Below are 115,343 nucleotides of genomic sequence, written 5' to 3' on the forward strand. Positions count from 1 at the left end.
ACTTACGGGATTAATCTCCAGTTCGGCATACCCGCCACTGGTAAGCGCTTTGGTATGCTGGTTAATCAAGGTACTGGTATCATTTAAACTGTTCTGGTAAGAAACATTTTGTCTGGATGCAAATCCGCCAAACAACACCTTTAATTTACCCGCAGCCTGCCATTCCCAGTCAGATTTCAAACTAAAGTCTTTAAGGTTGTTCTTTTCAAATGTCCCTGTCGAGATTTCCTGGTCAACCCCTTCGCTATCCTGAACGGTTATGGTATTGCTGTTGTCTCTGTCACTATGATAGCTCGAATAACTGAGCAACGTATTGGAATATAACCTGGAGTTCCATCGGCTCGACCACTTCAAGCTCGATCCCAGGTTGCCATAAGTTGTTTTATCGGTTGAGCTGATACTACCACCGCCCGACAAGAACGAAGGCAATGCGACATCCCTGCTGTTGTCAAGGTTATCATTTCCCTGGTAAATACTCCACGAAAACCTGTTCTTGTCATCCGGCGCATAGGTATATTTGGCATTCAGGTCATAAAAAGACGACGAGGGTACGGTAGCAGTTGTAGCACCTCCGCCAAAACCTCCGCCTCCGCCACCCGGGGGGCCGCCTCCCATGCGTCCACCCCCTGGTCCGGAAGCAACAGTTGTGCTGCTGTTGAATTTATTGAAGATCTTGTTATATAATGGTCCCTGATAGGAGTGCCTGTAAGCCAGCAACAGCGTTGATTTACTGTTGATCGGTTTTTCCAAAAACACATTCGCACTGAGTAAGCTCAGATCTCCGGCAATATTGGTTTCTTTATTATTCCCTTCTTTGCCTACTATATCGGTAACACTTGATAATCGCCCGCCATATTTTGCGGAGAAACCTCCCTTATACAAAGTCACATCTTTAACGGCATTACTGTTAAATGCACTGAAAAATCCATACAGGTGATCAACCTGGTAAACCGTAAAACCATCAAAAAGCACCAGGTTTTGGTCAGGAGTCCCTCCCCTTACATATGCGCCCGACGAAGATTCATTACTGGCACTAATACCCGGCATGAGCTGAAATGACCTGAGGATATCCTTTTCTCCAATGTTAGGGAGTTCTTCAAGTTTTGACGGAGAAATCTGCAGTACACTTACCCTTCGCTTGTCGGTACTCATCGCGTTGTCTCTCCTTTTATCGGTTATGGTTACCTCATTTAGTGATTTTACCGCCGGAAAAAGTTCTATAATAACTTCTGCTTTAATGTTCGCTTTATTTAATGCGTATACATCCGGGCGGTAACCGATATAGTTTATATCTAGTACACAGGTATCCGAAGGCACGTTTAAAAGTGTAAAATAACCATCGGCATTGGTCGCTGTACTGATACCCGTATGACGAACTTTTACAATTGCCGCAGGCAAAGATTCGCCACTGGCATTGTCTACCACCCTTCCTCTTATTTTAAATGGTTCCATCTTACTGCTTTCTACTTCTTCTGCCTTCAGCAACGCTGTTTGGTTTAACGGCACTTCTTTAAACACCGATTTATCACCGGCTATCTTTTTTAAACGGCCCACATCTTCCGGCTTGCGGATGATGTAAATGTTCTGATCCGGATCCAGCCAGTAATACAATTTATTCTCCCGGCAAATCTTTCCCAGCACATCCTTTACCGGTTCATTCAGGTAACGGTCTGTTACCATATAATCTTTAAGCATCTCAGGTTCATAAATGATCCTGGTCTGGCATTTCAACGAAAGGGTATCCAGCATCCTTGCCATAGGCAGGCTGTAAAAACCATCAATTGTGGCCTGCGTTTTTAGCGGGCGCTGCGCCCAAGCACTAATGCTCATGACGCCTGTAAATCCAAGTAATAGTAAAATTCGCTTCATATTCTGGAAGCGAATTTTATAAATTCATATGTTAACAAATGTTAATTGAGATCAACGGGCTAAATTCATAGGTTAAGACTCTATTTTCTGCGACAATTGACCCCACAACCGCTTCCCCTACTCGTACCTTAACGCTTCTATAGGATCTAATTTTGATGCCTTCAATGCCGGATAATAGCCAAAGAAAATTCCTGTTATCGCACAAACCAAAAAGGAGATTACAATAGAGAATTCAGAAATTACAGTAGGCCAGTTCAATGACGCCGGAACAATCAGGGCCGCCGAAATTCCTAATATCACGCCAATTACCCCACCGGTTACACTAATCACAATAGCTTCTATCAGGAACTGTAATAAAATATCTATACCCCTTGCACCTATCGACATCCTCAAACCTATTTCCCGGGTACGCTCTGTAACCGAAACATACATAATGTTCATAATTCCTATCCCTCCAATTACCAGCGAGATACTGGCAACAGCGGTTAGCAGCGCAGTCATCATACTGCTTGTAGAATTCATCATCGTCATCAATTCCGCCTGTGTTCTGACCTGAAAGTCATTGTCCTCAGCATCTCTTAAACGGTGCGTTTCTCTAAGTGTACTGGTTATTTCTGCAACCGCAGCGTCCGAAGCAGCTTCACTGGTTGCCGATGCATAGATCTGTCCAAAATAAATGGATGATAAAATCCTTTTCTGAACCGTCGTATACGGGGCAATAATGATATCATCCTGATCCTGGCCAAAGTTACTTGTACCTTTTGGCGTTAGCACGCCTATGACCTGGAATGGGATTTTACCAAACCTGATGATCTTGCCAATCGGATCTTCTCCGTTGGGGAACAGGTTATCAACCACTGTTTTGCCCAGTAAACAGACCTTGGCCGAGGACCTCACGTCTTGCTCGGAAAATATGATCCCTTCTTTAACGGATAGCTTTCTGATATCCAGGTATTCCGGGCTCACTCCCTGAATAGAAGTAGGCCAGTTGGCCGCACCGTTAATGGATTGTCCGCTTGAAGATGCCAGCGGAGAAATTTCTGCAATATTAACAGCATTCTTTTTCAGGGCATCTACATCCTTAATGGTAAGCGTTTTAAGACTGCTGCCCATCATCCTCGCGCCACCGGGTTCATTGCTGTAGGGCATAATGGTAATCATATTCGAACCCATGCTGGCCAGCGAAGCATTGATACTTTGCTTTGAGCCTTCGCCAATAGACATCATCGTAATTACTGATGCCACGCCTATAATAATGCCCAGCATGGTCAACAGTGCACGTAGTTTATTGCGTTGCAGGGCTTTAATTGCCAGTCTGATGAGATTAATAAATTTCATAATTTTCTTCTTAATAATCGTCTGTCGCAGGCAGAGAAGCCAAAGCTTCTTTTGCCCAGCGAATGTGTTTATTCATCGAATCTTTTTGAACCTTTCCGTCCCTTAGCATAACCGTCCTGGTACTAAATGCAGCAATATCCGGCTCGTGGGTAACGAATACAATGGTTTTACCGTTTTGATTCAGCTCCTGCATAAGCGACATGATCTCGTAAGATGTTCGTGTATCCAGGTTTCCCGTAGCCTCATCCGCAAGGATCATAACAGGCTCGTTTACCAATGCCCTGGCAATCGCAACACGCTGCTGCTGTCCGCCCGACAACTGGTTTGGCATATGATCAAACCTTCCATCAAGCTTAACCGCCTGTAAGGCTGCAATAGCGCGCTCTGTCCGTTCTTTGGTACCAATAGTGGGGTTATACAGTAATGGGAGCTCCACATTTTCAAGCGCAGAGGTACGTGGCAATAAGTTGTACGACTGGAAAACAAAGCCAATCTTATGGTTCCTTAATTTTGCCAGTTCGTCTCTGGTCAGCTCTTTTACGTTTACATTATCGAGCATATAAGTTCCCTCTGTAGGCTTATCCAAACAGCCCAGCATATTCAGCAAAGTGGTTTTACCAGACCCGCTGCTTCCCATTATGGTTAAAAACTCGCCCGAATCCACATCAAATGAAACCCCCTTTAAGGCCCTCACCGTTTCGGTACCCATTTTAAACTCACGCTTTACATTTTCTATTTGAAGGATCTTGTTGCTCATCGTCTGTTTCCTCCTGGTCTTTTTGGCATAAATGGACTTGAAGCTGCTGCTGCCGGCATTCCTGCCGAACCGCCCTCCATACCACTGATCACTACATCATTTGCATTCAACCCTTCCAATACCTCTACATGTGTATTGTCATTCAACCCGGTTTTTATTCTTTTCTGAATAAGCTTTTTGCCTTGTAATACCCACACAAAAGAAGGTTCCATCTTTTCTGTTTCTCCGGTTGGCGCTTTCAGTTGCTTAGTCGCGCTGGTATCCTTTCTCATCCTACCTTTACCGCCTTTTCTCCCCATTCCTCTGCCTGGCAATGGCACAATTTCATATTCTTTAAGTAAACTCGAATCCGGATTAAATTTTAAGGCCTGGGCCGAAACCAGCAAAGCATCATTTACCTCTTTGGTGTAAATTATAATGTTCGCAGTCATGCCGGGCTTTAGTTTCTTATCATCATTTGGCGCATCAATCAGGGTGGCATAGGTAACTACGTTTGCTGATATGGACGGCTGCAATCTAATGTCCTTTACTGTTCCGTTAAAAGTATCGTCGATAAAGGCATCAACGGTAAAAGTTGATCGCTGGCCTTTAACTACATTGCCTATATCTGCCTCGTCCACTTTTGCCTGAACCTGCATTTTCGTAATGTCTTTGGCAATGGTAAAAATTGTTGGGGTATTAAAGCTCGCCGCAACAGTTTGCCCTATACTAACGCTTCGCCCTAATACCACCCCATCTATTGGAGAATAAATCTGCGTAAAGGAAAGGTTCCTTTCTGCCGATCTCAGCTGTGCCTTTGCATTACTTACATTAGCGGTTGCTACCTGCAAGGTATTTAAAGCCTGATCGTATTCTGCTTTGCTGATTGATCCTGTTTCAAACAATTGCTTCTGGCGACTAAAGTTTGCCTGCTGATAGGTCTGGTTACTTTGAGATTGTGCCAAACTGGCTTTCGCCTGATCAACTGTGGCCTGTATTAGTGTCTTATCCAATTCTGCAAGTAACTGTCCTTTCTTAACGGTTGAGTTAAAATCGGCATATAATGCAGAAATGGTTCCCGATACCTGCGTACCTACGGTAACGGTATCCACCGGCTGCACCGTTCCGGTAGCAGTTACACTTGTTGAAATTGAACCTCTCGAAGGCTGCTCTTTGGTCAGCATTACGGGCTGTTCCTTAATCCTCAAAAAGAAGTACCATACTAAACCAAGTACAACTATAATGGAGATAATGATTAGAATAATTTTTCTGGACTTCATGACTTATAATTTAATGGGTGTTCCTAAGTAAAACTCATAGATTCTTGCAGCCAGAGCCGCATTATATTTTGCTTGTATGTACGATTGCATGGCCTGTACATATAAATTCCTTTGCTGGTAGAAGTCTACAATATTTGCAACCCCAATCTTTAATTCCTGATTGGCAATACGGTACACTTCCTGGTTAAATTTCAATTGCTCTGCTGCTGATGCGAACTGACCCTGCGAATTCTGCGCATTGATGTAGGCTTTCTCTGTATTCAGGGCCAGCGTGGTTTTTGTGTTTTCCAGAGCTAGTTTAGATTGCGCGATATCAATCTTTGCTTTGGCAACATTGGTTTTATTTTGCCTTTTTGTAAAAATTGGGATGGACAAGGTTAAGCCCGCCTGCTGATAAAAGTTATTATCAAACTGTCTAAAGGCATTATAGTTTGGGTCTTTCGCATAACTTGTCCCCATGCCTGCACCCAGTGTTAACGAGGGCAGATAACCTGCTTTGGCTTTGGTAAGCCCAAGGTCCGAAATCTGTACGCCCAGTTCTGCATTCTTTATTTCCGGGCGGTTTTGCAAAGCATATTGCTGTACGGTGCTCAGATCGGTGATGCTTGCTGTCGAAATTACAGTATCTGGTTTTACTACATCAAAATCTTTAGCATCCGGCAACTGCAACAACTGCTTTAGGGATATTTTATCCTGGCGCTGGGCATTCTGTGAAGTCGTCAGGTTGTATTTATCCGATGCCAGCTGTGCCTCAAACTGTGCCACGACTTTACGGGCCACCGATCCTGCCGCAAACTGGCGTTTTGCCTGTTCAAGCTGGGCCTGGGATGTTTTTACCAGGTCCTCATTGTAAATGATACTCTCCTTATCTACAAGTATACTCAGGTAAGCCTGCGTGATCTGTAAGGTGATGTCGTTTTCATTTTCCAGAATGGCGAAGTTGGCCGACTGGACCGACAAATCTTTTTGCTTTATATCTGTTTTAAGGTAGCCTCCTTTATATAGCGTCCACGAAGAACTCAAGCCATATGACCCCGAATAATTAAGGCCACCGGAATTCCCATTGGTAGCCATGTTATAATGATTAAAGGATTGCGAAGCCGAGCCATATAGATCAGGCAACAATGCCGATTCTGCCAGCAACTTATCCTGCTGGGCGCTTTGCTTATCCAGTTGCAAACTCTTAAGCTGAATGTTATTTGTCTTTGCGTACTGCAGGCATGCTTCCAGATCCCAGATCGGCGGCAATACTTTTAATGCGGTATCCTGACTAAAGCCCCGGAGGCTAAAACAGGTGACGGCTAAAAGCAGCAGAATTTTCATTGTTAATTTTGACATATCTCTATATAAAAAACCGTATTAACTGGTCAAATCAACAGCTATTTAGCCTCTAAAAAAAACGCGATAGACCGGCATATCAAACACATCGACGGAGGGCTGTTATGAATCGACGGAAACATTTGCACTTATCTGGATAGGTTCCCTACCTTGTACACACTTAATAATCATTAAATTTTAAACCAATGGTTTCCCTAAAAAGCCGTTCCTATCTTAGCATATTACTCCATGTATTTTCATGGATGCTATTTGCTTTCGTGCTTCTTTTTCACCAGCCTTTATCATGGAATATCACATTACCTCCTCAATTCTGGGTTAAGCAGGGCTGTATCCTGGTGATGTTAATCGCTGTATTTTATGTAAACAGCAAAATCCTTGTCCCTCAGCTCCTGCTAAAAAACAAAACACTCACCTTTGTATTGGTTATTCTGGCCATAGCCATTTTAGCCGGCCCCTTCGTAAAGATCATAGATAACGCACTGAATCTACCTGAGTTGATGTCAAAGGCGTTTCGTGAATTAGGAATACCCCGGCCGCCAAAAAGATCAGATAGAATTGATGTTTTCCAGATCATGATGACCTTATTTATGGTAGGTATCAGTACCAGCGTTACCCTGATTCAGAAATGGCAGGCCGATAAACAAAGCAGAGAGGCCCTCGAGAAAGAAAAGATCGGTTCAGAACTGTCCTTTCTAAAAGCACAGATCAATCCTCATTTCTTTTTTAACACCTTAAACAACATTTATGCGTTAACGCACGTGGATGTCGATAAATCCAGGAAAGCGCTACACAAGTTGTCGCGCATGATGCGCTACCTGCTTTACGAAACGCAGTCGGGCAAAACCCCGCTCAGCAAAGAAGTTTCTTTTATTGTCGATTACATTGAACTCATGAAACTGCGTTTAAACGATACAACTACTGTGGTTTTTGAGGAGCCGACACTTAAGTCCGACCCTCAGATCGCACCCATGCTGTTCCTTCCCTATATCGAAAATGCCTTTAAATATGGAGTCAGTACAACTGAGCCCTCTACCATATCCATATCGCTCGAATTGCAGGATAAAGAACTAACAATGGTCGTAAAAAACTCCATTTTTAAAAACAATTCGATGACCGCCGACGAATACGGTGGAATTGGCTTAAGCAACACCAAAAGAAGGCTTGAATTGTTATATCCCGGTAGGCACACCTTTAGTGCCCATACCACAGAAGATGCCAAAGCATTTATTGTTAACTTAAACCTAACCCTCGATGATACTGAATTGCATAGCAGTTGATGATGAGCCCCTGGCCCTTGGCCTGATCTGTAGTTTTATTGAGCAAACGCCTTTCTTAAAACTGGCGGGAAGCTTTTCGAGCGGCATAAAGGCTTTAGAGGCTTTGCACAATCAGCACATAGACCTTATTTTTCTTGACATACAAATGCCCGATCTAACCGGCATCCAACTGGCCAGAACACTGGAAAATAAACCGGGAAACGTAAAACCAAGGGTAATCTTTACCACCGCCTTTAACAATTATGCGATAGAAGGATATAAAGTGGATGCGCTCGACTACCTTTTAAAACCTTATGATTATGAGGAGTTCTTAAAAGCAGCCAACAAAGCCAAAACATATGCAGAGCTGTTAACGGTCAAACAACCGGCCGCCGATAATGAGGAATACATTTTTCTAAAAGTCGAATATCAGCTGGTTCGGGTGGCCATAAAAGATATCGTTTACATCGAGGGGTTAAAAGACTATGCAAAGATCCATCTCGCTAATGAAACCAAACCCTTGTTATCCCTGATTACGCTGAAATCGCTGGAAGATAAACTCCCCACCCGCCTTTTCATGAGGGTGCACCGCTCATTTATCATCTCTCTCGATAAAATTGATGCCGTTACCAAAAATACCGTACAAATCGGCGGCATCAATATCACAATCGGAGAACAGTATAAAGATGCGATGAAGCAATTCCTAAGCAATTGGCTATAAGCCGATCTTTTTAGTTGTCTTAATCTCTTTAGTTAGCCTGTTTACTTCTTTTATCAGCAAAGGAATAGCTGGATAAACCATATCATGCCCATATCCCTGTAGCTCATGCAGAACTGTGGTCTTATTCCCTGCTAATTTCATCATCCTTGCCAGATAGGCATTTTCTTCATAACGCCCCAGCATTTCCATTTCTCTGTCGCCGGTAAGCAATAGCATCGGCGGCGCAGTTGGGCGAACGTGATATAACGGGGCATATTCGTCAATTATGGGCTGAACATCTTTTATTTTCCGCTCCTGTCTTACCGTAAAGTGGGTAATGGCCTGTCCGCTAAAAGGAATCAATCCTGCTATGGAATCGGCATCTATGTTGTACGCGGCAAGGTATTTTTTATCTAAGGTCAGCATCATGCCAAGGTAAGCTCCGGCCGAATGGCCCGAAACAAAAATCAGCTTATTATTTCCTCCATATTTCGCAATGTTATTAAAGGTCCATGCTACAGATGCCGTTGCATCTTCAATAATATCTTTTACAAGTGCTTTAGGCGACAGCCTGTAACCTACTGCAATTACAATAAAGCCCTTTTCCAGCAATTCTCTTGGCATTTCCTTGTTGCCTCCGGTCAGGCCGCCACCATGAAACCAGACTATCGTTGAGCTATTCGTTTTATTTTTAGGGTAATACACATCCAGCTTACACCTTTCCTCACGATAGGCATCCCCTTTGGTTGATGCCGGGTAATAGCCGATGTCTTTCTTGGTTTCATACGTCGTCTCCTGGGCAAAACCCTGGGCATACAACAAAACACCGAACAGAAATAAAATTATTTTTCTCATAATAAGTGTGAGTTAATAATTTTTAATCATAATCCATAAAAACTTTTGTATCAAATTTGATCGATTTGCTAAAACGCTTTATTTTGTCTTAATTTAGGTTTGCCGTCATCTCGACTCCAGGAGAGATCTCTTGGTTATGCTGATGCAAGAGATCTCTCCTGGAGTCGAGATGACGCAATGTCCAGATGAAGGAATGTCGAGATGACGGCAGCTTTATAAACAAGTACTACTAACCAAATGAAACACTTCAAACTCTTTCTCCTCCTTATTCTTACAGTTACCCTTTCGGCATATAAAAACCCCGACAAAAAACTGCCGGCCGACTATGTTAACCCCTTTATTGGTGCAAGCACCAGTGCCGATGCTGCTGGCACCTATCATGGCTTGGGTAAAACCTTCCCGGGAGCCACCACTCCATACGGAATGGTTCAGGTAAGCCCCAATACCATTACCGGTGGCGATAACGGTTCCGGCTACAGTAACGAGCATACTTCTATTGAGGGCTTTGCATTTACCCAAATGAGTGGCATAGGCTGGTACGGAGATCTGGGAAATTTCCTGGTAATGCCAACCATCGGAAAGCTTCAAACCAGTGCAGGTAAACCGGGCGACACCAAATCCGGTTACCGTTCAAATTATGACAAGCAATCTGAACAGGCTTCTGCAGGCTATTACTCGGTAATGCTCACAGAAAACCACATCAAAGCAGAAGCAACCGCAGCCAAACGAAGTGGAATGCTGCGCTTTACTTTTCCTCAAAACAAACAATCGCGCATACAAATTGACCTGGCCCGAAGAGTTGGGGGAACCTCCACAATTCAATACATCAAAGTTGTAAACAAAAATACCATTCAGGGATGGATGAAATGTACTCCTGACGGCGGCGGATGGGGAAATGGTGATGGAAAGGCCGACTATACCGTTTATTTTTACGCAGAATTCAGCAAGCCTTTAACACAATATGGCATATGGTCGGCCGATATTCCAGGCGACTGGAAAAGAAAGCTAGAAGAAGTTACCAGCGATAAATACCAGCAAAAGGTAGCAGAGGCTGCTGTTTTAAACAACATAAATGAAAAAGAAGGAAAGCACCTAGGTTTTTTCACTGAATTTGAGACCAGCGAAAACGAGCAGGTCACCATGAAAAGCGGTATCTCCTTCGTAAGCATAGATGGTGCAAAGCTGAATCTCAATACCGACATCCAGGGTTGGGATTTCGACAAAGTAAAAGCCAATGCCAGGAAACTATGGAACGAATCGCTGTCAAAAATAAAAGTCGAAGGCGGCACTGAAGAAGAAAAGACAGTGTTCTACACTGCCCTGTATCACACGCAGATCGATCCCCGCACATTTCAGGATGCAGATGGGCAATATTACGGTGGCGATCATAAGGCACATAAAGCAGATGGCTTTACCAAAAGAACCATCTTCAGCGGATGGGATGTATTCAGAAGCCAAATGCCCTTACAAACTGTCATTAACCCCACCGTGGTAACCGATATGATAAATTCATTGGTTACCCTTGCCGATGAGAAACAGGAAAACTACCTGGAGCGCTGGGAATTTCTCAATGCTTACAGTGGCTGTATGATTGGCAATCCTGCTGTATCCGTAATTGCTGATGCTTACGCCAAAGGCTTAAGAAATTTCAATGTTACAAAAGCATATGAGCTTTCCGTAAACAGTGTAGAGAAATATGGGAACGGAGAACTGGGATACGCATATGAACCTTTCGGCATCTCAAACACCCTCGAATATGCCTATTTTGAATGGTGTGTTTCTAAAATGGCCGAAGCTTTAAAAAAGCCCGGCGATCAGCAAAAGTATTTTAAACGGTCGCAATCGTACAAAAACATATTTGATGCCGAAAAAGGATGGTTCAGACCCAAAGATAAAGATGGTAAATGGCAACCCTGGCCAGAAGAAGGCCGGTTAAAACAATGGTACGGATCTGTAGAAGCCAACCCATATCAGCAAGGCTGGTTTGTACCTCAGGATATAGAAGGAATGACCGCTTTAATGGGTGGTAAAGAAAAAGTATTGGCAGATCTCACCAATTTCTTTGAGAAAGTCCCTCAAAACATGATGTGGAACGATTATTACAACCACGCCAATGAACCGGTACATCATGTACCCTTTCTGTTTAACAGAGTTGGCGCTCCATGGCTTACACAAAAATGGACCAGGGCAATCTGTAGTCGTGCCTATCACAACGCCGTCGAAGGATTAGTTGGAAATGAAGACGTAGGACAGATGTCGGCCTGGTACGTATTGGCTGCCAGTGGCTTCCACCCCATTACCCCGGGAAGCACCAGATATGAGCTTACCAGCCCGGTTTTCAGCAAAATGGAGATCAGGCTCGATCCAAACTTTTATAAAGGCGGAAGCTTCACTATTGAGGCTAAGAACAACAGTGCACAAAACATCTACATCCAAAGCGCTAAGCTTAACGGCAAGCCGTATAACAAGGCCTATTTAGACCATCAGGATATCATCCGCGGAGGTAAACTGGAATTGATCATGGGCGCACAACCAAACAAACAATTCGGAACAAAATAATATGAAGAAGTTTTTCCCATACGCCTTAATCGGCTTCCTTTTCCTGCTCCCTGCAGAAAAAACCAAGGCTCAAACTGCTGCCGAAAAATTGCCCGACTGGGCTTTAGGTCCTTTCCTAAGACCTGCCGGTGTAAATCCAATCATTTCACCCAACACCAGCACAACCTTTCTTGATCCACTTTCAGGTAAATATGTCGACTGGGAATCTAACGACACTTTTAACCCTGCAGCCACTGTAAAAGGAAAAGAAATTGTGGTGCTTTACAGGGCAGAAGACAAATCAGGTGTTGGAATCGGCCACAGAACATCCAGACTTGGATACGCATATAGCACAGATGGATTAACCTTTAAAAGGAAAGCTGAACCTGTGTTTTATCCCGGCAACGATAGCCAAAAAGAGCTTGAAAATCCGGGTGGATGCGAAGATCCCAGAATAGCCGTAACCAGCGATGGCACTTATGTCATGTTTTACACACAGTGGAACAAAAAAGTTGCCCGCCTTGGTGTTGCCACTTCTAAAGACCTCATTAAATGGACCAAACACGGGCCTGCATTTGCAAAGGCCTACAATGGTAAATTTTATAACATGTTCACCAAATCTGCCTCCATCGTTACCCAACTGGTAAATGGAAAACAGGTCATCGCAAAAGTGAATGGAAAATACCTGATGTACTGGGGCGAAAAGTTTCTGAACGCCGCAACCTCCGATGATCTTGTAAACTGGGCACCTGCACTGGATGCAGAAGGAAAGATCAAGGAACTGATCAAACCAAGAAAAAACTATTTCGACAGTGACCTCACAGAAGCAGGTCCTCCGGCCTTGTTAACCGACAAAGGAATACTGGTATTGTACAATGGAAAAAACGCATCTGGCGACAATGCCGATAAAAACTATACCGCCAATACCTATGCAGCCGGGCAAGTTCTTTTTGATGCTAAAAATCCCGAAAAAGTAATTGACCGGTTAGACAAACCTTTCTTTGTGCCTACAGAGTCTTTTGAAAAAAGCGGACAATATCCGGCAGGAACTGTATTTGTAGAAGGGCTTATTTTCCATCAGCAAAAATGGTTTCTATACTATGGATGTGCTGATTCGAGAGTCGCAGTTGCCGTATATCAACCATCAAAGAAATAAGTGTTATTTACGAAATCCGTAAAGCTGTTTTAAAAGCAGGCATTCTTCCGATGAGGTAATGCCATCAGAAGAAGTAGCGGCAAAAAGACTTGATGCCGCTGCACAAACACCCAATTCTAAACAGGTGTTCATCTCCTTGTTATGGTGAACACCTATTAAAACACCTGCAGCAAAAGCATCTCCGGCACCTACAGCACCTTCAATCTTATCCTCAGGCAAATCAATACTTGCCTGAAACAAAGTACGGCCTTCATGATCCACCGCAATAACACCCGAGGGGAAATGCAGGATAACCCATTTGTTCACTCCCATCCGAATCAATTCGGCAGCGGCCTTGTAACAATAATTAAGCAAGATTTCCCCCTTGTCATCAACCGTCTGTATACCCGATATCATGCCGGCTTCAAATTCATTAACAAAGAGGTAGTCAATGTATTTTAGGGAAGAAGGGATCAACTCTTTAAACCGGTCCGATTTCTCACTAACGATATCAGCCGAAGTGATCAATCCATTTTCCTTTGCACTTTTTAAAACCTTTGCAGCCCGGGTTTCCCCGTCCGTTTCAACTAAGTCCAGCTTATCCAATAACAGCAGATAACCCAAATGAAAGACCTTTGCCGTAGATGAGCTAAAGTCAAAATGCGCCATATCAAGCATGGCATTGGCACCACGCTGATGAAAGAAGGTTCTTTTCCCGGTACCTTTTACGGTCATCACATCTGTATACGAGGTAGCGGTATTTGGCGCTTTTTGAATTCTGGAAGCATCAATTCCAAGGTCTTTGCACTCTTTAATAATATAGTCTCCCCTGTCGTCATCCCCGACCAAACCAAGGCCATATAAAGGAAAACCGGCCTTTAGTTTAGCCATTCCTTTCAAAATATTATAAGCAGATCCGCCATTACTACTGTACTCTGTAAGAATATTAACCAGCTTTTCTTCTTCAGGAAAAGCATCTATCACCTTCACCTGATCTATGATCCAGTTACCGCCAACTAATATTCCATTTTTCATGAGGTTAGTATTCGCTTACCAATTTAATAATTAAGGCTTCATCCTCCTCAATGTCGGTAAATCTGCCGATATTTTCATCCGAAAAGAAATTATCATTTACATCATCATTGGCTGTCGACACCTCTCCGATAATACATTCATCAGATTCGGGATAGAACGCATGCCAAATACCAGGTTCAATGGTAATCCGCTGACCGGGCGGTATTGGTATGATGTCTCCGGAGGTAATGCTGCGGTAACTGCCATTCATTTTCACACTAAAAGTATCTGTATTTTCTTCTATAGCCGGGTCTGCGCTCCATAACTGAACAACCAGAAGCCCTGATCTGCAAATGATATCCTCTTTCTTTTTTTTATGTGTATGACATGGGGTTAGCTGCCCTCTTACCGCATACATTATTTTTTCACAGTACTCTTTCTCTTCGGCTAGGTTTACCAATACCAGTCCGGTAGTTAAAAAAGAATCCAAACCAAAATCAGTAATGTCCCATTTGGGGTTCGGTGGCAAGAACCAGCCATTTCGCGTAAAGCATTCACCCGCATCAATTATTGCTTTATTTATTGCTGATCTTTTCATACCGTTTCAGTTTTAAAGTACGTTATTTTTTCTAGTGTCTGGTTGTTAAACGATCTCAATGCCGCATCAAATATATAGTGACTATTTAATGCTTCTTCCGGGGTAACACAACCAAACCGACCATTTAATAGCCCTGCCCTTTCCGCAATATATGCGGCCAGCATTTGCATAAAACAATCCGGAAATCCGGGCTCAAAAATAGCACCGGTAATCGTTGTAAATGGCATTCCCTTAAATCCAAGATCAGTCCGTTGCCACCACTGTTCATTACTACGTTTAAAGGTCCATAATGTTTTGATGTCCTTGGTGCTGTATTTCACGCCGCCTTCGGTTCCCAATATTTCAATATACCAGGTATTGGTCTCTCCGGGTGCCATGCGCTTCATCTCCAGCGTCATCGGAACGAAGCTATCGGCTATTTTTACTTCAGTGTTTAGCGTTGCATTGTTCCAGGTATCACATTCAGCCATTCCACCTTTTCCATCCGGCCGTTGAGTAATGATCTTTTGAAGCTGCGCATATATCCGTTCAGGCTTCCATCCCAGTCTCAATGGAATATGCAGCACGTGCATCCCCAGATCACCCATAACGCCTATTTCACCACAAAACGCAACCTGTCTTTTCCAGTTAATGGGCTTCGCCGGATCCAGGTCGCTTGAGTGCAGAAAGCCGGCTTTAATTTCTATAATTTGTCCTAACCCGCCCGACTCCACTTCTTTAAAAACCCGTTGAGGCCCTGGCAAAAAGGGCATCTCTGAACTGCAGCGCACAAAACGCCCCAGCCTGTCGGACTGGTTTTTTATCGCTAAAGCAGCTTCCAGATCTATCCCAAATGGTTTTTCGGCCAGTAAATCTTTTCCTGCCGTCAGCACCTCCAGGTAATACTGTTTATGCAAATGATGAGGCAGGGCAACATACACCACATCAATTTCCTCATCGGCCAATAATTCTTTATAGTCGGTGGTCAGCAACTTAACCGTAGGGACATTTCTATACCATGATAATACCTCCTGGTTAACATCACAAACTGCAGTTAGCTCAACCTGCACCGGCAAATCACTTATCGCAAACCAGCGTGCAAAGGAACTTGCCGCCTCCTTGCCCATCAATCCGCCTCCAATAATCCCTATATTAACTTTCTTCATCACATCTATTGCATTATACCTATTAAAGCAGCCGCATCCACAGCGCTTGCATCATGATGCACTATGGCCATTAACGCTTTGGTCATCCCTGGGGGATCATGGTGTTGTATTACATTTCTGCCATACACAATCCCTCTGGCGCCCTGCTTCATCAAACCATATGTTCTTTCCAGAATTTCCCGGTCACTTGCTTTACCTCCTCCTCTTACCAGTACGGGTATATTTCCGGCGATCTCTATAATGCGATGGTAATCGTTAACATTATCGGTCGGATCAGCTTTAATAATATCCGCTCCCAGTTCAACACCCTGCCTCACTAAAGGTATAATTTTCTGCGGGTCACCATCCACCATATATCCGCCGGCCTCGGTATTGGGTCTGAACACCAAAGGTTCAACCATTAAAGGCATCGCATATCGCTCGCATAAAGGTTTAATTTTAAGGATATTCTGGATGCACTGATCTGTCACTTCAGGTTCTCCGGGTATACTGAACAGGTTTACCACCACACATGCAGCATCCAGCCGAAGGGCTTGTTCCACAGGGTCAGCGATCATTCTGCTAAACAATTTTCTCGGCAATTCTTTTCCGTAAACATTGGCCACATCTGTCCGTAAAACCAAAGCTGGTTTCTCCCTGCCGGGGATAGCTTGTAAATGTTGTGCCTGCCCTAGGGTAAGCTGTATGGCATCAGGTCCCGCATCAACTAGTATAGAAACAGCTTTCTGGATATTTTCAATGCCACTGAGAAAGGAGTGTTCATTAAAAAACCCATGGTCAATCGCTACATCAAAACAATTTCCTGAATTGCGGTTAAACAATCTGTTTAGTTTGTATGTCTTCATAATTTCATACTTTTATATTTGGTCTGCCCCTCTGTATTAACGATGGGCTAACCAAACATATAAAAAACAACTTGTATATACAAGATGAAGCCAGATAAATTAAGCCCCCTATATAAAAAAGTAACCGATGATTTGAGAGCGCAGATCGAAAAAGGCATGTACCGAAAAGGCGAACTGCTGCCTTCGGAGAACGACCTTTGCAAAACCTATAACACCACAAGGGTTACTGTTAGGCAGGCATTATCAGGACTAACCAATTTAGGCTACATTACCCGCCGGCATGGCAAGGGCAGCATCGTTACCGAACCTAAAGCGGGCTTAGGCATTCTGTCCTTAAGCGGGGTTACCGCCGGTGTAGGCAGCCAAAACCTCAGCACTTCCATTTTGCAAAAGCAGATGAAGCAAGACTGGCCATTGGATTTCTTCTTTCCATTAAATGAAGGAGAACTGAAACATGACTGTATCTACTTTACAAGGCTCCGCCGCATTAATGATATTCCGGTACTCTACGAAGAAACATACCTCAGCAACATCAATCTGCCCGGGTTTATTTCCAGAGAATTAGAAAACCTCTCGCTCTTTAAAATCTTAAGGGAAAGCTACAACATAGAAGTAAAAGAGGGAGAGCAGAAGATCTGGGCCATACTTGGCGATAAAAATATCAGCGAGCTGCTCAACATTAAAAAAAGCCATCCCATCCTGCACATGAAAAGAAAGCTTAAGACCAACATCCAGGACCTCAATATCTATTCTTCTCTGTATTGTAATACCGAAGAACACTTCCTGCAAGATTATTTTTAGTTTCTGCAGCCAGCAGAATTGAGCAGGCTAATTGATTCCTGCTGCTGGTATTTCAGTTAAATGATCAACAATCACACTGTCTGTAAATGCTTTTGCCCCTATCTCATTTAAATGGCCAACATCGTAAAACAGCTTATTTGCATTTGCATTAAACAGTTCCGAATAATTATAACACTTTAAATCATATTTGCTTAAAATGCTGTCAGCAGTTTTCAATGCATTATGTTTATGGATCTTCATTCCTGGCGACACCAAAACATGTAATTTTATATTTTTCGATCTGGTTGCTTTAACAAAATTTTCAAACGCGGTTAACTGATCTTTCGATTCCTTATAATTCGCATTGTCAATGTGTTGCACTGTAGCGCTCTGGGGCATATTCCCCGAAAGCGGCTCGTATCCGCTAAAGTGTTTCTGGCCTATTTCCAAATGATGCTGCACGATTGACATGGGCAAAGAGTTAACCCGGTAAAGGGTTGAAATATGTGCCAGCGAGAATTGCATTTTACTCTGCGTATAAATCATTTCACTGATTTCTTTATTCTTGTTAATATATGGCATCAAAACAGCCGTTAGCTTTTGTTCCTCCTGGTGCTGATACTCAAAATCGTTCAGGTTCAAATCCAGTATCACCACTTTTGGGGTATGATAACTTAAAACAGATTTCAACAAGGTTTCATAATAAAGCATCTTCATGCCATCCCTACCAAGATTATAGCAAGACAGTCCGGTTTTTTCAGTGATCAGTTCGGGGATATAGTGATGGCTGGCCCTGGAATTCCCAAAAATAAGGATGTCTTCATTGGCATCCAGAATCCCATGCGTGGTAACTGCCGAATCGCCTTGTTTTTCATTAAAGAAAAAGTGTTCAATTAATGCACCAAGGGCCCTGTCTGTCACAAATAACAAAACCAGTATGATCAGCCCGTTCCTCAATAGTTTATAAGATGGTTCCATGATTAGAATTGAAAATAGATAAACTGCCCCCCGTTAAACACGCCAAACAGAATGATAAACAACACAATAACCGTATATCCTGCATACCTCACCACTCTGTTTGAGCTATAAAATACCTTAATGATGTCCGAGTGGTATTCGGTAATATATTCCACAACCAGCAGAAACAAAATCCAGATCAGCGCATATACAAAACCTTCAGGAGTGCCTATAAATAAGCCTTCCCCTTTTAATGTAAATATGCTCTTACAGATGTTAAAGGCTTCCGTTACATTATTGGCCCTGAAAAATATCCAGGCAAAGCAGACCAGCGCGAAGGTGAGCAAAACATGAAAAGCATTAGTTAAAGGACGATAACCCAGAATATTCCTTTCATTGAATTTTTTAAATGAAACACTAAAAATCTGATAGATCCCATGTAATGCCCCCCAGACAATAAAAGTCCAGTTTGCACCATGCCACAGGCCACTTACCATAAATACAATAAAAAGATTAAGGTACCACCGGGGTATCGCCACCTTACTGCCACCCAAAGGGAAATAAAGGTAATCCCTGAACCAGGTGGATAGGGAAATGTGCCATCTCGACCAGAAGTCTTTTATGCTTCCCGCCAGATAAGGCCTCCTGAAGTTGATCATCAGGTTATAGCCCATAACCCTTGCACAGCCTATCGCGATGTCAGAATAACCTGAGAAATCGCAGTAAATCTGAAATGCAAAAAATACAGTTGCCACAATAAGCGTCAGCCCGCTATGCTGATCCGCATTATTGTATACCGCGTCTACATAAATGGATAACCTGTCGGCAATCACTACCTTTTTAAATAAGCCCCATGTAATGAGCTTTAAGCCCTCTACCACATTGGTATAATTAAAATACTGCTTCACATGAAACTGATGAAGGATATTTTGCGGCCGCTCTATCGGTCCGGCCACCAGCTGAGGATAAAACATTACGTATAAAGAGTAGATCCCAAAGTGTTTCTCTGCCTTTTGATTTCCCCGGTAAACTTCAATGGTATAGCTCATCGCCTGGAACGTATGAAAAGAAAGCCCAATGGGCAATAGAATTTCTAAATAAGGTACATGGTTTTGATAACCGATGTTTCCCAGCAAAAACGAGAGGTTATCATTAAGAAAATTGTAATATTTGAAAACGGCCAGCACACCAATGTTTGCCACCAGACTTAAAATAAGGAATTTCTTTTTCTTTTTCCCCTTGGAGTTCTCTATGAGTATCCCGGCAAAATAATCTATAATGATCGTGAAGCCCAGGATCAGGATATACACCGGCACAAAAGTCATGTAAAAATAGCAGCTCGAGGCCAACAGTAATTTCCATCTATGCTGATGTGGCAACAGAAAAAAGGCTGGAGTAACCAGTATAAAAAAGAAAAAGAAGTGGAGAGAGTTAAAGAGCATAATCGTATTTTTTTTTAAAAATTCGAAATTGAACCCTTTCTTTATTCTTCTGTTATGGGATATAGCGCTTAATGAGATTTGGTCGGTTTGGATTCAGTTGAGAATGTAATATTTAATTTTTATATAATCAAAAAAAACAGGTAACAACCGACTACACAATTTTAATAAAGAGGGTGTACACGCCCTTAAAGGCATTTGTACACCCTCCGAAACAATTAATATCCTTCGTTCTGTTTCAACACTCCTCCACTTCTATCTATCTGATCCTGCGGAATCGGGAAATACTCATCCCTGGGTTCTATCACAACCGGTTTCAGGTAAGCAAAATAACCGCCTTCAAAGCCAAAATAGCTTTCCAGCGTTTGCTTAACAATACCCCAGCGTACCAGATCATAAAAGCGATGTCCTTCAAGAGACAACTCCAGCCTCCGCTCAAAACGAACCGCGTTACGCGCATATTCCTGAGTAGGGAAAGATGGATACACGCTCACTTTATAACTGGCAACCGGGCTGCCATCTGCTGATTTACCGGGAAGTTTAGCCGCCCTGGTCCGTATGTTGTTTACCAGCGTAAGTGCGCGACCAAGGCTACCAGCCTCAACTTCACACTCAGCGGCCATCAGATATACATCGGCCAGGCGAATGATATTGACATTCAATCCCGTCACATTGGTATTTCCCGGGCCCGTGCCACTGGAAACCTGTGCCGCTTCAATTACATTCTTGTACGCTACAAACGGGCCTCCGTTAGAAGGTTCGCGAATCCATGAATCGCCTTGCATAATTCCCCAATCGCGAAAAGGAACTCCCCTTCTGCCCATCGTATAATCCATCCGCGGATCTACCGACAGCGTACGGTTAACTTTGTAATTGGTCTTATCCGCCCCAGCCAATCCAAAATCTGACTTATAAGGATTCACACGATAGGTACCATCCAGATAAGGCAAGCCTGCAGCCGTTACCTTAAAAGAATTGGCCAGGTCAATTGAGGGCTGAAAAAATCCACAGCAGGTGATAGGTAATCCCGTACCATATGGAAAGTTTAAGATATCCCCAACATTTCCATTGTCACCACCCGAACCGTCACTTCCTACAGAATGCTGCACCGCGAATATCGATTCAAGACCATTTTCTTTAGTAATGTCAAAATTATCTGTATAAGGTAAAGTCTCAATATTAGCCCTGCTGGCAATTACGCTGTTAAACAAAGGTAAAGCTTCAGCGTATTTCTTTTGATATAGATACACCTTGCCTAAATAAGCCTGTGCAATCACTTTATTCACACGACCAACCTGCTGCTTTGAGTTTACCGCAGCTAAATTGTCTACCGAAAATTTAAAATCAGCTACAATCTGCGGATAAATATCTGCCATATTATCCACTGCATTCTCTTTGGTGGCTTCAGTAATGAGCGGCACGTTCTTAAACACCCTTGCAAGGAAAAAATAAAAGTGGCCCCTTAACAAACGGGCTTCACCCTGAATCTCGATAGCTCTTGCTTCCGGAAATTTAATTCCACTTCCACCCTGCAATGCGGCCAGATAACGTAAAGTATTGTTACACCTCTGGATGCCCTCAAAACAACGCACCCATAAATTGGACAGGTTATCGTTCGTGCTGGTTGGCGAGTGGCGCTCCAGCAAATTCATATTTGGCTGGTCACCGTTATCACTCCCTTTATGTGCATTGTCAGATGTTACCTCACCTAAAAGCCATTGACTTGGTGCTGCACCATAATTTCCAAAAGTACCATTCAGGTTTCCATTTAATAAGGCATATGCTCCGGTAAGCATCCCTTCAACGCCTTCCTGCGTGGTCAATTGCTCCGGACTCAGCTCAGCCTGTGGATTTTTCTCAAGAAAATCTTTGCCACACCCCATTGCCGTAAACAGCAATGCTATAAATACGATATAATTAATCTTTTTCATGACTTCTTTTTTTAAATTAAAAACCAACATTTAAACCCAACAGAAACTGACGTGGACTAGGATAAATACCACGGTCTACACCAGGTGCAGAAAAGGTTTCTGTTTCCTGACTAACCTCCGGATCCAGCCCCGTATAATCGGTGATCGTGAAAAGGTTAGTGGCACTGGCATAAATCCGTATTTTGCTTATGCCCAGCTTAGCCCCAAAAATCTTATCTGTTGGCAAAGAATAACCGATCTGCAGATTTTTCATCCTGAAGAAACTTCCGTCCTGAACATAATAGCTCGAAGAAGCATATTCAAAATCAGAAGCACGGATGTTTGGAGATGGCGTTAAACTTCCTGTGTTAGTTGGGCTCCAGGCATCCAAAAGCCTGGTACTTCTGGCCCCGTTAAATGTAGAAAAGTCAGTAAAATAGCGGGTAGCCTCATACAGCTCATTACCTTGCACTCCATTAAAGAACATGGCCACATCAAAGTTTTTATAAGACGCATTCAAGCTAAATGAATACAGAAAATCAGGATTTGGATTACCTATAATGGTCCTGTCTGATGGATCAATCTTATTGTCGCCGTTTACATCTCTGAATTTAAAGCCGCCAATGCGGGCACCTGTATAAGAAGGCCCTGCAGTTACCTGGTTCTGATCCTGGTAAATGCCAACCACATCATAACCATAGAATGAACCAAAAGGCGCACCTACTTTAAGGATACTGGTCTGTAAAGTTCTAAATGAACCGTATGGCTGCTCGGTCACGCCCGGAGCAAGTTTAACCACCTCGTTTACATTTCGCGAAAAGTTAACGCCCAGATCAAAGGTAAAAGGCTTGTTGTCTTTTTTACCGTAGTGATAGCCTAATGATATTTCAAACCCTTTATTGCTCATATCACCAACGTTAACATAAGGCGAAGTTCCCATACCTACCGCCGTTGCTGGCAATGGAACAGGGTAAAGCATATCACTGGTTTTTTTATTGTACCAGTCTACCGATCCATCAAGCACCGCATCAAACAAGGTAAAGTCCAGCCCCACGTTTACGGAGCTTAAAGATTCCCATTTGATGGCCGGATTTTGGTAGTTGTTCTGCCAAACACCCGGAATCACATTGTTTCCGCCGCCCAGACCGTAGGAAGAATTGATTAATGAGGACTGGAACCTGTTCAGGTACTGAAATCCCGGAATCCGCTGATTACCTGTCTCCCCATAACCTGCACGAAGCTTTAAGTCGGTTACCCATTTGATATTGTCTTTAATGAAATTCTCTTCCGACAATCTCCAGGCAACACTGGCTGCCGGGAAGTTTCCATACTTGTTTTCCGGCCCGAAGTTAGAAGAACCATCACGACGAATCGTGGCACTTACCAGATAACGGTCGTTAAAGGAATAGTCAACACGCCCAAATACGGAGAACAAAGAGCCTACGCCTCCGCTGCTGTTATTGCTGATGTTCGATGAACCGGCACCAAGATAATAGTAATCCGGATTACCGAGCACAAAGAAATCATTACGGCCACCCTCCAGCAATCGGCTGCGCGAGCGTATCGCTTCAGTACCGGCTAAAATGTTTAACCGGTGTTTCTCGGCAAAAACTTTTGAATAGGTCAATGTATTGGTCCAGGTCCATTCTGTATTGTAACCCTGACTTTCATTTAAATTGTTCGAGTTATTTCCTTCAGAGAACTCCAGGTTAGGGTAACGCATCGTCATCCCGTTATAGTTTTCATAGCGAATACCGAAACTTGTTTTGGCAACCAGCCCATCTACCAGGTCCAGCTCTCCAAACACATTCCCAAAAAAGAAATTGCTTTTGTTTTTATTGTCCTTAGCACGGAAAAGCGTAGCCAAAGGGTTTTCAGCATTACCCAGCTGACTACCGCGGCTACCGGCAAAATTCCCCCTGATGTCGTAAACCGGAATAATGGTCGGGATCCGGTAAGCCCAGCTAACCGGACTGCCTTCATCCTGGTATTCTCCTGAAACATTCGGGTTTACACCAATACCGAAACCTTCAGAGTAACTGTATTGTGCGTTCTCACCGAAGCGGAACTTCTTGTTCAAGGCACTAAAAGTGGTATTGGTCCTTACGTTATAGCGCTTAAACCCTGTATATTGAATGGTTCCTTTTTGGTTCAGATGGCCTGCGGAGAAACTATAGGTAGAGTTTTCGCCACCACCCGAAGCAGCCAGCTGGTAATTTTGTACCGGCGCATTCTTGGTAATTTCATCAAACCAGTTTGTCCCCTGCTGGTTTGCTTTGGTAATCTGATAAAAAGTAGCCGGGTCCCTGCTGTAATTGTATTTAGAAGGGTCGGCATCTGCCGGAGTCACCGCCTGTCCTGATGCACCACCGGCAATTAGGTATTCCGGCAAGGTAGGTGTAGCCCCGCTACCATAATTATCCCCGGTTGCAGGGGTCTCTCCGGCATTCCGGTAGGCACTAAATAAATATTCTGCATACTGCATCGGATCCATCATTTTCGGGAATGATCCTTTTCTTGGCGTTTGGGTTCCATAATAGGTATCAAACGTAATCTTCGGCGCACCCAAAAGCCCTTTCTTGGTGGTAATGATCACCACCCCATTATTTGCCCTGGCACCGTAGATTGATGCCGATGAGGCATCTTTCAGCACCTGCATGCTCTCAATGTCGTTTTGATTTAACCAGCTCAGTTTTCCTTCGTAAGGCACCCCATCAATTACATATAAAGGATCATTGTTATTGATGGTAGTCACCCCGCGCACACGGATCTGAGGCGTTGCACCTGGTGCCCCGTCATTTACGATCTGCACACCCGGCGCCTTTCCCTGTAATGCCTCAACAGCACTTGCTGCAGGCTGGGATTTTAACTGGTTCACATCTACAACAGATACGGCACCCGTTAAATCCTTTTTACGCTGGGCAGTATAACCGGTTACAACTACCTCGCTCAAACTGGTATTGTCCTGCGAAAGAACTATGTTAAGTGTGGTTTGTGTACCTATCGGCACTTCTTTGGCCTGGTAGCCAACAAAAGATACAATCAGCACATCGGTTGGTTTTGCCATGATAGCAAACGCACCCGACGGATCTGTTGTTGTTCCCACATTTGTGTTTTTGATTTTTATAGATGCTCCAATGATGGGTAGATTATCATCGTTTCCGGTTACTTTACCGGTGATTTTGATTTGAGCACTGGCGGCTATAGACAATAGCAGGCCAGTCAGCAAAAGGAAAGCCTTCCTTTTGAGACAAGATACTGTTTTAAACATAAAATATTTGGTTAGGAATGATTAGTTAATAGTTTTTTAGTTTAATACTCGGGGGATGCTACATAGGCGGTAGTATTAGCAGGTGAACAATCTGGTTAGTTATAAAGTAATATAGGTATTACTTATTTGTAATATAGAAATAATAGGACAGAAATAAAAAAACCGGCTGGGATAGCCGGTTCTTAAAACATACTTCATGTTACCTTATTAGAAATCCTTAAGAAAAATCATTTCCACACACTTCAATTACATTATTGGATACCGCCTTTATCTCTTGTTCCAGGGCTTTTGGATAAATCAACAAAATTTTGCCATCGTCAACTACAATATAATCATTCAGTCCTTTAATCACCGCTACTTTATCCTTCGGAATCTGAACCATACAATTCTCTGTCTCGGCCAGGTTTACCCGGTGACCGGAGAAAACATTATTGTACTGGTCTTTGTCCAGCACCTCATAAAGTGAGGCCCAGGTCCCAAGGTCCGACCATCCAAAATCACCCGGCACAGTATAAACATTGTCGGCTTTTTCCATGATGGCATAATCAATGGAAATATTAGGCGACAGTGGGTAATATTCCTTTATAAAATCTCTTTCACCTTCGGTATTGTAAAAAACCCTTCCTTTATTAAAAAGATCATAGATCTCGGGTGCATGTATTTCCAAAGCTTTCAATATCGATTTTACATTCCATACAAAAATGCCAGCATTCCACAGGTAGTCACCACTGGCCACAAATTCTTTAGCCTTTTCCAGGTTTGGTTTTTCCAGAAACTGAATCACCTGATGTATCTCACCTGAGGTGGTCGGGTTATATTTTATATATCCATAACCTGTATCCGGTCTGCTTGGCGAAATGCCTAACGTAAACAACCTGTCATCTTTATCTGCCCCATCAAGCGCTATCCGGATCTTCTCCAGGAAAATATCTTCCTTCAATATCAGCTGATCTGAAGGGGCAACGATAATATTTGCTTCCGGATTCAGGTCGGCGATTTTAAAGGACGCATAGGCGATGCAGGGTGCGGTATTGTTTCTGGTAGGTTCCGCAATAATATTTGATACCGGCAGCTCCGGTAATTGCTGAGCAATCAAACCCGCATACTGATCATTACTTAAGATATATATATTCTCGGGCGGACAAAGCTCAGAAAATCGTTCAAAAGTGAGCTGCAACAATGATTTTCCAGTACCTAAAATATCAATAAACTGCTTAGGAAAGTTATTCCTGCTTTTTGGCCAGAAACGGCTTCCGATGCCTCCTGCCAAAATTAAAACGTAGGTGTTTTTCATTAATTTTATAGGTTAAAAATTAGAAAGCATTATCCTCACCGTGCATCACATTTAATACGGTCATAAAAATAATTTTCACATCGAACATAGAATCCCAGTTTTCCAGGTAGTGGATATCGCATTTCACACGGTTCTCCATATCCTCGGTCGCTTTTGTCTCTCCCCTAAATCCGTTAACCTGCGCCCAGCCGGTTATTCCGGGTTTCAAAAACTGTCTCACCATATACTGGTTGATTATGGCTTTATATTCTTCGGTATGTTTCAGCATGTGAGGCCTTGGACCAACTACGCTCATGCTACCCATAAATACATTAAAGAACTGGGGCATTTCATCTAAGCTGGATCTTCTCAGAAATTTACCTATAGGCGTAATTCGGTCATCATCCTTAGTGGCCTGCTTCTTATCACTGGCATCATTCACCTTCATGCTCCTGAACTTATAGCACCAGAAAGGCTCATCATTCCTGCCGCTTCTCAGCTGTTTAAACAAAACAGGTCCTTTGCTTTGCATCTTTATCAGTATAGCGATTAAAGGGTAAAGCCAGCTCAAAATAAAAATGATCACCAAAGAGCTGAATACCACATCAAACAAACGCTTTTTGAATCTGCTGCTCATTTCTTCAAGTGGCTCTTTACGGAGCGTTATGATGGGAAACTCACCCCCCAGATAACTTACGGTGTAAGGAGTCCCTAAAGACCCTCCGAAATCAGGAATAAATTTAAGCCGGATACAATGCTTTTCGGCTTCCAGCATAAGTGGCTTCACATCGGTCATTCTTTCCGGCGCCACGGCAACGTAAAGATCCACCACACCATTACCCGCAGCCTCTGCAAGCTTGGTACAGGTCGCTTCAGAAAGTTCATTCCCACTCACCGAAAACATGTGCTCATCACCACCAACAATGCCACAAAACTGTATGTTCCTTTGTTTTTGGAAATAATTCGAAATCCGGACAGCAGTTCGGTTTGAGCCCATTACGGCAACTTTTTTCGCACCGTTAAACCGGGTTAAGAAATAGTACTGTATCGCAGTACCCAAGAAACGGTTCAATAAGAAAGAAAAGCAAAGCAGGACATAAAAGGTCAGCAGGAAGGTTTTCGAAAAGTCATGATCCTTCGACAACATCAGGTATCCGGTAAACAGGACAATGTGCAAAGCTACACTTCTCCAGGTTCCTCGATAGATCCTGGTGAGTTTTCTGGCACCATACAGTGTATACAAACCAAATACGGCGGTATTAAATAGCCAGATTAAATTGCAAACCACAAGATAATGCTGGTGAAGTTCATCTGGAATTGACTTTCCAAAACTAAGAGAGAGGTAATATGCGCTAAAATAGACGATGTTTAGCATAATTACATCAGTAATTAGCAAAACATATCTGAGGAGGTAGATGTAACGTGTTAACATAGGAATTCAGGATTAGTATTATCCGCAATTATAATTTCATAGTACATTCGATTTGATGCAAACCCAAGCACTATACAGGTACCGATGACTCGGACACCTCCTGTTGTTAAGACTTTTTTTATTATCATAGGGAGTGATTTTTATTTATATGTCTGTTATTAATGGTATTTTCTGGTATTTCGTCGTTTAATTCATATTACGGAGAGGACTTAGTGTAAAACATACACAAATTTAAAATTTTTAAGCAGAAAAAAGAATATATTTGATATAATTTTCAGCAAAAAAGTAATTTTACATCAATAAATCAACAAAATTCAAACCAAAAAATAATAAAACTATACTTTTAACATTAAATAATCAACAACTAAATGTAAATAAATTGTTAAAAGCAATATTTAACCAAAAAATAACATCAAAAATGTAAGAAAATCAAAAAATAATTCGTTTTATCCTGTACATCGAACACAAATCACATCAACCCTATGAATTTTATCTACCCTATTATCAGATCTTTAGTACTTTTTCTATTTATAACCTTTACGGTTGTCGTCAAAACAAGCGCCCAAATTTTCGATAAAATCCAGACAGAAGCCGAACTGCAAGCCACGGGAACCACCGGAGATGTAGTACCTTTCTGGATGCGCTCAAATCAATATGGATCCGTACCGCTCGAGGGCGTATCCGGCAGTCTTATCCTCCGAGCATATAAACCTTACAGCCAGTACCTGCAAACCGACAGCAATAGCAACAGAAAAAAACTAGTCGACTGGGGCATGGGTTTCGAAGGAAGAGGAAATGCAGGCAATAAATCCAACCTCACCCTAATTGAAGCCTACGCAAAATTAAGAGTTGGCGTATTCCAGCTAAAAGCCGGCAGAAGCAAGGATGTAATGGGACTAAACGGCGACACCTCATTAAGCTCAGGTAACTTCACCATGTCAGGGAACGCACTGGGCATCCCTAAATTAGAGATCTCCATCCCGAACTACTATACGATCCCGGTATTCCAGGGCCTTTTTTCCATAAAAGGAAATTTCGCACATGGCTTGCTCGGAAAAATAAAAGGCTCCACAGAAAGCAGCTATTTACATCAAAAGTCCCTTTACATGCGGATCGGCAAGCCCGACTGGAAACTAAAACTCTACGGAGGCTTCAACCACCAGACTTTCTGGGGCAACGAAAAAGATCTTTACGGCGCGGACTTCGACCTATCCAAATTCGAAACACTTTATTATGTCTTCCTGGGAAAAACATATAAAGGCAAAGGCGTTGGGCGCTCCAAGATCGGCAACCAGATCGGATCACTGGACCTGGGTGCCGAATACAACTTCGAGAAATTCAAGATCATGATCTACCGCCAGAACTTCTATGATGTTGGGGCATTGGCAAAGCTCGCCAACATTGCCGATGGTCTAAATGGGGTCAGCATCGAAAACAACGACAAAAACACCAAAATCAGCGGATTCAAATGGAAAAAAGCGCTATTTGAATTCTTTTACTCCAAAGATCAGGCAGGCTATCCATGGTCTAAAAAAACCAAGTCCGGCGACGAAGACTACTACAACAATGCCTTTTACCGAAATGGCTGGTCTTACTTTGGACCAGGGATCGGAAATCCCCTGATCACGCCCGCAAGCGACGCAAGAGAAGGTCAGGCATCAAAAAAGGCAGACTATTTTATCAACAACAGGGTTGTAGCAGTACACCTGGGTTTTGAAGGTGAAATTGACACCTGGACGTTTGCAACTAAAATCACTCATTCCTGGAACTACGGAACCTTCGGAACAAGTATTTACGGAAATACAACAGGAAACAACAGCAGCCCCAGTTCCAACAACATATTCATCCCGGTTCAGCAATTTTCAATCTACCTTGAAGGACTAAAGGCGTTGAAAAATAATTACAGGATTGGTTTTGCTACAGCGCTGGACCAGGGCAAGCTTTTAAATAATTCCTTCGGAGCGTCGCTTCGGTTGATTAAAGGCTTTTAGGCCCCCTGGTCAACTACCGAGAGCACTTCCCGCTCCCATAAATTTGCAGGGTAAACCCCCTGATCACTAAGTTTTTGAAGTTGCGCCTTCACAATGGGCGCATCTTCTTTGAACGTAACACCAAACCACCTGGCCTCGGTAGGAATCACTTTCACTGCACCTTTCCCCGAGTTAATCAGCGTATCGGTTACCTCAGGAATCAGGAATTCTGCTTTCAGGTCATCCAGATTCGCATCCAGGAATTTATAATACTCCAGTTCGCTCCAATTCACAAAGGCCGGCGTAAAACAGAAGAAATTCATGCTAACCTTGGTATCTAAAGCAAGCTCAAGATCAGCCCCTGCAATTTTAGTAAATGCTTTTCCGTCTTTTTTGTAGATTTCTTTCCGTTCTGTAATGCCAATAATATTACCATCGGCATTCACATTGATCTCTCCCCTGGTAACCGACCCGTTATCACTTAACGTATTTTTCAACTCATATCCAACACAAGCATACTTGCCATCCTCAATACCATTACTCAAAAAATCGAACGATTGCTTAAAGGCATCAAACCCGTAAAAGTCATCTGCATTGATGACCGAGAAAGGAGCATCCAAAACATCCTTACAGCACAACAAGGCATGCTGCGTACCAAAAGGCTTCACACGCGCCTGGGGAATTGCGCGCCCGCCACTATATTTATCTAAACTCTGATAAACATATTCAAGCTCAATTTTACCTTTTAACTTGGGCTCAATTGCCGCCTTAAAGGAATCCGAAAACTCTTCCCGGATAATAAAAATTACCTTTCCATACCCCGCCTTAATGGCATCGTATATGGAATACTCCATAATTGTTTCGCCCGAAGGGCCAAATGATTCGATTTGCTTGTTACCACCATAACGGCTCGCCATACCGGCAGCCAGAATTACCAAAGAAGGTTTCGACTTAAACATAATAAACTTAGGGATGTTAATTAACGAATATATAGATTTTAAACAGCAACCAGCTGCTTCTTTAAAGACTTGGTTCCTATAGACTGAACAATAAAGCCAATCGACCTTAATTTGTCTGCATCCAGCAAATTTCGTCCGTCAAAAATTTTTGCCGGCTTCAACATGCCGTCATAAATCCTTTCCCAATCGTAATCCTTAAACTCGTCCCACTCCGTAAGCACAGCTATCGCATGCGCACCTTTACACACCTCATAAGGATCAGCCCCAACACCTATACTCGCCCTGTTCTGCTCAGCAGTTCTGGAACCCAAATAATCCAGATCCGCATAAACCTGCCTTTCAACCACCTTCGGATCATACACCCGGAGTTCAGCCTGCTCATTCAACAAATAATCTGCCACATAGATCGCTGCAGATTCACGGGTATCATTGGTATCCTTTTTAAAAGCCCAGCCCAAAAACGCAATCTTTTTACCCGATACCGTATTGTAAAGTTTACGAACAATATTTAACGCAAATCTTTTTTTCTGATGATCGTTCATAATGATCACCTGCTCCCAGTAATCAGCCACCTCAGTCAGCCCGAATGACCTCGATATGTATACCAGGTTTAAAATGTCTTTTTGAAAACACGAACCACCAAAACCTACAGACGCTTTCAGGAACTTAGGACCGATACGACTATCCATCCCTATCGCTCTGGCAACTTCATTTACATCCGCTTCAGTTTTCTCGCACAACTCAGATATCGCATTGATCGAAGAGATCCGCTGCGCCAAAAATGCATTCGCAACCAATTTAGAAAGCTCAGATGACCATACATTAGTTGTTAAAATACGCTCTCTGGGAATCCAGTTGTTATAAATTTCAACCAGCGACTCAATAGCACGCTTGCCTTCCGGCGAAGAATCCCCACCAATCAGCACCCGATCAGGATTCAGCAGATCTTCCACCGCAGTACCTTCAGCAAGAAACTCAGGATTAGACAATACCTGGAATTCGATATCATTGCCTGCATATTGCAAAATATCCTTTATCGCCTCTGCGGTCCTTACAGGCAGGGTCGATTTCTCCACAATAATTTTATTTGACTTCGAAACTCTTGCAATCTGCCTTGCACACAATTCAATCCATTTCAAATCCGCGCCCATCCCCTTGCCCGAACCATAAGTTTTGGTTGGCGTATTCACAGAAATGAAAATCATTTGCGCTTCGTCTATGGCTTTATCCACATCAGTAGAGAAAAAGAGATTCCTACCCCTGGCTTGAGCAACCACATCGCTAAGCCCCGGCTCATACACCGGCATATTGTCCATATCCTGGTCGTTCCAGGCAGCAATCCGGGCCTCATTCAGGTCCACCACGGTTACTTTTATTTCAGGACACTGCTTAGCAATAATCGCCATTGTAGGGCCACCTACATAACCGGCTCCGATACAACATATGTTTGTAATTTGCATGATAAGTTAACATTATTTAAGTAAAACAATAAGGATTCAGATGATTTTTAATAAAACTTAACAAAAAGATAACATTGATCGTCATTTTTTTTGCATAAAACAACCAAATGCCTTACAAATATATAATTTAAGCTACAAAAAGAGCAAGACTTCCCATTTTTAACAAAAAAATAATATTAAAATAACCAATTATTCATAATAATATATCATTATAGTAACAATAGAAGGCAAAAACCCAAGCTTTAAGCACATACAAACTAAAAAAGATAAAAAAATTTACTATTTTATCATAAATAATTACCAATTCTCATCATATAACCTTATTTTTACAAACAAATAAGGCAAGCATACACAAACAACACCACCAAATTGTTGTTTTTGCCTCAAATTTTAAAAAACAAGTAAATCATTCCCAATTAAATCATCCCTATTTATGAAGAAAGCACTTATCACAGGTATTACAGGACAAGACGGAGCATATCTGGCAGATTTGCTGTTAAAAAAAGGTTACGAAGTGCATGGCGTTAAACGTCGCAGCTCGCTATTCAACACCGACCGTATTGATCACCTCTATCAGGATCCACACGAAAGCGACATCCGCTTCGTATTACATTACGGAGATTTAAGCGACTCAACTAACTTAATAAGGATCATTCAGCAAGTACAGCCTGATGAGATTTATAATTTAGGTGCAATGAGCCATGTTCAGGTAAGTTTCGAAACTCCTGAATACACCGCCAACGCCGATGGCATAGGAACACTCAGAATACTGGAAGCCATCAGAATTCTGGGGCTGGTAAAGAAAACAAAAGTGTACCAGGCCTCAACGTCTGAACTATATGGTTTGGTACAGGCAGTGCCACAGTCAGAAACTACTCCTTTCTATCCGCGCTCACCTTATGCGGTTGCAAAAATGTACGCTTACTGGATCACGGTCAACTATCGCGAAGCTTATGGCATGTTTGCCTGCAACGGCATACTTTTCAACCATGAAAGTCCATTACGCGGAGAAACATTCGTAACCAGAAAAATCACCCGCGGAACGGCTAAAATCGCACTGGGATTGCAGGATAAATTATACCTGGGAAATCTCGATGCACGAAGAGACTGGGGACATGCCAAAGATTATGTTGAAGCCATGTGGCTGATCCTGCAGCATGACACCCCTGAGGATTTCGTGATCGCAACAGGAATTACCACTACCGTACGTGATTTTATCAAAATGGCCTTTGATGAAGTAGGCATCACCCTTGAGTTTACCGGCGAAGGTGTAGACGAAGTAGGAACAGTTGTTTCCTGCAGCAATCCGGACTACCTGGTCGAAATCGGGAAAGAAGTTGTAGCGGTAGACAAGCGTTACTTCCGCCCTACAGAAGTGGACCTATTGATCGGTGACCCTTCAAAATGTAAAGAAAAATTAAAATGGGAGCCAAAATATGACCTGGCAGGATTGGTCAACGATATGATGAACTCAGATTTACAGCACTTCCAAAAGGAAAGAATGCTAAAAGAATCAGGATATGCAGTTAAAAATCAATTTGAATAAAATGCATCATTATGTTAGTAAAAAAACGACTTCTTTCCATTGATGTATCAAGTGGATCGTACAACGAATTTATAGGCGCTATTCTTAAATACGCCGTAGAAAGGGTTTCTTCTTACGTTTGTGTTGCCAATGTGCATATGCTCATTGAGGCGCACAACACCCCTAAATATGCAGATGTGGTAAATCAGGCCGATATAGTAACTCCAGACGGCATGCCTTTGGCTCAAGGCTTCAAATATGAATACAACCTGAAACAGGACCGCGTAGACGGAATGAGTCTGCTGCCTGCACTCCTTGCCGAGTGCGAGAAAAGCGACCTGTCTGTTTATTTCTACGGTGGCGATCAGAAAACACTGAACACCGCAGAAACGTATATCCGCGAGGCTTATCCAACTTTAAGGGTAGCAGGATTGTATTCCCCACCCTTTCGCAAGCTTACTGACGCAGAAAAGCTGGAGGATGAACAACGGATTAAAGATTCCGGCGCTCACCTGATCTTTGTTGCCCTGGGCTGCCCTAAACAAGAAATGTGGATGGCTGAAATGAAAGGCAAAGTGCCCGCATTAATGATTGGCATCGGAGGTGCACTACCTGTATTTACAGGCGCACAGAAGCGGGCACCAAAATGGATGCAGGACAATAGTCTGGAATGGGTTTACCGCTTAATACAGGAACCAAAAAGACTTTTTAAGAGGTATTTAACAACAAACAGTAAGTTTTTATACTTGCTTGCCAAAGAAAAACTGAAAACCAAGTCATGAAACATACTTCAAAAATCTATATAGCCGGTCACAACGGTATGGTCGGATCTGCAATAGCAAGAAAATTGCAGCAACAAGGCTATACCCAAATTATCACACGCAGTTCAAAAGAATTAGATTTAAGGAATCAACAGGAAGTAAACGACTTTTTCGCAACCGAAAAACCGGAATATGTATTCCTGGCCGCAGCGAAAGTGGGCGGCATTATGGCAAATAACGTCTTCAGGGGCGAATTTCTATACGAGAATTTAATGATCCAGAACAATGTGATCCATGCCTCGTACCTGAATGACGTGACCAAACTGATGTTCCTGGGTTCGTCCTGCATCTACCCTAGAATGGCACCACAGCCATTAAAAGAAGAGTACCTGCTTACAGGCGAGCTGGAGCAAACCAATGAGCCGTATGCCATCGCAAAGATCGCCGGCATTAAAATGTGTGATGCTTACCGGTCACAATATGGCTGTAATTACATCTCTGTTATGCCTACCAATCTGTACGGCCCTAACGACAATTACGACCTGAATAACTCACATGTTTTACCCGCATTGATCAGAAAGGTAATTGCCGCCAAAAACAATGCAGAGCCTTCAGTGACCATCTGGGGCACAGGAACACCAAAAAGAGAGTTTCTATATGTAGATGATCTTGCGGATGCCTGCATCCACCTGATGGAAACTTACAACGAACCAGGTCTGGTTAACATCGGCGTAGGCGAAGACATCTCCATTAAAGACTTAGCCGACCTTGTGGTAAAAGTTGTGGGCTACCAGGGCGAAGTCATCAAAGACCTTTCTAAACCAGATGGCACACCAAGAAAATTAATGGATGTAAGCAAATTAAATGCACAAGGCTGGAAAGCAAAAATATCCCTCGAAGAAGGAATCAAAAAAGTATATAACGAAGTAAAGGAAATGAATTGGAATTAAGTCCCTATTAATACCTAACCTCCCTAAGCTGAGAGGACGCACCACATCGGGCGTCCTCTTTTTTTGATCCCTCTGGTCATGGTTTTCCCTAATGTCAACACCGTGATTTTTGCCTCCATACACTTAAACCTCCTGTTGTTACACGATTAGCGCATTTTTTAAAAATCTCCTGGCAAATCTGTTTTAGCAATTTTCGACAATCCATTCCTTTAGTCTACCACCATACTATTCGGTCGAAACCCATTCTTTGGCCTAAGCTGGGGATTATTCCATATGTGGCCACCTCTTTCGCGGAACGTGGCCTCATATTACGGCCCAAAATGATCAGTCGATTTCGCTGAAAAGTGGTCACTCGGCTTATTTTAAGCGGTTTTTAGCTTCAAGATAGGCGCTGTGGACCGAATATTCATTTTGATTATAGAAATCAATCAACGCGCCTCTAATTGCGTTTCATTGCAAAATTCTGAAGCAGATCTCTGAAGACTTCTTCAGACAGACCGATTTATAAAAAATTGATGCTACAATCTCTTTTCAGATCACAAAAACAGCCTTAGGGACTACCCGCTGTCAGTCAAAATGCTAAAAACAAAAAAACTTGTCCAAGAAATGGGTAAGGTGAATTTTCGGGATTTGAATATATTTGGCCTAAAGGCTAAGGTACCTCCCGAAATTAAAGGCAGAAGTTCGGGTGCACAGTTTGGCACGGAATCGAGTGTCTACTATCTGCGAAATATACAGCTTATCCATAGTTTGAAGATTTAGGATGCAAAAATCTAAGGTCAATTTGACTTAAATGGGAGCGTTTGTTAAATTTTTAATTACAATGATGTTAAAATTACAAATTTTTAAGCATAAGTACAAAGTCAGAATTTTAATTGACACCCTTTACGTACCTCAATACTGACTTTCGAAGAAGATCGAAAGTAACAGTCAGCATTATTAAAGAATAAAGCAAATGGATACCCTGCAAAAATTCAATGCTAACTCAGCATAAAACCAGAAAAATGTTAAATTTCTAATCGCAATTCGATAACATACCCAAATTTCTCAGGATAACACCGCCGGCAGTTAGCTATAACCCTACCCACATATCCAAAAACGCTGAGATGAGGAGCTACGAAATATTATGCATGCTTTTATCCTTGCCCATGTGATATCGGTAACTATCTATAAATCTTTTTATACGATCAATCCGGAAGTATATCCAGCGCCGCCTGCCGGAAAATGTCAATTTTTAAATTCACTTTGAGACGCGTTTTCTACAACAGGGTCCCAAACATCTTTTTGGGTAAATACCCACTAGAACTGACAGGCCCAATATGTGAAATGAACTTCACGAATAAAGAACCTCTAGCTAATCATGCTATTCAATTCCCTCAAATGATTACTCAATTCCTCTTCCGAGTCAAACCTGTCCTTAATTTTCCTGGCCGGGTTCCCGCCATAAATACTATACGGCTCCACATCCTTGGTCACTACAGATCCCGCGGCTATAATTGCTCCGTCATTGATCACCACCCCCTGCATTATCGTTGCACCGTAGCCCACCCAAACATCATTGCCAATCCTGGTCACCAGGCCCTTGCCCTTCCAATCGTAGCTTTCTTCACGAATAGACGAGGCAATCCTTATCGGCGTACCTACCTGCTGAAAATGATGGTCATACCGCCCAACAATACCCACCCTGTTTCCAAAGATTACATAATCGCCAATCACACAATCCGTCTCTATTAACGAATCTCTCCCGATGTAAAAATGCTTACCGATCTTAATCTGATTTTTCGCCCACAACCTTACCCTTACACCCGCATGGAAACCCTCTGCAATATCGTACCTGGCCCATTTTATTTTGGCCAGATACAAATCCCTCAAATCCTTTATTAAGCCGACTACACTCATTTGAACACCCTTTGAAAAATTGTTTCAATTTTCGAGATGATCCTCGATACCAATCCCATTTTAAGGATAAACTTATTTTGATAAAATTGATTTACCTGAACTTTATGCGGCAAGGAAAAGCTCATCCGTTCTTCGGTATCCAATGCAGGCAAATACCTTCTGCCGGAACCATTGGTATGCGTAGCGAACTGGTCAAAACCATTGTTAAATACCTTCGAGAAAACCGGATAAATCGTCAACCCGCCCTTCCTGAACTGATGGTAGAACCAACGTATCGCCCAGGAATCGAGGCGACCTTCCATTTGCTCGGCCAGCATCTTGTTCAAATCCGAACCGCCAACAGCAAATTCTCTTTGTGCTCTGGAATCCTTTTTGAAAAGCGCATAGTCTTTAACCGCCCAATCCACATCCGACCAGCGATCTTTCCAGGTAGCCCAGCCCCAGGACCAACCACGCTTTAAGAAATAAGCATCATCATGATCATCCTTAGACTGCCCCAGGTTAAAAGCATAACCCGAAATAGAAAATGCCGCCGGATCCGACTTGTATTTCTCCAGGCAGGTGTTCATGAAGGTAAGAAAATTACTGGTGGTACTCAGGTCATCTTCCAGCACAATAACCGTATCAAATTTCTGAAAAACAGAAGTAACGCCGTCAATGATCGACTTCGCCAGGCCTTTGTTTTTCTCTGCCTCCACTACTGTAATCGCTTTAAATCCGGTTATGGTTTTTATAAAATCTCTAACCTGCTTTACAATCACTTCATCCTTTTCAACTTTGGCAGCATCAGAGAAAATAAAGAGCTCGCTATCCGCTGCGAGTTCGTTTTTTGCAAGCGCTTCAACCGTAGTTTTCAGGGTATCCAGCCGCTTATAGGTAAATAATAAAATTGGAGCTATATTCATTTTTTTAGATAGGGTTTGATTATTTTTTTTGCGGATAAGAATTTTTATTTTCTCAGTCCGATGTTCGAAACATTAATTTGTTTTAATCCTTTTAAAGCAGCCCCTCGGGGATCCTTACCAAGGGAAACCGTATTGCTGTCTAATACCGATTTATTCGACGAAAACCGGCCAACATTTATACATAAACTATTTTTGAATTTATTTGGTCCCGGCCTGTAATCATTTGAAGCCAGCTTCTTTAAATAGGGATACCGTTTTAGAAAAAGTGCCGAATTTGAATTCACATCACTCTTCAGCTTCTTGCTCATCTCTTTTGTACCCATCAGCGCCTTCCATTTCTCATCGGTCCAGGAAGTCATGGAAACCGCCAGCCCGCAGTTCACAAAGTTATTGTCGGCAAATGTATTGTCCCCGCCGCCATTTATATGAACCGCACCAAACCTCTGCTTACCCTGTACAGATCCACAGTTTTTAAAAACATTACTGTCCACCTTAATGCCTCCACTTCCATCGTCTATGTATACCGCGGCAACCATATAGCCTCTGGGGCTCACCAAATTCTCAAAAAGGTCGTTATGGATCCGCGTCCCTGTTGATGAGCGGTCGCGTCCCGTATACACTGCGCCCTGGTCATTTATTTCCTGCACCACATCTTGAATTTTATTGTACGAGATGTCATGATTATTTCCCCAGTACATAATTGCCTGCCCCTGGCTATCATGAATAAAGCAGTTCTTTATGGTATTGCCTACCCCGCCCAAAAATATAGCAGGAGAACTTACCCAATTCCTTCTTGCATAATTGTAAATCTCAGTATTATCTATTATGTTCCCTGCCGGCAATAGATTTTGTCTATCACCTCCTGTCATGAAAACACCTCCGGTTCCGGTATTGTAGATTTTGCACGATTTTATGGCAAAAGCCGAGGTCTTATCAAAAGAGATCAGCTCTTCATAACTCTTATACAAAGATTTATCAGCAGTGTTCTTTCCAATCCCGATACCCACCGTACCCAGGTTCATTATCGTACAGTTCTTGATGTTAATGTTTTTGGTGCCCTGCGCATAAATACCCATATCCCTGCCATAACCAATTTCCAATCCGCTTAACGTTACGTTATCTGAATTGATTAAGGAAATGATAGGTGTACTGCACACAGAAACAAAGAGCTCATCTGCCAGATCACCCGAATGGTAAAAAGATAGAATCCCGGTTGTTCTGTCTAAATAATACTCGCCTGAACTGTCCAGTTCTTCCGGGATATTGTAAAAGAAAAACCTCCTGAAAGGCGATGCCTCATCCGTACTTTTTACGCCATAACTCGTAGTAGCATCTAAAGTTATTTCATTTCCATCGATAGATTTAACCGGCACATTATCGTTTGCAAACCCATTGGCCAGAAAACCACTCACCCATACCTGGTCTGTTTTCTTCCATTTTGCGGGCCGGTCTCCGCTACAAGCAAACACCGCCCCTGCCTGAGTACCCGTTACACGCTTATCCTTTATTCCCGGATTACTAACCTTTCCAATAGGCAAAAAGCCCTTGTTTGGCCACCTGGCCAGCTCCATAGCCTGACCTTTATAAAACAGCTCCAGCGGAGCGGTAACGGCATTTCTATGGCCATGCTGCTGCAACTCACCATAATCGGTGATGCCTGCTTTCTTCAGGTCAATCTGATAAATGCTTGCAGCAGTTTTCTTCACAGCAGATTTATCAATTTTAACTCCTCCGCTAAGCAACACCTTTTCGCCTTTATAATTGGCAATGGTAAGCTGCTTCACATTGTCGTTACTGCCAATGCTTATTGTTTTATCCGTAAAATAAGTGCCACCCCTGATCAGGATGGAAACGGATCCACCTTTTACGGAGGCAGCCTTTTGCAATGCGCCATTTAAGCTGCGCAAAGGCTGATCTATGCTTCCGGCCGACTGATCGTTTCCACCAGGGGCAACATAAAAAATCTTATCATTATTTTGAGCGAAAATATTGAATGAACAGAGAAGAAAAAAAACCAATAACCTCATACTTTTCATAATTAATATTTCAAAATGTATCCTATTAACGTAAACTGTAGCGCAGCTTTAGTTCAGGAAAAGCCGGCCAAAATGATCGGTAATTGTCTTGGCCTTTTGTTTTTTAAAATGGATGAATTTTTCCAGATAAGAATGCTCAGCATCTATGCTAAACTTAATCTCGGTATCCGGTTTGGTATCAATCAACAGTGCTTCAAGATCAAGGTCCTTAAACACATTCACCAGCTTATGGTGCAATTTCAGATCCGTCAGAATAATAGGCACCGTATTGTTTAAAATAGACAATAAAGCTACGTGCAAGCGGTTTGTATATAGAAATCTTGCACCCGCATAAAGGCCAATAGCCTGTGCAAAGCTCAATTGCTTATCCAGCAGCTTACACTTGTAATTGTTCCGTTCTAAAATGTCTTTCAGGTACTGTAAAGACTCCAGGTCTTCTACCACCTGATAGGCCAGAACAATCTCTTCATTTTTTACAATCGTATCTGCAAACATCCGCATCAGGTTCACTGCAATCTGATCCAAATAAGCCTTGTTCAGCTCCTTACCCTCAATATCACCCCTTATAGAAACCACCACATAATTGTCGCCCTTATAATCCAGCTCAACGCGGTCAATTACAGCTTGAAAATCACCGATATCATATAAAAACGCCAGGTCATCAATCAAAGAAAGATTGTTAAAACCCTTCTCTTTCAAATGGTCATAATTATTAGAATCCCTGACCGCTATATCGGTATAAACGTTCGAGAGTTTCCTTTGATCAGCATAGCCGCCATCAGAGTATGGGCCTAAGCTCACACCCCACCTCAGCACGCCTATTTTGGCCGTTTTCAATACTACCGCTCTCAAAAAATACTTATAAAACTTAAACTTTGCCTTAGCCGCATCCTTACCTTCAAAATAGGCGCCGGGAGGATCGAAGACGAAGTCAACCTTACCAATAACCGAAGCTAAATTCAGCCACCTCAGTACTGGCTTACCCTCAAAAGCCTTAATTCCCTCAACAATAACGATGTTTTTAGCAAAGGGATTATTTAAGGTCACCAGATCATATAATGAGGGCACTTTACCATCTATAAAAACCTTTCCGAATTTTGATATTTCGCGTATCAGCAAGGCATTGATCAAAACATCACCCAGGTTAGAATCCTTTATTCTCGAAGGATATATAAAGCTCTTCATAACTAAAAATTTACCGTTTGTTTGTATAAATCATAAAACTCCTTTTCGATCTCCACAACATTAAACTTTTCCGCATATTCAATCCGTTTTTGGGCCGAATCATCAACCTCACCTTCCGCAAACTCCGTATATTTTGCTTGCAATAAGCTGGTCAGCTGCGGGATATCATCAACAATAAAATCCTTTTCTATGCCTTCAATGATCTCTGTTATGCCACCACCATCTTTAAATACAATTGTTGGTTTGCCCAGATGCAAACATTCAACCGCAACCAAACCAAAAGGTTCAGAACTCGATGCAAACACACATAAATTCATTACTGCCTGGTAATCGATCACATTGGTTTGGAAGCCTGCAAATATTACTTTTTTGGTTATCCCCAACTCTTCTACATAAGCCGTCAGCTTTTCTCTGGTCTCTCCATCACCAACCAGCAATAACATCACATCATCGTTATTCTTTTGCATCTCAAAAAAAGCCTCAATCAAATACTCCACCCGCTTCCAGCTGATAAACCTGGAGGTGGTGCCTATAATGAACTTTTCATTCAAGGATGGAAACTCCTCCAGTGCCCGTTTTTCATTCCAGCTGTCCTTAAACAGAACCCCGTTATAGATCACCGAATTAGATGGATTTTTAACCCCCATCTTAATCCAGAAATCTTTTGTGTAGAGTGAATTATTGGTCACCGAATCGCAAATAGAATTCAGAAAGCGCACCAGCAATCTGGTTTTCGCTTTAAAAGAAATGGTATCCGGCCGGCCGTCTAGTCCCGCACTATGATTGGTATAGATGATCTTCGCCTTAGAAAACCGCAGCGCCTCGGCCATTAGCGGTTTAAAGATATGCAGGTGAACAATGTCGTGTGTATTGGTGATCTTCAGGATCTTTTTATACGTCCTTATGTTATAGTCAAAAGGATTTAGCTTCACATAAAAGATCGGGATTCCCGTATTAACGATCCGTTTATTGGCAACCGCATCTTTATCCTGACAGCAAAGTATACTCACATCAAGCTCCGGATTCTTTGCCTGCGCCTGGGTTAAATAAAAGAGAAAGGCTTCAATTCCGCCAAAAAGGAAATCATGAACAACGTGGACAACTTTAACTTTACACATATACGTTAATTTTATTGTTTAAAACTTATTACTTATAAACCAGCTCTCTGGAAATATTGATCACATATAAAGCGACGCATAAAACGGGGACAGTTCCTAATAATGTGCTCCCTGCAATATTGCCAAGGAACAGGAAAAAAATGTAATATTTTGCGTAGGCAAATTCATTCGGCACCCGGGTTCTCAAAGTAGAGATCAGGAGTTTGAAAAACAGGAACAGCCCTACAAAACCAAAATATAAAAATATAGAGGCGTAGCCCACATCAGCAGCCACATAGCCCTGAGAGCGCCCATACTTATCTATAAAATCTCCGTATTTTGATTTGCCAAGCGAGTACCTGCCATTGCCAAGCAAATCGGTGATCACATTCGGAGAGACCTCTGTAAAATAAAACCGGTAAGCTCCCACCCTCGGGTTCTCATCTCCTTCCTTCTGACCGGAATACTCCGTCTCACTTTTTTCAATTAATGCAGAGATCACCGGACTCACGATCAAAAGCACCCAAAAGGCTGCAACAAAGCCAAAAACAACCAAAAGCCTTTTCATCAAACTCAGGTTATCCAGAAAATACAGCAAGCCTAAAATGAAGCTGAAAATAATCGCCTGTCTGCCCAGGTGGAGCACAATGGTCACAAACAATACCACACATACCACCACCCATTTCTTATTAAAAGCATACTTTATTTTCGAAATGGACAGAAAATAGGCAAGGTAAAGCGGACCTGCCCCAATCAAGGTGAGCCTTATTCTCGAAATCCCGCGACTCGTATCAATCTCCTTATCCAACTCACCGTAGCCTTTAAACAGCCTGAACGGAGAAACCGCCAGCCCCACATAAAAGCAGACCAGGTAAATGGCCACAAACACCCATATAAAGCGCTCCACCTCATGCATTTTGGGTTGGCTCTTTGCCAAATAGAAGTAAAACAGGAACGAAAAATTAGGGATGGTCGAAATGAAGGTATCCAGGAAACCCTGTTTCCAGAACAGCGTTGCACAAAATACGGAGATGAAAGTAAACAACGACATCGTCCTTATGACATAAGAGAACCTGTCCCTGTACGACCCGAATATGTAATTTCTCGAATAGAAGATCATCCCGGCTAACAGCACATAATAGAATGCCTTTAACAGGTCATCATTTAAATTTAATGGCCTGAAAAAAAAGAAGTAAGAAAGATTAAAGATCAAAATGAATGAGATCAGTTTCGCCTTTTTCTCTATTTGCTCTTCGCTTTCTATCTGCTGCTCGGGTAAAAGTTCTTCAGTAACTGTCATTTAGTATCTATTACAGGGAGTCAAATAAAAATTTAATTGAGTCTTCCCTACGTTCACTTAATAATTTCGATGGAATGGTATAGTCAATAGGCGCAGTTACATCAGCCAGATCGTCCGCATTTTTGATCAATCGGTCCTTCAGCCCCAGTACCTCCAATAAGTTCAATACCCTGTAAGGGTTAGAATTCTTATAAATGCTGTAAAAGTTCTTTTGGAAAATAAGAGAGAAAGTAGTTCCGTGGAAAGAATTGGTTACCACAAACCTGGCATTATCAAACAACCAGATGAATTCATTAGGCCCGACATCCTCTAAGCACACATCAACCAGATCGGCTTTCTGTTTTTTACTGCTGATGAACACCACCTTGCAGCCTAATTTTTTAGCAATGTCTTTTGCCAGGTTAATGCAAACACTATTGTTGTCAAAGGTATAGATCAGTACATAGTCCTTTGGTATTTCGCGCGACAGCGGTTTGGCAATCGTCCTCCACTGCTCACCGGTCAGCAATAATGTCGGATCCACCACCACCTGCACATCTTTATCCATAAAGGTTGAAATCTGATCCTTTAAAAACTGCTCCCTTACCGAGATGTTCTTATAGGCACCTAAAGATGCAGTTAAAGTCTTCCTGTCGCCATTGGCGAACTTATGCGCACCCGCACTGGAGGCGTACGACAATCTTTTTACCCTGTCGTTTCCAAAGGCCAGCAAGTACACAGGATCCAGCTTGCCTCCGGTAAACTGAGGGTTCCAGATCTGATCGCTGCCACTGATCAGTACATCATATTGCTTACTGTTTACATCCACCTCAGTAAGGTTCTTATAAGAACCCTTGCTCAAGGGGATATACTCGGTAATAAACGCTTTGATCTTATTTTCTTTTTTAACCCCTTTTTTTAAAATAAAGTGCTTTACAAAATGTTTCGCATTCTGCTTTAGTGATCTTCTGCCGTCGTACAGTTTATGATTGTATTTCAGATCAAGATCCTGCTGCTGATAATCGATACACTCTATATTATGTGTTTCCAGTGCCCTGCATAAGCCATAAGCCTGTAAAACGCCTCCATAGTTGTACACATTATGGAAGGTAACTAACCCAATATTCTTTGTTTGTTGGTCTTTCATGTCCTTATAAAATTTTAACCACTTCTTCTGCATCCAGCCTTGGCGAGGATGCGATTTTAATTTTCTCAGGCAGGTATCCGCAGGAAACCACCAATCCCACTCTTTCATTGTTCGGGATACCCAGCAGCTGTCTTAATTTCAAATCCCTATGTACCTCCACACTCCAGTTCAAAGGGCAGGCACCAATATCATATCTGTGCAGCGCATACAATAGCGACATCGCAAACATCCCTGAATTCACAAAAGATTCATTTCTATCATTTGGGCCCTGGAAAACTGAAATATCAGCGGTGATTACAAACAGGGTATCGGCAAGGTGCCCAAATCCCCTGTTGCCATATTGCAGTTTCAGCACCTCCTGTTTCATCTCAGCAGACCTAACCATGTAAATCCGGTTCACCTGTCTGTTACAGGAAGTAGGAGATTTTAGCGCCAGCCTTACGCACTTCATCAAGACCTCTTCCGGGATCTCCACGTTGCTGTAATTTCTGGAGCTGTATCTCGAAAGGCAGAACTTATCGAAGGAAGATTCCCTGTGGGCGAAATAAACGTCTCTGTCAAATTCAAATTGTTTTGGCGTCTGGTAGGCGGTAATTCTCAGCCTTAATTTGGCTACCTGATCGGTAATGGCCTGCTTTAACGCAAAGCTTTTTTTGTCATGGAATTCAACATATTCTTCCAGTACATTCATGGAATGAACAAACTCCAGACTAGATAAATTGTATTTTTTATCCAAATACATATTCATCATATCGATCAGTTCAAGCACAACAGGCTCCCCAAACCCAAGCCTGGTATCGGGCATGGTCAGCCCCTTCTCCAAAACATGGTAATAGATGGTTAGCTTGCCTTTAAGTTTGTTTTCAGTATCGAAGGTTTGATAAACATTCGAATTCTTAATAAATCGATTAAAATCGTAAGCATAAAGTTTCGACAACTTGGCTATGATTTTAACTTTTTTCGGGACGATTTTTTTTATGAAAGACATATAATTAAATTTTATTATCTTATTTATTTTCCGGCGAATTTTACCTGAATTCCGGATAACTTTTTTGTAAGGCCTTTTGCAATTCCGGCCACCATATCACGTTCAGCTTGCACAAAGCCGTAATTCCATATCAATAACGAGGTAGAGCAGAAGCTCAGTGCCAGTACCACACCCAACCTAATAAAGCCCTCCGGCATAAAAAGTCCCGGTAAAAATGATACCCCTATTCCCACTGCAGTAATCACCCCAACCTTTAGAATGATATTCTTGAAAAAAGCACTTATAGACAAGCCCGTTAAGGTGTGCACAATCCTGAGCCTGATCACCAGCGAAATCGCTTCGAGGCACAGCCCACCAATTAAAACCGAATAAGCGGGATAACCAGATCTAAGCAGAAAATACGAAAGTGGCAAAGTGAGTAAAACGGTAGAGCCCACAACGGACTGATATAGTTTAATCTTGCCAGTAGCCTGAACTGCTGTTTTCAATCCGGTGGACATCTGACTAACCACACTGGTCATCAGTACAATCGTACAAAAGGCAGCAGTATACTGAGGTACATTGGATAACCAGAACTTCAAAATAAAGGGCATCTCAATGAGCATCGGAATAACCATGAACAGCAGCAGAAAAACAGAAAACTTACTGGATTGAGTAGCCAGTCTGATCATCCTTTCCCTGTCGCCACCGCCTTCACTTTTAACGATCTGCGGATTAAAGGCCCTTACCATCATGACCGAAAAGGACTGCATTTGGGAGTTAACCTGATTGGCAACCGCATAAGATGCATTGATCTTAGCGCCATAGAACCTGTTCAATATGATGCTCAGCCCCTGAGAGCTGGCCACATAACACAAGGCCCCAAACAAATTCCATCCTGCATACGAGGCCATTTCCTTCAGCAGCGTGTAATTGGCCGAAAAGCCGAAACTAAACTTACATTCTGCATACTTTACCGAACACCAGATCGTCTTGATCATCCTGATCAGGATAGTTACCGCAGCAATCAGAATCCCGTAGGTGATCAGCTTATCAAAGTGTGTATACAACAGGTAATAGGCAATACCCAGTTTCAATACCGCCTCCAGAATACCACTTAACGAATCAAATAAAAGATCTTCGTTTGCATTAATTGCGGCATCGTACGGCACTGCATTTATGGTAAAAAATGTACTCACCACCATAAAATGAAAAACATACTTTGCCGTTTCAATCCTGGCGGCCGGTATATTCAGCACGCCATCAAAAAGAAACAGTCCGGCAATTTCCAGCAGGGCAACAACCAGCAATCCAATAATTAAGTGTAGGGTGATACTGGTTTTAAATACCTCTTTGTTTTTGTCTACTTCCCCCTTTCCAAGGAAAAACGAGAGGTAGCGCTGGGTAGTTACCGTCATCGCGCCGTTCAAAAAAGAAAGCATCAGAATAACCCCGGCCAGCAAATTAAAGATACCAAAGTCCTCTGTTCCCAGAGATTTCAATATCAAACGGGTCGAAAACAATGCGATAAACATGGTAATCACCACTTTTCCGTAAAGGAAACCGGTGTTGTAAAAAACTTTTTTAGCGGCTTTCATATTACCCTTTAAAAATTCGTTTCCAGAAACCTTTTTTCGCTATTTCCTCTCCATAACTGCCATAGCCGTAACCATAGCCATAAGCATAGGAATCAGACAGCACGATATCGTTTATTACTATTCCTATTTTTTTCATTTTTTTGGTACGGAACAGATCATCTACAATATGCAGCTGGTTTTTAAGCGTAAACTTATGCCGCACTAAATACAGGCAAACATCAGCATGGGGCTCAAGCAACTGGGCATCGGTAATTATACCTATTGGCGGGGCATCAATAATTATATAGTCAAACTGCGTTCTGAGCTCATCTATTAACTCCTTGGTACGCGGATTTAACAACGTTTCCGCAGGGTTTGGCGGGATAGGGCCAGAACTTACAATAAACAGGTCTTCGTGGATATCCAGAGGCTTTACAATATCCTTAGCGGTAAGGCTTTTGTCGACAACGTAATTGGTAAAACCAACACCGTTAGATGTATTTAATTTACCAGACATACCCGGTTTTCTTAAATCCAGCTCCATCAGCAACACACGCTTTCCGGTAATGGCCAACACATTGCCCAGGTTAATTGCCACAAAGGACTTTCCCTCTCCAGACATGCTGGAGGTAAGCAAAATAACCTTTGTTTTTTCGTTTTCGTTATGGTAAAAGGACAAATTGGTTCTTAATGCCCTGAACTGTTCTGAAATGGCAGACCTTGAATTGTCAGAAACAGCCAGGTTAGCCGAATCATCACTATGACTAATTTCTCCCAAAATCGGAACCTCTGTGGCTTCAGTGATGTCCTCCTTGGTATTTATTTTATTATTTAAAACATCCAGCAGGTAGATGATCCCAATTGGGATAGCCAGCCCCATAAACAAACCTACCAGTGCCACTACAGATTTCTTTGGACTAAAAGGCTTAAATTCAGATTTTGGCGGATCAATCGTTCTCGAATTCGCGATATTAGAGGTTTTGGATATCGCCGTTTCCTCACTCTTTTGCATCAGGTAGATGTATAGCTCCTGCTTAATCTGTTGTTGTCTGGCCAGGTTTAAATAATTTCTTTCGGTAGCAGGTATCTGCTGAACTTGTCCTTCAACCGACTTCATCTGTCCTTGTAACTGCGCTTTGGTAATCTCCAGTCCATTTTTGGTGGAGATCAGATTGGCCAGCATATCCGTGCGCATATTTTTGATCTGCTTATCCAAATTGGTAATCACCGGGTTCGTTTCCGTTACACCAAGCAATCTTCTGTCGCGGTCTAAAAGCAGGGCATTATACTTATCAATTAATCCCGTAAAAACCATATCTCCCGGCAAAATTGAACTGGGTAGTACGCGGTTTCCACTTTCATCTTTTAAATATTCCTGCAGATTTGATAAGATACTCAGCTGGGTTTCTACCTTCGACAACTCATTCATAAATGAACTGGTATTTTGCACCAACAATTTAGATTGCTCGGTCATGTCGGCAAGGTTGTTTTTTTGCTTAAAACCCTGAATGTTCCCTTCCAGGTCACCCAGTTCCGAGCTGATAAAGGCCAGCCTGTTCCTTATAAATTTAATGGTACTGTCGGCAACCTCGTTTTTGTCATCAATATTTCCCTGAACGTATTTATGAATGAGCTCGGTTAAAATGTCCTCACCTTTTTTAGGAATGGGGTGATTAATGCTCAGGTCAATTACCGTGATCAGCTTATTTCCAACTGACACGCTCAGGTCGTTCATTAATCCGGCTACCTTCTCATCTACAGAAACAATAGAGAACTTATAGCGCTCATCTTGAACAAAAAGCTGTCCGGGTGTTTTGGTAATGATAAATGTCCCGACTTTAGGGAAAGTGATTTTACCGTTAAACTCTACTACAGTATCTAACAGGCCAGATTTTAGCGAGATTTTGCCATTTTTTAGCAGTTCCAGATCAAAACCTGTTGCCTTAATGGTATCTTCCGGTACAACAAATTGAACTGTAAACGGGCTTTTGTAGATTTCTATGTCGTTAACACGTCCCTTTTTAATATAGGTAATATTAAGGTGCATGTCCTTCACCACCTGTTCCATCAGATATCTGGTCTGCAGAATTTCTGCTTCATTATCTACAGTGCTTTTGGTGCCAAGCAGGCCACCAAGATCACCAAGCGCATCGGCTGCGGCGCCAAGCGCGCTACCTCCCTTTTTTTCATCGTTTACTAAAACCCTTGCCGAAATCCGGAACATAGGGGTGGTGTATCGCAGGTATAAATAGGCCAGGCCTAAACAAACTATTACCGATAACAATATTAATGGCCATTTTCTGATAATCTTGGGCAGTAGCTTGCTAATATCCAGGCCTTCATCTTTTGGAAGTTGATTTGATCTTGTACTCATAGGGGATGATTACTAATGAAAAAATGATTAAAGCCTTGTAATTAAAATAATTAAAACGGAGAGCGCTGATCCGAGTATTGCAAAAGTCTGGGTTCTCGATGCGTTGTTCGCAGCTATACGTGCCTTATTTGGCTCTACGTAAATCACATCGTTCTGTTTCAAATAAAAATATGGGCTGTTAAATAATTCTGAGGAATTCAGGCTAAAGCGGGCGAATTCTTTCTTACCGTTGTTGTCGCGGATAAGCAATACATTCTCTCGTTTGCCATAAATGGTGAGGTCGCCGGCAAGTCCAATCGCATCTAAAATGTTAACCTTCTCATTCGGCAAGGTATAAGCTGCAGGTCTTACCACCTCTCCTAATATGGTAATTTTGAAATTTGCGAAGCGTACCTGAACACTGGGATTGTTATAAAGTTCGGCAGCTTTTTTTCTGATAAGATCTCTTGCTTCAAAAGTAGTCAATCCCACAAGCTTGATCTTTCCAATAACCGCCAGTTCAATCTCTCCGTTCTTATCAACCAGATAACCGCTAACCTGCTGCTGACCAATGGTAGATGCGGAACTTGCTCCTAAGGCCTGTCCGGTGGTGGTTTGATTAACCACTGCCGAGCTTAGGGGATCTATTGTAAAAATAGACACAGCAAGTATGTCGTCGGGCTGAATTACAGGGTCTGTAAATGGAGCCGTCTTTTCCATTGCAGATTTATCTGCGAGGGAAATGTCCTGAAAGTACGGGACGTTCTTGGTGCTGACGCAGGAAGTAATAAACAATGTAATTAGCAATCCTGCTAAATTCTTTAAAGGGATACTGGGTTTTCTTTTTCTCATAGGTAGGTAGCAATAGTCTATAATAGGTAGATTCTAAAAAAGTGTTCCGACAAAAAGAGGTGCGTAATTTATTTGAGCAAGCAATTACAAAATCTTGAAGAAAAATGAAAATAAAGACTAAAAAAGGAATGAATATTAAAAAAATCCAAACATAACAGAAACTTAATACATAGTTTATCTTCATTTCACATGCAATCATAAGTAATTACTACGTAATCATCCCAAAAAGCACAATAATTGCAATAAAAAGAGGAATGATTGACCAAATATACTGAGATTATTACAAAAAATTAAGAAAAATCATTAATAAAAGTCATAATTAACATTAAAACAACCATAAATTAACATAAAAAACTTAAAATAAACCACATAAAAAATATATGCAAACAAAAAGGGTCCCAATTGGGACCCTTTAACATCATTAAAATGACTTATGTTACTCTACTGTAACCGATTTTGCCAGATTTCTTGGTTGATCTACATTACAGCCTCTCATTACTGCAATGTGGTAAGACAATAGTTGCAATGGTATAGTAGCCAATAAAGGCAAGAACGCTTCACTTGCATCAGGAATCTCGATGCAATAATCTGCCATTTTTCTAACTTCAGTATCACCTTCTGTTACAATTGCCAAAACAATTCCTTTTCTGGCTTTAACTTCCTGAATGTTGCTGATTACTTTTTCGTAAGATGAGTTTTTGGTTGCAATAACCACAACAGGCATCTCCTCATCAATTAAAGCGATAGGACCGTGTTTCATTTCTGCAGCAGGATAACCTTCGGCATGGATGTATGAGATCTCCTTAAGCTTTAATGCGCCTTCCAGTGCTACAGGGAAACCACTTCCTCTGCCTAAGAATAAGCAGTTCCTTGAATCTTTAAATTTAGCAGAGATTTCTTTGATCAAGCCTTCTGATTGCAGTGCTTTTTCAATTTTCTGAGGGATGTTATCCAATTCGGTCAACAACTCTGTTAATTTTGAGCTCGTTAACGTTCCTTTTTGCTGTGCAAGGTGGAAAGCGATCAAAGTTAACACGGTAACCTGAGCAGTAAAGGCTTTAGTTGAAGCCACACCAATTTCAGGACCGGCATGGGTATACGCGCCAGCATGTGTAAGACGTGGAATAGACGCACCAACCACATTACATACCCCGAAAATAGTTGCCCCTTTTTCTTTGGCCATTTCAATAGCAGCCATGGTATCAGCAGTTTCTCCCGATTGAGAGATCGCAATTACTACATCTTTCTCGGTAATGATCGGGTTTCTGTATCTGAATTCCGAAGCATATTCTACTTCAACCGGAATTCTGGAGTACTCTTCAATTAAGTATTCGCCAACTAATCCGGCATGCCACGAAGTACCGCAGGCCACAATGATAATGCGGTCTACATTTTTCAGTTTATGTGCAAACTCGCTGATTCCACCAAGCTGCACCCTTCCTTCGTTAGGATAGATACGACCTCTTAAACAATCTCTGACAGAACGCGGCTGCTCATAAATCTCTTTAAGCATGAAGTGGTCGTAACCACCTTTTTCAAGCATTTCCAGTTTCAGATTCAACTCCTGGATATAAGGAGTCTGCACCACGTTATCTAACTTTTTGATCACTAACTCATCGCGTTTTAAAAATGCGATTTCGTTATCGTTCAGGTAGATCACGTTTTTAGTATATTCTACAATTGGTGTCGCATCAGAAGCGATAAAATATTCACCCTGGCCAACACCGATAACCATAGGACTACCTTTTCTTGCTGCAATCAGCTGATCAGGCTTTGCTTCGTCCATTACAACGATGGCATAAGCTCCGCTCACTTCATGAAGGGCAAGCCTTACTGCTTCCAGCAGGTCGATGTTTTCCTCTTTATAGATTTCTTCAATCAAGTGAATCAATACTTCAGTATCCGTATCACTGTTAAACTCATGCCCTTTGCTGATCAGCATTTCTTTCAGGGTAGCATAATTTTCAATGATTCCGTTATGGATGATGGATAAGTCGCCACTATGCGAAGTGTGCGGGTGCGAATTTCTGTCAGACGGAGCACCATGTGTTGCCCATCTGGTATGTCCAATACCAATGGTTCCAGAAAGATTTTTGCCTTCAGCAAAATTTTCAAGTTCCTGTACTTTTCCGGCTTTCTTGTATATATTCAAGCCATCATTATTGATTAGTGCTATACCAGCGCTATCGTATCCGCGATATTCTAACCGCTTTAATCCTTTAATAACTAAAGGCCAGGCTTCTCTATGGCCTATGTAACCAACTATTCCACACATATTTTTTCAATAGGTAAATAAAAAATGGGTAATAAAATTTGTCGAATTTACAGCTTTAAACTTGAATTTTATAATCCTTTTTTCTAAAAATCGGGTTCTAATGGCAAAATCAAACGTTTGCACACTTTCACGCAAGCATTTTGAAAAAGGGTATCCGAAACGCAACAGTGAAACTGAGCATTTTTTCGGCCCGGCACATATTTAGGCTAATTACCGGTGTTTCAAAAACATAAAATACCGGAAATTAATTCAAAAGAATTATTAGGAAACGACATCAAACTCTTCAAACTTAGAGTTCTTACTTTTAAATTCCGGAACAATAGTTTTCATCTGGATAACTACTTTTCTGTTATCATTGATTAAAGCGTGATCCACCAATTTATAGATTTGGGCTTCTATTTCGTTGAAAACATATTCGCGCACTCTGCCAATCATGATCTTTTCATGATGCGTAGGCATAGTGTTTTCATTATCGTTCAAAAGCTCTTCGTATAATTTCTCTCCTGGTCTTAAACCAGAATAAGTAATTTTTATATCTTCATTAGGTACTAACCCAGCCAGGCGAATCATCTTCTTCGCCAGCTCAACAATCTTTACAGATTTACCCATATCGAAAACGAAGATCTCTCCTCCCTTACCCATGCAACCTGCTTCAAGCACTAACCTACACGCTTCGGGGATGGTCATAAAATAGCGGGTAATTTCAGGATGCGTAACCGTTACGGGTCCCCCTTTTTCTATTTGTTGCTTAAACCTTGGGATTACTGAACCGTTAGATCCTAAAACATTTCCAAAACGGGTAGTAATAAACCTGGTAATGGGTTTTACGTTTAAATCATTAATATATCCTAATCCATTTGAAAATACAAAATCATTTGTGGTTAGGGAGTTGTTTAAGGATTGTACGTAGATCTCCGCAATGCGTTTAGAAGCGCCCATTATATTGGTTGGGTTAACTGCTTTATCGGTAGAGATCATTACAAATTTTTGGACACCATGCTTTACCGATAAATCGGCAATTGTTTTTGTGCCCAGCACATTCGTTTTAATCGCCTCTGCCGGATTATCTTCCATCATAGGCACGTGTTTGTATGCCGCGGCATGATACACGTAGTGGGGCTTAAAGGTATCAAACAAGAAATTCATACGTTTCTCATCTTTCACATCGCCAATGAAGGCATGGAAATTAATGTCTTTATGAGTTTCCTCAAGTTCAAGGTATAGGTGATGAAGTGCAGTCTCGCTATGATCACATAGAATGATCAACCCAGACTCAAACTTCAATACCTGTCTTACTATTTCGCTGCCAATTGATCCCGCAGCACCAGTAATTAGAATCCTTTTGTCTTGTAGTTGCTTTTTTATCCCCTCAGTGTCGATCTGAATTGGTTTCCTATTTAACAAATCCTCTATGTTAAGGTTCTGAATCTGTGCTGTACTTACATCACCACGAGCCCAAACATCAGGTGGTGGGATATTAAGGATCTTAACATCGTTCTCCAAACAAACATCAACGATTTGCTCTTTTCTATCCGAGGGAATGGTATAGGACGCAAATATTACTTCATCCACTTCATGTTTAATGATTAAGGTTTCAAGCGTGGCTGCATCAAGGATTTTAACTCCATCGATGGTTTTCCCAACTTTACGTAAGTCGTCATCCACATAGGCAATGATTGTTTTATTTACCTTGGCGTCATGATCAAAAGTTCTTTTGGTCGCAACTCCTGCTTCGCCTGCACCATAGATAATTATCCTGATCTTATCCAGCTTAGCGTTTTTGATGTACATAAAAAAGTACTTTACAATCACTCTGTAGGTTATTAAGAACAGGAAGCTAAATAAGGAGTATATGATTATAGTAACATTGCTGAGAATCCGGTCGCCTCCTAATACAATAATTATTGCGTTTGAAAAGAAAATAGACAATGAACTTAAAACAACGGCAAATAGAATTCTGAACGAATCCTGGGCACTTGTATATCGAACAATACCAGCAAAGGTTTTAATATTAAAAAAAACGAGGGTATTTACCACAACAACAAGCAATACCGATTTATAGAGTGCTAACAGATTTATATTTTCTAATATAAAGTTATTTTTAAGAACTTTTGCTAGCACGAGTGCAAACACGCTCAAGCAAATATCGATTGTGAATATAATCCAGCGCGGTACGATTTCTAGTTTAGTGAACATTCATTGGGCGATTTTTATCCGAAAGCAAACTAACAATAATTAAACCAAATTTTAAATACCCAAAAATAGGTATAATGTTATTTGCAAATAAACGTTTACTCACTAACCAGAGAAAGTGGTGTAATATGACTATTTTCAGCTATTTCAGTATTTCTAAGCACGATAACACCGGGATCAATTTTTACTCCATTTTTTATTAATGCTGCTCCCCCAATATAAACCATAGGGCCAATATGTACAAAATCTGATATACTCACTTCATGGTCAACGCATGCACCTATGTTTACTATTGTATGATCACCAATGCTTACTTCCGCCTGGATAACGGCGTTTGCCAAAACAACCGTTCCCTTTCCAATTAAAGCAAATTCAGAAACTGATGCCTTAGGGTGGATTAAGGTTGCAAAATTATGTTTTAATTTATGAGTAAGGGCTTTGCGGACCTTATTGTCGCCAATAGCTATTATTAACCTTGAATCTTTGTATGATTCCGAATCATACTTTAGGACTGGAATACCCATAAATGTTGCGTTTTCCTCTTCCACATTGTCGTCAAAAACACATTCAATTCTTCCTTCATGCTCTAATACCAAGTCTATTACCACTTTAGCATGCCCACCTGCACCATATATTACATAAGATTTCTCCATGATTAAGCCGCTTTAAGCATTAATTTTGGTTTCAATATTAAATACACTAAAATCAAAGGAATTAGAATCATTGGTCCTAAAACGTAAAAACTCATTCCTCCAAAAACTATTAAGGCAATAATTAATAATTGCAACGTTCCATATATAGAAGAAACAATTAGATGGGGTATTTTCTGCTCGTTCGCTAATATTTGATAAAAGTGCAAACGATGCGCTTCAAAAATATTCTGTTTTAAAATTAGTCTGTGCATAATTGTTAATACAGCATCTACGCCATATACCGCTAAAAACAAAATATAGGTATAGTTATTTGTTTTTATAATCAATTGCAGCAGTAACATAATTATCCAAAAGGCCATAGTCACGCTGCCAACATCACCAGCAAAACATTTTGCTTTTTTCCTGAAATTGAAATACAGAAAGACTACACAAGAGATCATTGGAAACCAGATTACATCTGGAGCGGCAAAAGAGATCTGGTACAAGTTTACATGCTGTAATCCACCTAAAATGACTAAACTGTATAATCCCGTTATCCCATTAATGCCATCCATGAAATTGTAAGCATTAATTATTCCTATTACAAGAATATAAAGCACAACTATAGTCCACCAGGATAGAATTCCAAACACCGGTAAGAAATAGAACATCAATGTTACAGCTGCCAGGTGAAATAAAACCCTAATTCTGCTGGAAAGAGTAATGCGGTCGTCCACAAAACTTATTATTCCAATAATGGATGCTCCAATCATAGGAATAAGATATTGCTGATCCAATATTCCAGATATGATTATGGCAATGAGAAAAATTATACCTCCACCGCGTATGGTTGTTTTTGTATGTGAGCTCCTTTCGTTCGGTTTATCTATAATGTTGAATTTGTCAGCGATTCTGAAGTAAATTAACATCGATAAAAACAAAAAGATAGAAATAAATATATAAAGCATAATCTTAACTTGAGCGGAAACTTCTGATTGTTGTTAAAAGCCCTTCTTTTGAGTTTATGGGCAAATTTTCAATTTTTAAGGCGTGTTTTATCTTATTATTGGACACCACATAACTTTCCGTGAGCTTCTTTAATCTTTCGGAATTCAAAGGTAAATGTAGCTTATCGCCAATGGCCGCAATAGTTTTGATAATTCCCGAGTTTATTCTCCAAAGTTTTGCTTTGCTTCCTTGTACTTCCGCCATTATTTCAATTACCTGATTAGTGGACAAAGGTTCATCATCAGCCACATTATAAATACCTCCAGGAATGCTTTGATCTGTTAATATTTTTTCAATAATATAATTAAGATTTTGGATAGATAAAAAAGACCGTTGATTCTCGAATCCAGCCAAGGGATATGGTATCCCTTTTTTTACAACTTTATAAAGTAAATTTAGATTACCCTTATTACCTGGTCCATGAATCATACAAGGACGAAGAATAAAAAGGCGCTTACCTACTGGAAGATTCTTACTTAGTAAATGCCTTTCTGCTTGCAATTTTGATTTGCCGTAAGGTGTTTGAGGGTCAGCAATCACATCTTCTATTAATGCACCATTAACTGTATCAGCAACAGCTTTAACGCTGCTGAAATAGATAAAATCCTTATTCTCAGAATTAAGAAATAGATTGAACAAATCCCTTGTCTTCTCAAAATTCACTTCAAAGTATTCTTGAGGATTACTCGTATTCTTGAGATCATGAGCCTTACCTGCTAAATGTACAACAACATCACCTTCCAACGACGTCGGTAATGCCTCTCGAAAGCTCAATAACAAAATTTCACCAATGTTATTTTCTTGAATATGTTTTACAAGATTAGTACCTACAAAACCAGTTGATCCAGTGAGTAATATTTTATGCATGATTATAGAAAATTTGTTCCAAACGATCGACTAATAGTTCTCTTTCAAAATTAACGTCAAAATAGTTACGTGCATTTACGCCCATCTGATCAATATCCGTTTTAGACATATTGTAAAAATCAATCGCACGAGTTGCTAACTCAGTTGGATTTTCAGACTCTACTACTAATCCGGCTTTAGCTTCGGTAATGATTCGTCCCCCCTCACCATCTAATGAGGCCAGAATGGGTTTTCCACAAGCCAAATAAGACTGAATTTTCGATGGAATAGTTAAGCTAAAGATGTAATCTCTTTTAAGACTCACTAATAAACAATCTGCACATGCATAAAAGTAAGGCATTTGATTAACTGGAAAAGATCCTAAAAGGTAGAGATTACCTTCTAATCCGAATTCTTTAATTTTATCTTCCACATAGCTCTTTTTCCTGCCATCTCCCAGAATTACCCATTTGATTTCAGGATTGACAGACTTAACAATTTTAGCAGCTTCGATTATTGTTTCAAAATCTTGTGATTCACCTATATTACCAGCAAACATAATGTTAAATCCCTTAGGCATTAGTGATAGAAATTCCGTTTTAGGACTCGTAACTTGGAATATTGATTCAACTGAATTAGGATAGAACAATATCTTTTTATCTTCGACTCCCTGTTTATTGATAATCTCTCGAAACGCTTCAGATTGTATTAAAACTTTGTCACTTGCCTTATAGATCCACTGCGTAATTTTATCTAATAGCTTAATAATATATTTATTAGTTATTCCTCCTGCAGCGGAAACACTTTGAGGCCATAAGTCTTGTACCCAAAAATAAATATTAGCTTTTTTTCGGCGTTTCATAAAAATAGCCGGGATCCCTACTGTAATAGGAGATGGCTCATACACAAGGATTTTATCAAAATCACCACCTATAGAGAAACTTCTTATAATACTAAAAAATGCAAAAGACAAATAATTCAGCATTAACCTTAACCCTCCAGAATTTCCCCTAGGAATCAAAGGTGACCTATGAATCTTTACTCCATTCCATATTTCGAGTCCTTTCGAAAAGAAAGAATAACTATCATAAAATTTCCCTTGGGGATAATTTGGTTTACCCGTTAATACTTCAACATCATGCCCTCTTTCAATTAATGCTAATGCTAAATCATTGATTCTAAAGTTCTCAGGCCAAAAATATTGAGTAACAATAAGTATTTTCATTCCCCAAGATTCATATTAGTAATCATATAAATTAAGGTGGTTGTCTATCCAACCCTTCATCTCTTTAATCATTACAGGGTATGTTGGCACTCTATAATCAAATTCGGTATTGGTCCTAATCAATGACTTATCAACAACATATCCATCGTAAGGCTCTATCTCAATTAAATTCTTTTTGAATACATCTTTGAATAAGTTAGTCAATTCAAATTTGTCTATTTTGCTTTCATTTACTAGATGATGTAATCCGCTGATATCTTGTTTTATGCTCTCAACTAGAGCTTTAGATAATTCTAATGTTGTTACTCCAGTCCAATATGCCCTACTATATCCTTTAATAGTCCCTTCCTGATTCATAAACCAATGAAAAAGACCAATTCCATTGTCTTTTAATTCTGGTCCTATTATAGAGGTCCTAAGAGTTAAATGTCTTCCATAAGACACTTCCCCTAATGCTTTACTCTGCGCATAAAATCCTATTCCATCTTTCTCGCTTATTTCAGTATAGCCCCCTTTCTTTCCATTGAATACACAGTCTGTACTAATATGTATCAACTTAAATCCAACTTGAGTTCCCGTTTGAGCGAGGAAATGTGGTAAATAGCTATTTAATAGAATTGCTTTATCGGGATGTTCTTCTGCATCTTTATTTAGAATTCCGATGCAATTGATAACAACATCAGGTTTTTCAATATCAAGTATCTTTTTAAGTTCTTGAAAATTTGTAACATCCATTTGATAGCTTGGCTTATGAAATTCGGTACCCCTTGCAATATCTACCAATTCAAATTTAGTATTCTCTTTGAAATAATTGTAAATCACATGTCCCGCCATGCCTTTAGATCCTATTATGAATACTTTTTTCATTTGTTCCAAGTTACTCTGTTAACAATTGATGTATAACTTTGTATAGCCCTTACTACTCTATCAGAGGTATTTTCAACTTTATATTCCCAAGGTAGTTCCTGTTTGTTGTTTTGGGTCCCCTTAACAAGTTCAATAGATTGAAGCACTTGGTCGGTACTAATTCCCCCTAACACAATTGTCCCTGCATCTATTGCTTCAGGACGTTCAGTACTTGTTCTTATACTAATCGCAGGAAAGCCCATCATAGCTGATTCTTCACTGATAGTGCCGCTATCAGACAATACAATATAAGAGTGTTGCTGCAACTTTACATAGTCAAAAAAGCCCAAGGGTTGAATATTTTGTATTAATGGATGAAATGTAATCTCTTTTTCTTTAATTCTTTTTTGGGTTCTTGGGTGAGTAGAAAATATAATGGGCATCTTATATTTCTCCGCAACTGCGTTTAGGCTAGCAGCTAAAATATCAAAGTGATCCTTAAGGTCAACATTTTCCTCACGATGGGCGCTTACAACTATGAAACCGTTTGTTTTTAAACTAAGCCTTTCCAAAACATCAGATCCATCAATATGTGAGGAATACTTAGTAAGTACCTCTCTTAGCGGAGAGCCAGTTACAAAAACATGATCTTTTCTAAATCCTTCGCTCAAAAGATATCTACGACTGTGTTCTGTATAAGTCAAATTAATATCACTTATATGATCCGATATCTTTCTATTAATTTCTTCTGGCACATTTTGATCGAAACATCTATTCCCTGCTTCCATGTGAAATATCGGGATCTTCAGTCGCTTCGCAGAAATAGTACATAAAACGCTATTTGTATCACCTAATACTAACAAAGCATCCGGCATTTCTTTCTGCAACACTTCGTAAGACTTAGCAATTACATTACCGATTGTTTCTCCTAAATGACTTCCTGCAACATTTAAGAAATAGTTTGGTTTCCTTAACTCCAAATTCTCAAAAAATATTTCATTAAGTTCATAGTCGTAGTTTTGACCTGTATGAATTAATATATGATCAAAAAAATCATCACATTTCTTTATACACTCTGCAAGTCTAATAATTTCTGGCCTTGTACCTACTATTGTTGCAACTTTCAATTTTTTCATATTTGTATTTGAATATAAGATATTCGTTTTCAGTTTAAATTTATTTACCATTTATACCACAGATCTTTCCCATATCTGAAGTCATCATTTAATGAATCATCCAATGAAAAATCCGAAAAAACCATCAATTTAGAATTTGGTAATAAAGCTTTAAAGCCAGATGCATGTCCTCCTGGAACGCTTAGCACTTCATTTTTATTCACATCCAAAACAAATTCTTCATACTCCAAATCTTCTGAGGGGTTATCCCAGTCATCCGGTTGCACTAAAATCACCTTGAATGAACCTGCTATAACATAGAACCATTTTTGTTCCTTTTTATGACCTTGCCACGCTTTCACAATATTCACGTCAGGATGTTCTGAAACATAAAAGCGTTTTATTGGCCCTAAATCAAAGTTATTAAAAAACCGCAATGAACCTCTTTGATCCGTATATATGTCTCCCTTAATAAGTTCTATTTTTTCTTCTTGAATCATAGCTATTTACACTCTACTATCCCGGATACTGGACAACATCACTTTCTCCAAACACTTCTTTTCTTATAAGTGGAAGTTTCGAAAGCAATCTCTTCATTCCCTCTACATCCTCTCTTTTCGTATTATGGGAATGGTAATCTTCAACATTTGAAATATCCTCTTCTCCTTCAGAAAAGTATTGATTATAATTTAGATCTCTATTATCAGCGGGAATTCTATAAAATTCACCCATATCCTCAGCTTTCAACATTTCTTCACGTGTACATAGGGTCTCATAAAGTTTTTCGCCATGCCTTGTTCCGATTATTTTAACTTGCGTTTGTGAGTTACACATTTCCTTTAATGCCTGCGCTAAATCTCCAATCGTCCCAGCCGGAGCTTTATTCACAAATAAATCTCCTTGGTTTCCATGTTCAAAGGCAAATAAAACGAGGTCTACTGCTTCTTCCAATGACATTAAGAAACGAGTCATATTAGGGTCAGTTATTGTAATATCATTTCCATTTTGGATCTGCTGTAGAAACAATGGAATAACGGAACCTCTTGAAGCCATTACATTTCCATATCTTGTCAAGCAAATCGTCGTTGAGTTCTCCGTAATGTTTCTTGAGGCAGCAATTGCTACTTTTTCCATTAAAGCTTTTGAGATTCCCATAGCATTTATCGGGTAAGCTGCCTTGTCAGTACTCAAACAAATAACTTTTGTAACTTTATTGGCAATTGCCGCATCAATAGTATTCTGGGTTCCAAATACATTTGTTTTTGTAGCCTCGATTGGAAAGAATTCACATGATGGGACTTGCTTTAGAGCAGCAGCATGAAAAACATAATCTACCCCGCGCATTGCTCGTTCTATGGAGTTATAATCACGAACATCTCCAATGTAGAATTTAAGTTTTGGATTATTTAATGCAACACGCATATCATGCTGTTTCTTTTCATCTCTTGAAAAAATTCTAATCTCTTTAAAATGATCAGTATGCAAAAAGCGGTGCAATACTGCATTTCCAAAAGACCCTGTCCCGCCTGATATTAGTAAAGTTTTATTCTTAAACATATTTATATTTTAATTAGGATAAATCATTAAGCTGATTATTAATTTGTTCTATTAAGTTCGATCTTATCTACCTTTAGTTTATTGACGTTTCCATTTTTATCAACAATAGAAACCCATATATATACAGCATCAGACAAGATTACAGGTGGCAATATCAGCTTTGTATAATTTACTCCAGCCAACTTAGTCACCGATATTTTATTCACTGCAATGTTCTTTTTGCTTTTAGTATCATAAATTCCAATGTTAACAAATCCTGGACTTACTAATTGTGATACCGGCTTATACAAATCCACATCTACAAAGGCAGTTACTGTCCATTTGCTATTGCTATCAAAAGCATCCTTATAGTCACCTAATAATGCTTGTATGGCCCATTGCTCGGATGTGCCATCCACAGTTGCGACCAATTTATCAGAAGCATTGTTGTCACTGGCGAACCCTGTTACGGTACCTTCCTTATAAAGTTTAAAATCTGTTTGTTGTATAACAATCCTACTATTACTTATGTCCTCATTTTTAGAATAAGATTGAGGTAGCAATTTTCTTTTATAATTATCATTAGAAATTGTTCTGTCAATATTCTTAACATTATATTTCTTTAATCTATCAAAAAGGCTGTCCACACTCGCTGAATAATTAGCCGGCCCTAAAAAAGTTTCTCTTTTTATCATAGCAGCCTTTTTATTGGGATTATAAAAGTACAACCAGGCAAAGTCAAAAGCCGTTTTCTCCTTCATCACTCTATCATAGAATGTATTGTTCGTTTTCGCTACTTTTAGTGCATTATTAAACATCGTTGTACTATTATTCAAGACATTTAATGTAATAAATGAATAGTCAGTATTAAAGGTCGTCAAACTTTTGTTACTTGCACGAAAGGAGGTATTAATCAAATTCATATATTGACTCAAATAATTTCCTCCGGCCCCATAATAATTTGTCATAAACTCATTTGTTAGCTTCTTTTGATCCAAGTTTGGATTCCAGAGCAAATGGCCTACAACCCAGGCTTGCATATCTAAAAAATAGCCAAAACCGTCTGTGTATTTATTATCTTGAATAAATACCCCTTTAACATTATTAGCGGACAAAAACTTTAAATCATCTCCAATCCGATCAAAACTTGGATGAGGCAGAATTAGATTGCGGAAATTCGTATTGTAATCCCAATAATAATTCTCTTTACTTATTTTTGCCCATTGAATTATGATATTTTTCACATCGGCATTCTGAGCACTACTTAATGGATATGCGAAGTTCAAAGTTATAGGCGCTATTCTTATTATAACATTTCCAGCAGGTTTTGTTTTAGTTGGTGGTTTTAACGAAAAATAATACGCTAACGTTTCGATTTTCTTATTAGGGTACCTCTTGCCAATCTCATTTGCAATTCTATTTACAAATCGTAAAAGTGGCCCTGAAGGCGATCCTTCTTCCTTAATAACCTTTTGACAAGCATCACAATGACAGTATCCCCTATAGTCATTTTGAGAGATTGAAACGATATTATATGAAGGATTTTCAGCTACCCACTTTAATGTATTCTTGAGAAATTCCTTATACAAAGCTTCATTAGTCATACAAAGCTGGGTAATTTGTGATTCAGGTTCCTTTGATCTGGAAGTGGAAGGAAGGTCATGATTATTAGGATCGCAGTACCACTCCGGATGTTGTCTAAAGTAAATATTCGGCGGTAATATTTTACTAAAAGTATGGACAAAGCCTAAAATTTTCTCGTTTCCACCCTGTTGAACGGTTAATTTCTGATCATCGCCATTCTCGCGAAGTGTAGAGGCAAAGACTGGGCTTGACGTTGTATTGTAAATAAAATGATTCCTGTAATTAAAGGGGGGTACATAATTTACATTGATGGCATTTAACTGGATATTTTGTTTTTTAGGAATGTACGTATTCTTTGGTGTCCACCATCTACATTCCAGATAATTCTCTAGGAATTGGTACAGTGCATTTAGAGCACCTCTTGGCCTCCCACCACTAATTATCAGATTGCCATCTAATGTTTTAATTAAGATACCATCTCTTCCCCAATTTGCAATTGTCGCCGCATTAGTATTAGTTTTAACAAAATTGGTTAATCCGACAAAAATATATTTTTTACCCTTAGCAGATGCCGCTTCACTTATAAGCTCCAATTTAACACCAGAAATTTTTAATAAATAGCTTTGAAGCTGCGAAGCTGTATAATTCTCAGAAGCAGTTGCATCAGCTGGTACAACGATGGAATAAGACGACTTCCCTGAAGCAATTAAGTTAATACCATCATCATTGGAACGACTATAGGACAATAATGGTAAGAGACACAAAAAAATAAAGGCTATTCTCATCTTATTTCTTATTAAGTTAAACATTCTGCAGATATTTATTTTAAATGAATGCGTTAATTCCATCTTCGCTATTATGATGCCAAATGGGCATAATTTCATGGATTTTGTCTTTGTTATTTTAAGGATTCATAGAAATGCTCCCATTTATAAATATTTTTCCCAATATCAAATTCACTAAGTGCTAAAGAAAGGGCATTACTTCTCATCAATCTATATTCATTCTCATTCATAGCTATAATTTGAAAGAGGGCCTCGCTTATAGCTTTCTCGGTGCAATCAACCCAAAATCCAGCATTGAAATTTTCTAAAATAGACCAGGGAGCATTTTTTGAAACAATAACAGGAGTAGCTTGACAAAGAGACTCCAGTACCACATTACCAAAGTTTTCCGACTTTGAAGGCAAAACAGTACAATAGGATTCGGAAAGGAGAATTTCTTTATCTTCACCAAAGGCTCCATCCAGTAATATTACATTATTATCCAAATCTAGCTCAGAAATTAACTTTCGTAGACCAATCAAGTATTCCGCTTCATAGTCCAACTTAGCTTCGCCACATATTACCAACTTAAACTCTTGAGTAATTTCGGCCGAAAGTTTATAATATGATCTTATCAAAAGGTCTATATTTTTTATCGGATTAATTCTACCTAAAAAAAGAATTTGCTTTTTTCTGGAGATTTCCTTTTTCTTTGGCACCTCTATATAATTTGGAAGTACGGCTATTGCTCGTGCTTTTGGAAAATAATGCTCAATTAAATCTTTCTCATAATCGTTCGTTGCATGAAAATTAAGCCTTTTCTGGAATAGTCTCAAAGTCCCAATAAATATTGATTTTATTAAGCTTTTCCTAGATAGAGCAGATGGATACAGCTCTCCCCTTGGGGAAATCAAAACTGTTTTTCTAAATAGAAGCCCAAAAAAAATGATAAAAAGTGTTGGTGAAAAGAAAATACTAGAAAAATGAACAACATCTACATTTAATAGATTACGAACCCTCTTAGGCGCAAGGAATGACAAAAGACCTCCTTCCACAAATTCAACATTTATATTGTAGTTAAGGAAGAGGGTTTGGTAGTCGATATCATTATCTGGCAATCCGTATTTGGTTGAAATTACATTTGCATGGTGCCCCATTGTCCCCATACTTTTATTTAACCAATAAAGTGTATTTGCTGGACCACCCGCCTGAGATGGATAATAACAAAGCAAAGGATAGGAAATTTTCATTATCTATTTTTAATAATTCTGGCAGGATTGCCTCCTACTATTACATTGCTTGGTATATCTTTTGTAACTATTGATCCAGCGGCTATAATTGAATTCTCGCCAATAAAATCAACCTGAGGAAGTATTATTGAGTGAGCGCCAATCCAGACATTACTCTCTATTGTTAATGGCCTCTTATTAGGTTTTGAACGCGGATCATAGCCATGATCGTGGGTCATTATATTAACCCCCTCTGAAATTAGAACGTTTTCAAGTATCAATAATTCTCCCGAAAAATCTAATATACAATCACTATTAACTTGAGATTTATTACCTATGACGAGTTTACTGTCTGAAAACTCAGTAAAAATGGTACACCTCCTACCAATTGAAATATCATTACCTAAATGTAAATTTTTAGGATGTCTAATTGAAGTCCCCAACTGAATAACAACGTTTTTCCCGCAACGCCCCATGTCCCATCTCCAGAATAGACTTGAGATTCTCTCAAATAGGGTTACAAATAAAACCTTGAATACTAAAAAAAGCATTTTAGGAATGCCAAGTGGCTTAAAATTCCAGTATTTTATTAGAAAACTCATGATAATTTAGCTAATTTATTTAAGAGGAGCTGTTCATGCCTTAAGGAATCTCCATTTATAATATCTGAAATGGTGTTCTGTCCCTGCGTTCCAATTTGGGACATCAGCTTTAGATCTGATAACCCATTAAAAACGATTTCGCCAGATCCTTCACCATTCTTACATGGTATTTCAATACAATTATACTTGCTTATCATCCTTCCAGGAATACCTCCGACAAAAGTTGTAAATATTGGCAATGAGCTAGCCATTGCCTCGTAAAGAACCCTTGGAAATCCCTCGTCGTGCGATGTGAATATAAAAGCATTAGCCGCCCGATAAAAATTCATCAATACATCTTTGTCAGAGATCTGACCATGTAGTTTTACATCATTTTCTAGACCCTTGTTAGCAATAAGATTACCCATTTGGCTATATAGATCACCTCCTCCAATAATATTTAATGTAAATTCAATATTTCGTTGTTTCAAGAAGCTCGCTATCTCAAGTAATTCATAGATTCCTTTTCTCTCCTCAACGCGGCCGACAAATAGTAAGTTCCATTTTTCTGGCTTGGAGTAATCTCGATCCAAAAAAAGATCCTCTTTCTTAATCGAAATCATTGGCGTAATAATTTCTACATCGTCACAATATGTAGTTAAATCGCTAATAAAATGAGGCGATACGGTTAAGATAAATTTGATACTTCTTAGTATATTTTCATCTAGTTTATACTGTTTATAATATTGACCTCTGATATAAAGTCCAGTTCTTTTTTTTAATATGATTGAGATTAGTCCAGCAATCCTACCCAATGTCCCAGGAAAAAAAATGTATATAAAATCGGATTTTTTAATTAACCTGAAAAGTCGAAATAAACCATTAAAACTCTTATTATTATGAATTAACTCATGTTTAATTGCATTTGACTTTAGGTCGAAATTCTGCAAGTTATTATTTGAATCAAATTTTGTAACATTTTGCACGAATGTCACATCGTGAAACTCCTTGATTTTCAATAAAAAATCACCTGTATGATTATTTATAAAAAATTTTTCATTGTTGTCGATACCCGTAGAGCCATTCCCAATAACCAAAACTCTCATATATTATAATTAGTCGATCTTATTAAAAGTGTAACCATATTTCTTTGCCTTTATATCTCTTAATTATCTAATCTCTATTTAAAGATTCTTTCTGACCTTCTCTAAATATTATATCTCTAAATCTGTACTCCTCCTTATTAAAGATTGAAGTATATGGATAATACAAATTATATCGATGTGTACCGTTATAAAATTTTGAGGTATCAGCGCTATAATATCTAATTTTAGGAATAGTAGAAACTAATAAAATCAGGAAAACGACCTGGCCACTTAATTGAGAAAAAGTTCTTCTTTGATAAAGAGTATTCAAAAAGTCGGCGAAATATATTATCATAAACGGTGTTAGATAATTCAACATTCTAGCAAATCCTGAAATTGAAACAACTATCATTACTAAAACAAAATACAGCATGTGTAGCTCCTCAAAGAGTTGTTTCCGTCGACGTATTTTATTATTTAATGCAACAACTAAATAGGGTAAAAAGGCATAATAAAAAAATATATTAAGCATGCCATTTATATCTGTTTTAAATTCTGAATACGTCTCAAACCTATTTGACAACCTTTCCGAGAAAAGAATTGTTTGTATTAATGTGGGGAAGTAGTTTAATATTGCATTAAGAATCACAAATCCGATGATAAGTAGGCCTATACTCCTTTTATCAATTCTAATATTTCTGAATAAGGGAAACGTAAAAATTATAATTGCGGATGAATGAAAGAGGAAAGCGACAGCTGCTAATGAATAATATTTGATCCATTTTTTCTCCTTTAAAAATGGATAAGCCAATAAAAAAAAAACAAATTGCGAGAGATTCTCTCATAATTTCCGTGTTGAAATAAATGTAGAAGAAGATAAAGTATACCAAGATTGCAGTGAATCGAAACGAAGTATACTTACTAACAAAACGAAAAAATATAATATTGAGAATTATCGCATGAAGAAATTGAAAAAAGGTAAAGTCGTTAATGATTGATTTTGAAATTGAGGATAATATCACCCAAAACGGGTCCCATTTGCTATTGGCAAAATCATACCTTGGAAGGTCTGAAATAAATGGATAGTCTTTAAAAAAATCAAAATAGGCAAGAGTATCTCCTCCAACTTTATATCTAAATCCTGATAGTGCAATTAATATCAACAGAACAGTCAAGTACCAAAAATTCTCTCCCCCTTTTTGATTATTAAAATCAAAATGGAAGGATAATAGTAATAATAATAATAAAATAAGTATATAAATCATTAGATTATTAGTTGGTCAAATTTAAGTTACTATCATTTATATTCTGATTCTTAAATGAAGTGTAATACTTCCAAAAGGCAAATCCATAAATGCCTATAACCATCAAAGAAATTAACACTCTAATGGATAAGGATGGGAGGCCATACATAGATCCTATTGAAAGAATATATGCTGGCAAAGCTAATAAAACAAATTTTACAACACTAAATGGAATAAAATACAATCGATTAGATACTACCCAACTTACTATCAATAAGAATGTATTGGTAATAAGCATTGAATAGACAACCCCATAAATACCATATATTCTTATAAACACGTATAAGCTCACTACGTTTATTATAACAGACATGAAAAAGGTATATGAAAGATACTTAGTCTTTTCCATATGTTTTGGACCTATATCAACTATTTCTTTAAAAATAAACAAGGAAAAATATAAAGATAGACCACCTACGTAGTGATAGGATTCTTGAAACTCGGCAGAGGCAATAATAAGCACCAGTTCCTTTGAAAATAGTGCAATCAATGCCACCAATAAAAACACTGGGGATGCAACTAGGAGCAAAACTCTTGGGAACAATGCCTTGTGACTAGGTTTTTTGAGCTGCTCAAACATAAATGGCGCCCAAGCCATAATAAATGCTGAATAAACTAACTGTATCGCTGATGCGAGTTTTAAAGAAAGCGAATAAAGCCCTATTGAGGCGATTGTTAGATATCCCACCATAAAAAATCTATTGGCATAGGAAAGTAATACACTTCCTACTCTCGCGGGAAAAAAAGGCAAAGCATACTTAATTGACCTTGTGAATAAGCCAGAGGAAACTTCAAGAACTAGAAATTTTCGAATAGAGAAAAATAAAAAAGTTGTTGAGGCTGCTAACCCTATTAACTGAGCATAAAAGACACCATTAATCCCCTGCTTTAACCAAACCACAAATATCATGACTGAAATAAGCGACATAGCAACTTTTGTTGCAATCAGCAAGACGAACCTAACATTTTCTTTTTCATATCTCAAGAGAATATAACCTATCATTGAAAAATTGGTTAGTGGTAGTTGCCAAGATGCCAATTTAATTAGCGTAGAATAATTTGCTGTTTTAAAAATTAATAATGAGATTTGAGAGGAAAAAATTGTAAGGATTAAGGCTACTGATAAAGATAAAACCACTATAACAAAAAAGATGGTCGAGATATATACTTTTTTTGTCCTTCCTTCAAATTCATAATAATATCGCTGTAAAGCAGACTCAAGTTGAAGAACAGCAAAAATAGAAGCCATACCTAATACAACTTGAATTAAATCAATAACGCCGAATTCAACCTTCGTAAAGAATCTTGTATAAATCGGTATTAGCATAAAAGCTATGAGCTTTTCTATTGTTGTGGCCAAACCAAATGAAAAAAAAGACTTAATGAATTCGCGCATGTATTACTTATATTTTAATATTTATTTATTGGATAAAGAAACGTCTCAACCAGTTAACAAAATTGTATCTTTCCACAATCTCGGGATTGATGGGTTGATAAGGTGTATTTAAAAACGTGCTTAAATTCTGGATGTTATCTACATCTAGAATAAATATATTATCAGCATTATAAAAATCGTTCAAAATAATGGTTCTGTCGTTAGTTATCAATTTCTTATTAAAAAATATTGATTCCATCACTCTAAGCGTAAGCCCTTCCTGACCTTCTTGAACATAATCTAAAATCGCCTTACTTTTAGATACTAGTTCTAAATAATTAGGATAACTTATAGGCGGAAACGCCCCATTATACGTTCTTTTACTCCAGGAATCATCAACAATATAGAAGTGCGTATTCGCACCTGATATTGAGATATTCTCATTAATTTTATTTAAAGCAGACCGCCTACCCTTATCTACTCCAACGAAAACTATATCGTAAACGGCCGCAGCGAAAGGGAGTTTTATCGAATTAAAATAGAAAGTAGTATTATATTTCATGCCATAATGCATGCAGTCATTCTTATCAAATGACCATTTTTCACACAAATCATCAGGTATTTCGGCGGGTTTAATACCTCTAAATACTGGATTCCAATACCAAAATATTATTCTAACGTTGGCTTTTTTTTCTTTAATATATTCAACTGCTTCAAATGGATTTGTAGAAAAAAAAATTACAGTTTCAATATCACTAAGATTACCTTTCCATTCATCAAACCACAAAGATTTAGAAACATTAAGTTTGATCAATATTTTTCTTATGACTTTTAAAAAAAAGGGAATTTGCTTATAAACAGGATACGCAGGAATTCCTTCCTTAAAGAAAAGGGGCACAAAATAACCAACCGAATTATAAATTAGTATTGTTTTTGAGGTAGAATGGTTTCTATATTTTTCCATCAGGTGAAATCCTATCTCTTGACATATTGGTCTTGGTAATATTTCAAATAACCGCCGCTAGTTACGTCGTCTAACCAAGCGGTATTCGCTAGATACCAATCAACTGTTTTTTCTAACCCCTCTTCGAATTGAAGACTTGGCACCCAATCTAATTCTTTCTGCAATTTACTTGAATCAATTGCATATCTTATATCATGTCCTGCTCGATCCTTTACAAAGGAAATTAATTTTTCAGAAGAGCCAGCAACTCGCTTCAATTTCCCATCCATGATTTTACATAACAAGATAATTAAGTCGATATTCTTCCACTCGTTATGTCCTCCAATATTAAATGTTTCTCCACTCTTACCTTTGTGAAAAATAACATCAATCGCCCTGGCATGGTCCTCAACCCATAACCAATCTCTAATATTCTCCCCCTTTCCATAAACAGGAACAGATTTGTTATTCAATAAATTATTAATAGCAAGAGGAATCAATTTCTCCGGGAAATGATGAGAGCCATAGTTATTCGAGCAGTTTGATATTACCGCATTTATTCCATATGTATCATGATAAGCCCTCACAAAATGATCTGAACTCGCTTTTGACGCTGAATAAGGAGAATGTGGATCATATCTCGTTTCTTCTGTAAATAGACCTTCTTCACCTAAAGCACCATAAACTTCATCTGTTGAAACGTGATAAAATCGATTCTCATTATAATTACCTACCCAATACTTCTTTGCTGCATTTAAAAGATTTACTGTCCCCAACACATTTGTCATTACAAATTCTGTAGGATTACTTATAGAGCGGTCGACATGTGATTCTGCTGCTAAATGAATAATATTGTCAGGTTTCTCTTTATTGAAAAATGAATCTATAAATTCCACATCCGTTATATCTCCCTTAACAAATCTGTAATTCGGTTGATTTTCAATATCTTTAAGATTAGCCAAGTTACCAGCATAAGTCAATTTGTCTAAATTTATTATCTGATATTCTGGATAACCACTTACAAATCTCCGAATAACATGTGAACCAATAAATCCTGCTCCACCCGTAACAACTATCTTTTTATTCATTTTCTTATTATTTATTGCCCTACATTAGGAGCTATCTAATCAGGTTTTAATACTGTTTCACTGTGTAATCAAATTGAGATTCGAGCTCATCAAAGCAACGGCTATTCTTGTCCTTTTCTGAAAGCGTAATTTGATCATCAGATAATATCCAATCTATTGCTAGCATCGGATCATTCCATAAAATCGCTCCTTCAGCCTGTGGATTATAGTAATTGTCACACTTATATTGAAATATAACTTCTTCGGATAATACAACAAAGCCATGAGCAAACCCCCTTGGAACAAAAAACTGAAGTTTATTTTCCTCATTCAACTCAACTGCAACATGTTTTCCATATGTAGGTGAAGCTTTTCGAATGTCAACCGCTACATCTAAGACTCGACCTTTTATAACCCTTACTAATTTGGATTGCGCATATGGCGGATTTTGGAAATGAAGCCCCCTTAAAACACCGAAAGAAGATTTAGACTCATTATCTTGAACGAATTTTGTCTCAACAACCTTGTTGAACTGATTCTCAGAAAAAGATTCAAAAAAGTAACCTCTACTATCAGAATATATTTTTGGTTCAATGATGACAACATCCTCAATATCTGTTTCGATTATTTTCATTTTCTTTCCGCTATTTTAATTAAATATTTGCCGTATTCATTCTTCATCATAGGTTTCGCAAGCTCGAAAAGCTTTTCCTTCGTTATCCAATTGTTTTTAAATGCAATTTCCTCCAAGCAGGCAATTTTCAATCCTTGCCTTTTTTCTAATACTTCAACAAACGTTGAAGCTTCCGATAGTGAATCATGTGTTCCAGTATCCAACCACGCGAATCCCCTTCCCAATAATTGCACTTTCAACTCATTAAGTTCTAAAAACACTTGGTTTACTGTCGTAATCTCCAATTCACCTCTGCTAGAAGGCTTTATCTGCTTTGCAACTTCAATAACCTTGTTTGGAAAAAAGTAAAGCCCAACTACAGCATAATTAGATTTAGGTTTTTCAGGTTTTTCTTCCAACGAAAGAACATTCCCCTCGGTATCAAATTCAGCAACCCCATATCTATCAGGATCATTCACATAATAGCCAAAAACTGTTGCTTTGTTCCTCAATACAACATTATCAACGGCCTCGTTTAATGTTCTAGAAAAATTATGTCCATAAAAAATATTATCTCCTAATATTAAACAAACAGAATCATCTCCAATAAATTTCTCTCCAATAATGAAAGCTTGTGCAAGACCATCAGGAGTCGGTTGTTCTGCATACTCAAAATTTACACCAAAATCCGATCCATCACCCAATAAACGTTTGAATCCAGGCAGATCCTGAGGAGTAGAGATAATCAGTATTTCACGTATTCCAGCCAACATTAAAACCGAAATCGGATAAAAAATCATTGGCTTATCATAGATTGGTAGCAGCTGCTTTGAGATTCCTTTTGTTATTGGATATAATCTAGTTCCAGAACCTCCTGCTAATACAATGCCCTTCATAATTAAATTATTTATTAATATTGACTACAATCTGCCATCAGCCTGGCTAAGAATTCCCTTTACATCATAAATAATCCTATTTGTTTTGCAAAGACTGTCTAAATCCAGCGAAGCGAACTCAGAATGGGAAACAGCCAAAATTACTGCGTCGAAATCTCTCTCCCCATTTAATACATTTATGCAGTCCCATCCATATTCATGTTTAACATCTGATGGCTTTGCCCAAGGATCGAATATTGTTATATCTGTATCATAATCCTTTAATGTATTTAATACATCAACAGCTTTCGTATTTCTGACGTCTGGGCAATTTTCTTTGAAGGTTATTCCTAGCATCAGAATCTTTGCTCCTTTCACCGCAATATCTCTCTTCACCATCAATTTTACGACTTCATGAGCCACATACTCTCCCATCCCGTCATTTAATCTTCTTCCTGCTAAAATGATCTCTGGATGATAACCATGTTCTTGAGCCTTTTGAGCCAGATAGTATGGATCTACACCGATGCAGTGTCCACCGACTAAACCTGGTTTAAATGGCAAAAAATTCCACTTGGTACTTGCAGCTTCAAGAACTGCATGAGTATCAATATTTAGCTTATTAAAGATCTTGGCTAATTCATTTACAAAAGCTATGTTAATATCACGTTGAGAGTTTTCAATTACTTTTGCGGCTTCAGCTACCTTTATTGAAGGGGCCAAATGGGTGCCTGCTATAATTACGGATTTATAAAGATCATCAACCTTTTTGCCTATTTCAGGAGTCGAGCCAGAGGTAACTTTTAGTATCTTCTCTACAGTATGTTCCTTATCTCCCGGATTTATACGCTCAGGTGAGTATCCTGCAAAAAAATCTTTATTAAAAATCAAGCCTGAAACCCGTTCTAGCACCGGAACACATTCTTCTTCAGTAACTCCCGGATATACTGTTGATTCATAAATAACTATATCTCCGGCTTTTAAAACTTTTCCGACTGTTTCACTTGATTTATACAATGGTGTGAGGTCCGGTCTATTATTTTTATCAACAGGAGTTGGAACGGTTATAACATAAACATTACAACCTTTAATATCATCTAAATTTGATGAACAGAATAATCCATTAGAAAAAGATGGCTTGGCAACTAGAACTGATTTCAAAACTTCACTCGAAACTTCAAGGGTATTATCAATTCCAGAATTTAATTCTTCAATTCTAGCTTGATTGATATCAAACCCAATTACTGGATATTTTGTTGCAAATAAACGAGCCAAAGGTAGACCCACATAGCCAAGGCCAATTACTGCGATTTTAATTTGTGAGGATGACATATGATATTCTATAAATAAAATGTAAGGTGTAAATGAGATTGAGTAATTATTTTAAGTTATTCCAGTACCAAAGAACCGCTTCTTTCAAGCCATCCTTTATTTTATGTGTTGGTTTATAATTTAAGATACTTTCTGCCTTTTCTATGCTTGCTAATGAATGAGGGATATCGCCTTGGCGATTAGGTCCGTAAACCACGTTCACATCAGCGATTTTAGAGTCATATCTCACTAAAAATTCCTTTATATAACCAGTTAATTCATTTAGGGTTGTCCGATCGCCTACTGCAGTATTATATACTGTGTTTATAGCCTCAGAATTTTCTGTAAGCATCGCGAGTTCATTCATCTGAATTACATTGTCAATGTAAGTAAAGTCACGTGAGTAATCGCCAGTTCCATTAATTACAGGACTTTCATAATTCATAAATTGCATAGTGAATTTCGGAATTACTGCTGCATAGGCACCTTTAGGGTCTTGATGACGACCAAACACGTTAAAGTAACGAAGTCCAATTGTTTCTAGTCCGTAGGTTTTACTAAAAATATCGGCATATAATTCATTCACAAATTTAGTGATTGCATAAGGAGATAAAGGTTTGCCGATCTTGTCTTCTACCTTTGGCAGAGCTTCAGAATCTCCATAAGTAGAGGAACTTGCAGCATAAACAAATCGCTTAACATTAGAATCTCTAGCTGCAACTAACATGTTTAAGAATCCTGATACATTAACCTCATTGGAGGTAATTGGGTCATTAATTGATCTAGGAACCGAACCCAATGCTGCTTCATGCAAAACATAATCCACGCCATTTGTTGCACTAATACAATTTTCCAAACTACGAATATCACCTTCAATTAATTGAAAATTGGCATTCTCTAGGAATGGCTCAATATTATGTCTATGTCCAGTAGAGAAATTATCTAGAACACGTACTTTGTATCCCTTTTTTAGGAAATATTCACACAAATTAGACCCAATGAAGCCTGCGCCCCCTGTAATCAAAATTGTTTTTAAACTATTGCTCATTATTTATTGATCAATTATAAATCGTTATATGTTAAAACCGTTTTAATAAATCTTTCAGAACTGCAGATAAGCCCTTTTTCTCATGTTTTACATCATCTGAATAGTAACCGTAGCCATAACCATAACCGTAGCCATAACCGTAACCATATTGGCCGCCCAATTGGATTCCGTTCAAAATAACATTTAGTTTAGGGAATTTCAGTCCTCGATATAATTCATCTAGGTTTTTGATCTGCTCTTTGAATGTTACATCTTGACGAACAAGATATATAGTTGCATCGGCCAATCTAGCAAGAATTTGAGCGTCAGTCACTAACCCTACTGGTGGGGTATCAATTAAAACTTCATCGAAATTTTCCTTTAAATAGTTTACTAAAACTTCAATTTCAGGTTGAATAAGCAATTCAGAAGGATTAGGAGGTATAGGCCCAGATCCTATGACATATAAGTTACCACTTTCTGATGCAGGTTGTATTATCTCTTGAACTGTAGCTTTACCTATTAAATAATTACTTAACCCTACTTTATTTTCTAACGCCAGGTATTTACTTACTTTAGGTTTACGTAAGTCCAATTCTAGTAATACAGTCTTTTTTCCGCTTATTGCTAATGCCGTTGCAATATTACTGGAAACAAAACTTTTTCCTTCTCCAGACATACTGGATGTAAGTAGAGTAACATTGCCCTTACCTGGCACCTTTTTACCATGCAGAAACTGCATATTAGTACGAATGGACCGAAACTGCTCGGCAATAGCCTTCCTACTATTTACATGAACTACAATTGGATCTGTACTTTCATTATAAAAAATCTCTCCAAGTATCGGGGTAGAAGTTAAATTAGATATATCAGATGAACTTTCTATTCTGTTATTAAGCAGTTCCTTTAAATAAATATAACTAACAGGTAACATTATACCAGCTACTAGGCTAAGTAAATAAACAAATATTCTCTTTGGTTTAACGGGATATTTAGATGAGAAAGCTGAGTCCACAATCCTACTATCGGCAACAGCTGATGCATAAGACAAAGCCGCTTCTTCTTTCTTTTGTAATAAATAAAGGTATAGCGTCTCTTTAATACTTTGTTGTCTTTTAATACTAATTAATTGTCTCTCTTGTCCGGGAATTTTCTTGATAGAACCTTGAAACTGAGAATCGTTACCTTGAAGCTCTTTCTTTGTATTATTTAAAGATTTAGATATATTTTCTATATTAGATTTGATTCCTGCTCTCGTGGTTTCAATCTGCTTTATTAGGGGCACCACGAGTGGGTTTCCTTCAGTTGTAGTAGATAGTAATTGATCACGTTGAAGTTGCAATTCGCTTAATTTCGTTATCTGTCCTAACAAAACAGGATCATTTATTCCAAGAGTACTAGGGAGTTTTTCCTGCATTGAATTTGAATTCACGTAGCGATTAACATCATTAATAACACTTATCTGTAAATTAATCTCATTTAACTTTGCGTCATTAGCTTTAACATTCTCCAAATAGAGATTAGCTTCTGAACTTATATCAGTAAGGCCAAGATTACTTTTAAAACCTTCCACATCTTTTTCAACATCAGTCAACTCTCCACTAATGAGCTTTAATCGCTCATCTATAAATTGAATAGTACTTTGTGTTGTTCTATTTTTATCAGCTAGAGCAGCTTCATTGTAAACTTGAACTAAGGTGTTTAAAATGTCTTTCCCGCGCTGAGGAACTGTGGTTTGGAATGAAAGGCTTAAAACTGTGGATTGTTTGGTCGATAAGTTCACGTTTAGTTGTTCTAAACATTGATCAACGGTTGATTGCGGGTCGCTTATCGTAATATTAAGCGCCTTATCCTTCCACTTACTAAAGCGCGGATTACGATCGATCTTATATACTCCTAAAATATTCCTTTGAAGTACATTGAGCATCCCTTTAACTTTCGTGCCTGTTTCTTTATCTTCAATTAAGTAGGTATTCGCCGACGGAAAGCTTAACGACAAGCTTTTATCATACCAAGCGCTATCAATCTGAACAACGCCAATATTAACGGGCTTAGTAAAGTAAATATCTGAATTAATTACTCGACCTTCAGCTCTAAATGTAATCATCAGGTTTAACCGGTCGACAACCTTACGCATTAGAGCCTTAGATTTTAAAATTTCGATTTCATTATCAACTACCTTTGAACTCCCAAATATGTCAAGTTCATTCAGCAAATCACCTCCAGGTGTAGCTCCCTTCTTTTCATCTTTAATTAACAGAGTACTATTTACTGCGTAAACTTCTTCTGTATATCTTAAGTAAAACAAAGCCAATACAACGCAGAGTATTATTCCAACCGCGAAAACTGGCCAATGGTATATATATTTAGCTATAAGCTCTTTAATATTAATAGGTCTATCAACTCCCTCTATTCTAGAGTCGGACCTATATTCTTCGGTGTTAGCCATTATTAAAACAATTTTAAAAACGAGAAATTATTAATGCGATTACAGAAAGAGCTGAAAGTACAATACTTACATTCCTGTAACTGGAATCTACACTTGCATATTTTGCATTTCCTGGTTGGATGTATAGTACATCATTATTTTGCAAATAATAATAGGGGGAATTGAACAATTCCTTGCTTTGCATATCTAACCTGATATATTGTCTCTTCCCATCCGTTTCCCTAATTAACAGAACATTGTTTCTTGTAGCTGTAATAGTTAAATCTCCAGCCATACTTAAAGCTTCAGAAACGTTGACTCTCTCATTACTAACAGGATAAACTCCAGGCTTAGCAACATCGCCAAGCACGGAGACTCTGAAATTCACAAGCCGAATACTGACAACAGGTTCTTTCAGATATGTTATTAATTTTCCCTGTATTAATTCTCTTGCAGCAGTTGTGGTGAGTCCTTCAACTTGTACAGCACCTATTAAAGGTAGTTGAATGGCTCCTTTTTCATCGACCATAAAGCCATTCGCTGTAATAGCAGGATTAATATTTGTAGCTACATTTCCTTGGATGGAACTTGTTGTCCCCATATTAAATATAGCAGAAGCTTCCGGATTTAAACTACTTACGGTGATGGCTAAAATATCATTTTTTTGAATCTTCAAAATAGTTTGATTCTTTATCTGTTCTTGGATCAGAGAATCCTGAGGTAAATCAGTAAAGTATGGTACCGTTTTATATTTCACACCACATGAACTCATAAAGAACACTGCGACAATTAAATAAAAGAATTTTCTCATAGGCTTGAATAGCACAATTTTATAAATTTTTCAAAGATAACACTTAAGTTTTACTCCTCTATGATAAATAATCATTAATTAAGAGTCCAATACTGTACAGATTATCCCTGTTGACAATTCAAAGCCCCATTCACAAAATCCATACCATAAAGTTTTAAATTTTATACTTAGCTTCGTATTGATTAATTATAATAAAAAAAGATTCCATGTTTTTTTTCAATCGTTCCAATAAATCTAAGTACGCTGATTTTAGCTCAATAGGCATTGACATGCATTCTCACCTAATTCCAGGGGTTGACGATGGCTCAAAGGACATACAAGATAGTATTCAATTAATTTCCGGATTAAAAGAATTAGGTTTTCATCATCTGATTACCACACCGCACACTTTACAAGACATCCATCCCAATACCACCGAAACTTTAAAAAATGGGCATTCATTACTGGAAGGCAAGTTGCCTGATGGAGTTACCTTAAACCTGTCATCCGAATATTATCTTGATGAGCAGTTTCATGACCAACTAAGTCAAGGGAATTTAATGCCATTGCCCGGTAACAGGTTGTTGGTAGAATTCAGCCAGATTTCAAGACCCCACGATCTGGAAGAAGTATTTTTTGACCTAGGGATTAAAGGTTATCAGGTTATCCTTGCTCACCCAGAACGATATTTATTCTTTCACAAACAATTTGATTATTACAAACGAATTAAAGAAATGGGCGTTGAATTGCAGGTAAATGCGCTATCACTAACAGAACATTATGGCAAAAACATTAAATCAATTGCAGAAAAGTTAATCGAAAAAGACATGATTGATTTTATTGGAACAGATATCCACCACGTTAGGCATCTGGAAGGTTTAAAAAGAGTTCCATTAACAAAGCATTTCGAACGTTTGGTAGACAGTGGGTTACTAAAGAATGCTACCTTGCATTCTCGTGGCCAGTAAGCACTTGCCAGGCCGTTAAGAATACAATCTTTAAATCCAGCAGAAAGGACCAGTTTTCCAAATACCAGATATCGGCTTCAACCCTTGCGGCCATAGAATCATCGATTTTAGTTTCACCCCTGAATCCTTTAACCTGTGCCCAACCGGTAATGCCTGGCAACAAAAAATGCCTGACCATAAACTGGTCTATAATGGCGGAATATTCCGCAGTATGCTGCAACATGTGTGGCCTGGGGCCAACCACAGACATCTCTCCCATCAACACATTAAAAAACTGAGGCAACTCATCAATGCTGTTCTTACGCATAAACGCACCAATTTTAGTAATCCGGTCATCGTGTTTAGTTGCCTGCTTGCAATCTGCATCCGAATTCACCTTCATGCTTCTGAATTTGAGACAATAAAAGGGCTGGTTATCTTTTCCCGATCGCAGCTGCTTAAAAAAAACAGGGCCTTTTGATTCGAATTTGATCAAAATAGCCATAAGCGGCAGCATCCAGCTCATCACAAAAACAATGACAATAAGCGAGAACACCACATCAAAGATTCGTTTAACCACCTGGTTAATCATGATCTCCAAAGGCTCCATGCGCTGACTTAATATGGGTATATGCCCATACACCTGTACTTTAACATTCTTTTTAAAATAGTGCTTTATATCGGGTACAAGCTTAAAACGGATCATCTCCTTATCCGCCTCCCGCATCAGGGTATTTATCTTATCCAATGAACTATCGGGTAATGTGCAAAAGATCTCCCTGATACTGCTCCCCTTAACGTACTCGATGCAGTCGCTTACCTTACCCAAAATATTAAAGCCCTCATCGTCATCCTCAATATGATCGTCAAAAAAACCAACCACCTTATAACCCAGATGCGTATCAAACTCCATATGTTTTTTAAGCGCCAAACCCAATGGGCCTGCTCCTACTATAACCACCTTCTTGTAATTGATTAGACTTTCTCTCCTGGAACGACGAAACAGCAAAAACACAATCTTTCCGACAAGGAATAGGCCCGAAAACACGACAAAAGTAAACGACAGCAATTGATAAGATTGGTTTAGGTCTTTGATGGTATAGATCAATATGCTCATGAAGGCTGCAAACAAAAGCAAGGACCCTAAAGCCTGCTTAATGGTTGGAATGGCATCCTTAACAAAAATATCACTATATAAACGGGTGAGTTGTGTTACATTAAACCATACAAAATTGATGAGGAGGACATTCAATAAATTGATATGCTGAAGATCTGCAAAGCCAACGCTTTGATAGGTCATCACATAACCAATATAACCCGCCAGGTTGATCAGAAACAAGTCAATCAATATACTTATTACTTTATAATAAGTCCGGTACTGTTCATTCATAGATAAGTGCAAACTTAGTCATAAATTTAGATTATGATTTAAATATGCTAAATTTGACGATTCATCTATCAGACTTGAAACAATTTTTAACAGGTTCATACAACCGTATAAAAGACACCAATATCTTATCGAATTTTGCGAATCTGAGTAGCATTCAGCTTTCGAATATACTGTTGTTAATTATTATCTTTCCGATCATTACCCATAAAATTGGTATCGAGGCCTTTGGTTTTGTAATGCTTGCCAATTCATTTTCTTCATTAGCCGGAATCATTGTCAATTATGGCACAAATCAAACAGGAATAAGGGACATCGCAGGAAATCTTAAAGACCCTGAAAAACTAAGAGCGGTATTCTACAATACCTTATGGATAAGATTATTATTCTTTATTGCATATATCCTGGTTGTTTATGTAATGCAATGGTTCAACATTAAGTATTATTTATTTATACTTTACGCCATTCCATTGGTACTCTCAGAGGTACTGAATCCTCTCTTTTTCTTCATAGGAATTGAAAAATTAAAGTTTTACAATATTTCAAATCTAGCTTCAAAAGTATTGTCTATTATTTTGCTCATCTTCTTTATAAAAGATGCTCGGGATGCGGAATGGGTAAATTTTATTATGGGAATGGCCACGGTGGTTACTTTTTCATACCTCCTGCTCAATGCAATCCCGAAATTTAGGCTCTCTTTTCAACTTCCGGTAAAGACTGATATTTGGAGAATTACCAGAGACAACTTTTACCTGACAATAAATAACATCTCTACTAACCTGCAACAATCCATTATTATTTTTGCCCTTGCTAAATGGGGCAATGCCTCCTGGCTTGGGGCATATACACTTTGCGATAAAGTAGTCGGCTCTTCCAGGATTCTGCTCATAACTGTATCCAATGCCGTTTATCCAAAATCTGCCCAGCTATATAAGGAAAGTACCAGATTATGGAAAGTATACCGGCAACGAATGCAATTCATTCTCGCGGGGATTTTCTTTGTCGGGTCTGTTCTTCTCTTTTTCTTTGCTGGTTTTGCTGTTCGGGTTCTTTCAGGAGAGGAAAATGAAACAGCCATTATCTATTTAAGGACAATGGCCTTATTCCCTGCTATTTCTGCTTTAAACGTATTAAATGTACTAGATCAACTGCTCAAAAATAATAGTGTTTACATTTTCAGGATCGCAATGATCATGTTTGCATTTTCTGTGGCTCTTGCATTCCTGCTCTTACATTATGCCAATTATAAATGGTTTGGTTCATTTACAGTAATTATTGAACTTTGCGCTTTGTTTATGTATCAACATGTGGTAAAGAAACCCGCCATCCAAAATGTCTAAACCTGTAGCCCTGATCTTGCTCAATTGGAATACTCCGGAGTACACAGCTGATTGCATAAAATCTGTACTTGAATATTGCAACCCTGATCATTTCGACATCATTCTAACCGATAACGGATCTACAGATGGTTCTCTGGAACTTTTGCAAAGTCAATTTCCCGATCTCATTTATCTCGACAATAAGGAAAACCTGGGTTTTGCAGAAGGGAATAACCGTGCAATAACTTATAGCATCAGTAAGGACTATATCTACTCATTGATCATGAATACGGATACGCTGGTTGATAGCGATATCATCAGCAAAATGCTGCAGCACTTGCAAAACCATCCCGAAGCTGCCGCGGTTCAGCCTGCCATTTATTGGATTCACGACAGACACAAGATCTGGAATGGTGATTCGTATGTAAACTTTGTACTTGGGTTTACTTATAACAAAAAGAATACTCCTGAATCATCGAATGAGCATGATTATAAAAAGGTTGAATGGGTTACGGGCTGCTGTTGCCTGATAAGAAACGAGGTATTGAAGCAGACCGGAGGCTTTAACAAGCAGTTCTTTTTATACTATGAAGATGTGGAACTCTCTTTCCGGCTCCGCGCACAAGGGTATGAACTGCATTACCTTCCTTCCTGCAAAATGTACCATGAAGCCGGCGCTTCCGGAAAAGAGAAAAAAAACAATGAGGGCACTTTAAGCCCTGTTATTCATTACTACGTAAATAGAAACAAGATCTGGTTTTTGCGCGGATATGGCAAGCCATTATTCTATCCCCTGGTATTTTTGTACAATGCACCCTACTACCTTGCCTTATATTCTTATTTTAAGCTAAGGGGAAGAAATAAAAAAGCTGAATATTTATTTAAAGGATTGAAAGATGGATTTTTCACTCCGAAAAACTTAATTTGGCCATCGAAACCGTAAATTCAACAAAGAGCTAACTATGTTTATTTTTCCCTTGGTCTTTATTTGTTCTTTTGTAATGGCAGTAAGAGAGATCTTAAGGGGAAATACCAGCGGCTTGCTGCTGTTCATGATCTTCGGTCTCTCGATCTACACCACCACCATGTCGGTTACGTTTATGCTGGGGTTGAAAAGCATCATTCCCACCATGCAGTTCTTTAAAGAGGCATTAATATTGGGTGTGCTCCTTTTAAATCTTGCCAACTTAAAATATCGACCCCGGTTTCACCTGATCGATTATACCATAATGGCCTTCTTGCTGTACCTGATCCTGTATGCATTACTACCAATAGGTGAACAGGGGTTATTCGACCGACTGATTGCGCTGAAAAGCACGGCCTTTTATATTATGGTATACTTTGTTGGACGTACCATAGATGCAAAAGAGATTTACATCAATAAATATTTTAATTACCTGGTGCTGCTCACCATCGCAGCCGGAGCTGTGCTGGTAGTAGAGCTCCTGATGTACCAGCAGTTACAATTGCGCACCGGCTATGCCGAATACAATTATTATTTTTTTAACGCTGAGCCTAGCGGACAGTATGGTATAAGTACAACTTTTGATTCTGACAGTGGCTACAGGCGTTTTGCCAGCTTTTTCACGAACCCCCTGGAACTGGCAGCGGCTTCTATCATTTCGCTGGCTGTTATAGCTGGCCTATACACCACTGATAACAATAAATTGAGGATCAATACCGTAGGAATGCTGGGATTAGGTGCTTCCTTTTTAGCCATACTTTTCGCCTTATCAAGAGCACCACTGGCCAGTTATTTCGTGGTGATTTATGTATATGCATTGCTCACCAAAAGAAAAGCAATAACCCACATCATTCACCTTGGCTTTTGCGTAGTGGCCATTTATGTGGCTTATTTATTCTGGCAATTTGAACAAAATCATGAGGGTATCATTCAAATTCTGGTTAACACCATTGATTTTAGTGACCCTTCCAGTATCGGACACCTTCAGCAATGGGTAGAGGGTGTATTGGCAATAATCAACAACCCGATGGGACTTGGTTTAGGATCATCCGGAAGGGTGGCGGGAACACTGGGTGAAAACGTAGGCGGCGAAAATCAATACATCATTATTGGTGTACAAGCCGGCATCATTGCTTTATTGTTATATCTGTGCATATATGTAATGGTGATCAGAACGGGTATAAAATGGCTGCCTAAACTGAAAGGTAAAGAAAGACAGGTGTGCTTAACCGTGTTGCTGATCAAAATCGGATTCATCATTCCATCGCTGACCTCGGAATTTGAAGGTTCTGCATACATTTCTTACATTAACTGGTTCTTAACCGGTTTACTGATCAATATGATAATGAAACCAATGATAACCCAAACTAAACCTGCTGATGATCATTGAGAAGTTAATAAGAACATTAAAAGGAGACCCTAACTATAAATGGGAAAGCCCTTATTCTACGAGAGACTTATTCAGTGTGAGTTTTCACAGATTTGTACAGGTAGTTAGAGGGTTATTTCTAAAACCTTTTCTAAAGAAATCATCCGGCCTGATCTTTATTGGCAGCAATGTAAAAGTACGCCACGCTTATCAGCTTACCGCTGGAAAAAATCTGATTCTTGAGGATGGGGTGAGTATCAATGCTTTATCTGAACAGGGCATTATACTGGGCGATCATGTTTCTATTGCACGCAATTCCATATTGTTTTGTACCGGAATTATTGCCCAAAAAGGCACAGGTATTACCATTGGCGACAGAACGGGTATAAGTGCCCGTGCTTATTTTGCCGGGCAGGGTGGCATTACCATTGGCAATGATGTGATCATGGGACCAAATGTGCAGGTTTTTTCTGAAAACCATGCTTTTTCCGACCCCAAACTGACAATAAAGGAACAAGGTGTAATTAAAGATCCGGTAGTGATTGGGAACAATTGCTGGATAGGTGGTGGCGCCACCATTCTTGCCGGTGTACATATTGGCGATGGTTGTGTAATAGCGGCAGGGAGTGTGGTTACCAAATCTGTAGCGGCAAATTCCATTGTGGCAGGCGTACCGGCTAAGGTTATTAAAAGCAGAGTGTAACATGCCGAAACCATTGATTATAGGAGTAGATGTCCGCGACTTAAGATTAGCCAGAACAGGTACCCGTACCTATCTGGAAGAATTGGTCAAGGAATTTAAAAAAATGAATGGCAATGGCATTCAGTTTCATTTCCTGGACACTGATTTTCCGGTTTATACGGGGAATAAGAAGATATTCAAACTCATTGAACATGCCCGGTATCAGCTCTGGAAGCAATTGATCTTACCGATAAAAGCGTTTTCAAAAAATTGCAATGTGGTTTTCTGCACCGACAATTTTGTACCGCTGATTCATTTGGGTTACAGGACCATACCTGTTTTTCATGATGCTTTCTTTTTTGAAAATCCTGAGAATTACGGACACCTATGGCTTTGGCTTTATAAAAAAACTGCCATTCCTGCTGCCAAACGTTCTCCTTTTATAGTTACCCCAACGCAATACGCTAAAGATCAGATCGCTCGTTATACCGGTATTGCTGAAGAAAAACTGGTCGTAATTTATGAGGGGCCAAAGTCTCTTGAAGATCATGGTTCCAAATCAAACATCAATAGCATTCCTATTGACTGGCCTTATTTGCTGCATGTGGGCACCTTATTTAAAAGAAAGAATGTTCCTGCCCTGATCAATGCCTTTAAACAGATCAAAGCATCGGGCTATCCGGAGCTGAAATTAGTACTGGCAGGTTCCTTTCCGGCAAATAGCCAGGAAAGTGATCACAGTTTAATATTAGATACCATTGAAAATTCCGGACTCCGTGACCAGGTTGTGCTTACGGGCTACTTGTCGGACGGGGAATTGGCCTTGCTTTATAAAAATGCTTTAATGTATGTTTTCCCTTCCACAAATGAAGGCTTTGGGATTCCGATACTAGAGGCATTTAAATATAATTTGCCAGTGCTTGTAGCCAACAACACCAGCCTTCCTGAGGTGGGTGGCGATGCGGTGCTTCAATTTAATCCTTTTGATATCGCCGATATGTCTTTGAAGATAAAATCTGTATTAGATGATGAACATCTTCGGAAGGAAATGGCGGATAAAGGACGACAGCGTTTGGCCGGTTTCTCCTGGGAAAAGGCAGCTTTAGAATTGATCGAAGTATTTAGGAAGGTCGTTTAACAGAGTTTTTGTCCACTGTGCGGCACCCGTAGCATTTAAATGTGAAGTGTCGTGAAAAAGCTTGCATTTACCCTTAAATTCTGCACTGCTTCCATAATCAAGATAATTAACATTCATTTTTGTCAGCAGCTGGAGGAGCTTTTCTTTATACACATTTTTCTCATTCTCATGCGCTTCTATTAACGGAGTTGTCGTAATCAGTAATTTCACTTGTTTTGACTGGATATAGCTGATCAATTTTATCAGGTAATCGATCTTATTTTTATCAAAAGCAATTTTTCCCATATCCGCTTCTTCACGGTTGACAGTTCCTGCACACATGTCTCCTTCTACCGGGTCATAACCCAGGCTCTCCATGCTTTTACCATAAGAGTGACCATAGGTATTTAAAAAGATATAGCCCAGGGTGGAATTATACCTGTACAAATGAGATTTGGCTTTTAATGCTGCCCTATCCGGGATTAAGGAAATGGTAGAATCAATTACAGAATTAGCATGATAATAAGGCAATAAGATCGCGAGCCTTTCATAATCCGTAGGATCATATCGTAATTCATTGTAATCTAAATTCAGGATAATGAGTTCAGGCTGATATCGGGATAAAACGGTCTTCACTAATGGATAGGTATATAAGAGGCTTTGCCCCTGGTTCCCAAAATTAAAAACAGATTTCGACAATATTTTTGCCATTAATGGTGCATCAAAATGCTGTGCGGCATGAGAGTTGCCAAAAATAAGCACCTGCTCTTTACCGTCCTTTATGGCATGTGAAGTGGTAAAATATTTCCCGCTGCGTTGTTTATTGAACAAATACTTTAGCACCAGTCCTCCCGCTAAATCAGCAAGTATTAAAGCAAGGGCTAAAACCAATAACTTAACTAAAAGTGTTTTTACTTTTTTGCTCATCTCCCTTTATTTAGAACTGGAAATAGATAAACTGCCCCTCACTAAATACACCAAACAGCATAATGATCATAGCGACAAGGGTATAATAACAATATCTGGCCACCAAAGTATTTGGCAGTAATTTATATAAATGGGGCTTGTATTCTGTTATAAATTCGAAAAACATCAATGCCATGATGGCCACACAGGCATAATAGAAATGATCTTTAGGGTTGCCGGGATAGAATGGCCCTTCAAATCTGATGATCTTACCCAAGATAGAAATGGCATCGGTGATATTGGATGCACGGAAGAATACCCAGGTAATACAAATCAAAGAGAAGGTAAATATGGTTTTGAGTGCTGTTTTGATCAGGTTATCTCTTTTTGATGATTTAGGGATCATGGATTCGATAATCAGCAATACCCCATTCAATGCACCCCATACCACATAGGTCCAGTTGGCACCATGCCATAGCCCGCTGATTAAAAATACGATTAACAGGTTACGGTATACCAAAACCTTACTTTTGACCTTGCTCCCGCCCAATGGGATATACACATAGTCTTTAAACCAGGTGGATAAGGAGATGTGCCACCTACGCCAGAATTGTGAAACAGAGGTAGCCAAATAGGGCCTATTGAAATTCTTCATTAGATCAAAACCCATCACCCGTGCCGCGCCAATAGCGATATCGGAGTAGGCAGAAAAATCACAATAGATCTGAAAGGCAAAAAAAATGGTAGCACATGCCAGCGACTGGCCCGATTGGGTAGCCGAGTTGTTATAAATGGTATCTACATAAATCCCAATTCTATCGGCAATAACCAGCTTTTTTAAGAACCCGATCAGCATTTGCTTTAGTCCGGAGCTCACTCTTCCCAGGCTAAATTCATGCTTTTCATGGAACTGGTGCAGCAGATTCTGTGGCCTTTCAATCGGCCCTGCCACCAATTGGGGGTAAAACATCACAAACAAGGCATAGATCCCAAAGTTTCTTTCTGCTTTCTGATTGCCACGGTAAACCTCGATGGTATAACTCATGGCCTGAAAGGTATGAAAGGAAAGCCCTATGGGTAGTAAAATGGCTAAATAAGGAAATACCGATCCTATGTTGTCATTTATAAAATTATAATACTTAAATACGCACAACACACTGATATTGGCAATAAGGCTAACGACCAGGAATACCTTTCTCCTGTGCCCAGAACTATTTTCGATGTAAATTCCTGCAAAATAATCGATGACGATTGTGAAGCCGAGTATCAATATATATATCGGCACAAAAGCCATATAAAAATAACAGCTGGATAGCAATAGCAGCATCCAGCGGAATTTATGGGGCAGTACGTAAAATAGGGTGGTTACAGTTATAAAAAAGAATATGAACTGGACAGAATTAAATAACATAGGCTTTTCTGCTATTTATTTAAAAACACTTCTACATGCTCGTCGGCTACATTCTCCCAATTAAAAACACTTAATGCACGCTCCTGAGCTCTTTTAGCTAATGTCAGCATTTCGGAATAATTATCTTCGCAATAATTGATTTGTTCCGTTAAAGACAGGATATTTCCTTTTTTAAACATCTTTACGGTATCTTGTACAGCATATTCATTCTCTTCAATATCGCTTACAATCATAGGGACGTTTAATCCCATTACGCTAAGTACAACGGGCGATAAGCCCTCTACATCTGAAGGCTGGATATAGCAATAGGCATTTCTGATGAGTGTATTTACTTCATCGCCATATACAAATCCGGGGAACAATACCCTTTCATTTCCCATATCCATGATTTGCTGTTCATAAGGAGAAGGGTTTGGAGATCCACCGATGAGGACCAGTTTTTTGTTGGAATTGGAATTTTTGAATGCTGGAATTAAATAATGCAGGCCTTTGTCAGGAATAAACCGACCTATGAAAAGATAATACTCTTGTTTTTCGAGGTTATTCTTTGTCAATATTTCAGGCACATCTATCCATGGCGCCACTTCGCTCCCAAAGGGGATGAAAGTGTATTCCTTTTTAAACCGCTCTTCAAATAGTTTTTTGGCAATCACATTGTCGAAGATCACCTCATTAGGCAGATGAGCGGTTAAGTATGCCGAAAGCTTAAGGTACAGCTTGCCATACCATGGCCATTTGTCGCGCTTCCAGTCTACCCCATCCTGACTGACAAATACCTTTTTCCCAAAAATACGTAATGGCAATGCCCAGATACTGTTCCCCCCGTTTTGGATGTGGACGATATCTGCAGTATTGTTTACAATAATATCCCAGGTACATTTAAAGGAATGCAGTAAAGTATCAAAACCTGTTCTTGCAGTTGTTTTGAAGGTTTTTATTTTTACGCCCTCGTATTCTTTAACATCTACAAAAACATCAGGGTATTGTCTGTTATAAGCTACAACGCTGTGTCCACGCTTAACAAGCCTTGGAAACAGCTCCATTGCAAATTTATCTGCACCAGCCGCTCCTTTTGCGGGAGGCATCGACCTGAAGCCAAAAGCCGCAATACGCATAATTAAAGACTGATGGTTTCTTTTGTAGCAGGAAGGTTCTCTTCCAGAAATTCAGCGTAATAGTTATCGATATACTCTCTTAAAGCAACCTTCCAATCACGCATGATGTTCAAATCCCTTAAAGTGAGTTTTTTATTGATCAAGCGCTCTGAGGTAGGTCTCGGCGCAAAATAAGTGTCTTTAAAGTAATCTGACGAGACTTCTTTAAAGGTTACTTCTTCTGATAAACCCAGAATATTTACCAGCTCCTCAGCAACTTCACGTCTGCTGGTCTCACCGTTACACACTAAATTATATAGGCCCCAATATTCTTTTTCAAATAACAGCTTTACATTTTTTGCAAAATCAACTGTGAATGTTGGTGTTCCATCTTTATCATTTACCACATGAAGTTCTCTGGTACCTTTAACCAGCTGCTTGATGAGTTTATTGATGAACTTTTTATCTTTCTTTGGACCGCCGCCCATCATCCAGCCTGCACGGCAAATGATGTAACGTTTGGCATTTTCCCTTACATAACGCTCGCCCATGTATTTTGAGCGGGCATAATGACCAAGTGGATTTGGTTCGTCCCAATCATCATAGAATTCTTTCTTTCCATCAAAAATACCTGCGGTACTGATGTACAACAAAGGGATATTCAGTTGATTTGCTATATACACTGCATTTTCTACCGAAGTAGTGTTGGTCAGATAGGTATCGTCCTGATTCAGTTCACAATACTCCAGATCGGTATAGGCACCAAGGTGAAAAAGATAGTCGGGGTTAAAGTCGGTTACGTCCTTTTTATATTGTTCGAATTCACGGAAATCAAGAAAACTAAGCCAATTTTCATTGACGTCCTTATCAGTACATTTAAGTTCGTATTCTTCTTTAAAAACAGAGTGAAAGGCTTCACCAAGCATTCCGCCAGCACCGGCAATATAAATTTTCTTCTTCATTAGAGACTTTAACGCCATATTTTTCAATCTTTTAAAAGAGTTGTATGGCAAGATATTAAATGGTTTGATGTTGACGCCAAAATTAACTTTTTTTTATTACCAGTACAACCTTTTTTAATTCTGTCCAAATTTAACTTGCCTGGCAGAGCAGCACTTTGCATTAAAAAAACTGAAAAATGACCAAAAATGAGTTCATTTTGGTAAAATTTCATTTAATACAAGCATCTTTGAGCGCAAATTACGTTTAACAACGTATGGTGTATAAAAATTATGCCAGTTTATTATAAGTGTTAATTTAGAAGAAACAAATGAATATTCTTGTTGCAAACTGGACCTGGTATCCGAGTGGTGGAGATTGGACCTATGTTGAAAACGTCACCAAGCTTTATCGGGAAAAAGGACACCAGGTAATCCCCTTTTCTATGAAGGATCCAAGAAACTTTCCTTCTGACTATACTGAATATTTTATTGAACACATAGATTATAAAAAAGTAAACAAAAAGAGCCTGAGTGATGGACTTAAGGTAGTAAAGAAAAGCATTTTCTCAACTGAAGCGCAGCAGCAGCTGGAAAAGTTACTGGATACGATTAAGATCGATTTCGCACACATCAATGTGATCCATCACTACATCACTCCTGCTATTTTAAAAACACTAAAAGACCGGGGAATCCCCATCATCTGGACCCTTCATGAATATACACCGATTTGTCCTGAAAGTACCTTTATCAGTCACGGAAAGATCTGCGAAAAATGCTTTGGCGGTGCCTTTCACCATTGTGTAACCAATAAGTGTAAAAAAGGCTCTTATCCGGCAAGTGTAGTGGCGGCACTTGAGAACTATGTTCATAAATACCTGAATTACTATGCTTATGTAGATCACTATGTGTGCCCCTCTGTTTTTCTGTATGAGAAATTCAAATCCTTTAATTTCTTTGAAGAGAAGCTGGTGCAGCTTTACCATGGTTATGACTACGAAGAGATTGAAGCCGCAAAAGCACAGATTGATGCAGCCTCAAATGAACGCTATATTGTGTTCGTAGGCCGACTGGAAAAGATAAAAGGAGCACATACGGTATTGGCGGCCATGAAAGATCATCCGGAGATCAGGTTAAAGGTTATTGGAACAGGGACACAGCAAGCTGAGCTTATGGACTTTGCAGCTAAAAATAACCTGAACAACGTAGAATTTATGGGTAAAAAAAGCAAAAAAGAAACCCTGGAGCTGATTGGAAGCGCCGACTTTTTGATCTGCCCTTCTGAATGGTATGAAGTGCTTGGCTTTACCGTTGTGGAAGCCATGGCCATGGGCAAACCTGTAATTGGCTCGAAAATTGGTGCGATCCCTGAAATGGTGATTGATGGGCATACCGGATTCTTATTTGAACCGGGTAATTATTCGCAACTTTCTGAAAAGATAAATGAGCTTTACAACAATAAGAACCTGTTATTGCAAATGGGAGCAAATGCAGAAAAACATATTCGCGGTCTTATCAACACCGAAAAACATTTTACAGGATTACAAACGCTTATCCCTTCTCTATAATCATATTTACAATTATATCTTTCATAAAACTATCATCTAAAAATGAATAGCTTACATCTCAAGAAAACCATAGCCCTCTTTTCTGTCCTTATTATTGGATTTTCCTTTATCGCTTTGAAGACTAATGCTCAGGTTGTATACGAAAACCCAACAAACCCTGTTTATAAATACCTCTCGCGCCAGGCCCAAAAAGGAAATATCGAGTTTAATGACCTGATCCAACCGGTGAGCAGGAAACAAATTGCTTCATTATTGACCAGTTTACAGGATTTATCGGCTAAACTGACTACAACCGAGCAAAAAGAACTTGCTTTTTATTTACAGGAGTTCAGTGAATTTAGCACCAACTTAAAAGACACTACTACTTTTTTCAAGAAAGATCAAGCAGGTAGATGGAGATTTCTATCCGTTACCAAAGACGATTTTCTATTAAGAGGAGACCCGGCCCTGACTTTTGAAACCTTTCAGGGAAAAAACAAAAGCATTGCCCGTGTGGGAACCGGGTTAACCTTTTGGGGTCATGCGGGAAAGCACATCAGCTTTCAGTTTTATTTTCAGGACATTACCGACCGCGGGAAAGGAATTGACAGCACCCGAATATTTACTCCTGAAACCGGGATCATCAGAACGGCTAACATAAACCCAAATGCAAAGACTGTAAATTACAGCGATTTCAGGGGAAACATTACTTACGCCTGGGAAAATGGGGCGATCAGCTTTGGGAAAGACCAAATGCTGTGGGGCTACGGACAAGGTGGACGATTGGTCTTATCTGACAAATCACCTGCTTACCCGAACATCAGAATTGATTATCAACCACTTAAATGGCTTCGGTTTAATTACATCCATGCCTGGTTAAATTCGGCATTGGTTGATTCGGCAAGATCTTATGATAAGGGTAATCCGCTTTTTGGCAATAACAGGGAAATTTACATCCCTAAATTCTTGGCTTCACATACCCTAAGTTTTATCCCGGTTAAAGGCTTAGACCTTAGTGTGGGTGAATCGGTAGTTTATAGTGATAATCTGGATGTAGGATACTTGATCCCGGTAATGTTCTTTAAAGCATATGATCAATATCAAAGTCGCTACAAGCTTTCGACCGGAGCAAACAGCCAGTTCTTCTTTTCTGTAAGTTCTAGAAATCATTTACCCAAAACACATTTATACGGATCCCTTTTTATTGATGAGATCAGAACAGGGGCAATTTTTAACGCCTCAAAAAGCAGAAATCAGATTGGCTACAGTGTTGGGGCCTCCGTTACAGATGTATTAGTACCGTATTTAACATTGGGAGGAGAATACAGTCGCATAAACCCTTATGCCTACAACAACCTGATCCCGGCACAAACCTACACCAACCAGAGTTATTTAATGGGTGACTGGATTGGACAAAATGCCGACAGGGTTACTGCATGGGTTAATTACACCCCTATCCCCCGTATGGTTGCCAGTTTCCAGTTCACAGCCATTAGAAAAGGCCAGGAAGGAAACCTTTATGATCAATACTTTGCTGAACCACAGCCAAAGTTCTTAAGTGAGGGGCCGGTAGAAACTCAAAAACAATATTTACTTGAGGTAAATTACCAACTGCTGAATAAATTATATGTTAAAACTTCTTTCATGCACCAGGATGGAGTAATAAGACCTGCTCTGCAAACATCCGCTGTTCCAAACGAGTTTAAGTTCGGCGTATCTTATGGCTTTTAACCCTGAATACTTATATTTGTCATTTATCATAATATCTACATGAACAATAAATTACCCTTTTATATTCTTTTCATTTTCTTCCTGGCTACTTCTTTCCGAAGTAACGCACAGTCTATATCCATGAGTGATATTCAGAATGTAAAAGTAAGCCAGTTGTCGGATGAGCAAATTGGACAAGCCTGGAAAAAGTTACAGGAAACAGGGGTTCCGGAAAGCGAAGCCTATAAGCTGATGATCCAAAAGGGAATGCCTGCCACAGAAGTTGAAGAGTTTAAGAATAGGGTGACCTTACTTGGTTTGAACAAGAAAGGAGTAAAAGTGAGTTCATCTCCTCAAAAAGAAAATATAGATTTTACAAGAGACACGGACCAAACGGTGATAAAACCTTATGTAGCTCCGAAACCGGCACCTGTGCCCGAAGCGCCGCTAAATGTTTATGGAATGGAGTTCTTTAACCAGACCACCATAAAATTTGAGCCGAATTTCAGTATGGCTACTCCTAAGAGCTATGTATTGGGACCAGGTGATGAGCTGATTGTGCTGGTTACGGGATTAAACGAAAGCAGTGTACGTACCAGAATCACTCCCGAGGGAAATGTACAGATTCCATATGCCGGCATTGTTTACCTGAATGGGTTTACGATAGAACAGGCAACAAGCCTGATCCGTAATAAAATGACTAAGGTATATCCTGCATTGCGCAATGGACAAACGCAGCTGGCCGTAAACCTGGGCAGTACCCGCAGCATTAAGGTTACGCTGGTTGGAGAGGTAAAAACCCCGGGTTCTTACACTTTATCGTCTTTATCGACCCTGTTTAATGCGCTATACAATTCAGGCGGTCCAAATAACAATGGTTCCTTAAGAAATATTGAATTACTAAGAAATAATAAAGTTTATAAAACAGTCGACTTTTACAGCTTTTTGCAAAACGGCTTAATGGACGGAAACATCAGGTTGGAAGATCAGGATGTGATCCGTATCCCGGTTTACAAAAAGAGAGTTGGGATTAAAGGTGAAGTTAAAAGACCCGCCATTTATGAGCTTAAAGAAAATGAACAACTGGAGGACCTGATTAAATATGCAGGTGGATTTACAGATGTGGCTTATCGTGGTATCGCTAAGGTAGATCAGGTAAATGAACTGCAAAGAGAGGTAAAAGATGTGCCTTCTTCTTTGTACAAGAATTTTACGCCTAACAATGGTGACCTGGTACAAATTGGCGCGATTACCGAAAGGTATACCAATAGAGTTGTTCTGGAAGGCGCGGTATACAGACCGGGCACTTATGAGCTTACAGCAGGGTTAAGCCTTTCTGAGCTGCTAAAAACAGCCCAGGGATTAAAGCCCGAGGCTTATATGGAGCGTGGATACATCAAAAGAACATTGACCAACCTGGAGAAAGAGCTGATCTCTTTTAATCCCGCAGATGTGGTGAATGGAAAAAATGATATTCCATTGATGAGAGAAGATTCTATTATCGTTCAGGACAGGGCTGTTTTTACTTCCGCTCAGAATGTAACCGTTGCGGGCTTTGTTAAGCTTCCTGCCGCATTTACCTATAGAAAAGGCATGAAACTGGCAGATGTAATTGCGATGGCGGGCGGTTTTCAGGATGAAGCTGCTGAGCATCATGTAGAGATCTCGAGAATCATTAAAAACAGTTCAGATAGCGTTGCCAATCAATTGGTGAAGACCTTTACCATAAATATGAATCAAACCTCAGGTGAAGCGCAAGAACTGGAGCTGGAGCCGATGGATTATATATATGTTCCAAGACTGGTAAACTATCGCGCATTGGGCAACATCAGTGTGAAGGGTGAGGTGTTGTTTCCTGGTGATTACGCCGTGCAAAGAAGGGATGAAACTGCATTGGATCTTCTACAAAGAGCCGGTGGGTTGAGTCCTTATGGCGCTTTAGAGAATGCCCAGGTGTTTAGAAAAGGGGTACGTGTGAACCTGGACCTGACCAATAAAAGCCAGGATCCAAAAGTAAAGACCAGTATGATCCTTTTACCGGGCGACAGTATCTATATCCCTCGTCAGATCTCTTTTGTAGAAGTTGCAGGGGCAGTAAATAACCCTCAGTTTGTAGATTATAATGGCCGGAGCTTTAAGTATTATATCAATGCGGCTGCCGGAACAAAAGAAAATGCACGATTGAAAGGTGCATATGTAAAGTATCCTGACGGATTAAACAAACCTGTAAGGCGTTTCTTGTTTTTCCGTAATTACCCATCTGTGAAGCCGGGAAGTAAGATTATAGTACCGGAAAAAGATCCAAATAACAGGTTTAAGCTTGGCTTTGCTGAAATCACCGGGATTACATCTGCGCTGACCGCATTGATCAGTTTAATCGCTATTTTAAACAAATAATATGGCCCAGGAAAATCCATATCCATACGAGCCCGAATTCTCTTTAAGCAAAGTAATCGGAAACCGCATAAATGACCTTAAATACGTTTTCAGTTTTAAAAAACTTCTGGCCGCTACAGTAATTACAGGAGCACTGCTTGGTGCATTAAGTGCCTGGCTTTGGACGCCTTCTTATACGGCGAGGTTAACTTTTGTGATTGATGACGCTAAATCATCAGGAGCCGGTGGACTTGCTGCCTTAGCAGGGCAATTCGGCTTTAGTATGGACGGAATTGGTGGTGGTAGTGGCGTGCTGGCCGGTGATAATGTACAAGAGCTGGTAAAGAGCCAGAAATTAATTAAGGCCACCTTGCTTTCCGCTTATGATACCACACAAACCAGATCCCTGGCCGATCGTTACGCCCAGGTAAATAAGCTGGACAAGAAATGGCTTAAATACAGTACTGATGGAAAGATCATCACTTTTCCGGTTAATAGCAAGCAATATACCCGAATTCAAGACAGTCTTTTACATGTAATGACCGAACAGATCCTTGGTGGTGAGTTTGGCATTGCGAAAACGGATAAAAAGCTTGGCTTTTTTGAGGTAAATACCACCATGAAAGATGAGAGGCTGGCACAACTATTCTGTACCCGCATCATTAAACAAGCTACAGATTTCTATATCCGTACCAAAACCAGCAGGTTAAGAAGTAATGTAAATCGTTTACAGCACCGTGCAGACAGTATTGGCCTGATCTTAAACCGCAAGACTTATGCGGCTTCTTCTGCCAGTCAGGCTTTGCTAGATTTGAATCCGGCCTATGCCTCAGCTAATGCTACTGCGGAGGTAAAGGAACGCGATAAGATTGTTTTAAGCACTATCTTTACTGAAACTGTTAAGAACCTGGAGGTAAGTAAAACCATGCTGGCTCAAGAAACCCCAACCGTACAAATTGTAGATGAGCCTGAACTGCCATTAAAGAAAAACCGGTTAAAATACTCAATGGGTATATTAACCGGTATGCTGATAGGAGGAATTGCTTGTGGTTTCTATATCCTTTTATTTAGAAGCGATAAGAGACACCCAGTTCCCCATGAAAGTTAAATACACCGTTGTGAGGAATGTAATACCTATCAGAAGTTGGATCGTAATCTTTTAACCTCCATTGGTAATTCATTGACCTGATTCCTTGCAGTTTTGCATTGAATAGGAGATTTCCATAATTCCATTCGCCTTGGGCGGCCAGTGCAAAATCTACCCAGCGTCTGCTTTGTCCTTTTAAATCTCCAATAACAGAAGTATAGAAATCCATATTATGCTCATAACGCTCAAATGAAAGACCAAGTCTTTTTAGACCATTAACCCAGCTCACGTCCAATGACTGTAAATTGCCTCCAGAGCCGACTCCAGCACCTAATAGCTGTCCTTTATTGGTATATCCATCCCAAACTCCACCATGAGTATACCATCCTCCTGCTGGTCTTACCAATCGATCTGGTGATTGAGACATTTGTGTGATCTCAGCATTAACGGCAATAAATTCTTCCTGGCGTGTCTTCAGTGGCACTAATTTTCTTACACCAAACAAATAAGCACGCGAGTGATCCGGGGAACCAATAAAGTCTCTGAAATTATATGAATTATCATTAATCCCATATTCAAAATAGATTTCTGCTTTGGCTTTGGTAAAGAGCCAGCGAGCATATAAAGAAGTCAACTGGTCACGATCGAAAGGATCTCCATCGTTGGTTTTAACTTTCTGATAAGGGGTAAAGAATGGCACATAGTCTTTAAAGCCACTCAGGTCAGAATTGTACGCGTTAAATGCTCTTGTAAATCCTAGAAATAATCCTGGCACCCATTTAGGTTGATAAGTGAGGTTAAAGGCAGAAAGATAACGCCAGTCATCTCTTTTTTCTCTGAATAAATCTTGTCCATTTGCCGCATTTTGCACTTCAAGCGGTGAAAGACCAGTTGCATTTAAGCGACCAGCAATAATCTGCGCTTCAAAAGATCCTATATAGGTATGAATTGGGCGCATGGTATTTAAAGTAATATGCTTAAATCCCGCAGCAGTATTACTCATCAATAAAGAGTTTCGCATACCAGGCCCCCACCATAAATTTTCATTGGAAACGCCAATTGATGCTGGGCCAAGGCTCAATCTAATGCTACTTTGTCCCCATAAGACCTTATTGTATGTGCCATTACCAAAACGCTCAGGCAAATCTATATCATTGTATGTGGCATAGTATCTCCTAAGTTCAACATCCGACCGGCCAACAGCAAAACCATCAAAGCTTTTATTTGCAGCGTATACAAATTCAGGCTGTAGCTGAATACTTAAAGGGCCAATTTTTGCAAAAAAGCCTCCTGTGATTAACGATTGATACCCACGGGCAGGGATCATTGCACCATCGTTCCAACCATAAGGATGATGGGAGTTGAATTGCTGCTGCCAGCTGAAAGGCAAGATTTGGAACTTTCCCCTTCCATTAGCAAAAGAAAATGGTCCGTCAAATTTCAACCAACCATTTTCCTTCAGTGAGCTATCCGGATCAAACGCATTGCGCACTTTAAATACTTCCGTGGGAAACAATGGCCTGCTTGTAAAGGATACTGTCGAGTCGAGCTCTCCTAGTAGCTGTTTTCTACGATAATAGTCTTCTAAGACCGGTGTTCCAACAGGAAGTGACTGCGCCTGTGTCTGGGTTAAGTTTAAACCACTGCAAATAACAACAGTAAGGATTGAATAATATATCTTCTTCATTGTAATGCGGGATTAAAAACGATAGGTAACACCTGCCTGAACCTGTAAGTTAAAAGCATCTCTTCCATTTACCCAAATCGGATCATTAGGTCCCTGAAACAAATACCATTGATAATTTAAGGACTTTATCCCCTGCAATTTCGCATTGAAAATGAAATTCTTATAATTCCATTCCCCATTTGCCGCGAGGCTAAGGTCAGTCCAATGCCTTCTGGGGTCAACACTATCCTCGTAGGCATAAAAATAAAAATCGTTATTGTGAACGTAGCGTTCCAATTGCAATCCTATTCTTTTTAATCCCTTAAACCAGCTCACATCCAACGACTGTAAGTTCCCGCCCGGTCCGATGCCTGCACCTAGCACTTCTCCCCGATTGGTATAACCATGTCGGATGCTTTTACTCAGGTACCAGCTATTGGCCGTTCTGATCTTATCTGCTGAGGTTTCCTGCATTTGCGTAACTTCCACATTGATCATGATGTTCTCATCTCTTGATTTATTGAAGGGGAGGATTTTTCGGAGCCCAAAAAGGTAGGCTCTGGATTGCTGTGGCTCAAGCAGTGCTCCACGCAGGTCCTGTGTGGAATTGCTGTGTCCATACTCGAAATAAATTTCGGCATGTTCCTCTGGCCACAGCCATCGTATAAATATGGAACTATGTTCGTCCCGTTCATTAAGGGATTCATCTCCAACTACCCGCTTAACCCTTGAAAAGAAGGGAAGATAATCGCCAAAGCTGTTCAAATCATCGCTATACGTTTGGGCAGTTCTCGTTATACCCAAAAATAACCCCGGAATCCACTTAGGTTGGTAGGTGACAACGAGTCCCGACAAATAACGCCAATCGTTTCTCTTTGGAACATACAATGGATTAAAAAAATATTCACGTTCAGGTTCAAGCACTCCAAAACCCGATGACTCCAGTCTGCCAGCAATTAATTGGCCTTCAAAAGATCCGATTGGTGTGGAGATCGGTTTCCTGGTATTTAAGGTTAAGTGTTTAAAGCCCGGGGCGGTATTGCTCATCAGAAGAGAACTACGCATGCCGGGTCCCCACCAAAGATTCTCTGTTGAAAGGCCGAATGATAGGGCTTTGTAATTTAACCTGATGCTACTTTGGCCCCAATAAGCTTTATTGTAGGCACTTTTTCCGAACCTGGCCGGAAGGTCTATATTGTTATAAAAGTCGTAATACCTTGCGGCAATTACGTCATAATGATCCTTATCAAAGGTATCAAACCCAGTATTTGCGGCCAAGACCACTTCAGGTCTGAATTGAATGGTAAGCGGTCCGTACTCGGCATAAATCCCTGCACTTAAAACAGTTTGTAAGCCCTTTGCAGGAATCATCGCCCCGTCGTTCCATCCATATGGATGGTGTGTGTTTATTTGATTTTGAATGCCTAAGGGCAGAAGCATGGCTTTAAACTTGCCAGAATCCAAACCCCAGCTATGATCAGCATCGAGCAGGTTATACCGTGTTTCATCTTCCAGGTAAAACACATCCTTTTTACCAAAAGCTGATTTAGGCATCACCGGCCTTACCATAAAGGAAACGCTGGAATCCAATTGCCCAAGGAGCTGGCTACGTCTGTAATAATCTTCTGCACCAGGCGTTCCAACGGGTAAAGATTGAGCCGTTGATTTGAAATTAAAGCTTCCCGCTAATAAAATCAGGGTGGTTAATTTTAAGTATCTCATAACCTGATTGCTTTAATTTTAATATTATCGACCGACCAACTTTCGTCGCATTTAGGATCAGGAGCATTGCTTTGCTTTAACTGATCAAGACATTTCAGGATTAGCTTTTGATCGGAATGTTTGATTTGTTTAACAATTTTATACAAAGAGGTTCCTCCTACTACACCTGCCATATTACAAACTCCCGGAAGATTTCTATTAGCAGCACCGGTTTTAGGATTGTTGTTGTTATTTGGATAATTGTGCGGATAAGACTGAGGCTCACAAAAAGTACCGGTTCCGCAGGGCACATTAGAGAACGTTGTTCTGATGTAACTCTTTCCATCCAGCATCATCTCCCAAAAATCCGGGCCGTCAACTATGCCATCTTCACCTTCCTTATTCCCATCCCAGGCATCATGGATATAGAGATCAAAAGAGATTTCGACCAAATCATGTTCCGGTAGCTTGCTCAACGATAGCTCAAACCCGCTATTGTTGTATCTACCCAGTACTTTAGAGTTGTTGAACGTTTCGATCTCTCCACCGGAAATACCGGTCAGATTACTTTGTTCAAAATCATTACTATAGACTTCAGCTTGGTTGCGATAGTCCTTTGCGCAGGATCCAAACAAGATCAGACACAAAAAAAATAATAGACATTTATTCATTAAATAGCTTTTTCTTCATACAGGTATTCATCGGATTCTATGCACACAACTTTAATGCCGTATTTTGGAAAACACAACGATCCCAGTTTTGCACCGCAAACTTACCGTTTTAATAAGGAAGGAGATTAATTTTCTGAGATTTTCTCGAGCACCCGTTCAGCAAAGCTTTTTTCAGATTTAGCGGCTTTCGGTGCTTTTACAGTATCAGGTAATGAAAGCGCTTTTCTTTTGAAGATGTTTATAGACAAACTTAAGACACCATTTAAGCTTAGCATCAACAGCATGATTAACGAGATCAGCTGTGCATCGCCTATGCTTTGTAATGCCAAGGCAGTAATAATAAAAACAACATTTACAGATGCAAGTACTAATGTTGCCTGCACATGACTTAAACCAAGGGATAACAAGCGATGATGAATATGATTGCTATCCGCAGTAAATGGAGAGGTACCACGCATGATTCTCAGTGTGAAAACGCGTAACGTATCAAAAACAGGTATAATTAAAATGGCAGAGATCAGCCCCATACCTGAAGTGACGACAAATGGTCCGGCCATTACGTTTTCAGTAAGACTTATGGTCATGAACTTAATACTCAGGACAGCAGCAATGAATCCCAACAGTAGTGAGCCTGAATCTCCCATGAAGATTCTTGCAGGAGTTACGTTAAAGAATAAAAACCCTAAAAGTGCGCCGGCTAGTGCAGTTGCTAGGTAAGCCCATCCCAAATCACCTGATTTATAAAAAAGCACACCAAATGCTACACAAAGAATTAATCCAATTGATCCGGCAAGTCCATCGATACCGTCAATTAGATTAAACGCGTTGACAATCCCAACAATAAAAAAGACTGTTAGCGTTATACTTGCATAGTAAGGGAGATCATAAATCCCAAATACCCCATGCAAGTCGGTTATTCTAATGTTTGCTACCAACGCTACAATAAAAGCACTTGCGAATTGTGCAACAAATTTGATACCCGGGCCTAAACCTATAATATCATCCTTTAATCCGATCATAAATAGCACAAGTCCTGCACCCATTAAAACATTCGCTTCTGGTAGTATATTCGATGGTATGAATATGGAACACGAAAAAAGAAATCCGGTAAAAATGGCTACACCTCCAAAGTTTGGTATAATACGCTTATGGATCTTTCTGGACTCATTTGGATCGTCAAATAGCCGTTTTCTTAAGGAAACAGTTATGATAGGCGGGATAGCAAATGCTACAACTAAAAGACTTGTTAGGTAGATAAGAGTGAAAAGCATAGGTGGCGATTATGTGTGAGAGCAAGAACTATAATGATGCCAAATTTAAGGAAAATTATCTGATATCACCTAGTAGTGATATTATTTTTAATTACAGACAGAACCTCCTGGTTAATTCTTTTTCTTTCATTATCAAAAAACCACCCCCATTTATTAAAGTACTTAATTGCCGACAGAATATGAATTTTTAGCAATTTGCCATTTTTATAAGATTCTTTGGCATGACCATGAATAATGGAAACGCCTGGATAAAATATCGTTTTTGAATTCCGATTAATTCTACGGATAAGATCGTAATCTTCGAGGTACATGAAGTATCTGGGATCAAATAACCCTGATTTTTCAAAAGCACTCGTCCTAACAAACATAAAACAACCCGATAAACAGGGTGTATTTAAAGTACTGTTATAATCGAAATCATGGAGTTCATATCGTGCATTTTGTTTTTTGGCCCAGGCTGTATTGCCCATAAACCTTCTTCCGATCAAATCAAAAGGCGTTGGCAGCAATTTACAGAGTCTCTGTAAACTCCCGTCGTTAAAAAATATCTTCGGCATTAACGAGCCAACATCCCTATGGGATTCCATGTAATTATAGATGTTTTCAAGGATTCCCTTTTGAAAACTAATATCTGGATTCATAATCAAATGGTAATCGGATTCATTCATAAATCTATTGATAGCTATATTGTGAGCGCTACCATACCCAGGGTTAGAAGAATTAAATAAATATTCTACACGATCATCATAAAGCTCCTTTGCTAATTCTAATTTTAGAATATCAGTAGGAGAATTATCAATTAACAATAATTTCAAAGTTATTGAACTATTTAAAATACTATTAATAGCAGCTTTGACTATATCTTTTTCAGTTTTGTACAGAACAATACTGCACGATAATTTAATCATATTTTAATTAATTTATTGCATAAAGCGTAGATTAATCTTATTCTAAATCCCATTTTGGTTAAAAAACTATATTCACTAATGCCCACCGATGTACTTGATGCATTATTTAAATGTTGTCGATAAAGCAAAAGGGGTTTGGGTAGAAAAACTACATTAAACTTTAATTCAGCTAACAGTCCTATATAAGAATCGTGCATCGGTAATTTAGAAGGGAATGGCAATATATTATCCAAAATTTTCCTATTGAATGCCATACAACACCCCATGAAACTATTTCTCCAAAGATTCTTTAAAAAGCCCCCTCTTGAATTATTGAATTCAAAATATGATGACCGTAATTCTCTCAAACTTTCATCTACTATCCGGCAATCTGACACAACTAAGTCAAATCCAAGGCTCATTTGTTTGAGCATCTCTGAGACTCGCCCCTCAAGCCAAACATCATCCTGGTCAGAGAGAAATATAAAGTCGCCATTTGCATGTTTCAATGAATTTTCAAAATTATAAATAGGGCTTTTAAAATCACCTGAGTAAATCTTTATTCTATTATCACGAAGTGATTTAATCTTATCAATTGTATCATCAGAAGAAGAGTCATCAGAGATTATAATTTCATCCCTTTCATCAAGTTGAAAAAGTATGGAGTTCAATTGATCTACTATATACTTTGAGCCATTATATGTAGCTATACAAACAGAAATTTTCATATTTTATATTAAACTAAATAGTGGTTCTTAATTCTGATTAAGGAAACCAGCCCAACTAAAATCATAGATAGTCCTATTGGATTATTCAAGTAAGGATTTGTGGCTGATTGTAAATAAACGAACAAAACACTTAAAAACAAGGGTGAATAAGTAACAAAAACATCTTTATTTTTATACAACGATATATATAAATATGTTATATATAGTAGTAGAGAAAACCAAAACAGTAATCCAATTATACCCTGCTTGCTAAATATCTCCAGATATGCGATTTCCATATGCTGAGGCCTTATTGGAACTCCTATTCCAAATCCATCACCCAGAAAAAAATTCAAAAAATTCGTTTTTTCTTTCACTTGCTCAACTTGCAAATATCTAATATTATCTGATATAGATCTATTGCCAATTGTTTTCAGATAAAAAGGTACAGCCACTGCTGCGATTATTCCCGTTATTAAAAGGATGATAACACTAACCAATTTATTTCTCATTATAAATATCAAATAAAAGAGAGCCGTTAGTAAGGTGGTCAGGATGAATCCTCTTGTAAGTGTCAAAAAAATTGAAATCAAAAGTATAAAAGCAGCCAACTTATTAAGTTTACCAGGACTAGTCATAAAAAAAAAGAAACCTATACATAAGTAAAGAAATCCTTTATAGAAAAAAAGGGTCTCGTTCCTAAATGCTATTTCTCCAAAATGCTGCATATATACATAAAATCTCATAAAGGGGATAATCCTTAAAACAATTAGCAAGACTAATAGGATGTAGATAACCCCAAGCATAAGAGAGCTCCATTTAATTATATTAATCGCATAATCAACTTTCTCCTTATTATTAATACATAATGCAAAAAAAGGCAAGATTAGAAAAAAACTTAATGGCTTAATGTCTTCAAAAATGTCATTGAATGAAGCCCCATTAATTAACCCCATTGCAGAAGAAAATGCAGTAAGAAGAAAAAAGAAAAATGTCCAATAAAAGATAGGAGGCTCCGTTCTCTTAGTTATTGACAAAAAAATAAAAGAGATAGGTATCCCAGTAAAATAAAGAACCATCCTCAGGGTTAGTGGACCTATTTCAAAAAATCGCCCTCCCCCTCCCATAACAAGCTCTATAAGCATTATGGTAAAGAAAATATCTAAAAATATACCTACACTAAATCTCTTAAATAACATTTACCAAATAAAGTTAAAAAAGTAAAAGATTTATACCGTAACCCAAGCCTAGCACCTCTAATAAGACAAACAACTAACAGAATTATACGCTCTTTCAAGTTTCTAGCTGAAAGTTTAGCGCCCTCGCAATAGCTTTTATATCTAAATTCTGCCGATGCTAAAGGTTGTAAATCTGAGGAAGAGAGATCATGTGAACATGTGACATTTAACACAACAAATTCACTAATAATTTTGCAAAGTCTTCTTATAAAAACAAAATCACTAAAATCAAGTTTAATGTTTTCATCATATCCATCAGCGTTAAAAAAAAGATTAAGATTAATAAACATCCCACTATTAATGGGAGAAAATTTTCTCAAATCATGTATTCCTGGAACAATAGATTTGGGTGAAAATCCCCTATTAAATCTATATATAGTAGGTGACACGATAATATCTCTTGACTTAAGTATAGGCGCAAATAACTTTGAATTAGGGTACAAGCATATTGCATTTGAGAATTCGTTAAATAGAGTTAAAGGGAATCTGGTATCTTGATCTAGAATTAAAATCCATTTTTTCTTAAGGGTCAGTGCGAATTTGGCACCTTCATTATAGGCTTTACTTACACCCGGATTAAGCCGATCATGCGTGTAATTTACAGTCCAAATATCCGAATCCTTCAGTATTATTTCTTGAGCGAGCGGGCTATTGTCATAAATAAATAAATCCATCTTATTCAAGTTACTATGAACAAGTGCAGAGGTTAAAGATATAAAACTTGTTGATTCTAATAGTTTAGTATTATACAACACTAGAACCAATAAAATATCTCCATATTCAAATTTCGAGGCATTAGTTGTAATATCCAATTCTAGTCTTTTAAAACACTCGCCTTTAAAACATTATAATAATTCGAAGCGAATTCTTTGGTCCTTTTATTTAAATCATTGTTAAGAATATCAATATCAACTTGTGATTCATTTAGGAAGTCGGTTATTATTATCTCCATCTTGTCAGCCAGATCTATTGGATCATCCGGATCAAAGTATACACCCAAAGATGGATTCTGCTCTACATGAACTCCAATATTTGACAACAATATTCTTTTACCAATTGTTTTAGCCTCTTCAACAGTTGAACTCCATCCTTCAAAATAAGATGGATTAATGATACAGTTAGACAAGATCATTAATTTAAGGACATCTACATACGGGATCAAGCCCAAAAATAAAATATTATTTTGCAGTTTTTCATTTTCAACTAATTGCCGTAATTTAAGAATGTGGTTATCTCCGTTTCGATAATCCTCCATTAGGCCGGATGTTACTAGCAAAGGAGAAAAGCCCCTCTCTTTTAAAATTTTAATCGCCTTAAAAACTACAATATGATTTTTATGACTCCAGAATTGGTTAGGAAGATAAAAAAAAGGGCCTTCGATTAGATAATTTCTTCTAATATATTCGACTTCCTCTGCTGTTAAATTTGTTTTTAACTCATTATCTGGCTGAGAAACAAAATTAACTACGTGTACTCTATCCTTATATGCAGCGTACTCTGTATTAAAATCGTTAAATGCAGCTACACTACTTAATACAATGTTATCACTTCGTTTTATTAAATTACTGTGTAATTGGACGGTTGCTTTTAATTGTTTCTTTGTCCATAATTTCGGAAAATGGAAATATTGAAAATCGGGAATCCAATTAATAGATTTAATATTTTTGCCTGGGAAAACATAGTTAGAATGGGAAACAACATCGATTTGATGTTTTAGCAATAGACGATAAGTTAGGGCATCAAATCTCAATATTCTTTCACCTATCTTACTTACAAACCATTGGAACGATTTTCTTTCTATAACTTTTGTTTTAACTATTTCTGCATATTGCTCAAATAAAGCAACATATTCATCCTCTAAACCAGATGAAACAAATAAAATAATCTTTACATCATTAGAATGAAACTTATTTAAAGCATAGAAAAGATTTTTGAAATAATTTATTCCACCTTTATATGAAATTGGAAAATTCAATAAAAACCCTACTCTAATCATTATTTAGAGATTTATAATATTCGACATAATTTTTCAACCCATCGCTTAATTTAATAGTTGGTCGCCAGTCTAAAGATAAAGCTTTACTAATATCCGCCCAAAAATGAATAGGATCTCCAACCTTGACTTCTCCATTAAAATTGATTCGAACGGGTTTGTTAAAAGACTCGCACAAACCCTTAATCACCTGGTTAATTTCGACACTTTCACCACTTCCTCCATTAAATACTTGATAGCCTTCTAAATTCATGGCTAACCTATATAGCAAATTAACAGCATCTGAAACATGAATCCAATCACGGGTCTCATTTCCTGTTCCAAAAAATGTAACAGTATCAGAGTTTTGAATCTTTCTACAAGCATCCCAAAGCAGTTGCTTTTTCAATCCCTCTCCATAAATAGAAAAATACCGTATTATGCCTACTTCAATATTGAAATTATTATAGTATGAACGGCACAATTCTTCAGCAATTTTTTTATGAAAACCATAAGGAGAAACTGGCACTGCTAGCATGTCTTCACTTATTGGAGTGTTACCCAAATCCCCCTGTACTGCTGGACTTGAAGGATAAATGAATTTGCAGGCCGGATTTTGTAATCTTATATATTCTAGGAGAGACAAGGTACTTTGCACGCTTTTCTGAAAATCTTCATATGGATTCTCTCTTGAAAAAGCTACCGAACCACTTCCCGCACAATGAACAATTAAATCAAATTTTTGATTTGTATTAATTAATGTCTCAAAAGTTATAGTTGACTCCACCCAATTATCAATACCCCACTTGGAAAATTCATCTGAATACCACTTCCCATGTCCCATCCCTGTAACATAGTGCCCTTCTTGTTTAAACTTTTTTGCTGTATGCCTTCCTAGAAATCCATAAGCTCCCGTTACTAAAATTTTCATTTATTTAATAAGATTTCTAACTTCTGATACATTTGGTAAAGGTATAAAAATCGATCAATTCTAAGATTACAAATAGGTTCTTAATCTTTTAAAGGTCTCCCATTTTCGATGACGAGGGATAATATCCAAGCGGAAGATCATTGAAATTGCTATTTAGGTAATTCCGATAAATCTCTTCATCAGAGTAAAGTGAAGAATTAAATTTAGCTCCCTTTTCCCAAGCATTAGTTTCAAAATTAAATGTCTTTATTATTCTTCCGGGATTGCCTACCACCATACTAAATGGCGGAATGTCGTTAGTTACAACAGTATTAGCCCCGATAACACAACCATGCCCTATCTTTACTTTTCCAACAACACTGACGTCATGCCCCAGCCAACAATTTGTGCCAATCACAATTTCCTTATTATAACTATTTCCCGAAAGTGCATATGGTACTAAAGGATTATCAAAAATATGATCGCTACATATAAGGGAACACTTATTACCAAAAATGCAATAGTCGCCAATATTAATCGACTTCCCTACTGAAAAAAAATTATCCCTTCCAATATATACATTACTACCTAACGCCAGTTGAATCTCTTTATTTGTTCGATTGTTTACAATAAACAAACTATCTTCACCAATAGTACAATTATCTTTAATCAGAATATTATTTAGACCAAAAAATTGCACATTAGGCCCTAAAATTATTTTCGAGGAGATATTCCCCAGAAAATATCTCTTTATTCTATTTTTATACTTTAGAATAAGAAACTTTAGTCTAATTATCATATTACGTTTTCTTTACCCACAACGGACTTTTACCATCCCATTCATTTAAAGAGGCAATTGCCTCCCTGCACATAGCTTCACTTTGAATTGTTTCATTTATTTTATCCGAATATATATATTTTCTTATTTTAAGATTGTCTAACGGCATAACTACTTTTTTTGAAAAAAGATATTTAAGACTAATAACGCTTGAAGAAAAGATAGGAAAAACATAGCACTTCTCAATTAGCGAGGACCAAAGTTCGATCGGATAAAAGCTCAATCTTTTATTATCTATTATCTTAACTTTATAATTTTCGTTTAATTTCTTATATAGTAATTTTAATATATCATCCGATCCTCTTGGATGATTTTTTAAGATGATGATTTTGTCTTTTGATGCTGTTGCAATTACAATCTCATAATATAGATTGAGTTCATCTTCTTGAGTACTAAAGCCAGAATTTGAAAAATTACTCAGAAGATAAAGATTGCAATTTTGCGATTCAGTTAATTCATCACTATAGCTATTTAATTCAGGGATTTGATATGAAAGCTGCAAAAAAACCTGCTTAACAAAGTTTTTATCAGGAACGATAAGATTCTTATTAACTAAATAGTCTCCTTTCCAATCAAGGGGCATCGATAGTATCGATAGTTTAAAATCAAACCGCAATGGAAAATGTCTAAATAATACTTTTTTCAACACTGCTTTAGAAATTGCTTTAGGAGCTTTAAAAAAATCAAAAATAGATGTTTTAAGTACATTCTCATTGCCAACTAAGCCGAAAGAATCACCATATTCAATATGCAATGCATTTGGGTATGTATTTAAAATAAGTTGAGTCCCAAAACTCCCATAATCTCTTGCTATAAACACGATATCAAAATCAGAATAGTAAAATTTAGAGCGTAGTTTTGAAACACAATTGGAATAAGAGCTAAATGACAATTTACTCATCGCTTTCCCATCGATAAAAACTATTTGCGCCCATTCTCTAATCGATGCCAGTTTTAAGATAGAATCTTTAAACGATAATTCATTATCTACTGGCACATAAGTATCGTAAATTAAAAGAACAGTTTCAGTTCGTTCTTTAATTATCGATTGCTCGTACCAAAGCAATGAAATATAGGCCGCGATAAATTGTGTCGGACCTTGAATTGCAATTAGAGATTTTTTACTTGACATATTTCAGACTATATACCACTATTAAACACTTTACAGGATTCATCACTGTTACCGACTAAAGTGAGCCCAAATATCAATCTTCTCTCTTTTTAAGGAATGAAAAAATGAAGTCAAAATGTCTTAAATTCAATTTATAGACTAAAAACAAAATAATCAGGCTTATTATTATTATTCCAAACTTATAAATTATAGAAATAATATTAATATTACTCTGCCCAAAAAAAGCAATCACCACAAATGAAATAAACATAAAGTATAACAGAGAAATAACATCTGACTGTATAACTGGGGATTTAAATTTCATTTTTAGTGCAACTATTAAGTTCATTAAAATATATGCAATAGCAGAAGCTAAAGCTGCAGCATATATTCCATAAGTAGGAATTAAAATTAAATTAAATGCAATACTTGCCCCCCCTCCTACAACAGTCGAAACACCACTCAATTTTGTATTTTTTTCAGATATAACAATAGATACGAGAATAGCGTTTTGCGCAGTTGCAATTACACCAATTAAAATTAATGGAATCAATGTGTATCCTTTTACGAAGTCACCTTTTGTCATTAATAATAAAATGTCTCGTGAAAAGACTGACAGAACAATTGCCAGGAAAAACACTGTAAACATATACAATTTATGAATCCGTTCAACGAATGAGGCAAAAGTTGGTTTATTAAATTCTCTATAAATCTCCGGTTCAAAAGATCTATATCCTCCTTGTATGATAACCGACAAGCTATAAGCTAATGTATATGCAACAGAATATATCCCTATATCAGATAGAGAAACATATCGTTCTAGAATTATTCTATCAGACATACTCATTAATAAATAACCTATCGCACCTGGGATCAAAGGGAATGAAAATCTTAAACTTTTTTTTATCGCCTCCACATTAAAATTGATTTTTGCGTTTCGAAGGATTACATAAATATAAATGATAATAAAAAAAGCATTTACAAATAATCGCCCATAGAAATTCCCCATTAATCCCCACTTTAAATGAACAATTAAGATATAAGTTACCACAAATAGCAAAACAGCCTTCAGCACACTAAGAGTTACGTAGCTTAATGCATTTTCATGAACCCTATATACAACTAAGGGGACAATAGATAGAGCTTCACAAAAGTTATTTAACAATAACAAAGAAAAAAATGGAAAAAAAGGAATTTGGATATTAAACCCTTTAACTAATAATGGCCCTAAGATATACCCCATAGCGAGCATTACTACGTTGATAATGAGAATTGTAAGAAACACACTTCCGATCAACTTTTTCTTATCTATTTCCGTTTTACATTCAAAATACTCACGTAATAAGTATGTATTTAGAGCCAATGAAGAAAGCACAAAGAAAAAGAACATCACTGAATTTGTATAGCTGATTATTCCATAATCCGAAGCTGATAAGTACAAAGTAAAAACTGGCAGTAAAATAAAACTGATCAGCTTCGGGAATATTTCGCCAATAGAATAAATGATGGTGTTTTTCAATAGTTTGCTTTTAAACATATCGATATACTTTTGGTATAATTAGCCTAATACTCTTTCTTAAAAACATCTAGTGATTTCTATCTATGATTTTAGCCGGATTACCTACAGCGACTACAAAATCTGGAATGGATTTAGTTACTATTGACCCAGCCCCTATAACCGTATTGCACCCAATAGTCACACCGGGCAAGATAATTGAGTTTGCGCCAATCCAACATCCTTTTTTTAACACAACTGGTTTATCAGGATAATATCCCTGGTCAATCAATGAAATATCTTTTCTATCAAAACGATGATTATTTACATATATCTGAACTCCACTTCCCATCATAACATCATCTTCAATCGAAATTGATACATCAAGGGGCTCATTCGTTTCTCCGAATAACATACACCCAGGGCGTATAACAACCCTGCTTCCTATTTCTATTTGGGAACAACCTATGGCATAAGCACCTGCTCTAAATTGCGAAGACTCAGCGAATTTTTTAAATTTCTTTCTGCAAAGTCTCATCATCATACTATGATAATGCAGCATCCAATGTGTAAAAGGAACATCCGGACCAATGCGATCAGCTTTAAAGCAAAATCTTATTTTTTGATAAATTTCAGTTATTAACATCCCAATTAGCTATGTTTTCACCCGAATTTATTATGTGTTTTCTTGCAATTGGAAGTCCGTCGCCAATAAAGTTGAAAAGATTGGCTGTAGCAACTGCACTTACCCCGCTAAGCTTTAATCCATCAATCAAGTGCTTCTCATTGCCTGCGCCTCCGGCTATTATTAGCGGTAAATTTATTTTATCTTTAATATTATTAATGGTTATAAAGTCGTATCCAAATCCAGTGCCGTCCTTATCAATAGAATTCAAGTAGATTTCTCCTACATTTAAGGATTCAATGTATTTCAAATAACCTTCCAGTTCCATTTCTATCTTAACACTGCCATCATGAATGTAAACTTCTTCCGTACCATTATTCAGTTTATAATCAACTGAGGCAACAATGCTTTGTGAGCCGTATGTTTTTACCAGAACTTCAACTAAAACTGGATCTTCTAGTAAAATACTGTTGAGTACAATTTTATCTGCTCCGCTACGAAATAAAAGTTCCGCATCTTCGACAGAGCGAATTCCTCCACCTGCAGCTATAGGAATAAAAGCATCATTAACCAATTTACTAATTGTTGTTGCAAACATCTCAATAGATTTCTTACCCTTAGTTGCGTCCAACACAATCAATTCATCCAAAGAAAATGCAATTTCTTGAAATTTATAATTGCGTTCTAGCCAAGTTAAATTACCGACCTTCTGTAGTCTGAAATTTCTGCTCTGCATGAAGTACTCATGATCATAGATCAGCGTGAAAATAATTCTTTTTCTTAACATTAGAATTTATCAATAAAATTCTTTAATAAATTTAAACCATTCCGCTGGCTTAATTCAGGGTGAAATTGAACACCGGCAATATTATCTTTTTCAAAACTTGCAATGAACTTCTCACTGTAATCACAGAATGAAGGATTAATATTAGCCTCACCCATCATTCTATAACTATGAGTAAAATAGAAATCAGGATTAGCATTTAACCCTGAGTATAGTCTGGAGTCTTCGGTAACCATTACCTGGTTAAATCCAACATGAGGAATTTTAAATGTTGTGGTCTCGAACTTTCTTACACTATTTTCAACAAATCCTAGTCCATCGTTATCGCCATCCTCGTTACTTGATTTCCCCATTAGCTGCATCCCTAAACAAATGCCCAATATTGGTTTTTTGTAATCAATTACAAACTCATGTAAATATGCATCCAGATTTCGTTCCTTGATCCTATTCATTGCTTTACCAAATGAGCCAACTCCAGGTAAAATTAATTTATCTGAAGCTTTTAGGATGTCGTAATTTGAAGAAACAGCTACATCACTCACTCCAATATAGTTTAAAGAACTAATTATTGATCTGATATTGCCCATTCCATAATCAACGATAACTAGTCTCATATTGAAAAATCTTCTCCAGGGCTGAACTTGGGTTGCCAAACGCCATCAATTTTCTCAAAAAGTTCTTTATTCGCATAATTGTCTAACACAGCGTCAAATTCTTCCTTGCTCATATTGTAATACTTAAGATAAGTATCAATAAGATCATAAGGATAGGCATTATCGTACATTTTAACCAAATTCAATGCCTGATCTCTTGTCATTGACCCTCTGCGTATTTCAATTCCTGCATCCTGGGTAGCTCTACCAAAACCAAATTTAAGATACATTAAGTACGCATGCAATGCATATAGTGCCTGATCATTTTGTGAAAAATTTGTAAAGGTATCAAGGTTTCCCTCATCTTTTTCGATTAAACCACAATGCTCTTTAGCAACTACATAATTTCTATAAGAATCCCAAGGCTCAAAATAAGACCAATGAGTAAATGATAATCCTACCTCTGAAATCTCATCGTCTGTCGGAAAGCGGAAAAATGACAAATCAGCCTCTGAGATATCTCCATCTTTCATTATTCTTTCAAATACTTTATCATGACCGCCCTCCAGATAGACACGTTTCATATAGTTAATATCATACAACGGCTTGTTTTTACTCTCCGTAGACCCACCATATTCAATTTCTCCATCTTCACCATAAACCAATAACGGGATCTTAAAATTTGTAGCGGTTTTAATCACCGCGGTCATTATTGCTATCAACCAACCATAATAAGG

At 39.0% G+C, this 115,343-nt stretch carries 95 protein-coding genes (2 of these 95 cut by a window edge); 19 read left to right on the forward strand and 76 right to left on the reverse strand.

Features of this window, described 5'->3' with window-relative positions; genetic code table 11:
• The 5 genes from HQN86_RS16170 to HQN86_RS16190 all read right to left on the reverse strand — a co-directional run.
• Positions 1-1,869 carry the 5' portion of a TonB-dependent receptor gene (locus tag HQN86_RS16170; RefSeq protein WP_172661966.1) on the reverse strand. Its footprint begins 921 nt before the window's first position, so 1,869 of the gene's 2,790 nt are visible here — the first part of the coding sequence; it begins with the start codon at positions 1,867-1,869; its stop codon lies beyond the left edge, outside the window.
• Between the two features lie 117 nt (positions 1,870-1,986).
• Positions 1,987-3,207 carry an ABC transporter permease gene (locus tag HQN86_RS16175; RefSeq protein ID WP_172661967.1) on the reverse strand — a complete coding sequence of 407 codons (1,221 nt, stop codon included), beginning with the start codon at positions 3,205-3,207 and terminating at the stop codon, positions 1,987-1,989.
• Positions 3,208-3,217: 10 nt separating this feature from the next.
• Positions 3,218-3,964 carry an ABC transporter ATP-binding protein gene (locus HQN86_RS16180; protein ID WP_048903561.1) on the reverse strand — a complete coding sequence of 249 codons (747 nt, stop codon included), beginning with the start codon at positions 3,962-3,964 and terminating at the stop codon, positions 3,218-3,220.
• Positions 3,961-5,223 carry an efflux RND transporter periplasmic adaptor subunit gene (locus HQN86_RS16185; RefSeq protein WP_172661968.1) on the reverse strand — a complete coding sequence of 421 codons (1,263 nt, stop codon included), beginning with the start codon at positions 5,221-5,223 and terminating at the stop codon, positions 3,961-3,963. Before HQN86_RS16185 ends, HQN86_RS16180 begins: the two co-directional genes overlap by 4 nt.
• 3 nt (positions 5,224-5,226) lie before the next feature.
• On the reverse strand, positions 5,227-6,561 hold the full coding sequence (locus HQN86_RS16190) for a TolC family protein (protein WP_172661969.1): 1,335 nt from the start codon (positions 6,559-6,561) through the stop codon (positions 5,227-5,229).
• 185 nt (positions 6,562-6,746) lie between these two features.
• Between HQN86_RS16190 and HQN86_RS16195 the strand changes: the two genes are divergently transcribed.
• Complete coding sequence (locus tag HQN86_RS16195; protein ID WP_172661970.1) at positions 6,747-7,838, forward strand: sensor histidine kinase; 1,092 nt, start codon at positions 6,747-6,749, stop codon at positions 7,836-7,838.
• On the forward strand, positions 7,813-8,538 hold the full coding sequence (locus HQN86_RS16200) for a LytR/AlgR family response regulator transcription factor (protein WP_172661971.1): 726 nt from the start codon (positions 7,813-7,815) through the stop codon (positions 8,536-8,538). The genes HQN86_RS16195 and HQN86_RS16200 overlap by 26 nt, the downstream gene beginning before the upstream one ends.
• Here the strand turns inward: HQN86_RS16200 and HQN86_RS16205 are convergent.
• A complete protein-coding gene (locus tag HQN86_RS16205) occupies positions 8,533-9,372 on the reverse strand; it encodes an alpha/beta hydrolase (protein ID WP_172661972.1) in 840 nt (279 codons plus the stop codon). The two genes, HQN86_RS16200 and HQN86_RS16205, sit on opposite strands and share 6 nt — an antisense overlap.
• A 237-nt stretch (positions 9,373-9,609) precedes the next feature.
• Between HQN86_RS16205 and HQN86_RS16210 the strand changes: the two genes are divergently transcribed.
• A complete protein-coding gene (locus tag HQN86_RS16210; RefSeq protein ID WP_172661973.1) occupies positions 9,610-11,931 on the forward strand; it encodes a GH92 family glycosyl hydrolase in 2,322 nt (773 codons plus the stop codon).
• Position 11,932: 1 nt separating this feature from the next.
• Positions 11,933-13,066, forward strand: coding sequence for a glycoside hydrolase family 130 protein (locus tag HQN86_RS16215; protein WP_172661974.1), 1,134 nt, complete (start codon positions 11,933-11,935; stop codon positions 13,064-13,066).
• A 3-nt stretch (positions 13,067-13,069) separates the two neighbouring features.
• Here the strand turns inward: HQN86_RS16215 and HQN86_RS16220 are convergent, their stop codons facing one another.
• Genes HQN86_RS16220 through HQN86_RS16235 form a run of 4 tightly spaced genes read right to left on the reverse strand, consistent with a single transcriptional unit; the run spans position 13,070 to position 16,647 of the window.
• Positions 13,070-14,080, reverse strand: a complete 1,011-nt coding sequence (locus HQN86_RS16220) for a carbohydrate kinase family protein (protein WP_172661975.1) — start codon at positions 14,078-14,080, stop codon at positions 13,070-13,072.
• 4 nt (positions 14,081-14,084) lie between these two features.
• Entirely contained in the window at positions 14,085-14,657 is a 573-nt protein-coding gene (locus HQN86_RS16225) for a D-lyxose/D-mannose family sugar isomerase (protein WP_172661976.1), read from the reverse strand.
• Positions 14,654-15,802 (reverse strand): Gfo/Idh/MocA family protein, encoded by a 1,149-nt coding sequence (locus HQN86_RS16230; RefSeq protein WP_172661977.1) that lies wholly within the window; start codon positions 15,800-15,802, stop codon positions 14,654-14,656. Before HQN86_RS16230 ends, HQN86_RS16225 begins: the two co-directional genes overlap by 4 nt.
• Before the next feature lie 5 nt (positions 15,803-15,807).
• Entirely contained in the window at positions 15,808-16,647 is an 840-nt protein-coding gene (locus HQN86_RS16235; RefSeq protein WP_172661978.1) for a class I fructose-bisphosphate aldolase, read from the reverse strand.
• A gap of 84 nt (positions 16,648-16,731) precedes the next feature.
• Here HQN86_RS16235 and HQN86_RS16240 point away from each other — a divergent pair, with 84 nt between their 5' ends.
• Entirely contained in the window at positions 16,732-17,448 is a 717-nt protein-coding gene (locus HQN86_RS16240; RefSeq protein ID WP_172661979.1) for a GntR family transcriptional regulator, read from the forward strand.
• 27 nt (positions 17,449-17,475) lie between these two features.
• On the opposite strand, the gene HQN86_RS16245 is transcribed toward HQN86_RS16240, so the two are convergent.
• The 6 genes from HQN86_RS16245 to HQN86_RS16270 all read right to left on the reverse strand — a co-directional run bounded on the left by HQN86_RS16245 (position 17,476) and on the right by HQN86_RS16270 (position 27,709).
• Positions 17,476-18,405 (reverse strand): hypothetical protein, encoded by a 930-nt coding sequence (locus HQN86_RS16245; protein WP_172661980.1) that lies wholly within the window; start codon positions 18,403-18,405, stop codon positions 17,476-17,478.
• Positions 18,406-18,407: 2 nt separating this feature from the next.
• Entirely contained in the window at positions 18,408-19,826 is a 1,419-nt protein-coding gene (locus tag HQN86_RS16250) for an MBOAT family O-acyltransferase (RefSeq protein ID WP_172661981.1), read from the reverse strand.
• Between the two features lie 215 nt (positions 19,827-20,041).
• Positions 20,042-21,754, reverse strand: a complete 1,713-nt coding sequence (locus HQN86_RS16255; protein ID WP_172661982.1) for a RagB/SusD family nutrient uptake outer membrane protein — start codon at positions 21,752-21,754, stop codon at positions 20,042-20,044.
• 16 nt (positions 21,755-21,770) lie between these two features.
• Complete coding sequence (locus HQN86_RS16260; RefSeq protein ID WP_172661983.1) at positions 21,771-25,004, reverse strand: SusC/RagA family TonB-linked outer membrane protein; 3,234 nt, start codon at positions 25,002-25,004, stop codon at positions 21,771-21,773.
• A 217-nt stretch (positions 25,005-25,221) separates the two neighbouring features.
• Complete coding sequence (locus HQN86_RS16265; protein WP_172661984.1) at positions 25,222-26,298, reverse strand: mannose-1-phosphate guanylyltransferase; 1,077 nt, start codon at positions 26,296-26,298, stop codon at positions 25,222-25,224.
• Positions 26,299-26,317: 19 nt separating this feature from the next.
• Positions 26,318-27,709, reverse strand: a complete 1,392-nt coding sequence (locus HQN86_RS16270; protein ID WP_172661985.1) for an undecaprenyl-phosphate glucose phosphotransferase — start codon at positions 27,707-27,709, stop codon at positions 26,318-26,320.
• Positions 27,710-28,191: 482 nt separating this feature from the next.
• On the opposite strand from HQN86_RS16270, the gene HQN86_RS16275 reads away from it, so the two are divergent.
• Positions 28,192-29,700, forward strand: coding sequence for a capsule assembly Wzi family protein (locus HQN86_RS16275; protein ID WP_172661986.1), 1,509 nt, complete (start codon positions 28,192-28,194; stop codon positions 29,698-29,700).
• Here the strand turns inward: HQN86_RS16275 and HQN86_RS16280 are convergent.
• Together HQN86_RS16280 and HQN86_RS16285 are read right to left on the reverse strand one after the other, a co-directional pair.
• Positions 29,697-30,638: a nucleotidyltransferase family protein gene (locus HQN86_RS16280; RefSeq protein WP_172661987.1), complete on the reverse strand. Its 942-nt coding sequence runs from the start codon at positions 30,636-30,638 to the stop codon at positions 29,697-29,699. The two genes, HQN86_RS16275 and HQN86_RS16280, sit on opposite strands and share 4 nt — an antisense overlap.
• Positions 30,639-30,676: 38 nt before the next feature.
• Entirely contained in the window at positions 30,677-32,098 is a 1,422-nt protein-coding gene (locus HQN86_RS16285; RefSeq protein ID WP_172661988.1) for a UDP-glucose 6-dehydrogenase, read from the reverse strand.
• Between the two features lie 433 nt (positions 32,099-32,531).
• Here HQN86_RS16285 and gmd point away from each other — a divergent pair, with 433 nt between their 5' ends.
• The 3 genes from gmd to fcl are packed head-to-tail and all read left to right on the forward strand — an operon-like array spanning position 32,532 to position 35,334.
• Positions 32,532-33,644: a GDP-mannose 4,6-dehydratase gene (gene gmd, locus HQN86_RS16290; protein ID WP_172661989.1), complete on the forward strand. Its 1,113-nt coding sequence runs from the start codon at positions 32,532-32,534 to the stop codon at positions 33,642-33,644.
• A gap of 11 nt (positions 33,645-33,655) precedes the next feature.
• Positions 33,656-34,405, forward strand: coding sequence for a WecB/TagA/CpsF family glycosyltransferase (locus tag HQN86_RS16295; protein WP_172661990.1), 750 nt, complete (start codon positions 33,656-33,658; stop codon positions 34,403-34,405).
• Positions 34,402-35,334, forward strand: a complete 933-nt coding sequence (fcl, locus tag HQN86_RS16300; protein ID WP_172661991.1) for a GDP-L-fucose synthase — start codon at positions 34,402-34,404, stop codon at positions 35,332-35,334. The genes HQN86_RS16295 and fcl overlap by 4 nt, the downstream gene beginning before the upstream one ends.
• 1,350 nt (positions 35,335-36,684) lie before the next feature.
• Here fcl and HQN86_RS27070 read toward each other — a convergent pair.
• The 36 genes from HQN86_RS27070 to HQN86_RS16475 form a co-directional block, all read right to left on the reverse strand.
• Entirely contained in the window at positions 36,685-37,233 is a 549-nt protein-coding gene (locus HQN86_RS27070; protein WP_172661992.1) for a CatB-related O-acetyltransferase, read from the reverse strand.
• A complete protein-coding gene (locus HQN86_RS16310; RefSeq protein ID WP_317171721.1) occupies positions 37,230-38,186 on the reverse strand; it encodes a glycosyltransferase family protein in 957 nt (318 codons plus the stop codon). The genes HQN86_RS27070 and HQN86_RS16310 overlap by 4 nt, the downstream gene beginning before the upstream one ends.
• Positions 38,183-40,165, reverse strand: coding sequence for a right-handed parallel beta-helix repeat-containing protein (locus HQN86_RS16315; RefSeq protein WP_216854435.1), 1,983 nt, complete (start codon positions 40,163-40,165; stop codon positions 38,183-38,185). The genes HQN86_RS16310 and HQN86_RS16315 overlap by 4 nt, the downstream gene beginning before the upstream one ends.
• A 57-nt stretch (positions 40,166-40,222) precedes the next feature.
• Positions 40,223-41,359 carry a polysaccharide pyruvyl transferase family protein gene (locus HQN86_RS16320; RefSeq protein WP_172661995.1) on the reverse strand — a complete coding sequence of 379 codons (1,137 nt, stop codon included), beginning with the start codon at positions 41,357-41,359 and terminating at the stop codon, positions 40,223-40,225.
• 2 nt (positions 41,360-41,361) lie between these two features.
• Positions 41,362-42,477, reverse strand: a complete 1,116-nt coding sequence (locus tag HQN86_RS16325) for a glycosyltransferase family 4 protein (protein ID WP_172661996.1) — start codon at positions 42,475-42,477, stop codon at positions 41,362-41,364.
• A 28-nt stretch (positions 42,478-42,505) separates the two neighbouring features.
• Positions 42,506-43,756: an O-antigen ligase family protein gene (locus tag HQN86_RS16330; protein ID WP_172661997.1), complete on the reverse strand. Its 1,251-nt coding sequence runs from the start codon at positions 43,754-43,756 to the stop codon at positions 42,506-42,508.
• Between the two features lie 10 nt (positions 43,757-43,766).
• Positions 43,767-44,882, reverse strand: coding sequence for a polysaccharide pyruvyl transferase family protein (locus tag HQN86_RS16335; protein WP_172661998.1), 1,116 nt, complete (start codon positions 44,880-44,882; stop codon positions 43,767-43,769).
• A gap of 4 nt (positions 44,883-44,886) precedes the next feature.
• Entirely contained in the window at positions 44,887-45,870 is a 984-nt protein-coding gene (locus tag HQN86_RS16340; protein ID WP_172661999.1) for a nitroreductase family protein, read from the reverse strand.
• Positions 45,871-45,893: 23 nt separating this feature from the next.
• Positions 45,894-47,447 carry an MATE family efflux transporter gene (locus HQN86_RS16345; protein WP_172662000.1) on the reverse strand — a complete coding sequence of 518 codons (1,554 nt, stop codon included), beginning with the start codon at positions 47,445-47,447 and terminating at the stop codon, positions 45,894-45,896.
• Between the two features lies 1 nt (position 47,448).
• The gene (locus HQN86_RS16350) at positions 47,449-49,800 is read right to left on the reverse strand and encodes a GumC family protein (protein WP_172662001.1); all 2,352 of its coding nucleotides are present in this window, start codon (positions 49,798-49,800) and stop codon (positions 47,449-47,451) included.
• 27 nt (positions 49,801-49,827) lie between these two features.
• Positions 49,828-50,631 (reverse strand): polysaccharide biosynthesis/export family protein, encoded by an 804-nt coding sequence (locus tag HQN86_RS16355; RefSeq protein ID WP_172662002.1) that lies wholly within the window; start codon positions 50,629-50,631, stop codon positions 49,828-49,830.
• Positions 50,632-51,067: 436 nt separating this feature from the next.
• Positions 51,068-52,906 carry a glutamine--fructose-6-phosphate transaminase (isomerizing) gene (glmS, locus tag HQN86_RS16360; protein WP_172662003.1) on the reverse strand — a complete coding sequence of 613 codons (1,839 nt, stop codon included), beginning with the start codon at positions 52,904-52,906 and terminating at the stop codon, positions 51,068-51,070.
• Between the two features lie 261 nt (positions 52,907-53,167).
• Positions 53,168-55,102, reverse strand: a complete 1,935-nt coding sequence (locus HQN86_RS16365; protein WP_172662004.1) for a polysaccharide biosynthesis protein — start codon at positions 55,100-55,102, stop codon at positions 53,168-53,170.
• Between the two features lie 95 nt (positions 55,103-55,197).
• Entirely contained in the window at positions 55,198-55,752 is a 555-nt protein-coding gene (locus tag HQN86_RS16370) for a NeuD/PglB/VioB family sugar acetyltransferase (RefSeq protein ID WP_172662005.1), read from the reverse strand.
• Between the two features lie 2 nt (positions 55,753-55,754).
• Positions 55,755-56,660: an MraY family glycosyltransferase gene (locus HQN86_RS16375; protein ID WP_246269661.1), complete on the reverse strand. Its 906-nt coding sequence runs from the start codon at positions 56,658-56,660 to the stop codon at positions 55,755-55,757.
• A 43-nt stretch (positions 56,661-56,703) separates the two neighbouring features.
• Positions 56,704-57,606 (reverse strand): NAD-dependent epimerase/dehydratase family protein, encoded by a 903-nt coding sequence (locus tag HQN86_RS16380; protein ID WP_172662007.1) that lies wholly within the window; start codon positions 57,604-57,606, stop codon positions 56,704-56,706.
• Positions 57,599-58,810: a glycosyltransferase family 4 protein gene (locus tag HQN86_RS16385; protein ID WP_172662008.1), complete on the reverse strand. Its 1,212-nt coding sequence runs from the start codon at positions 58,808-58,810 to the stop codon at positions 57,599-57,601. The genes HQN86_RS16380 and HQN86_RS16385 overlap by 8 nt, the downstream gene beginning before the upstream one ends.
• A 15-nt stretch (positions 58,811-58,825) precedes the next feature.
• Positions 58,826-59,677: a dTDP-4-dehydrorhamnose reductase family protein gene (locus tag HQN86_RS16390; RefSeq protein WP_172662009.1), complete on the reverse strand. Its 852-nt coding sequence runs from the start codon at positions 59,675-59,677 to the stop codon at positions 58,826-58,828.
• The gene (gene wecB / locus HQN86_RS16395) at positions 59,674-60,792 is read right to left on the reverse strand and encodes a non-hydrolyzing UDP-N-acetylglucosamine 2-epimerase (protein ID WP_172662010.1); all 1,119 of its coding nucleotides are present in this window, start codon (positions 60,790-60,792) and stop codon (positions 59,674-59,676) included. Before wecB ends, HQN86_RS16390 begins: the two co-directional genes overlap by 4 nt.
• A 44-nt stretch (positions 60,793-60,836) precedes the next feature.
• Complete coding sequence (locus HQN86_RS16400; RefSeq protein WP_172662011.1) at positions 60,837-61,271, reverse strand: cupin domain-containing protein; 435 nt, start codon at positions 61,269-61,271, stop codon at positions 60,837-60,839.
• Positions 61,272-61,287: 16 nt separating this feature from the next.
• Complete coding sequence (locus HQN86_RS16405) at positions 61,288-62,328, reverse strand: polysaccharide biosynthesis protein (RefSeq protein WP_172662012.1); 1,041 nt, start codon at positions 62,326-62,328, stop codon at positions 61,288-61,290.
• Positions 62,329-62,366: 38 nt separating this feature from the next.
• Entirely contained in the window at positions 62,367-64,676 is a 2,310-nt protein-coding gene (locus HQN86_RS16410; protein WP_216854436.1) for a DUF4838 domain-containing protein, read from the reverse strand.
• Positions 64,677-64,789: 113 nt separating this feature from the next.
• The gene (locus HQN86_RS16415; RefSeq protein WP_172662014.1) at positions 64,790-65,905 is read right to left on the reverse strand and encodes a glycosyltransferase; all 1,116 of its coding nucleotides are present in this window, start codon (positions 65,903-65,905) and stop codon (positions 64,790-64,792) included.
• Positions 65,905-66,486, reverse strand: a complete 582-nt coding sequence (locus HQN86_RS27075; protein ID WP_172662015.1) for an acyltransferase — start codon at positions 66,484-66,486, stop codon at positions 65,905-65,907. Before HQN86_RS27075 ends, HQN86_RS16415 begins: the two co-directional genes overlap by 1 nt.
• Entirely contained in the window at positions 66,483-67,571 is a 1,089-nt protein-coding gene (locus tag HQN86_RS16425; protein WP_172662016.1) for a glycosyltransferase, read from the reverse strand. The genes HQN86_RS27075 and HQN86_RS16425 overlap by 4 nt, the downstream gene beginning before the upstream one ends.
• Positions 67,572-67,638: 67 nt before the next feature.
• A complete protein-coding gene (locus HQN86_RS27175; RefSeq protein WP_394367896.1) occupies positions 67,639-68,328 on the reverse strand; it encodes an EpsG family protein in 690 nt (229 codons plus the stop codon).
• Complete coding sequence (locus tag HQN86_RS27180) at positions 68,240-68,815, reverse strand: EpsG family protein (protein WP_394367895.1); 576 nt, start codon at positions 68,813-68,815, stop codon at positions 68,240-68,242. The genes HQN86_RS27175 and HQN86_RS27180 overlap by 89 nt, the downstream gene beginning before the upstream one ends.
• A 7-nt stretch (positions 68,816-68,822) precedes the next feature.
• Positions 68,823-70,250, reverse strand: a complete 1,428-nt coding sequence (locus tag HQN86_RS16435) for a lipopolysaccharide biosynthesis protein (protein WP_172662018.1) — start codon at positions 70,248-70,250, stop codon at positions 68,823-68,825.
• A 25-nt stretch (positions 70,251-70,275) separates the two neighbouring features.
• Positions 70,276-71,193: a hypothetical protein gene (locus tag HQN86_RS16440; protein WP_172662019.1), complete on the reverse strand. Its 918-nt coding sequence runs from the start codon at positions 71,191-71,193 to the stop codon at positions 70,276-70,278.
• A gap of 11 nt (positions 71,194-71,204) precedes the next feature.
• Positions 71,205-72,260 (reverse strand): dTDP-glucose 4,6-dehydratase, encoded by a 1,056-nt coding sequence (gene rfbB, locus HQN86_RS16445; protein WP_172662020.1) that lies wholly within the window; start codon positions 72,258-72,260, stop codon positions 71,205-71,207.
• Between the two features lie 46 nt (positions 72,261-72,306).
• The gene (gene rfbC / locus HQN86_RS16450) at positions 72,307-72,873 is read right to left on the reverse strand and encodes a dTDP-4-dehydrorhamnose 3,5-epimerase (protein WP_172662021.1); all 567 of its coding nucleotides are present in this window, start codon (positions 72,871-72,873) and stop codon (positions 72,307-72,309) included.
• Positions 72,870-73,748, reverse strand: a complete 879-nt coding sequence (gene rfbA / locus HQN86_RS16455) for a glucose-1-phosphate thymidylyltransferase RfbA (RefSeq protein ID WP_172662022.1) — start codon at positions 73,746-73,748, stop codon at positions 72,870-72,872. Before rfbA ends, rfbC begins: the two co-directional genes overlap by 4 nt.
• Before the next feature lie 24 nt (positions 73,749-73,772).
• Positions 73,773-75,059 (reverse strand): nucleotide sugar dehydrogenase, encoded by a 1,287-nt coding sequence (locus HQN86_RS16460; RefSeq protein ID WP_172662023.1) that lies wholly within the window; start codon positions 75,057-75,059, stop codon positions 73,773-73,775.
• A gap of 46 nt (positions 75,060-75,105) precedes the next feature.
• Entirely contained in the window at positions 75,106-76,086 is a 981-nt protein-coding gene (locus HQN86_RS16465) for an SDR family oxidoreductase (protein ID WP_172662024.1), read from the reverse strand.
• 31 nt (positions 76,087-76,117) lie between these two features.
• Entirely contained in the window at positions 76,118-78,514 is a 2,397-nt protein-coding gene (locus HQN86_RS16470; RefSeq protein WP_172662025.1) for a GumC family protein, read from the reverse strand.
• Positions 78,515-78,527: 13 nt separating this feature from the next.
• Entirely contained in the window at positions 78,528-79,304 is a 777-nt protein-coding gene (locus HQN86_RS16475) for a polysaccharide biosynthesis/export family protein (protein ID WP_172662026.1), read from the reverse strand.
• A 206-nt stretch (positions 79,305-79,510) separates the two neighbouring features.
• On the opposite strand from HQN86_RS16475, the gene HQN86_RS16480 reads away from it, so the two are divergent.
• Complete coding sequence (locus HQN86_RS16480; RefSeq protein ID WP_172662027.1) at positions 79,511-80,251, forward strand: tyrosine-protein phosphatase; 741 nt, start codon at positions 79,511-79,513, stop codon at positions 80,249-80,251.
• Here HQN86_RS16480 and HQN86_RS16485 read toward each other — a convergent pair.
• Positions 80,226-81,620: an undecaprenyl-phosphate glucose phosphotransferase gene (locus HQN86_RS16485; RefSeq protein ID WP_172662028.1), complete on the reverse strand. Its 1,395-nt coding sequence runs from the start codon at positions 81,618-81,620 to the stop codon at positions 80,226-80,228. The genes HQN86_RS16480 and HQN86_RS16485 overlap by 26 nt on opposite strands.
• A gap of 74 nt (positions 81,621-81,694) precedes the next feature.
• Here HQN86_RS16485 and HQN86_RS16490 point away from each other — a divergent pair, with 74 nt between their 5' ends.
• From HQN86_RS16490 to HQN86_RS16510, 5 genes are read left to right on the forward strand one after another with little or no spacing between them, the layout of a single operon-like run.
• A complete protein-coding gene (locus tag HQN86_RS16490; protein ID WP_172662029.1) occupies positions 81,695-82,957 on the forward strand; it encodes an oligosaccharide flippase family protein in 1,263 nt (420 codons plus the stop codon).
• Positions 82,950-83,879, forward strand: coding sequence for a glycosyltransferase family 2 protein (locus tag HQN86_RS16495; RefSeq protein ID WP_172662030.1), 930 nt, complete (start codon positions 82,950-82,952; stop codon positions 83,877-83,879). Before HQN86_RS16490 ends, HQN86_RS16495 begins: the two co-directional genes overlap by 8 nt.
• A 58-nt stretch (positions 83,880-83,937) precedes the next feature.
• Positions 83,938-85,290, forward strand: coding sequence for an O-antigen ligase family protein (locus tag HQN86_RS16500; RefSeq protein ID WP_172662031.1), 1,353 nt, complete (start codon positions 83,938-83,940; stop codon positions 85,288-85,290).
• The gene (locus HQN86_RS27080) at positions 85,280-85,972 is read left to right on the forward strand and encodes an acyltransferase (RefSeq protein WP_172662032.1); all 693 of its coding nucleotides are present in this window, start codon (positions 85,280-85,282) and stop codon (positions 85,970-85,972) included. The genes HQN86_RS16500 and HQN86_RS27080 overlap by 11 nt, the downstream gene beginning before the upstream one ends.
• A 1-nt stretch (position 85,973) precedes the next feature.
• Positions 85,974-87,089: a glycosyltransferase family 4 protein gene (locus HQN86_RS16510; protein WP_172662033.1), complete on the forward strand. Its 1,116-nt coding sequence runs from the start codon at positions 85,974-85,976 to the stop codon at positions 87,087-87,089.
• Here HQN86_RS16510 and HQN86_RS16515 read toward each other — a convergent pair.
• From HQN86_RS16515 to HQN86_RS16530, 4 genes are all read right to left on the reverse strand, one after another.
• A complete protein-coding gene (locus HQN86_RS16515) occupies positions 87,054-87,995 on the reverse strand; it encodes a hypothetical protein (protein WP_172662034.1) in 942 nt (313 codons plus the stop codon). The genes HQN86_RS16510 and HQN86_RS16515 overlap by 36 nt on opposite strands.
• A gap of 10 nt (positions 87,996-88,005) precedes the next feature.
• Entirely contained in the window at positions 88,006-89,268 is a 1,263-nt protein-coding gene (locus tag HQN86_RS16520; protein ID WP_246269690.1) for an MBOAT family O-acyltransferase, read from the reverse strand.
• Between the two features lie 128 nt (positions 89,269-89,396).
• Entirely contained in the window at positions 89,397-90,500 is a 1,104-nt protein-coding gene (locus tag HQN86_RS16525; RefSeq protein WP_172662036.1) for a glycosyltransferase, read from the reverse strand.
• A gap of 2 nt (positions 90,501-90,502) precedes the next feature.
• A complete protein-coding gene (locus tag HQN86_RS16530) occupies positions 90,503-91,441 on the reverse strand; it encodes an SDR family oxidoreductase (RefSeq protein ID WP_172662037.1) in 939 nt (312 codons plus the stop codon).
• Positions 91,442-91,749: 308 nt separating this feature from the next.
• On the opposite strand from HQN86_RS16530, the gene HQN86_RS16535 reads away from it, so the two are divergent.
• Genes HQN86_RS16535 through HQN86_RS16550 form a run of 4 tightly spaced genes read left to right on the forward strand, consistent with a single transcriptional unit; the run spans position 91,750 to position 98,158 of the window.
• The gene (locus tag HQN86_RS16535) at positions 91,750-92,985 is read left to right on the forward strand and encodes a glycosyltransferase family 4 protein (RefSeq protein ID WP_172662038.1); all 1,236 of its coding nucleotides are present in this window, start codon (positions 91,750-91,752) and stop codon (positions 92,983-92,985) included.
• 42 nt (positions 92,986-93,027) lie between these two features.
• Positions 93,028-94,695: a capsule assembly Wzi family protein gene (locus HQN86_RS16540; protein ID WP_172662039.1), complete on the forward strand. Its 1,668-nt coding sequence runs from the start codon at positions 93,028-93,030 to the stop codon at positions 94,693-94,695.
• A 39-nt stretch (positions 94,696-94,734) separates the two neighbouring features.
• Positions 94,735-97,071, forward strand: coding sequence for an SLBB domain-containing protein (locus tag HQN86_RS16545; protein ID WP_172662040.1), 2,337 nt, complete (start codon positions 94,735-94,737; stop codon positions 97,069-97,071).
• Position 97,072: 1 nt separating this feature from the next.
• Positions 97,073-98,158, forward strand: a complete 1,086-nt coding sequence (locus HQN86_RS16550) for a hypothetical protein (protein WP_172662041.1) — start codon at positions 97,073-97,075, stop codon at positions 98,156-98,158.
• Here HQN86_RS16550 and HQN86_RS16555 read toward each other — a convergent pair.
• The 17 genes from HQN86_RS16555 to HQN86_RS16635 all read right to left on the reverse strand — a co-directional run.
• Positions 98,118-99,824: a capsule assembly Wzi family protein gene (locus HQN86_RS16555; RefSeq protein WP_172662042.1), complete on the reverse strand. Its 1,707-nt coding sequence runs from the start codon at positions 99,822-99,824 to the stop codon at positions 98,118-98,120. The genes HQN86_RS16550 and HQN86_RS16555 overlap by 41 nt on opposite strands.
• A gap of 12 nt (positions 99,825-99,836) precedes the next feature.
• Positions 99,837-101,525, reverse strand: a complete 1,689-nt coding sequence (locus tag HQN86_RS16560; protein ID WP_172662043.1) for a capsule assembly Wzi family protein — start codon at positions 101,523-101,525, stop codon at positions 99,837-99,839.
• The gene (locus HQN86_RS16565) at positions 101,522-102,175 is read right to left on the reverse strand and encodes a hypothetical protein (protein ID WP_172662044.1); all 654 of its coding nucleotides are present in this window, start codon (positions 102,173-102,175) and stop codon (positions 101,522-101,524) included. The genes HQN86_RS16560 and HQN86_RS16565 overlap by 4 nt, the downstream gene beginning before the upstream one ends.
• Before the next feature lie 125 nt (positions 102,176-102,300).
• A complete protein-coding gene (locus HQN86_RS16570) occupies positions 102,301-103,446 on the reverse strand; it encodes an MraY family glycosyltransferase (RefSeq protein ID WP_172662045.1) in 1,146 nt (381 codons plus the stop codon).
• Between the two features lie 65 nt (positions 103,447-103,511).
• Positions 103,512-104,354 (reverse strand): glycosyltransferase, encoded by an 843-nt coding sequence (locus HQN86_RS16575; protein ID WP_172662046.1) that lies wholly within the window; start codon positions 104,352-104,354, stop codon positions 103,512-103,514.
• The gene (locus HQN86_RS16580; RefSeq protein ID WP_172662047.1) at positions 104,351-105,061 is read right to left on the reverse strand and encodes a glycosyltransferase; all 711 of its coding nucleotides are present in this window, start codon (positions 105,059-105,061) and stop codon (positions 104,351-104,353) included. Before HQN86_RS16580 ends, HQN86_RS16575 begins: the two co-directional genes overlap by 4 nt.
• 8 nt (positions 105,062-105,069) lie before the next feature.
• A complete protein-coding gene (locus HQN86_RS16585; RefSeq protein WP_172662048.1) occupies positions 105,070-106,239 on the reverse strand; it encodes a hypothetical protein in 1,170 nt (389 codons plus the stop codon).
• The gene (locus HQN86_RS16590) at positions 106,215-106,952 is read right to left on the reverse strand and encodes a glycosyltransferase family protein (RefSeq protein ID WP_172662049.1); all 738 of its coding nucleotides are present in this window, start codon (positions 106,950-106,952) and stop codon (positions 106,215-106,217) included. The genes HQN86_RS16585 and HQN86_RS16590 overlap by 25 nt, the downstream gene beginning before the upstream one ends.
• Before the next feature lie 140 nt (positions 106,953-107,092).
• Entirely contained in the window at positions 107,093-108,274 is a 1,182-nt protein-coding gene (locus HQN86_RS16595) for a glycosyltransferase family 4 protein (RefSeq protein ID WP_172662050.1), read from the reverse strand.
• Entirely contained in the window at positions 108,267-109,181 is a 915-nt protein-coding gene (locus tag HQN86_RS16600; RefSeq protein WP_172662051.1) for an NAD-dependent epimerase/dehydratase family protein, read from the reverse strand. The genes HQN86_RS16595 and HQN86_RS16600 overlap by 8 nt, the downstream gene beginning before the upstream one ends.
• 88 nt (positions 109,182-109,269) lie before the next feature.
• Positions 109,270-109,959, reverse strand: coding sequence for an acyltransferase (locus HQN86_RS16605; protein ID WP_172662052.1), 690 nt, complete (start codon positions 109,957-109,959; stop codon positions 109,270-109,272).
• 1 nt (position 109,960) lies between these two features.
• Positions 109,961-111,130: a polysialyltransferase family glycosyltransferase gene (locus HQN86_RS16610; protein ID WP_172662053.1), complete on the reverse strand. Its 1,170-nt coding sequence runs from the start codon at positions 111,128-111,130 to the stop codon at positions 109,961-109,963.
• A 73-nt stretch (positions 111,131-111,203) separates the two neighbouring features.
• Positions 111,204-112,628: a lipopolysaccharide biosynthesis protein gene (locus HQN86_RS16615; protein ID WP_172662054.1), complete on the reverse strand. Its 1,425-nt coding sequence runs from the start codon at positions 112,626-112,628 to the stop codon at positions 111,204-111,206.
• Positions 112,629-112,695: 67 nt separating this feature from the next.
• Complete coding sequence (locus HQN86_RS27085; RefSeq protein WP_172662055.1) at positions 112,696-113,250, reverse strand: acyltransferase; 555 nt, start codon at positions 113,248-113,250, stop codon at positions 112,696-112,698.
• A complete protein-coding gene (locus HQN86_RS16625; protein ID WP_172662056.1) occupies positions 113,237-114,016 on the reverse strand; it encodes a HisA/HisF-related TIM barrel protein in 780 nt (259 codons plus the stop codon). The genes HQN86_RS27085 and HQN86_RS16625 overlap by 14 nt, the downstream gene beginning before the upstream one ends.
• Complete coding sequence (hisH, locus tag HQN86_RS16630; protein WP_172662057.1) at positions 114,016-114,627, reverse strand: imidazole glycerol phosphate synthase subunit HisH; 612 nt, start codon at positions 114,625-114,627, stop codon at positions 114,016-114,018. Before hisH ends, HQN86_RS16625 begins: the two co-directional genes overlap by 1 nt.
• Positions 114,624-115,343, reverse strand: the 3' portion of a protein-coding gene (locus tag HQN86_RS16635; protein WP_172662058.1) for an N-acetyl sugar amidotransferase. The gene runs 426 nt beyond the window's last position; only the last 720 of its 1,146 coding nucleotides appear in the window; its start codon lies off the right edge, out of view; its stop codon occupies positions 114,624-114,626. The genes hisH and HQN86_RS16635 overlap by 4 nt, the downstream gene beginning before the upstream one ends.

The sequence above is a fragment of the Pedobacter panaciterrae genome, assembly GCF_013204795.1.
Taxonomy (GTDB): Bacteria; Bacteroidota; Bacteroidia; order Sphingobacteriales; family Sphingobacteriaceae; genus Pedobacter; species Pedobacter panaciterrae.

Bases quoted from the DNA above. Each gene is read 5' to 3' on its own strand.
- rfbB (WP_172662020.1), bottom strand. From the start codon at position 72,260: ATGAATAAAAAGATAGTTGTTACGGGTGGAGCAGGATTTATTGGTTCA.
- HQN86_RS16470 (WP_172662025.1), bottom strand. From the start codon at position 78,514: ATGGCTAACACCGAAGAATATAGGTCCGACTCTAGAATAGAGGGAGTT.
- glmS (WP_172662003.1), bottom strand. From the start codon at position 52,906: ATGTGTGGAATAGTTGGTTACATAGGCCATAGAGAAGCCTGGCCTTTA.
- HQN86_RS16535 (WP_172662038.1), top strand. From the start codon at position 91,750: ATGAATATTCTTGTTGCAAACTGGACCTGGTATCCGAGTGGTGGAGAT.
- HQN86_RS16385 (WP_172662008.1), bottom strand. From the start codon at position 58,810: ATGAAAATACTTATTGTTACTCAATATTTTTGGCCTGAGAACTTTAGA.
- HQN86_RS16565 (WP_172662044.1), bottom strand. From the start codon at position 102,175: ATGAATAAATGTCTATTATTTTTTTTGTGTCTGATCTTGTTTGGATCC.
- gmd (WP_172661989.1), top strand. From the start codon at position 32,532: ATGAAGAAAGCACTTATCACAGGTATTACAGGACAAGACGGAGCATAT.
- HQN86_RS16525 (WP_172662036.1), bottom strand. From the start codon at position 90,500: ATGCGTATTGCGGCTTTTGGCTTCAGGTCGATGCCTCCCGCAAAAGGA.
- HQN86_RS16205 (WP_172661972.1), bottom strand. From the start codon at position 9,372: ATGAGAAAAATAATTTTATTTCTGTTCGGTGTTTTGTTGTATGCCCAG.
- HQN86_RS16500 (WP_172662031.1), top strand. From the start codon at position 83,938: ATGGCAGTAAGAGAGATCTTAAGGGGAAATACCAGCGGCTTGCTGCTG.
- HQN86_RS27180 (WP_394367895.1), bottom strand. From the start codon at position 68,815: ATGATTTATATACTTATTTTATTATTATTATTACTATTATCCTTCCAT.
- HQN86_RS16540 (WP_172662039.1), top strand. From the start codon at position 93,028: ATGAATAGCTTACATCTCAAGAAAACCATAGCCCTCTTTTCTGTCCTT.
- HQN86_RS16275 (WP_172661986.1), top strand. From the start codon at position 28,192: ATGAATTTTATCTACCCTATTATCAGATCTTTAGTACTTTTTCTATTT.
- HQN86_RS16405 (WP_172662012.1), bottom strand. From the start codon at position 62,328: ATGTTTAAGAATAAAACTTTACTAATATCAGGCGGGACAGGGTCTTTT.
- HQN86_RS16515 (WP_172662034.1), bottom strand. From the start codon at position 87,995: ATGAGCAAAAAAGTAAAAACACTTTTAGTTAAGTTATTGGTTTTAGCC.
- HQN86_RS16285 (WP_172661988.1), bottom strand. From the start codon at position 32,098: ATGCAAATTACAAACATATGTTGTATCGGAGCCGGTTATGTAGGTGGC.
- HQN86_RS27080 (WP_172662032.1), top strand. From the start codon at position 85,280: ATGATCATTGAGAAGTTAATAAGAACATTAAAAGGAGACCCTAACTAT.
- HQN86_RS16235 (WP_172661978.1), bottom strand. From the start codon at position 16,647: ATGAAGACATACAAACTAAACAGATTGTTTAACCGCAATTCAGGAAAT.
- HQN86_RS16580 (WP_172662047.1), bottom strand. From the start codon at position 105,061: ATGAAAATTTCTGTTTGTATAGCTACATATAATGGCTCAAAGTATATA.
- HQN86_RS27070 (WP_172661992.1), bottom strand. From the start codon at position 37,233: ATGAGTGTAGTCGGCTTAATAAAGGATTTGAGGGATTTGTATCTGGCC.
- HQN86_RS16570 (WP_172662045.1), bottom strand. From the start codon at position 103,446: ATGCTTTTCACTCTTATCTACCTAACAAGTCTTTTAGTTGTAGCATTT.
- HQN86_RS16355 (WP_172662002.1), bottom strand. From the start codon at position 50,631: ATGAGAAAAAGAAAACCCAGTATCCCTTTAAAGAATTTAGCAGGATTG.
- HQN86_RS16510 (WP_172662033.1), top strand. From the start codon at position 85,974: ATGCCGAAACCATTGATTATAGGAGTAGATGTCCGCGACTTAAGATTA.
- HQN86_RS16625 (WP_172662056.1), bottom strand. From the start codon at position 114,016: ATGTTAAGAAAAAGAATTATTTTCACGCTGATCTATGATCATGAGTAC.
- hisH (WP_172662057.1), bottom strand. From the start codon at position 114,627: ATGAGACTAGTTATCGTTGATTATGGAATGGGCAATATCAGATCAATA.
- HQN86_RS16600 (WP_172662051.1), bottom strand. From the start codon at position 109,181: ATGAAAATTTTAGTAACGGGAGCTTATGGATTTCTAGGAAGGCATACA.
- HQN86_RS16545 (WP_172662040.1), top strand. From the start codon at position 94,735: ATGAACAATAAATTACCCTTTTATATTCTTTTCATTTTCTTCCTGGCT.
- HQN86_RS16465 (WP_172662024.1), bottom strand. From the start codon at position 76,086: ATGAGCAATAGTTTAAAAACAATTTTGATTACAGGGGGCGCAGGCTTC.
- HQN86_RS16335 (WP_172661998.1), bottom strand. From the start codon at position 44,882: ATGAAAGACCAACAAACAAAGAATATTGGGTTAGTTACCTTCCATAAT.
- HQN86_RS16560 (WP_172662043.1), bottom strand. From the start codon at position 101,525: ATGAGATACTTAAAATTAACCACCCTGATTTTATTAGCGGGAAGCTTT.
- HQN86_RS16325 (WP_172661996.1), bottom strand. From the start codon at position 42,477: ATGTGTAAAGTTAAAGTTGTCCACGTTGTTCATGATTTCCTTTTTGGC.
- rfbA (WP_172662022.1), bottom strand. From the start codon at position 73,748: ATGAAGGGCATTGTATTAGCAGGAGGTTCTGGAACTAGATTATATCCA.
- HQN86_RS16495 (WP_172662030.1), top strand. From the start codon at position 82,950: ATGTCTAAACCTGTAGCCCTGATCTTGCTCAATTGGAATACTCCGGAG.
- HQN86_RS16375 (WP_246269661.1), bottom strand. From the start codon at position 56,660: ATGTTAATTTACTTCAGAATCGCTGACAAATTCAACATTATAGATAAA.
- HQN86_RS16350 (WP_172662001.1), bottom strand. From the start codon at position 49,800: ATGAGTACAAGATCAAATCAACTTCCAAAAGATGAAGGCCTGGATATT.
- HQN86_RS16200 (WP_172661971.1), top strand. From the start codon at position 7,813: ATGATACTGAATTGCATAGCAGTTGATGATGAGCCCCTGGCCCTTGGC.
- HQN86_RS16195 (WP_172661970.1), top strand. From the start codon at position 6,747: ATGGTTTCCCTAAAAAGCCGTTCCTATCTTAGCATATTACTCCATGTA.
- HQN86_RS16260 (WP_172661983.1), bottom strand. From the start codon at position 25,004: ATGTTTAAAACAGTATCTTGTCTCAAAAGGAAGGCTTTCCTTTTGCTG.
- HQN86_RS16435 (WP_172662018.1), bottom strand. From the start codon at position 70,250: ATGCGCGAATTCATTAAGTCTTTTTTTTCATTTGGTTTGGCCACAACA.
- HQN86_RS16340 (WP_172661999.1), bottom strand. From the start codon at position 45,870: ATGTCTTTCATAAAAAAAATCGTCCCGAAAAAAGTTAAAATCATAGCC.
- HQN86_RS16595 (WP_172662050.1), bottom strand. From the start codon at position 108,274: ATGATTAGAGTAGGGTTTTTATTGAATTTTCCAATTTCATATAAAGGT.
- HQN86_RS16585 (WP_172662048.1), bottom strand. From the start codon at position 106,239: ATGTTATTTAAGAGATTTAGTGTAGGTATATTTTTAGATATTTTCTTT.
- HQN86_RS16220 (WP_172661975.1), bottom strand. From the start codon at position 14,080: ATGAAAAATGGAATATTAGTTGGCGGTAACTGGATCATAGATCAGGTG.
- HQN86_RS16320 (WP_172661995.1), bottom strand. From the start codon at position 41,359: ATGAAGAGCTTTATATATCCTTCGAGAATAAAGGATTCTAACCTGGGT.
- HQN86_RS16480 (WP_172662027.1), top strand. From the start codon at position 79,511: ATGTTTTTTTTCAATCGTTCCAATAAATCTAAGTACGCTGATTTTAGC.
- HQN86_RS16315 (WP_216854435.1), bottom strand. From the start codon at position 40,165: ATGAGGTTATTGGTTTTTTTTCTTCTCTGTTCATTCAATATTTTCGCT.
- HQN86_RS16370 (WP_172662005.1), bottom strand. From the start codon at position 55,752: ATGGAGAAATCTTATGTAATATATGGTGCAGGTGGGCATGCTAAAGTG.
- HQN86_RS16575 (WP_172662046.1), bottom strand. From the start codon at position 104,354: ATGATTAAATTATCGTGCAGTATTGTTCTGTACAAAACTGAAAAAGAT.
- rfbC (WP_172662021.1), bottom strand. From the start codon at position 72,873: ATGAAAATAATCGAAACAGATATTGAGGATGTTGTCATCATTGAACCA.
- HQN86_RS16280 (WP_172661987.1), bottom strand. From the start codon at position 30,638: ATGTTTAAGTCGAAACCTTCTTTGGTAATTCTGGCTGCCGGTATGGCG.
- HQN86_RS16185 (WP_172661968.1), bottom strand. From the start codon at position 5,223: ATGAAGTCCAGAAAAATTATTCTAATCATTATCTCCATTATAGTTGTA.
- HQN86_RS16390 (WP_172662009.1), bottom strand. From the start codon at position 59,677: ATGAAAAAAGTATTCATAATAGGATCTAAAGGCATGGCGGGACATGTG.
- HQN86_RS16485 (WP_172662028.1), bottom strand. From the start codon at position 81,620: ATGAATGAACAGTACCGGACTTATTATAAAGTAATAAGTATATTGATT.
- HQN86_RS16345 (WP_172662000.1), bottom strand. From the start codon at position 47,447: ATGAAAGCCGCTAAAAAAGTTTTTTACAACACCGGTTTCCTTTACGGA.
- HQN86_RS16415 (WP_172662014.1), bottom strand. From the start codon at position 65,905: ATGAAAATTTCCTATCCTTTGCTTTGTTATTATCCATCTCAGGCGGGT.
- HQN86_RS16330 (WP_172661997.1), bottom strand. From the start codon at position 43,756: ATGACAGTTACTGAAGAACTTTTACCCGAGCAGCAGATAGAAAGCGAA.
- HQN86_RS16460 (WP_172662023.1), bottom strand. From the start codon at position 75,059: ATGTCATCCTCACAAATTAAAATCGCAGTAATTGGCCTTGGCTATGTG.
- HQN86_RS16475 (WP_172662026.1), bottom strand. From the start codon at position 79,304: ATGAGAAAATTCTTTTATTTAATTGTCGCAGTGTTCTTTATGAGTTCA.
- HQN86_RS16380 (WP_172662007.1), bottom strand. From the start codon at position 57,606: ATGCATAAAATATTACTCACTGGATCAACTGGTTTTGTAGGTACTAAT.
- HQN86_RS16520 (WP_246269690.1), bottom strand. From the start codon at position 89,268: ATGGCTTTTGTGCCGATATATATATTGATACTCGGCTTCACAATCGTC.
- HQN86_RS16425 (WP_172662016.1), bottom strand. From the start codon at position 67,571: ATGAGAGTTTTGGTTATTGGGAATGGCTCTACGGGTATCGACAACAAT.
- HQN86_RS16410 (WP_216854436.1), bottom strand. From the start codon at position 64,676: ATGAGAATAGCCTTTATTTTTTTGTGTCTCTTACCATTATTGTCCTAT.
- HQN86_RS16250 (WP_172661981.1), bottom strand. From the start codon at position 19,826: ATGCTCTTTAACTCTCTCCACTTCTTTTTCTTTTTTATACTGGTTACT.
- HQN86_RS16295 (WP_172661990.1), top strand. From the start codon at position 33,656: ATGTTAGTAAAAAAACGACTTCTTTCCATTGATGTATCAAGTGGATCG.
- HQN86_RS16255 (WP_172661982.1), bottom strand. From the start codon at position 21,754: ATGAAAAAGATTAATTATATCGTATTTATAGCATTGCTGTTTACGGCA.
- HQN86_RS16265 (WP_172661984.1), bottom strand. From the start codon at position 26,298: ATGAAAAACACCTACGTTTTAATTTTGGCAGGAGGCATCGGAAGCCGT.
- wecB (WP_172662010.1), bottom strand. From the start codon at position 60,792: ATGAAAAAATTGAAAGTTGCAACAATAGTAGGTACAAGGCCAGAAATT.
- HQN86_RS16440 (WP_172662019.1), bottom strand. From the start codon at position 71,193: ATGGAAAAATATAGAAACCATTCTACCTCAAAAACAATACTAATTTAT.
- HQN86_RS16225 (WP_172661976.1), bottom strand. From the start codon at position 14,657: ATGAAAAGATCAGCAATAAATAAAGCAATAATTGATGCGGGTGAATGC.
- HQN86_RS16605 (WP_172662052.1), bottom strand. From the start codon at position 109,959: ATGATAATTAGACTAAAGTTTCTTATTCTAAAGTATAAAAATAGAATA.
- HQN86_RS16590 (WP_172662049.1), bottom strand. From the start codon at position 106,952: ATGGATTTATTTATTTATGACAATAGCCCGCTCGCTCAAGAAATAATA.
- HQN86_RS16365 (WP_172662004.1), bottom strand. From the start codon at position 55,102: ATGTTCACTAAACTAGAAATCGTACCGCGCTGGATTATATTCACAATC.
- HQN86_RS16190 (WP_172661969.1), bottom strand. From the start codon at position 6,561: ATGTCAAAATTAACAATGAAAATTCTGCTGCTTTTAGCCGTCACCTGT.
- HQN86_RS16215 (WP_172661974.1), top strand. From the start codon at position 11,933: ATGAAGAAGTTTTTCCCATACGCCTTAATCGGCTTCCTTTTCCTGCTC.
- HQN86_RS16180 (WP_048903561.1), bottom strand. From the start codon at position 3,964: ATGAGCAACAAGATCCTTCAAATAGAAAATGTAAAGCGTGAGTTTAAA.
- fcl (WP_172661991.1), top strand. From the start codon at position 34,402: ATGAAACATACTTCAAAAATCTATATAGCCGGTCACAACGGTATGGTC.
- HQN86_RS16230 (WP_172661977.1), bottom strand. From the start codon at position 15,802: ATGAAGAAAGTTAATATAGGGATTATTGGAGGCGGATTGATGGGCAAG.
- HQN86_RS16270 (WP_172661985.1), bottom strand. From the start codon at position 27,709: ATGTTAACACGTTACATCTACCTCCTCAGATATGTTTTGCTAATTACT.
- HQN86_RS16240 (WP_172661979.1), top strand. From the start codon at position 16,732: ATGAAGCCAGATAAATTAAGCCCCCTATATAAAAAAGTAACCGATGAT.
- HQN86_RS16175 (WP_172661967.1), bottom strand. From the start codon at position 3,207: ATGAAATTTATTAATCTCATCAGACTGGCAATTAAAGCCCTGCAACGC.
- HQN86_RS16400 (WP_172662011.1), bottom strand. From the start codon at position 61,271: ATGATTCAAGAAGAAAAAATAGAACTTATTAAGGGAGACATATATACG.
- HQN86_RS16530 (WP_172662037.1), bottom strand. From the start codon at position 91,441: ATGAAGAAGAAAATTTATATTGCCGGTGCTGGCGGAATGCTTGGTGAA.
- HQN86_RS27075 (WP_172662015.1), bottom strand. From the start codon at position 66,486: ATGAGTTTTCTAATAAAATACTGGAATTTTAAGCCACTTGGCATTCCT.
- HQN86_RS16550 (WP_172662041.1), top strand. From the start codon at position 97,073: ATGGCCCAGGAAAATCCATATCCATACGAGCCCGAATTCTCTTTAAGC.
- HQN86_RS16210 (WP_172661973.1), top strand. From the start codon at position 9,610: ATGAAACACTTCAAACTCTTTCTCCTCCTTATTCTTACAGTTACCCTT.
- HQN86_RS27085 (WP_172662055.1), bottom strand. From the start codon at position 113,250: ATGTTAATAACTGAAATTTATCAAAAAATAAGATTTTGCTTTAAAGCT.
- HQN86_RS16610 (WP_172662053.1), bottom strand. From the start codon at position 111,130: ATGTCAAGTAAAAAATCTCTAATTGCAATTCAAGGTCCGACACAATTT.
- HQN86_RS16555 (WP_172662042.1), bottom strand. From the start codon at position 99,824: ATGAAGAAGATATATTATTCAATCCTTACTGTTGTTATTTGCAGTGGT.
- HQN86_RS16245 (WP_172661980.1), bottom strand. From the start codon at position 18,405: ATGGAACCATCTTATAAACTATTGAGGAACGGGCTGATCATACTGGTT.